Here is a 114,191-nt window from a genome sequence, read left to right on the forward strand (position 1 = left end):
ATCGGGATCGGCCCGATCGAGCGGCGTTGCCGCATGCTGGCCCTGCAGTTCCAGAATGGGTGAACGATCCTCTCGCATGGAGGCTCAGATCAGGAAATGATCCTGCATCCACTGCATGCCGGCGGCGTTGGCCTTGGTCACGACCGGACCGTCGGTGACGACGTTCTTCGGGATGCCCTGTCCGCTCTTTTCGCCGCCGGCCACGGCGGAGACGCCCGCAATGATGGCGCCGCCATGAATGCGGCAGGACGGATTGCGCACGGTGGCGAACATGCGGCCTTCGCTGACCGCCTGGATCGCCGGCGGCATCGCATCCACACCGCCGATCAGGATGTTGGTGCGGCCCCGCGCCTTCATGATGTTGGCGGCGGCGAGCGCCATGTCGTCATTGTGGAAGAACGCCGCGTCGATCTGCGGATACTTCGTCAGGTAGGTTTCCCAGAGACGCGCGGTCTTCGACACATCCCAGTCGGCCGGCTGGGTGTCGAGCACCTCGATCCCAGGGAATTGCTTCACGACGTTGTTGAAGCCCTTGGCGCGGCCCTGCGCGCCGGTGTGGCCGAGGGCTCCTTGCGTCATGATGATCTTGCCCTTGCCGCCCATGGCGTTGCACAGCGCCTGCGTCACCGAGGCGCCCATGAACTCGTTATCGGGGGCGAGGAAGGAGTGGACGTTGATCTGGTCGAGCGGCGCAATCAGCGTGTCCATGTCGATCACGGGCGTGCCGGCGTCGATCATCTTCTGCACCGGCTGGGTGAGCGTGCCGATGCCAAAAGCCTGGATCGCGACGAAGTCCCATTTCTGCGAGGCCATGTTGTCGATCGCCGCGCGCTGCTTCACGGCATCGAGCTGGCCGTCGAACCAGGTGACCTCGACATTGAACAGCTTGCCCCAGAATTCCGCGGCCTGCTTGCCCTGCGCGCACCAGGTCGCCTGGAGGCCCGCGTTGGAGAACGCCGCCTTCAGCGGCTTCTCGCTTCGTCCGACTTCGGCTGCAAGGGCGGGGTTTATGCCTATGCTGCCGAGGATGGCAGTCGCGGCGCCGGCGGTTGCTGCCGCCTGAAGAAGATCGCGCCTCGTCGTCGAGAAATCTTTCGTCCCGGACATCGCTCGCTCCCATACAATTCTATCTCGGCGCGTCATTGATTGCGCGACCGATGTTCGAAAGTGTCTCACAAGAGTTGGTACCACTCAATCCGCAATCAACGGCGGGGTCGCCGCGAGCCCGTGTTGGTGCAGCGCAAAGCGTCAGGCCGGGGCGCCGGCGAACGCGTCGATCTCGATGAGCAATCGGTCCCATGCCTGCGCCATGTCCGGCGACCATTCATCGCGGAGAAGATCGCGCAGCGTATCCCTGATGACGGTGAAGAAGGCGATGAACAGCTCGCGCGGCGTGCCGTAGCCATCGTGCGATACGACCTCGCATGTGATCAGCCGGAATTGCCCGCGGCGATCACCGGCGAAGTCGAGAATGGCCTCGATCGTGAGAGCCAGCATCGATCCCATCACGAGTTCGCTGCCTTGGGTGCGGAACATCGCCCGCGTTTCGGGATGCTGTTCGAACAGCCGTTGATAGACGTGTGGCGTGAGATCGGTGCAGCGCGAGGCTGCAAGTTCAAAGCTCTGTTCGATCGGATTGGGAGAAGCATTCATCGGTGCTTTAGCCCCGCAGACAAAAAAAGAGCGGGGCCCTAGCCCCGCTCGAAAATTGTGTCGACCCTATTATCCCCGATTCTAAGATTTGATCTTGATTGGCGGGGCGACGCTGCATTTTGCGCGTCAGGGGCTCCTCCCGAGACTTGGACCACCAGACTTCGACCTCGCGGCCAGCCTGAGCAAAAGGATGCTAGATCAACTTTTCTCACTTGTCATCATTTTCGGCAACGAATGTTCAAAATTCGAGCAATTGACGAAATGATCGGACGGCCGGCCGCATAAGTGTATGACAAATATAAGAAATCTGTGGATGGGCCAGGTCTCGACTGCCTCAAATCCCGGAGGTCCCCTCCCTTGGGCCGGCCGGACCACAGTTTCCGGGGAATTTGCGCGGGACCAAGAAGGCGGCGGAACCGGGCTCGACTTGGCCATCCGCCGGTGTTTAGTTAGTAGACGAACAAACGGTTCGGCGGATGCGCGCACGGCTGCAAAAATTCCTACCTCTGGTCCTGCTTGCCCTAGTTATGCAGGTGCTGGCGCCGATTGCCGCCTGTCTGGCGGCCGGCCAGGCCGTGGCCGATCCGCTGTCCGCCGCCGTCATCTGCCACAGCGCAGGCGAGCAAGGCGGGCTGAACGATCCGGCGGGTACGCCGGTCGCACATGCCGGTACGTGTGCCCTCTGTTGCCTGGCGCAGGTGGGCGCGTCGCCCGATTCGCCGCCGCACGCCGCACTCTCCGTTCCCTTGCGCCACGCCCAGCGCGTGGTGTGGCACGCGGCGGAGGCATTCGCCGGCGCGGCCCATAAGGGTACAAACGCCCAGGCGCGCGCCCCGCCTCAATTTTCCTGACGACTCTCGTGATCGCCGCGGTCCGCCGCAGGCGATTGATGCTGTCGAATGGCCGGAGAGAAAGCCCGGCGTCAGGAATGCCCCATGTTACGTTGTCATGCCCGCCTTGGCGTGAGCGTCGTTGCCATTCAGGCCGCGCTGCTTGCGTCGTCGAGCGGAGCCTTTGCCCAAGACAGCAGCGCAGTGCTGCCGCCGATCACGGTTGAGGCGCCTCACCAGAAGCGTACGCCGGCGGTCCGACCGCCACGCAATTCTGCGCGATCGGCCCGCATCACCCGAAGCCTGCGAACGACCCCATCACCGCAGGAAACCGTGAGCGACCAGAGTGCAGGGGCTCCGGGTGCCCTGACGGTTCTGACTGCTCAACAAGCGCTGGCGGAAATTGACCAGACTCCGGGCGGCGTGGCGCTCGTCTCGGCCGATGCCTACAGGAACTCGACGCCGTCCAACACGATCAAGGATGTTCTGGATTACGTGCCCGGCGTGTACGCCCAGCCCAAATGGGGCGACGACACCCGTCTTTCGATTCGCGGATCCGGCCTGTCGCGCAATTTTCATCTGCGCGGCGTGCAGCTCTATATGGACGGCATTCCGATCAACACCGCGGATGGCTATGGCGATTTCCAGGAGATTGATCCGAGCGCCTACAAATATGTCGAAGTCTTCAAGGGCGGCAATGCGCTTCAGTTTGGCGCCAATTCGCTGGGGGGCGCGATCAACTTTGTGACCCCGACTGGCCGCGACTCGTTTCCGAACGGTGTATCCTTCGATGTCGGAGGATTCGGCTACAAACGACTTCAGGCGAACGCGGGAGGCGTCAACGGGCGGTGGGATGGTTTCGTGACCGCTTCCGCGGAGGCCGCAGACGGATTTCGCGATCACAGCTTCGGCTCGAGCAACCGTTTGAGCGGTAATGTGGGCTATCAGTTCTCCGCGGATGTCGAGACACGGTTCTACCTCAATGCCAACGAGGTGCGGCAGCGAATTCCGGGTACCGTGACCAAGACGTCCGCTTTGACCGATCCGGAAGCTGCTGCACCGGCGAATGTTGCGATGGATCAGCAGCGCAATATCGACACTGTCAGGCTCGCCAACAAAACCACCGTTCGTTTCGATGACACCAAAGTCGAATTCGGCGCCTTTGGCGTCGATCGGCATTTGATGCATCCGATTTTCCAGTGGCTGGACTACCGTTACAAGGACTACGGCGGATTCGCGAAGATCACGGATGACCGCACCATTGGCGGCTTCCGCAACAGGTTGGTCGCGGGCGTCCAGGTGCTGAACGGCAGCATCGACAACCAGCAGTTCGCCAACATCGGCGGGAGGAAGGGCGCTCTGCTTTCTTCCTCGATCGATCGGTCGGAGAACACCTCCGCCTATATCGAAGACAGCTTCTACGTCCTTCCAAATCTTGCATTGATCGGCGGCACGCAATTTCTGTACGCGACCCGTAATCGGCAGGATCGTTTCCTCAGCGACGGGGATCAATCGGGGGCGACGCGCTTTAATCTCTGGTCGCCGAAAAGCGGTCTGTTGTGGCAAATCGATCCGGCTTGGCAGGCCTTCGCCAATGTCTCGCGGAGTGCCGAGGTGCCGAGCTTCGGCGAAAGCGCGATCGGTCTCGGCATTCCGACGATCCCGTTCACCAGCATCCGCCCGCAGATTGCGACCACGTACGAAATCGGGACTCGCATGAAGCGATCTGATTATGCCTGGGAACTGACGGCCTACCGGGCCAACATTCGCGACGAATTGCAATGCCTCTATAGTGCTTTCGGCAATTGCAATGTGACCAATGCCGACCGCACCATCCATCAGGGCGTCGAGGCCGGCGCGGGCGCAGCCATCTTTCGTGACATCTTCGTCAATGGCCCGGCGCCGGACAAGATCTGGCTAAATGTCGCCTATTCCTTCAACGACTTCCGCTTCGACAAAGATCCGATCTTCGGAAACAATCGATTGCCGGGAGCCCCAACTCACTATTTGCGCACGGAGCTTCTCTACAAGCACCCTACCGGTTTCTATGTTGGACCCAACGTAGAATGGGTGCCACAGGCCTACTTCGTCGACAGCATGAACACGCTGACGACAGAGCCTTACGCCCTGTTGGGATTGAAAGCCGGATTCGACAATGGCGGCCCGATGTCTGCCTACATCGAGGGGCGCAATCTCACCAACAAGACCTACATAGCCAGCGCCAGCATCATCGATCGAGCGACGGCGACGTCAGCATTGTTTGAGCCGGGTACTGGAAGAGCAGTATACGCTGGAATGAGGTATCGATGGTGACGCTCTATGCTCGGCTCCGCGGCAGGCCCGCATTCCGAATGCCGATGCTGACGGCGGCGGAAAGTGATCGCAAGAATGCAGGGCCATTCTTGGCCCGATCAATCGAGAAAGAGGCAATCAACATGAAGAATATCGGACGAACTCTCCTTGCGATTTCAGTGTTGCTGACCGCCTGTGCCGTCGCGCAGGCCGAGGACATCAAGGCCGGCGATCTCGTCATCTCGCAACCGTGGAGCCGGGCGACGCCGGGCGGCGCCAAGGTCGCCGGCGGCTATCTCACCATCGAGAACAAGGGCACAGTGGCCGACAAGCTGGTCAGCGTTTCCGCGGATATCGCGGGGAAGGCCGAGGTTCACGAGATGGCGATGGAGAACGGCGTGATGAAGATGCGCCTGCTCGACAAGGGCCTGGTGATCGATCCCGGCAAGACGGTGAAGTTCGCCCCCGGCGGCTACCACCTCATGCTCCAGGAGCTGAAGGGCCCCTTCAAGCAGGGCGACAAGGTGCCAGTGACGCTTCAGTTCGAGAAGGCCGGCAAGGTCGCCGTTTCCCTCGACGTCCAGGGCGTCGGCGCGCAGGCGCCCGGCGACAGTGGGCACATGATGAAGAAAATGCCTGATCATTCTGGAATGAAGATGTGACGAGCATGATCTGGACCTTCGGGAGATCCAATATGTCGAAGCGAACCTGGCTGATTGTTCTGAGCGTATTTGCGGCAACGCCAGCGACTGCGCACGTCTTCCTCGAAGGCAAGCAGGCAACCGTGGGGGGATCGTACAAGGCCGTCTTCGCTGTCCCGCACGGTTGCGCCGGCTCGCCCACGGTGAAAATCCGGGTGCAGATCCCGGAAGGCGTGATCGCGGTGAAACCGATGCCGAAGGCGGGCTGGACCGTCGATATCGTCGAGGGCAAATACGCCAATGAGTACGACTACCACGGCAACAAGCTTTCCTCCGGCGTCAAGGAGGTGGCCTGGTCCGGCGGCAGGCTGCCGGACCACAATTACGATGAGTTCGTCATCAGCAGCTTCCTCACCACGAGCCTGAAGCCGAATACGACGCTGTATTTCCCCGTCGTCCAGGAATGCGAGACGGGCGTCAGCCGCTGGATCGAGATCCCCGCGGATGGGACCGGGCATTCGCACGAGGACAAGTCACCGGCGCCTGGCCTGAAACTCCTGCCGAAACCCTGATGCGCCTGCTCGCCGCGTTCGCGACGCTGCTCCTCTTTGTCGGTTTAGCGACCGGCGCCTCGGCGCACGCGGCGCTCGTCGCGGTCGAGCCGGCGCGCGGCAGCATGCTCGCGAGCGCGCCGAAGGCCGTGGAGCTGCACTTCAACGAGGCGGTCACGCCGGGCGCGATCCGGATGATCGACGGCGCGGGCAGGGCGCGGGATGATGTGCGCGTCAACGCATCGGGCGAGACCATCTCGGTCGCGATGCCGATGAACATGCCGCAGGGCACGGCGGTCGTCAGCTATCGCGTGATCTCGCAGGACGGCCATCCCGTCACGGGATCGGTGATCTTCTCTATCGGCATGCCGACGGGGACGCAACCTCCCGCAAACGCCGATCGCGGATTGAACGTGCTGATCTGGCTGGCGCGGGTCGGTCTCTATCTTGGCCTGTTCGTCGGCGTCGGCGGCGTTTTCTTTGCACGCTGGGTTGCGTGGTCGATGACCGGCATAACCATTCCGTGCGTGGCGCTTGCCATCGGCGTCCCGAGCGCGGTGGCGTCCCTTGGTGTGTTGGGGCTGGATCTCCTCGGGCTACCGTTGTCGGCTCTCGCGACGATGGCTCCCTGGAAAGTGGCATTCGGGACCAGCGCGGGCCCCGCCTTGCTCGTGGCCGTCGCTGCAATGCTGTTCGCATTGCTGGCGCTAGGCAGCGCGTGGTGCGCGCGCGCTCTGGCCATTATTGCCTTCGTCGGCGTCGGCTTGTCGCTGGCAATGACCGGGCACGCCGCTACGGCACCGCCCGAACTGTTGACCCGGCCGGCGATCTTTCTCCATGGTCTTGGTGTTGCCTTCTGGATTGGAGCCCTCGCACCGCTGGTCGCCCTGTTATCGAAGCGGCCCGCCGTGGCATTGCCTATCGTGAACCGCTTTTCTCGCCTCGCCGCGCCGGTCGTTGGTGTTCTCGCATTGACCGGCCTCGCGCTCGCCATCGTCCAGCTTGAGAATCCGTCTGCATTGGTCGAGACCCGCTACGGGCTCATCCTCTCGATCAAGCTCGCGCTGGTCCTCGTGCTGTTGGCGCTTGCCGCGCTCAACCGCTTCCGCCTGACCCCGGCGCTGGCGGGAGATCACAAGGCTGCGCCGGCCCTGAAGCGCTCGATCGTGATCGAATGCGCCATCGCGCTCGGCATCTTCGCCGTGGTCGCCGGCTGGCGCTTCACGCCGCCGCCGCGGACGATCGTTCCGGAGACCCCGCTGGCGATCCACATCCATACGGAGAGGGCGATGTTTCAGATCCTGGTCTCGCCGGGTAAGGCGGGTATCGACGATTTCGTCCTGCAGCTCATGACTGGCGAGGGGGCGGTGCTGGAGGCCAAGGAGGTGACGCTGACGCTGAGCCTGCCTGAACGCGGCATCGAGCCGATGGAGCGGAACGCCTCGCTCGGGCCGGACAGCTACTGGCACGTGCGCAAGGTCGAGCTGCCCTTTGCGGGCCGCTGGCATGTGCGGATCGACGCGCTGGTGAGCGATTTCGAGAAGATCACGCTGGAGGACGAGCTTGAGGTGGCGGCGCCCTGAATCGGGCTCTTCGGCACATCACGTCGAATCTGAAGTCGACGGAAAAATGACAGGAATTCCGCTGTGTTAGCGGGTTTTCCTCATTCCCGGTCTTGTGTTTTGGCTCCCAATCCGGTTTCACTGCAAGTCATCACTGATTCCTCGAGTATTGCCATGCGGTTGTCGCGGTTCTTTCTGCCCATTCTGAAGGAAAATCCGAAAGAGGCGGAGATCGTCTCGCATCGGCTGATGCTGCGTGCCGGCATGATCCGGCAGGAGGCCGCCGGCATCTATGCCTGGCTGCCGCTCGGCTTCCGCGTGCTCAAGAAGATCGAGCAGATCGTGCGCGAGGAGCAGGACCGCTCTGGCGCGCTGGAACTGTTGATGCCGACGCTGCAGCTTGCCGACCTCTGGCGCGAGAGCGGCCGCTACGATGCCTATGGCCCCGAGATGCTGCGCATCGCCGACCGGCACAAGCGTGAGCTGCTGTATGGCCCGACCAACGAGGAAATGATCACCGAGATCTTCCGCGCCTATGTGAAGTCCTACAAGAGCCTGCCGCTGAATCTCTATCATATTCAATGGAAATTCCGCGACGAGCAGCGTCCGCGCTTCGGCGTGATGCGCGGCCGCGAGTTCCTGATGAAGGACGCCTATTCATTCGACCTCAACGAGGCCGCGGCGCGCGTCGCCTACAACAAGATGTTCGTCGCGTATTTGCGCACCTTCGCGCGGATGGGGCTGAAGGCGATCCCGATGCGCGCCGAGACCGGCCCGATCGGCGGCGATCTCAGTCATGAGTTCATTGTGCTGGCCGAGACCGGCGAATCCGGCGTGTTCATCAATCGCGACGTGCTGGACCTGCCGGTGCCGGGCGAGGACGTCGACTATGAGAGCGATTTGACGCCGATCATCAAGCAATGGACGTCGGTCTATGCGGCGACGGAAGACGTTCACGACGCCGCGCGCTTCGAGCAGGAAGTGCCCGCGGACAAGCGGGTGAACACCCGCGGTATCGAGGTCGGGCAGATCTTCTATTTCGGCACGAAGTATTCCGAGGCGATGAAGGCGCTGGTGGCAGGCCCCGACGGTGTCGACGTGCCGATCCACGGCGGCTCCTATGGCGTCGGCGTCTCGCGCCTGCTCGGCGCCATTATCGAGGCCTGCCATGACGATGCCGGCATCAAATGGCCGGAGGCCGTTGCCCCGTTCCGCGTGTCGATTCTCAACCTCAAGCAGGGCGATGCCGCGGTCGATGCGGCCTGCGAGAAGCTCTATGCGGAGCTGTCCGCCAAGTGCGTCGACGTGCTCTACGACGACACCGACCAGCGCGCCGGAGCCAAATTCGCCGCCGCCGACCTGATCGGCATTCCGTGGCAGATCATGATCGGGCCGAAAGGGCTCGCCGACGGCAACGTCGAGCTCAAGCGGCGAAGTGACGGCGCCCGCGAGATCATGTCGCCTGCGGACGCGGTCGCAAGACTTGTGGGCTGATAAGGCTGGTCGGCTGAATATTGTTCATCGCCCGAGATCGCGGCCGCCAATCCGGCCACATTTGACCCCGAATCATGGGACTATCGAGCGATGGATGAGACCATGACCGAAACTGTTCAAACCGCGCCTTTTGCGCCATTCGAGTGGATGCTGTCGGCGCGTTACTTACGGGCGCGCCGCAAGGAGGGATTCATCTCGGTCATCGCCGGGTTCTCCTTCCTCGGGATCATGCTGGGCGTGGCGACGCTGATCATCGTCATGGCCGTCATGAACGGCTTCCGCAAGGAGTTGCTCGACAAGATCCTCGGGCTCAACGGCCACATCCTGGTCCAGCCGCTGGAATCGCCGCTGACCGACTGGAAGGACGTCGCCGACCGCCTCAGTCAGGTCCAGGGCATTCGGCTCGCAGCGCCCGTGGTGGATGGCCAGGCGCTGGCGTCATCGCCGTGGAACGCCTCCGGCGTCCTGGTGCGCGGCATCCGCTCCGACGACCTCAACAATCTCACCTCGATCGCCAAGAACATCAAGCAGGGCTCGCTCGAGGGCTTCGATGACGGGCAGGGGGTCGCGATCGGCCGGCGCCTCGCTGACCAGCTGTCGCTGCACGCCGGCGACAGCATCACGCTGGTGGCGCCTAAGGGCGCGGTCACGCCGATGGGCACGACACCGCGCATCAAGCCGTACAAGATCGCCGCGGTGTTCGAGATCGGCATGTCCGAGTATGATCTCGGCTTCGTGTTCATGCCGCTCGCGGAGGCGCAGGCCTATTTCAACCGCAGCAACGACGTCACCTCGATCGAGGTCTTCACCACCAATCCGGATCAGATCGTCGCGTTCCGCCAGGCCGTGACGGAGGCGGCGGGCCGGCCGGTGTTTCTGGTGGACTGGCGGCAGCGCAACTCGACCTTCTTCAACGCGCTCCAGGTCGAACGCAACGTGATGTTCCTGATCCTCACCATGATCGTGCTGGTCGCCGCGCTCAACATCGTTTCCGGCCTGATCATGCTGGTGAAGGACAAGGGCAGCGACATCGCGATCCTGCGGACCATGGGGGCCTCGCAAGGCTCGATCATGCGCATCTTCCTGATCACGGGCGCCTCGATCGGCGTGGTCGGTACGATGGTCGGCTTCATCGTCGGGCTGGTGATCTGCCTGAACATCGAATCGATCAGGCAATTCCTGTCCTGGCTGACCAGCACCGAACTGTTTTCGCCAGAGCTATATTTCCTGTCGAAGCTGCCCGCCGAGATCGACATCGGCGAGACCTCGGCCGTCGTGATCATGGCGCTGACGCTGTCGTTCCTGGCGACGCTGTATCCGTCCTGGCGCGCCGCGCGCCTCGATCCCGTCGAAGCGCTGCGGTACGAGTGAGGGGCTGATGGAGCAGCAGGCGGCGGAAGATGTACCGGTCATTTATCTCCACGAGATAAAGCGACAGTACTTGCAGGGCGAGGTGCCGCTGACGATCCTCGACGGCGCCAAGCTCGCGCTGTGGGCGGGCCAGTCCGTCGCGCTGGTGGCGCCGTCAGGCTCGGGCAAGTCGACGCTGCTGCACATCGCGGGTCTGTTGGAAGCGCCTGATTCCGGCGAGGTCTACGTCAATGGCGCGCCGACCTCGCAACTGCCCGACATCGAGCGCACCCAGCTTCGCCGCACCGACATCGGCTTTGTCTACCAGTCCCACCGGCTGTTGCCGGAGTTCTCGGCGCTGGAGAACGTCATGCTGCCGCAGATGATCCGCGGCCTCAAGAAATCCGAGAGCGTCAAGCGCGCCAAGGAGATCCTTGGCTATCTCGGCCTCGGCGAGCGCATCACGCACCGTCCGTCCGAGCTGTCGGGCGGCGAGCAGCAGCGCGTTGCAATCGCGCGCGCGGTGGCCAATGCTCCGCGGGTGCTGTTTGCGGACGAGCCGACCGGCAATCTCGATCCGCACACCGCTGACCACGTCTTCCAGGCCCTGATGCAGCTCGTCAAGGCGACCAAGGTCTCGATGCTGATCGCGACCCACAACATGGAGCTCGCCGGCCGGATGGACCGCCGCGTGTCGCTGTCGAACGGCCAGGTGGTCGAGCTCGAGTAAAAACCGCGAAAACAACCCCATGCACAGTAGCCAAGTGCTTGGGCGCACTGACGAAAAAAATGGTGCTCCCGGGAGGTTCAAGGCCGGATCACCGTCAATTTGAACGGCCCGCCATTGGCTGCGGCATGGGCTACCGCCTCATTGGCGTGGTCGAGGTCGAAGGCCGTGGCCTCGTACTCCTCCAGCCTCAGCAGTCCCGCGCGCACCAGCGCGATCAGGCGGCTTGCCGCATCCGGCGGATACATCCAGACGCCGTGGATGCTGATGCAGTTGCGCATGATCCAGGGGTAGGGCAGCTCGAGGCCAGCGCCGCCGGCCATGCCGACGCCACCCATCAGCACGACGCGGCCATTGGGGCGCACCGTCATGATCGCCGCGCGCACCACATTCGTGCTCACCGAGGGCGGCATGATGTCGAGCACGCAGTCGATCGGCCCGGGCGCCGCACGCTTCATGCTCTCGCGGTCGTGATCCTCGTTGCCGGAGAGTTTGACCGGCTTCACGCGATCGCCGAAACGGCGGACGAGGTCGGCCAAGATCTTGTCGTTGCGGCCGGGCGCGACCACGCAGGCCGCGCCCATCGCGAGCGCGACGGAGACGGCTGCGCTGCCGAAATTGCCGGTGGCCCCGCTCACCAGCACGGTCTCGCCGGGCTGAAGGCTGGCGGCGAGAAAGCCGCCATAGGGCACCAGCAGCGTCCCCAGCGCGCACCATCGCGTGGCGTCCTCCGACGCGATCGTGCCAAGCCGTTTGACGTTCTCCGTCGGCACCCGCATCTGCTCGGCGAACGAGCCATGGCGAAAATGCTGTTGCAGGCGCATGGCGCCGGCACCGGGGGCAGTGAGTCCTTGCAGGGCAATGTCGGGCGCTGCGGCGTCGTCGCGCGAGCGCACCGTCGGGTCGCAGAACACCCAGTCGCCAACGCTGAGCTTGGTTGCGTCCGGGCCGATGGCGCGCACCCGGCCGATGCCGCCTGGCCCCGGGATGATCGGCAGGTCGAGGGCATAGTTGCGTGCCCCGCTGAAGACCTCGTTCATGTAGGACAGCACCCGCGTTGCGATGACGTCCACGATGACCTCGCCCGTGCCGAGCACAGGGTCCGCGGCTTCCTCAATCGCAAGCGGCGATCCAAATGATTTCAATACGGCAGCTTTCATGATCTCACCTCAAAGTGGGTTGAAGCCCATATGCGCCGCCTTTCCAGGCCCAGGAAGGCCTGGTATTATCCTAGTATTCCCCAAGCCCTCCATCGAGGCACGTCACCATGGCCGACCCACGCCGCGTCGAATTCGGCGACTTCCTCAGGTCCCGCCGCGAAAAGCTGTCGCCGAAGACGGTCGGGCTTCCCGCGGGCCGGCGGCGTCGCACGGCGGGCCTGCGCCGCGAAGAGGTGGCGCAGCTCGCCGGCATCGGCGTCGACTGGTACATCCGCCTCGAGCAGGGCCGCACCGTCAGCCCCTCGGTCACCACCGTGGATGCGCTGGCGCGAGCGTTGCGCCTCAGCAAGACCGAGCACGCCCATCTCAAGGCACTTGCGCGCGACGGCGATAGGCGCGCGTTCACGCGCGAGATCGTGCCGCCCCCCGTTCGGCGGATGATCGAGAGCCTGGCGCAGCCGGCCTATGTCACGGGGCGGCGCTGGGACGTGCTGGCCTGGAACGCGGCGGCCGAGGAGATCTTCGGGTTCGGACAATTGCCCGAGCAGGACCGCAACACGCTGCTGCTGGTCATGACGAACAAGCAGACGCGAAAATTCTACGGTGCCGGCTGGGCTGACATCGCCAAGAGCATGGTCGCGATGTTTCGCGCCACTCACGACGTCTGGGCCGGCGATCCCGCCTTTACGGAATTGCTGACGCGGCTGCGCCAGGGCAGTCCGGAATTCGTCAAATGGTGGGAGGCGCACGAGATCCGCAGCACTGCCGCGGGCCTCAAGATCATGAACCATCCGACCAAGGGCGTGCTCCGGTTCGAGCACACGAGCTTTCAGGCCAATGACGATCCGGCGCTGAAGCTCGTGATCTACACGCCGGTGTAGATTGCGGAAACATGGGGTCGAAGCTCGTCACGTATGACGGTCGATGATCTGAAGGAGCCGATCGCAGGACGCCTCGATCCTCTTGTGGGGAGATGTGGCGACGCCCAGCAACAGGCCGGATCGCGCCGAGGCCGCGGACGCATGCCATAGCGACAGGGGCGTGGGCGCCAACCCAAACGATGCTGCTTCCCTCGCGATCGCGACGTCGGAGGTTCCGTCCGGCAGTCTCAGGACCGCGGCCAATCCGGCGATCGCAACGTCCTTCGCAACGTCCTTGGCGCGTGCCTTCAAATATTTCAGCAGCGCATCGCCTTGCGCGGCATAGGCCCGCTTCGTGCGTCGAAGATGCCGCAGATAGTGGCCGTCGCGGATGAATTCGGCGGTTGCGAGCTGTACGGAGGGCCCGGGCGCCGGAGCGAGGCATGCCGCTACCTCGGCAAAACGGGATGCCAGAGAGGCGGGTGCAACGACGAAGCCCAGCCGCAAGGCAGGAGTCAGGGTCTTGCTGAACGACCCGATGTGAATCACGCGCCCGAAACGATCGAGAGAGGCGAGCGCCGGTGTGGCCCGCCCTCTCAGCTGAAGCTCGCTCAGATAGTCGTCCTCGATCACCCACACCCCTTCCTGGGCTGCCCAGTCGAGAAGACATGAACGTCTTGCCAGCGACAAGGTGGAGCCAAGCGGTGCCTGCTGTCCTGGCGTCACGACCACCAACGCAGCATCAGGAGCGTGTTTCAGGCCGTAACGGACGTCAATGCCGTCTACATCAACCGGGATCGGCCTGATCGACAACCTTGCAAGCTCAAGGCCGTGTCTTGTGAAGGGGAAGCCCGGGTCCTCCATCCAGACCTTCTTCTGCTCGAGGCCGAGAACCCGCAGTGCCAGTCCGAGGCCGCTGCTGAAGCCGCCGGTGATGATGATCTGCGACGGTGCACATTCGATCCCCCGCGCCAGCGCGAGATATGCCGCAATGTCGCGCCTCAATTCCAGCTCGCCGCGGGGATCCCGATAAATGGCCGGTGCGCTGGTTTCCGCGCGCACCGCCCGCGTGCGCATCCTCGAGAAGAGCTTGGCGGGAAAGGTCTCGTGAGCGGGCACACCCATTTGGAAAACGGCCGGTCCCGCAGTGAGCTCCTGGTACATCTCCATGAACGAGCCGGGGTGGGGAGCGGCTTCCTGCCGAGGGGTAAAGGCGGGTCGATCCGCAACACGCGTTCCGGTCGCGCGCGACGCGACGATCAGTTGCGCAGAGGAAAGTTTTTCGTAGGCCGATCGCACGGTGCCGCGCGCCACGCCCAGCTGAGCCGCCAAATCCTGCCATGAGGGCAGACGAGCTCCCGGAGCCAGCACGCCGCTCTCGATGGCAGCTCCGATACCTCTGCGGATTTGTTCCGCCAATGGCGTCTTCGCAGATCGATCGAGCTCCAGCTGCAGCGGTTTGACCATGCCCCCGTGGTACACGATTTTCGTCCATTCTTGGTGCTTTTTTGTAGACCAGGGCGGGGCCATTTATCGGGCAGGGAAGTACATGGCGGAAGTACATGGCGACAGCCGCCGAACAGAACCGATCATGGAGCATGAAAATGGCTAAGCGTCTCGACTACGACCGCATTGCACCCGCAGGCATGAAAGCGGTCGGCGGCGTTTACGGCTATGTCATGCAGAGCAATCTTCCTGCAACGCTCGTCACTCTGGTTTATCTGCGCATTTCGCAGATCAACAATTGCGCCTACTGCCTCGACATGCACACGCGCGATCTGCTGAAGAGCGGACAGAAGATCGAAAAGATCGCGCTGGTGCAGGCCTGGGCGGAAGGCGGTCATCTCTTCGACGAGCGGGAGCGTGCCGCCCTCGCATGGGCTGAAACGGTGACCCGTGTGGCCGACACCGGCATCCCGGATCAAGCTTACGAGGCTGCCCGCGCCGTCTTCGAGGAGCGCGAGCTCGTCGATCTCACCATCGCGATCGGCCTGATGAATGCGTACAATCGCATGGCAATCAGCTTCCGAAATACGCCACAGGCCGCGAAAGAGATGGCAGCCTGACCCCGGTGCCGGACGGCAAGAGGGTAAACACATGCCATCGACTGCGACGGCATGTCCTGAGATATCGGCGATTCAAGGCAGGAGCTTGAAATGACCATCGCAATTTCCGGCGTGAAGATTCCCGACAGCAAGATCGCACGGGAGGCCGCCGAGCTGGTGCGCCAGTACGAAAACGACATGTTGTTCAACCACTCGGTCCGCGTCTTTGTGTTCGGCGCGATCAAGGGACATCGGCAAAATCTGAAATTCGATTCCGAGCTGCTCTACATCGCGGCGCTGTTCCATGATCTCGGGCTTGTCGACCATTACCATACACAGACCAAGCGATTTGAAGTTGATGGCGCCGATGCCGCCCGCGAATTTCTGAGGGGGCACGGCATCGACGAGCCAAAAGCCGATCTGGTTTGGGAGGCGATCGCGTTACATACGACGCCCGGAATTCCACAATACATGCGGCCGGAAATCGCTCTCACGAATGCGGGTGTGTTGGTCGACGTCGTGGGGATTGGCTATGACGAGTACTCGCCAGAGCAGCGCGACCAGGTGACCACCGCATTTCCGCGCGGTGATTTCAAGAACGAATTCCTTCAGGTACAAACCTGCTCGGCCTTGAAGAAGCCGCAGACCACGTTCGGGACTGTCAATTTCGATTACATCGAAGATCACGACCCCACATTTCACAAGCCGAACGCATGCACGCGCATCCGCAACACTCCCTGGCGGAGCTGACCTTCGGCGCGATGTTCGAGTTTCGCCACGTTGACTCATGGCGACGGTGCGGCCGGGGGCGTTACGCTGGCGTTCGGCTGCTGAATGGCCGGCCACGGGCTCTTCGGAGCCGGCGTCGCCGCCGCGCATGACGCCGCAAGCTGCGGCCACACTGACGTCAGGCCCGTCAAGTCGATGTCGAATTTCGTGATGTCCGCCTTGTCGTCGGGTAACAGCGTGGTTTCGCGGACATGGAGGGAGCGGGACGCCAGTATCGCCTTGAGCATGTCCGGATCGATGCTGCCACGCCAGACTTCGTATTTTCCGGTCCGCAACGCAGACCCTCCGGCCGCGTTGTCCGGAGCGGCGTCCGCCGTCACCAGGATGGTGGTCTTGCCGACGGCCGTCTCGTCGATCTCGCGCGCGAATGTCAACGGCACGCGCTTTCCGCTTTCGCAGGACAGACGCCATTCCATAGGCCGGAACGAAGCGCCGTTCTCCTTCAGCATCGCGAACTTGCGGGCGAAGGGGCGCGCTTCCTTTTCCAGTTTCCACGCCGTTTCGGCAAGCGAACGCGTGTCGATGCCGAAACGATAGAGCTCGGCGCGCGTCAGCAGGTGCAGGTTTTCGAACTTCACCGTCCGGATCAGATCGTCTAGCTCGCGGCTGATCCCCATCGCCGCGATGAACGCAGCGCGATCGCGATCGGCCCTGGCCATCCGGCGCTGCCTGTATTCCGCGACCGCCGCCGGAGGCGGATGCCCGTGAAAGGCAAGGACCAGCCTGGAATTATGGACCGCCAGCGCGGCGTCGGGGGCGACCTCGCGCGATGTCGCTCCGAGAAACAGGTAGCCGCAGGCCGAGTTGCACATCGCATGGTAAGTGGTGAGTTCGGCTTCCACCTCGCCGCCGGTATTTTTTATTTTCAGGCACGCGGCGTCCACCTGCGTGCCCGCGGCGCACGCCGTCGCGATGGTCCGGCCAACCCGACCGATCGCCTTGCGGCTGCGCAACAACCGCCCGATGACATAGGACTGCTCCACGGTTCCGCCCGGTGAATAGAGGTAGATCGGACGCTGCGTGTCCTTGACGCCGGCAAGGAAGCGGCGAATGCGCGGCGCAGCGTCCTGGTCGATATCGCCCTCGATGGCGATCCAGCGGTCGCAGCCCGGTCCGCAGGCGTCTGGTGGTCCCTTGGCAAGATAGATCGTCAGCCTGGATGCAAATCCAGTCTTCTCGGCCGGCGTCCCTTCGGCGTGCAATGCGCCAGGAAGCATCAGCGAGGCCAGGACAAGCAGACTACGGGCGAGCATGAAACGACGGGGACCACCCGCAGTGAAAAGCAGAGATCGATGTTACACGATGATCCGCGCAGCCACAACTTGCGGTGGCGCATCCGCACGGGTCTGTCCGCGACGGCTGGATTGGCAATCTGGCGGCGATGTGGGAGCAGGCAGAACAGCATCTCCCGAGGGGACGGTGACGACAGGAACCTAAATGCCATCATGCGGTTATCGCGCAGACAATTTGCGCGACCCGGCTGCATCACTCAGAAAGTCAGGCGGGCTACCTGTGGTCGAAGCGAACAGCAGCGGGACGATCAAGCAGTAGCTCCTCGTGGAGCTAGGAACGTGGCAGGGGAAGACCAATGACGACAGCGACCGGGATCCGCTCGGCCGATCGCAATTCCGTCTTAGCCACACTCGGCGACTTCATCCGAGAGATCAGCAATCCCGACGATCTCGCCTATGCTGCGGCGGAACTGCTCGGCCGCAGCCTGAACGTCAGCCGGGCGGGCTATGGCACGGTCGACACCTCAGCCGAGACCATCACCATTGTCCGCGACTGGAACGCACCGGGCATCCTGAGCCTCGCAGGCGTGCTGCGCTTCCGCGACTATGGCAGCTACATCGAAGATCTCAAGCGGGGCGAGACCGTCATCTGTGCCGATGCTGAAAAAGACCCTCGCGTCGGCGATCGTGCCGAGGCTCTCGAGGCGATCTCTGCGCGTGCGCTCGTCAACATGCCGATCTCGGAGGCCGATGGGGTCGTGGCGCTGCTGTATTTGAACAATGCCGGGCCGCGCGAATGGAGCCCCGAAGAGCTGGAGCTCATTCGCGATGTTGCCGAGCGTACGCGCACGGCCGTTGAGCGTCGCCGTGCTGAGACGGCCGTGCGGGAGAACGAAGCCCGGCTGCTTTTCCTGGACGCACTCAACAAGGAGACGGCCAGGACCCGCGATGCCGACGGCGTGATGGCGGTGACGACCAGGATGCTTGGCGAGCATCTCGAGGTATCGAGCTGTGCCTATGCCGATATGGATCCCGACCAGGACGGCTTCACCATACGCGGGGATTGGGCGGCGCCGGGCGCGGTGCATATCCTTGGTCACTACAGCCTGGCTGACTTCGGGAAGAAGGCGGTGCGAGAGCTCGGCGCCGGCAGGCCCCTGATCATCAATGACAATTTGAAGGAGCTTGCGCCTGAGGAAGCCGCCACTTTCCAGAACATCGGGATCGGTTCGACGATTTGCATGCCCTTGGTCAAAGAAGGGCAACTCACCGCCTTGATGGCGATCCATCACCGGGGCCCGCACCAGTGGACGCCGCGCGAACTCGCCTTGCTCACCGAAGTGACCGAGCGATCGTGGGCCCACATCGAGCGCGTCCGATCGGAACAGGCGGCGCGGGAGGCCGCCGAACGACTGACGCTTGCAAACAAGGCGGCTGGTATCGGCACCTGGGACTACGACCCGGTCAACAACGTCCTTCGATGGGATAGCCGCTGCAAGGAGGTGTTCGGTTTATCGTCGGACGCTGAAGTCAGCTATGAAGGGGCGTTCCTGAAGGGCCTTCATCCCGAGGACAGGCAGCGCGCCCACGAGGCCGTCTCCGCGGCGCTGACGCCGCACGCGCCGGCAAACTACAACATGGAATACCGGACCATTGGCATCCAGGATGGGGTCGAACGCTGGATCGCCGCGACCGGTCAAGCCATCTTTGCCAACGGCCAAGCTGTTCGGTTCATCGGAACGGTTCTGGATATCACCGCGCAAAAGAAAACCGAGCGTCATCTCAGAATACTCAATGATACCGGGGCCTCGGTCTCTCGCGAACGCGACCTCGACAAGATCGTCCAGATCGTGACGGATGCCGGCGTCGGACTCACCGGTGCTCAATTCGGCGCCTTTTTCTACAACGTTCTGGCGCCGGATGGCGGCAGCTACATGCTGTATTCGCTGTCTGGTGCGCCGCGATCCGCGTTTGAAAACTTTCCGATGCCGCGTAACACAGCCGTCTTTGGCCCGACCTTCGAGGGCTCCGGCGTGGTGAGGTCCGACGATATCCTGCGGGACCCCCGCTATGGCAAGAACGCGCCGCGGAAAGGCATGCCCGAGGGCCATCTTCCGGTCCGATCCTACCTGGCGGTCCCTGTGATCTCGCGCACCGGCGAAGTTTTCGGCGGACTTTTCTTCGGTCACGCCGAGACGGGTAAATTCCAAGCCGAGCATGAGTCCGCGTTGCTTGGTATTGCGGGCCATGCCGCCACCGCTATCGACAACGCCCAGCTCTTGACCCGGCTCGAGGCGCTCAACGCCGGATTGGAGCAACGTGTTGCCGACGAAATTGCCGAGCGCATGAAGGCCGAAGAGCAATTGCGGCAATCCCAGAAGATGGAAGCCGTCGGGCAGTTGACCGGCGGCATTGCCCACGACTTCAACAATATGCTGGCCGTGATTCTCGGCAGCCTGAATCTTGCCAAGCGGCGGCTCGGCAGGGGAGAGGTCAGCATAGACCGCTTCATCGAGGGCGCCATCGACGGTGCAAATCGCGCAGCCACGTTGACGCAGAGGCTGCTCGCGTTCTCGCGCCAACAGCCGCTCGCGCCTGAGGTCGTGGACATCAACAAGATGGTCGGCGGGATGAGCGAGTTGCTCGAGCGCTCGCTGGGCGAGCTGATCCGCCTCGAGACGGTGCTGGCGGCTGGCCTCTGGCGGGTCAAGGCAGACCCGGCCCAGCTGGAAAGCGCGATGATCAACCTCGCGGTCAATGCGCGCGATGCCATGCCGAAGGGCGGCAGGCTGACAGTAGAAACCAGCAACGTCTCGATAGACCGAAAATATGCTCGCGAGTATGCACTCGCACCCGGGCAGTACGTTCTCGTGGCCGTGACGGACAACGGCACGGGAATTCCGGCCGACGTGCTGGGCAAGGTGTTCGATCCGTTTTTCACGACCAAGGTCGTGGGCAGGGGCACCGGTCTCGGCCTCAGTCAGGTCTACGGTTTCGTGCGGCAGTCGGGCGGCCATGTCAAAATTTACTCGGAAGTCGATGTTGGCACGACCGTGAAGATCTACCTTCCACGCTTCGCCGGCGAGGAGGCGGGCTCAGCTCTGTCACAGGAAGAAATACCCGCCGGTGCAAGCCATCAGAACGAAACCATTCTCGTCGTGGAAGACGACGAGCGCGTCCGCAACATTTCGTCCGAAAGCCTGCGCGAACTTGGCTACAACGTCATCGAGGCAGCCAGCGCCAAAGAGGCGATCAGGATGATCGAAAATGGTTTCGTTCCAGATCTGCTGTTCACGGATGTCGTCATGCCCGACATGACCGGCGCCGAGCTGGCGGCCGAGCTGTCGAAACGATACCCGGCGCTGAAAGTGCTGTTCACCACCGGCTACACGCGCAATGCAATCGTTCACAATGGCGTGCTCGATGCCGGCAAGCATCTGCTTCCCAAGCCCTTCGCTATCGAAGACCTGGCTGCCAAAGTCCGCACCTTGCTCGACGAGATCTGAACGCGTTTTGGAAACGATCTCTTCCGTTTGCAAGCTGCCTTCACAAGGGCTATGTCCCCGGCTTTCGGAAGAGCATGACATGACAATCTCGGATGACAACGACCTCGCGCGCCTGAAGGAGATCGGGCGCATTGTCGCCAATACCCTGGAGGCAATGGGAAAGGCGGTCGAGCCGGGCATGTCCACCTCCGAGCTCGACCAGATCGGGCGAACGCTGCTGGAGGCCGCCGGTGCACGTTCGGCTCCGGAGCTGGCCTACGACTTTCCGGGCGCAACCTGCATCAGCGTGAACGAGGAGATCGCTCATGGCATCCCCGGCGATCGGCGGATCGCGCGCGGGGACCTCGTGAACATCGACGTGTCAGCCGAGAAGAACGGCTTCTTTGCGGATACGGGAGCCTCATTCGCCGTTCCACCCGCAACCCGCGCGGTCGAACGTCTTTGCAGGGACGGCCGGCGGGCGATGTGGGCGGGCCTGCAGCAGGTCGGAGCCGGCAAACCGATTGCCGGTATCGGTCAGGCCATCGGGACCTTTGCGCGGAAGAACGGTTACAGCCTGGTCAGGAACCTTGCCAGTCACGGCGTCGGCCTGTCGCTCCACGAGGAGCCGACGGAGATCGCAACGTGGCCCGACCGCTCCGAACGCCGCATCATGAGCGAAGGCCTCGTGTTCACCGTCGAGCCGTTCTTGTCCCTTGGCGCGGAATGGGCAGAGGATGGCGATGATCCATGGACGCTCTACAGCAGCCCCGAGGCGCCGACCGTTCAATACGAGCACACCGTGATCGCCACGCGAAGCGGACCGTTGATCGTTACCATGGCTGGTTAAGGAGGCTCCTCAAGCCACCGGATCTCGGGCAGCATCCGAACGGGTTCGATCATCCAGAGCCAGCGGCGGCGCCGGTCTCGCCGACCAGATTGCCGAGCGTGGCGTCGGAAGCTCAACGCAAGGCGGGCCGCATATCGAAGTCCCGATTTAATTGACGCGCCGCGAGTGGCGAGGGGGCTTCTTCTGCGCAAAATACGGGTTCGCCACGCACGTCGCTGACCGACCGAGGGCTAAAAATCTGCACTGCTCGAGAGAGGTGTAGCGGCAATCGAAATAGCCGACGGGACCGTAGATCTGCATGCAGACCGGATAGCTCGGATCGTAGGTCTGCGCGTGCGCAGGCGCGCCGGCGAGCAGCAGGCCGATCGCGAGGAGCGCGAAGCGAGCGCGACGCATCTCAGCGCGGCAAATAGTAACCGGGCGAATAACCCGGCACCTGCGCGCGCGGCCTGTTCTGATACGCGTAGGGATCGTCGCTCTGGCCTGCGAAATACGGGTTCGCGATGCAGGTGAGCGCGCGGCCCGACGAACTCGCCTGGCACTGCGCGTAAGTGTCGAACGTGCAATTGCTCAGCCCCGGCCATTCATCGCCGGTGAGGCAGAAGGCATGGTGGGTCCCGAACGCGCGCGCAGGCACGCTTGCGCTAAGCGTGAAACCAAATGTGGCGAGGGCGAGCGAAAATGTGGCGACAATGGGGAGAGCAATTCGTCTGCGCATTCGATTCTCCAATCACGCGAACGTGCGCGCGACGTTGTTACGCGCGCATGCTGCGTATGTCGTGTAGTCGACAATGGAACTCATGAAAACTCTTGTTTCAAAGGGTTTCCCGCGCGCGCTGGTAAATCTTCATTAATGAAGCGCGATCCTTTGGCGCGAACTGTGGCGTCGAGGTTACAGCAATTCTGTCGAGCGCTGCTATGACGACGCTACGGCCCGGGGGCCTAACGACGAAACTGGAACGGGAATCAAATGAACAAGAATCTGTTGCTTGCTGCTGTGAGCCTTGTCGCGCTCGGCGCGACCGCACCGGCGGTGGCTGCTGACCTCGCTGCGCGGCCTTACACCAAGGCGCCGGCGATGGTCGCCGCGATCTACGACTGGAGCGGCTTCTACATCGGCGTCAACGGCGGCGGCGGTTCCGCCCATTCGACTTGGGATCTCGTCGGCGGTGGCCGCGAGGGTTCGCACGATGCGACCGGCGGCACGGTCGGCGGCCAGATCGGCTACCGCATGCAGTCGGGCCAGTGGGTGTTCGGTATCGAAGGTCAGGGCAACTGGGCTGACTTCTCGGGCGACAACGTCAGCGCGCTGTTCGCGACGCGCAACCGCTCCAAGATCGACTCGTTCGGTCTGATCACCGGTCAGATCGGCTACGCCTGGAACAACGTCCTCCTTTACGCCAAGGGCGGTGCGGCTGTCGCCGGCAGCAAGTATGAAGTCTCGACCCTTGGCGGGGCGCTGCTGTCCTCGAACGATCAGACCCGTTGGGGTGGCACGATCGGTGCCGGCCTCGAGTACGGTTTCGCCCCGAACTGGTCGGTTGGCGTCGAGTACAACCACATCTTCCTGCAGGACAAGAACGTCACGTTCGCAGGCCTGGTTGGCACCGATCGCATCCGCCAGGACGTCGACATGGGCCTCGTTCGCTTGAACTACAAGTTCGGCGGCCCGAGCCTCGGCCGTTACTGAGTAAAAGACTGCTATCGATCGCTCGACTTCGAGCGGTTGGCGAAAGCCCCGGCCATCGGCCGGGGCTTTTTTGTTGCTTAAATTCAGCGGGTTAACCATTCTGTTTGGAGATGGTCGAGATGGCTTGACTCCTGAGAACGAAATGAGAACAATGTTCTTCATACGTTCTCACCATGGAGTAAGCCATGTTCAGGATTTTCGTTGAAGAGGCCGCCGCGTTGGCGTCGATCGCGCTGTTTGTCGGGATGATTGCGATCTGGGCCCAGGTGCTCCCGCAGCTCTAGGCGCGGGCCTAGGTTGGGGAAAAGCAGGACGACGCGGCCGATCGGCCGCTCCGGCGTGGACTCTGGCACCATGACGCCCCACCATTATGAGGCGAGTCGGCCGGGCGAGTGCAGGATGCCTCCGGTGCCGGTGACCGCTCCATCTCATCTGCAAGAGGCCGTCACGCGACCATGCCGAGCGCCGGATTTGTCCACCTTCACGTTCACTCGGCCTATTCGCTGCTCAAGGGCTCGATCAAGATCGCCAAGCTCGCCGAGCTAGCGAAGAAAGACCATCAGCCGGCGCTGGCGTTGACCGACACCGACAACATGTTCGGTGCGCTGGAGTTCTCCGACAAGATGGCGGGCTCCGGTATCCAGCCGATCGTGGGCTGCGAGATCGCGATCGAGTTCGGCGACCAGGATCCCAATGCGCGCAACGTGCTGCTGCCCTCGCGCGTGGTGCTGCTGGCCGCGCAGGAGCGCGGCTATCGCAGCCTGATGCGGCTGAACTCGCGCGCGTTCCTGGAGACGCCCGACACTCATGCTCCCCACATCAAGTTCGACTGGCTCGAAGGCGAGACCGAAGGTCTGATCGCGCTGACGGGCGGTCCGGACGGACCGATCTCGCTGGCGCTTGCCGGCGGTTATACCGAGCTCGCGGCGGCGCGCTGCGAGCGTCTGGCCAGCCTGTTCGGAGACCGTCTCTACATCGAATTGCAGCGCCACAACATCGAGAAGGAGCGGCGGGTCGAAAGCAGCCTGATTGACATCGCCTACACCAAGGGCCTGCCGCTGGTTGCGACCAACGAGCCGTATTTCGCCACGACCGACGATTATGAAGCCCATGACGCGCTGCTCTGCATCGCCGGCGGGCGGCTGATCGCGGAGACCGAGCGCGAGCAGCTCACGCCCGATCACCGCTTCAAGACCCGCGCCGAGATGGCGGTGCTGTTCGCCGACATTCCGGAGGCGCTGGCCTCGACGGTGGAGATCGCCGAGCGCTGCTCGTTCCGGCCGATGACGCGCAAGCCGATCCTGCCGTTCTTCACGGTCGGCGCTGCCGCAAGCTCCGATGCCGCCGCAGTCGAGGCGGCCGAATTGAAGCGGCAGGCGGAGGAGGGGCTCGCCAACCGCCTGCGCGTGCACGGCCTCTCGCAAGGCACGACGGAAGAAGATTACAACGCGCGGCTTGCGTTCGAGCTCGACGTCATCATGCGCATGAAATACGCGGGCTACTTTCTGATCGTCTCCGACTTCATCAAATGGGCAAAGGGCCAGGGCATCCCGGTCGGGCCGGGCCGCGGCTCCGGCGCAGGCTCGCTGGTGGCGTGGGCGCTGACCATCACCGACCTCGACCCGATCAAGTTCGGCCTGCTGTTCGAGCGCTTCCTTAATCCGGAACGCGTCTCGATGCCGGACTTCGACATCGACTTCTGCCAGGATCGCCGCGGCGAGGTGATCAGGTACGTCCAGGAGCGCTACGGTCGCGACCAGGTCGCGCAGATCATCACCTTCGGGACGCTGCAGGCGCGCGGCGTGCTGCGCGACGTCGGCCGCGTGCTGCAGATGCCCTATGGCCAGGTCGACAAGCTCACAAAACTCGTGCCGCAGAATCCGGCCGCGCCGGTGACGCTGGCCGCCGCGATCGAGAGCGAGCCAAAACTCCAGGCGTTCCGCGACGAGGATCCGGTGGTGGCGCGCGCCTTCGACATCGCGCAGCGCCTCGAAGGCCTGACCCGTCACGCCTCGACGCACGCGGCCGGCATCGTGATCGGCGATCGCCCGCTGAGCGAACTCGTGCCGATGTATCGCGATCCCAAATCCGACATGCCGGTGACCCAGTTCAACATGAAATGGGTCGAGCCCGCGGGCCTCGTGAAGTTCGACTTCCTCGGCCTGAAAACGCTGACCGTACTCGACGTCGCGTGCAAACTGCTCAAGCCGCGCAACATCCACGTCGATCTCGCGACGCTGCCGATCGACGATGCCGAAAGCTACCAGATGCTGGCGCGCGGCGAGGTGGTCGGCGTGTTCCAGGTTGAAAGCCAGGGCATGCGGCGCGCGCTGGTCGACATGCGCCCCGACCGTTTCGAGGACATCATCGCGCTGGTCGCGCTCTATCGACCGGGTCCGATGGCGAACATCCCGACCTATTGCGCGCGCAAGCACGGCGACGAGGAGCCGGAATATCTCCACCCCGTGCTGGAGCCGATTCTCAAGGAGACCTTCGGCGTCATCATCTACCAGGAACAGGTGATGCAGATCGCGCAGGTGATGTCGGGCTATTCGCTTGGCGACGCCGACCTGCTGCGCCGCGCCATGGGCAAGAAGATCCGCGCCGAGATGGAGAAGCAGCGCGAGATCTTCGTCGCAGGCGCAGTGAAGAACGGCGTGCCGAAGGGGCAGGCCGATACCATCTTCGAGCTGCTGGCGAAATTCGCCGACTACGGCTTCAACAAGAGCCACGCGGCGGCCTATGCGCTGGTGTCCTACCACACCGCCTACATGAAGGCGCATTACCCGGTGGAGTTCATCGCCGCGTCGATGACGCTTGATCTCAACAATACCGACAAGCTGTCCGAATTCCGCGCCGAGGCGCAGCGCCTCGGCATCAAGGTCGAACCGCCCAACGTCAACCGTTCCGGCGCGACTTTCGAAGTCGGCGACAAGACCATCTACTACGCGCTCGCGGCGCTGAAGGGCGTCGGTATTGCGGCCGTCGAGCAGATCATCGCGGAGCGGACCAAAAACGGCTTGTTCACCTCGCTCGCCGACTTTGCCGCGCGGGTGTCGCCGCGCGCGATCAACAAGCGCATCATCGAAAGCCTCGCCGCCGCGGGCGCCTTCGACACGCTGGAGCCGAACAGGGCGCGGGTCTTCGCCGGCGCCGACTCGATTCTCGCCGCATGCCAGCGGGCGAACGAAGCTGCAACCATCGGCCAGAACGACATGTTCGGCAGCTCGGCCGACGCGCCGACCATCATGCTGCCGCAGATCGAGCCCTGGTTGCCGGCCGAGCGGCTGCGCCGCGAATATGACGCGATCGGCTTCTTCCTGTCGGGACATCCGCTCGACGATTACGCCACCGTGCTGAAGCGGCTGCGCGTGCAGTCCTGGGCCGAGTTCTCCCGCGCGGTGAAGACCGGCGCCACCGCCGGCAAGGTCGCGGCCACCGTGGTGTCGCGCATGGAGCGGCGGACCAAGACCGGCAACAAGATGGGCATCATGGGGCTCTCTGATCCCACGGGTCACTTTGAGGCGGTGCTGTTCTCCGAAGGCCTCGCGCAATATCGCGACGTCCTGGAACCGGGCGCCGCGGTGCTGCTCCAGCTCGGCGCCGAGCTCCAGGGCGAGGACGTCCGCGCGCGCGTGCTGCACGCCGAGCCGCTGGACGAGGCCGCGGCCAAGACGCAGAAGGGCCTGCGCATCTTCGTGCGCGACACCAAGCCGCTGGAATCGATCGCCAAGCGTCTCGCCGGCCCCGACATGGCGAACGGCGCCGCGCCGAAGGTCGGCAGTCCGGGCATCGCGCCCCGCTCCAACGGCGACGGCGAGGTCTCGCTGGTCATGATGCTCGACCTCGAAACCGAGGTCGAGATGAAGCTGCCCGGCCGCTTCAAGGTCTCGCCGCAGATCGCCGGCGCCATCAAGGCGGTCGCCGGTGTGGTGGACGTGCAGCAGCTCTAGCAACGCGCACGGTGTTGCAGGCGGCTGCATGTCTTGCGCGGGACATGCGGCGGCCCTGTTGCAACCTTTCGCTGTTTTCGGTTAGCATGCACTCGGGGAAAATCTGGGGGCGTGATGCTATTGCGTGGGCTGGTATTGCTCGTGGCTGCGGCACTGCTGTGCGGCTGTGAGACGGCGAGGAGCGGGCTCGGATATTCGGAGACGGTACGAAAGCTGGGTCCGCCGAAAGCCGGGCAGGCCCGTGTCGTCGTGTTTCGCGAGAAAGGCTTCGGCGGCATCGGCGATCCGGACTGGGAATTTTCCCTCGACGGTACGCCGATCAAGGGCCTGAAGACCGGGACATATGTCTATGTCGATCGCCCGGCAGGCCAGCACCAGTTCGTAGCAGAGGAGGCGGCGCTCGGCGTCACGCGCGTGGACTTTTCGGCTCAGTCCGGCCAGACCGTGTTCTTCGTAGCGCGCTTCAGTCAGCGCAAGAGCGCCATGATCGCGAATGCGAGCACGGGGGTGCTGGGCTGGGGTCTCACGCTTGCGATGACGTCCGGCTATAAAAATCAGGGGCCGCTGGATTTCCTGCCCTTGGATGAATCGGCCGCCAGGACGACGATCGCAGAGCTTCGGTTGGCAGAATAGCCTCCGCGCGAAATTCGAGCTCCGCCCGCACCGTCATTTGTGGTGTCGTCACAGCGTTGCGGCTATGATCGCCGTGAGGCCGTTCGTCCATCGCGCCGGGAGGGAACGTGACATGTGCGACAAGTGCTATGAATCCCCACATGAGAGGATCGCGCCGTCGCGACGATCCGCGATGTTGTTGGGTGCCTCGGCGCTCGGCCTCGCCCTGACCGGCAGAGCCTTCGCCAAAGAGACCAAGGCGCCGCCCAAGCCGCAGAACGTGCTGTCGCCCGACGCATCATTGAAGCGCCTGACGGAAGGCAATGCCCGCTATGTCGACGGCGTGTCGCGGCGGCACGATTTCAAGCACGAGCGCGAGGCGTTGGTCGGCGGACAGAATCCGTTCGCGGCCGTACTGAGCTGTGCCGATTCGCGCATCGCGCCGGAATATGCCTTCGACACTGGCCGCGGCGATCTGTTCGTTTGCCGCGTCGCCGGAAATTTTGCCGGCACCGAAACCATCGCCAGCATGGAATACGCGGTGGCCGTGCTGAATGCGCCGCTGATCCTCGTGCTCGGCCATGACGCTTGCGGCGCGGTCGATGCGACGCTGAAGGCGATCAAGGACAACAAGCCGCCGCCGGGCCATATTCCATCGCTGGTCGATGCGATCACGCCTGCAGCGAAGGCTGCGATGCAGCAGGGTGGGGACGTCCTCGACAAGGCGATCCGGCAGAACGTCATCGACAACGTCGCGAAGCTGAAGTCGGCAGCGCCGATCCTCAATGCGGCCGTGGAGCAGGGCAAGCTGAAGGTCGTCGGCGGCATCTATCGGCTCACGACGGGAACGGTCGACCTGATCGCGCAGGTCTGACGAGACGAACCGGCTCGCGCCGGTTCGTTGTCGCGAGGCTGACGCAGGCGCCCTGGCGTTGGTGCCGGGCGCCATGCCGCCGCCTCAATCCAAGCCTTCGTTATTTGGAAGCCTTTCGTTCAAGTGTCATTCAGCTCGCCACGCGTCTGATGCGTGGCGGCATCTCAACAACAAAAACGGGCAAGCAAGTCATGCGTGGGACGCTCCGAGCCTTCATTTGCCTTCTCCTGCCAATCGCGGTCCTTGCCGCGGGCGCGCCGGATCCGGCGCGTGCACAGCAGCAGGAAAAGCGTATGGCGCTCGTGGTCGGCAACGGCGCCTATGCCAAGTCGCCGCTGGCGACGACGGCAAACGATGCCGGCCTGATCGCGCAGACGCTGCAGGCGGCGGGCTTCGACGTCGTCGGCGCCCGCGATCTCGACGGCGACACGCTGCGCAAGAGCTTTCGCGATTTCATCCAGAAGGCGCAGGCCTCCGGACCGGGCACCGTCGCGATGGTCTACCTCGCCGGCTATGGCGTGCAACTTGCCGGTGAGAACTACTTCATCCCGGTCGATTCCAACATCACCCGCGACACCGACATTCCGACCGAAGGCCTGCGCATCGGCGACTATCTCCGCCAGCTCGCCTCCGTTCCGCTCAAGGCCAACATCGTCGTGCTCGACGCTGCGCGGGCGCAGCCCTTCGTGGAGGGCGGCCAGCAGATCGCGAGCGGACTTGCGCTGGTCGAGCCCGACGCCAACATGCTGATCGCGTTCAACGCCGCGCCCGGCACGGTGGCGCCCGAGGAGCCTGGACCTTACGGCATCTATGCGCAGTCGCTGGCGGAGATGATCCGCACCGGCGGCCTACCGCTGCCTGAGGTGTTCGACCGCGTTCGACTGCGCGTCAACGAGGCCAGCAAGGGCGCGCAAGTGCCCTGGAACGAGCAGAAGATATCGGCGCAATTCTCGTTCTTCGAGCGCGGACCTGACGCGCCGCCGCCTGAGGCCGCACCCGACCAAGTCGCCGCGATGCGCAACAAGCCGATCCGCGATCTCGGCGTGCAGGATGCCTATGCCGCCGCGCTCACGCGCGACACGCTGCCGGCCTACGAAGAGTTTCTCTCCGCCTATCCCGGCGACCCGCTGTCAAAGCGCGTGATGGTGATCGTCGCGGCGCGCCGCGAGGCCATCACCTGGCGGCGGACCTATCGGACCGACACGCCGGAGGCCTATTGGTCGTATCTGCGTCGCTATCCGCGCGGTCCGCATGCGGCGGATGCGCGCCGGCGCTTGGCGATTCTCACCGCGCCGGCCGAGCCGCCGCCGAGCTTCGCGATGATCGACTACGACGTGCCGCCACCGCCGCCGGAGGAGGTGGTCTATGTCGAGCGTCCCGTGCTGTATTTCAGCGATCCGGATTTTGGCTTTGCGCCGCCACCGCCGCCGCCGGTCTATTATCTGCCACCGCCGCCGCCGGATTTCGTCGTGCTGTCGCCGCCGATGCCGGTGGTCGGCCTGTTCGTGCTGCCGCAGCCGATGTTCGTGCCAATTCCTGTGTTCGTCAGGCCGCCGGTCTATGTCGCACCGCCCCCGAACAACATCATCTATCAGAACATCCATAACAGGCCGGTCATCAACACGGTGATCAACCAGCCGCCGGCACCGCCGGCGGGTGCGGGTGCCGGAGCGGGCAATCTCGCGCCAGCCATTGCCGGGCGCACCAATCCGGCTGGTCCCGCCATGCCGCAGGCGGTCGTGCAGCGCGCCGCCCTGATTCAGCAGGGCAAGGCGCCGATGCCGCCGAGCGCGACGATGCAGCCGACGGCGAGGCCAGGAATGCCTCCGGCCAGGCCGGCCAATGCCGCACCGACCGGTACGCCACCTACGACTCCACCTGCCAGTCCGCTTGCCACGCCACCGGCCAAGCTGCCCCAAGCCAACACCCTGCCGGTTCCCGGCACCCATGGCGGTCCACCTGTACCGCCAGCGGGAGCCGGGCCACTGCCGGGCGGCAGACCCGGGCTGCCCACGGCCACTGCTCCCGGCACACCGCCGCCGACCCATCCGGGAGGGCCTGCGGGAGCGCCGACGACTGCTGCTCCCGGCACCACGCCGCCGGGTCATCCCGGTGCGCCGACCGCCGCCGCGCCGGCGACTGCGCCCACGGCGACAAACCCGGCCGCTGTGCCCGGCCAACCGCCGAAGCCGCCGGTGGCCCAGGCCCCGCCCGGGACCGGGACCGGGCCTGGGGACCATGGCAAGTCCGCGACCCGCGAGCCGGCTGGTTCGCCGCCTGCTGCCCGCACGCCTCCTGGCGCAGTTGGACGACCGGTCACGCCGCCGCCCTCGGCGGCGCGGGAGCCGATCAGGCCGCAGCATCAGCCGACCGCAGCTCCCGCCCAGGCTGCCCGGCCGTCGGCGCCACCACCGCGGCCTCAGGCCGTGGCGCGGCCGGCGCCTCCGCCTCCGCCGCGTGTTGCGCCGCCGCCACCGCCACGGGCGGCTCCACCCGTGGCGGTTGCTCGACCGGCGCCGCCGCCAATGGCGCGGCCCGCGCCGCCGCCGCCGGTCGCCCGGCCGGCGCCACCTCCGCCGCCCCGGATGGCCGTCGCGCCACCGCCGCCGCCGCGCCCGGCAGCACCTCCACCGCGTCCTCCGGCTCCGCCGCCGGCGGCAAAGAAGTGCCCGCCGAACCAGCCCAGATGCTAGGCAGGGGCTAGGCCGGAGCGATCTTTACGGAAGGGGGCCTCTTGCGGGCGAAAGCCGCCCCGAAAGGCCCTTATTTCCTTGCTTCTGGCCGAAATCGCGCTATACACCGCGCCATCTCACACGGAAGCATGGCTCACAAGGCCGTCCGGTGGCAGCCGGGGCGACAACGCTCTGTCCTGCTCACACGCTTCCGGAGGAACCAACCGGAGAATTAGAACGATGGCACTACCCGATTTCACTATGCGTCAGCTCCTCGAAGCCGGCGTGCACTTTGGTCACCAGTCTCACCGCTGGAATCCGAAAATGGCGCCGTTCATTTTCGGCGCCCGCAACAACATCCACATCGTCGACCTCGCGCAGACCGTGCCGTTGCTGCACAACGCCTTGCAGGCGGTCAGCGACACCGTCGCCAAGGGCGGCCGCATCCTGTTCGTCGGCACCAAGCGCCAGGCGCAGGACGGCGTTGCCGACGCGGCCAAGCGCTGCGCTCAGTACTTCGTCAATTCGCGCTGGCTCGGCGGCACGCTGACCAACTGGAAGACGATCTCGGGCTCGATCAAGCGCCTGCGTCATCTCGACGACGTGCTCGCCGGCGGCGATGCCTCCTCCTACACCAAGAAGGAGCGCCTGACCCTTCAGCGCGAGCGCGACAAGCTCGACCGCTCGCTCGGCGGCATCAAGGACATGGGCGGTCTGCCCGACCTGATCTTCGTGATCGACACCAACAAGGAAGACATCGCGATCCAGGAAGCCCAGCGGCTCAACATTCCGGTCGCGGCGATCGTCGACACCAATTCGGATCCGAAGGGCATCACTTATGTGGTGCCGGGAAATGACGACGCCGGCCGCGCGATTGCGCTCTATTGCGATCTGATCGCGCGCGCAGCGATTGACGGCATTTCACGCGCCCAGGGCGATTCCGGAATCGACGTCGGTGCTTCGGTTCGGCCGGTCGCAGAAGAGCTGCCCGCCACGAGCGGCTTCCAAGGCCTTGCCGGCCCGCGCGGCACGTCCGACGACCTCAAGAAGCTCCCGGGCGTGTCGGGCGCGATCGAGAAGAAGTTCAACGATCTCGGCATCTTCCACTTCTGGCAGCTGGCTGAGCTCGATCACGATACCGCGCACAAGATCGGCGAAGAAGTCGGCCTGCCGAGCCGCGCGGACGCCTGGGTGGCCAAGGCCAAGGCGCTGACCGCGGAAGCGGAATAGTCAAAAAGAGCGATGGGTTGGCCGGACAAGCTCCAGCCACCATTTCAGTTGACGCGAATTCCTGAGATGGACCGCGGCGAGGCGATCTGGCCGCGCCGCGGCAAACCGGCAGGCAAAAAGGATTTTGAACGATGGCAACGATCACAGCTGCGATGGTCAAGGACCTGCGCGAGTCGACCGGCGCAGGCATGATGGACTGCAAGGCCGCGCTGACCGAAAACGACGGCAACATGGAAGCGGCGCAGGATTGGCTGCGCAAGAAGGGCCTGTCGAAGGCCGCCAAGAAGTCGGGCCGCGTCGCCGCCGAGGGTCTGATCGGCGCGCTCACCAAGGGCAACAAGGGCGTCGTGGTCGAAGTCAATTCCGAGACTGACTTCGTCGCGCGCAACGGCCAGTTCCAGGGCCTCGTCAAGATGATCGCCCAGGTCGCATTCAACACCGGCGCCGATGTCGAGAAGATCAAGGCCGCCAAGGTCGGCGACGTCACGATCGAAACTGCGATCAATGACGCGATCGCCACCATCGGCGAGAACATGACGCTGCGCCGCGCAGCTTCGCTCGAGGTCAGCCAGGGCGTGGTGTCGAGCTACGTCCATGGCGCGGTGGTCGAGGGCGCCGGCAAGATGGGCGTGATCGTGGCACTGGAATCGCCCGGCAAGGCCGACGAGCTCGCAACGCTTGGCCGCCAGATCGCGATGCATGTCGCGGCCGCCAACCCCCTGGCGCTGGATCCGTCCGGTCTCGATCCGGCGGTCGTCAAGCGCGAGAAGGACGTGCTCGCCGACAAATATCGCCAGCAGGGCAAGCCCGAGAACGTGATTGAGAAGATCGTCGAGTCCGGCCTGAAGACCTATTACAAGGAAGTTTGCCTGCTCGAGCAGGCCTTCATCCACGACACCGGGAAGTCGGTGGCGCAGGCGGTGAAGGAAGCCGAAGGCAAGGTCGGCGGCGCGGTGAAAATCGCGGGCTTTGTGCGCTATGCTCTCGGTGAGGGAATCGAGAAGCAGGAAAGCGACTTCGCGGCCGAGGTCGCGGCGGCCAGCGGCAAGAAGTAAGCGCCGGAACGTTCCTTCCGGCGTGCCGCCGGAAGCGGCGCCCGGACAAGGAAAGTGCTCATGACTGATCCGGTCTATCGTCGCGTCGTGATCAAGCTGTCCGGCGAATATCTCGCGGGACCGCAGGGTTTTGGCATCGATCAACCGACCATCGACCGGGTCGCCGACGATCTGATCGCAGCCCGCCACCTCGGCACCGAAGTCGCCGTCGTCATCGGCGGCGGCAATCTCTTTCGCGGCGTCGAGGTCTCCTCGCGCGGCGTGTCGCGCCCGACCGGCGATACCATGGGCATGCTCGCCACGATGATGAACTGCCTCGCGCTCGAGGCCACGATCGAGCGCAAGGGCACGCCTGCGCGCACGCTGTCGGCCTTCGTCATGCCCGAGATTTCCGAGCTGTTCACCCGCACCGCGGCACATAAATACCTCGCCGAGGGCCGGATCGTGCTGCTCGGCGGCGGAACCGGTAATCCGTTCTTCACCACGGACACGACCGCGGTGCTGCGCGCAGCCGAGATCGGCGCCCAGGCGGTTCTGAAGGCGACCAATGTCGACGGTGTCTACTCGGCCGACCCGAAGAAAGACCCGACGGCGACGCGATTCGACCGTCTGACGCATTCGCAGGCGATCGAGGGCGGCTACAAGGTGATGGATGCGACCGCCTTCGCGCTTGCCCGCGAGACGTCGCTGCCTATCATCGTGTTCTCGATCGCGGAGCCGGGCTCGATCGGCGCTGTACTGCGTGGCGGCGGCCACGGAACCATTGTCGCCGGCTGACGGCTTGTCGTTGCACCCTGAGAGAAGGTGCGGAGAGGTCGCCGGGATTTTGAAGGAGAAACGGGATGGCCACGGACAATTTCGATCTCAACGAAGTCAAGCGCCGCATGCAGGGCGCGATCCAGTCGCTCAAGCACGAGCTTGGCGGCCTGCGCACCGGTCGCGCCTCCGCCTCGATGCTCGATCCGGTGCAGGTCGACGCCTATGGCAGCCACATGCCGCTGAACCAGCTCGCCACCGTCAGCGTGCCGGAGCCGCGCCTGATTTCGGTGCAGGTCTGGGACAAGTCGATGGTCAAGGCGGTGGAGAAGGCGATCGTCGATTCCAATCTCGGCCTGTCGCCGGCGACTGAAGGCCAGGTTCTGCGCCTGCGCATCCCCGAACTCAATGAGGAGCGTCGCAAGGAGCTCGTCAAGGTCGCGCACAAATACGCGGAAGCCGCCAAGGTCGCCGCGCGCCACGTCCGCCGCGACGGTCTCGACGTTCTCAAGAAGCTCGAGAAGAATCACGAGATGTCCGAGGACGATCAGAAGCGCCACGCCGACGAGGTGCAGAAGGCGACCGACGGCACGATCTCCGAGATCGACCAGTTGCTGGCCGCCAAGGAAAAAGAAATCCTCACCGTCTAAGCAGGATGGATCGCGCTCTAGGTTATGTTCGCGCATGATCTTTACGGAAAACCGCTTCGCACTTTGCGCTAACGCGGCCCTTCGGGTCCGGATCATGCTTTAAGGCAGCCTCATGTCCAACGCCGCCGCGCCCGCAACGGAAGGACCAGATCGGTCCGATGCGCCTGCGCATGTCGCCATCATCATGGATGGCAACGGACGTTGGGCGGCCGCGCGCGGCTTGCCACGGGCGGAGGGCCATCGCCGCGGCGTGGAGGCCCTGCGTCGCGTGGTTCGGGCGTCGCATGAGCTTGGCATCCGCTATCTCACCATCTTCTCCTTCAGCTCGGAAAACTGGTCGCGTCCGGCGAGCGAGATCGGCGATCTGTTCGGCCTGTTGCGCCGCTTCATCCGCAACGATCTGGCGAGCTTGCATCGCGACGGCGTCAAGGTACGCATCATCGGCGAGCGGGATGGGCTGGAGGGCGACATCTGCGCACTTCTCAATGAGGCGGAGGAACTGACGCGCGATAACACGCGCCTCACGCTCGTCGTCGCCTTCAATTACGGCTCCCGGCAGGAGATCGCGAAGGCGGCGCAGAAGCTCGCGCGGGAAGTCGCCGAGGGCCGGCGCAGTCCCGACACGATCGATGCCGAGACACTGGGGGCGCATCTCGACGCGCCCGACATTCCCGATCCCGATCTCATCATCCGCACCAGTGGCGAGCAGCGCCTGTCCAACTTCCTGATGTGGCAGGCCGCCTATAGCGAGCTTGTCTTCGTGCCGATTCACTGGCCCGATTTCGACAAGGCGGCGCTGGAAGGCGCAATCGCCGAATTCGCCAGGCGCGAGCGCCGTTTCGGCGGCCTGGTCGCGAAAACCGCCTCGTGAGCGAGCCCAACTCCGCACCGGCCGGCTCTCAGCCTGCCCCGAGCAATCTCGTGATGCGAATCCTCGCGGCGCTGGTGCTGGCGCCGCTCGCCATTGCGCTCGCTTATGCCGGCGGCTGGCTGTGGGCGCTTCTCGTCACCCTGGTGTCGATCGGACTGTTCGCGGAATGGCTGATGGTGGTTGGCGCAGGCTCGACCGCGCTGACCGGGGCGGGGACGATCGTCATCGCCGCGATGGGCTTGTGCGTTGCCTTCGGCGCGCTGAAGACCGCAATCATCACCGGCCTGATTGGTGGGGCGGTCGTGACGGTGATCGCGCGGGGCAAGTTCGTCTGGGCGGCCTCCGGATTTGCCTATGCGTCGGCGGCGCTACTCGCCTCGATCCTGCTGCGGAAGGATCTCGTGAACGGCTTCGCCGCGCTGATGTTCGTGCTGCTCGTGGTGTGGGCGACCGATATCGGCGGCTATTTCGCCGGCCGCGGCATCGGCGGACCGAAGCTGTGGCCGCGCGTGAGCCCGAAGAAGACCTGGTCAGGGGCGCTCGGCGGCTTTGCCGCCAGCCTTTTGGTCGCGGTCGGCTTTGCCGCTTGCGGGGTTGGAAAGATAGTTCCATTGCTGCTCGTCAGCGCGGTCCTCTCAATCGTGTCGGCCTGCGGCGATCTGTTCGAATCCGCGGTCAAGCGGCGCTTCGATGTCAAGGATTCCAGTCACTTAATTCCGGGCCACGGCGGGCTATTGGACCGTCTGGACGGTTTTGTCGCCGCCATCCTGGTGGCATGGATTATCGGCTTCCTCCGCCATGGTGTGCATAGCGCCGGAAGCGGTCTTATGGTTTGGTGAACATATGAGCGCGGTCCCATTGCGTAACAACAAGGCTGCGGCATCGAGCGTCCGCAGCGTCACGGTTCTCGGCGCCACCGGCTCGATCGGCGACAGCACGATGGATCTGCTGCGCGCCTCTCCCGAGCGCTACCGTGTCGAGGCGCTGACGGCAAACAGCAATGTCGAGGCGCTGGCAAAGCTCGCGAAGGAGTTCTCCGCGCGCTTCGTCGCGATCGCCGACATCTCCAAGTTTGCCGAACTCAAGGCTGCGCTCGCGGGCACCGGCACCGAATGCGGCGCCGGCGAAAGCGCGGTGATCGAGGCCGGCGCGCGTCCGGCCGATTGGGTGATGGCCGCCGTGAGTGGCGCCGCCGGACTGAAGCCGGCGCTGGCGGCGGTCGATCGCGGCGCGCATGTCGCGCTCGCCAACAAGGAATGTCTCGTCTGCGCTGGTGATTTCTTCATGCAGCGCGCGGCGAAAGCGGGCGCCTGCATCCTGCCTGCGGATTCCGAGCACAATGCGTTGTTCCAGGCGCTCGCCTCGGGCAATCGCGACGAGCTCGTCCGTGTCATCATCACGGCCTCCGGCGGCCCCTTCCGCACCTGGAAGCCTGCCGACATCGAGCAGGCGACACTCGCGCAAGCCCTGAAGCATCCGAACTGGAGCATGGGCCAGAAGATCACGATCGATTCCGCCTCGATGATGAACAAGGGGCTCGAGGTGATCGAGGCCTCCTATCTGTTCGCGCTCTCGCCCGACGAGATCGACGTCCTCGTTCATCCGCAGTCGATCATCCACGGCATGGTCGAGTTCTCCGATCGCTCGGTCGTGGCCCAGCTCGGCTCACCCGACATGCGCACGCCGATCGCGCATTGCCTCGGCTGGCCCGACCGTATCAAGGGTCCGGCCGCCAAGCTCGATCTGGCCAAGATCGGCCAGTTGACCTTCGAGGCGCCAGATTTCGAGCGCTTCCCCGGGCTGCGCCTGGCCTTCGATTCTCTCCGGACCGGGAAGGGGGCGACCACGGTCTACAACGCCGCCAACGAGGTCGCGGTCGCCGCCTTCATCGCCGGCAAGATCCGGTTCGGGGCGATTGCCAGGCTGGTGGAGGAGACGCTGGATGACTGGGTCCGCAGCGGGAACCAGGCGCCGCTGACGTCAGCGGACGATGCAATCGCTGTTGACCATGTTGCGCGAAATAGGGCTGCCGCCCTATTGCCTCAAATTGCCTTAAAGGCATCCTAGATGGTTCGGGGCCAGGGCCTTGCGGCACTGGATGAGGGAATTCGATGATCGACTTTTTCGTCCATAGTTTCAATACGTTGAGCCATGGGCTCCTTGGCTACGCGGTTCCCTTCCTGTTCGTCCTGACCATCGTCGTGTTCTTCCATGAGCTCGGCCATTTCCTGGTCGCGCGCTGGGCAGGCGTTCGTGTGTTAACTTTTTCGCTCGGTTTCGGACCTGAGCTGGTCGGTTTCAACGACCGCCATGGCACCCGCTGGAAGATCTCGGCGATCCCGCTCGGCGGCTACGTCAAGTTCTTCGGCGACGAGAGCGAGGCTTCGACGCCGTCGTCCGAGAAGCTTGCGGCCATGACGGCCGAGGAGCGCGCCGGCAGCTTCCATCACAAGAAGGTCGGCCCGCGCGCCGCCATCGTTGCCGCCGGACCGATCGCCAATTTCATCCTGGGCGCGCTGATCTTCGCCGGCATGGCGCTGTATTACGGCAAGCCGAGCACGATTGCGCGCGTCGACGGTGTCGTCGCCGATGGCGCTGCGGCGGCAGCCGGCTTCAAGATCGGCGACGTCGTCGTCCAGATCGACGGCAAGCCGATCGAAAGCTTTGCCGACATGCAGCGCATGGTTGCGATGAATGCTGGTTCGCCGCTTGCCTTCCAGGTCAAGCGCGACGGTTCCATCGTGTCGCTGACCGCGACGCCGGCGCTGCTCGAGCGCAAGGATCCCTTCGGCAACAGCCACCGTCTCGGCGTGCTCGGCGTCGAACACAAGTCTCAGGCCGGGGAGGCCTCGACGTCGCCGGTCGGCGTCGGCGAAGCGCTCAAGATCGGGGTGGAGCAGGTCTGGTTCATCATCACCAGCACCTTCAAGTTCCTGGGCTCGTTGTTCGTCGGGAACGGCAATCCGAACGAGGTCAGCGGCGTGCTCGGCATTGCCAAGATGTCGGGGCAGGCGGCCAGCGCCGGGTTCCAGTTCGTGATCAACCTCTGCGCGGTGCTGTCGGTGTCGATCGGCCTGCTGAATCTGTTCCCGATCCCACTGCTCGATGGCGGTCACCTTATGTTCTATGCGGCGGAGGTCGCCCGTGGTCGGCCCCTGTCCGAGCGGACCCAGGAGATGGGGTTCCGAATCGGGCTTGGCTTGGTGCTGATGTTGATGGTGTTTGCGACCTATAACGACATCCTGCGAATGGCCGCATCCTGATAGGGGCTTTTTTGTGGCGTTGCCCGGGCGTTGCTCTTGGGCAACGTCTTGGAATGAAAATGAAATTACGGCGCGCTCGACCGTTTGCGGCGTCGGTGAAATTGTCTACAAGCGGCTTGAACTTGGGGAATCTCCAGACCGGCGTTGGGGTTGGGTCTGGTACGGAATGATAAGGGCGCGTTGCGCAATGAAGTTTGGACTGCGACTCCGGGGGGGCTTGCTCGCAACCCTGATCATGTTCGGCGCGCCGGTGCTTGCCCCGGTTGGGGCTGCCTTTGTGTCTTCGTCTGCGCTTGCTCAGACCGTGCAGTCGATTTCCGTCGAAGGAAATCGCCGGGTCGAGGTGGAGACGATCCGCTCCTACTTCAAGCCGGGTCCCGGCGGTCGCCTGGATCAGGGTGCCATCGACGATGGCCTCAAGGCGTTGATCGAGACCGGCCTGTTCCAGGACGTCAGGATCAACCGCGGGGCCGGTGGCCAGATCGTCGTCTCCGTGGTGGAAAACCCGGTGATCGGCCGCATTGCCTTCGAGGGCAACAAGAAGATCAAGGACGAGCAGCTCACCGGTGAAGTCCAGTCCAAGGCGCGCGGCACCTTCTCCCGCGCCATGGTGCAGTCCGACACCCTGCGAATCGCAGAAATCTATCGCCGCTCCGGCCGTTACGACGTTCGCGTCACGCCTGAAATCATCGAGCAGCCGAACAACCGCGTCGATCTCGTCTTCACGGTCGAGGAGGGCGCCAAGACCGGCGTCAAGTCGATCGAGTTCGTCGGCAACAACGCGTACTCGTCCTACCGCCTGCGCGACGTCATCAAGACGCACGAATCCAACCTGCTGAGCTTCCTCGCCAGCAGCGACATCTACGATCCCGATCGGGTCGAGGCCGACCGCGACCTGATCCGCCGCTTCTATCTCAAGAACGGTTTCGCCGACGTCCAGGTCGTCGCCGCGCTCACCGAATACGATCCGGAGAAGAAGGGTTTCAACGTTACCTTCAAGATCGAGGAGGGCTCGCAATACCGGGTCGGCTCGATCGACTTCCGCTCCAGCATTCCCAACTTCGATCCCACCTCGATGCGCAACTATTCGCGCGTCAATGTCGGCTCGCTCTACAACGTCGAATCGGTCGAGAAGTCGGTCGAGGAGATGCAGATCGAGGCCTCGCGTCGCGGTTACGCCTTCGCCGTGGTCCGTCCCGGCGGCGACCGCAATTTCGAGGCGCACACCGTGTCGGTCGTGTTCAACATCGACGAGGGTCCGCGCACCTATATCGAGCGCATCAACCTTCGCGGCAACACCCGCACGCGCGACTACGTGATTCGTCGCGAGTTCGACGTCTCCGAGGGCGATGCCTACAACCGCGCGCTGGTCGACCGTGCCGAGCGCCGCTTGAAGAACCTCGACTATTTCAAGAGCGTGAAGATCACGACGGAGCCCGGCTCGTCGAGCGACCGCGTGATCCTGCTCGTGGACATGGAAGAGAAATCGACCGGCGACTTCTCGGTCTCGGGTGGTTATTCCACCACCGACGGCGCGCTGGCCGAAGTCTCGGTTTCCGAACGCAATTTGCTCGGCCGCGGCCTGTTCGCCAAGGCGGCGGTGACCTACGGCCAGTATGCCCGCGGCTACTCGCTGTCGTTCGTCGAACCCTATCTGCTCGACTACCGGGTCGCGCTGGGTCTCGACCTCTATCAGCGTGAGCAGAGGTCCAACAGCTACATCTCCTACGGCACCAAGACGCTCGGCTTCTCGCCGCGCCTCGGTTTCTCCCTGCGTGAAGATCTGTCGCTGCAGGTGCGCTACTCGATCTACCGGCAGGAAATCACGCTGCCGTCGTACCTCGCGAACTGTAACAACAACCAGTTCCTTGCCGACGGTGTCACTCCGAATCCGGCATTCAATCCAAGCCCGGCTTTCTCCGCGGCGAGTGGTATTCCTCTGGCTCCCTCGACCAACGGCCTCGGCTGCTACAGCGACGGCGAGGCCTCGCTGCCGGTCCGCAAGGAGCTTGCCAACGGCAAGACCCTGACCTCGGCGCTCGGCTACACGCTGACCTACAACACGCTCGACAACAACAAGAACCCCACCGACGGTCTGCTGGTCGATTTCCGGCAGGACTTCGCCGGCGTCGGCGGCGACGTCTCCTATCTGAAGACTGTGGTTGACGCGAAGTACTACACTCCGCTGGTCTCCGATATCGTCGGTCTCGTTCGCCTCCAGGGCGGCATGCTGAACAAGATGGGCAGCGATCTGCGCATGCTCGATCATTTCCAGATGGGCCCGAACCTCGTCCGCGGCTTTGCCCCGAACGGCATCGGACCGCGCGATTTGAACCCCTTCGGTACGCAGGACGCGCTTGGCGGCACCAAGTATTGGGGTGCTTCGCTCGAATTGCAGATGCCGTTCTGGTTCCTGCCGAAGGAAGTGGGTCTGAAGGGCGCCGTCTACGCCGACGCCGGCGGACTGTTCGACTATCAGGGACCGACGACGTGGTCGGTGACCAACGAACTGACCACGACCAAGAATTCGAGCTGCACGCCGTCGACCGTCAATCCCGCTTCGGCTGGAACCTGCACCGGCCTGGTGTATGACAATGGCAATGCGGTCCGGTCGTCGGTCGGCGTCGGCTTGATCTGGGCCTCGCCGTTCGGTCCGCTGCGCTTCGACTACGCCGTGCCGCTGACCAAGGGCAAGAACGACCGTACGCAGGAGTTCCGGTTCGGCGGCGGCACCTCGTTCTAATTCGAACAGCACGGCACGATCCGGACCACCGGAGCCGGTTTCCGAAAGGGATCGTGCCAATCCAGGAGATGAGGCATGATGCGGCTTGGCCGCTTCATGCCGAAGCCGGACCGCGACGGGGTGGAATGGCGCAGCCGACCTTCTTCACACAGCCGCCCGCCTCAGCGCTGGCTGACATCGCCACGCTGACCAAGGCGGAGTTGGTCGATCCCGCCAGGGGCGGCCAAATCATCAGGGGTCTTGCTTCGCTCGACGAAGCCGGCCCGATGCACCTGACGTTCTTCGACAATCTCAAATATGCCGATGAGCTCAAGGCGACCAAGGCCGGTGCTTGCCTGGTGAGCCCACGCTTCGAGGCGCGGGTGCCCGCGCATGTCGCCGTGCTGCGGGCGCCACAGCCGTTCCGCGCCTTCGTCAGGATCGCGCGGGAGTGGCATGGCGACGCGCTCCGGCCGCAATCCTGGACCGGCAACGACGGCATCGCGCCGTCGGCCATCATCGACCCCACCGCCAGGCTCGAGGACGGCGTGATCGTCGATCCCTTGGCCGTGATCGGCCCTGACGTGGAGATCGGCAGCGGCACGGTGATCGGTGTGGGGGCCGTGATCGGCCCCGGCGTCAAGATCGGCCGGGACTGCAATGTCGGCGCACGCACCGCCATCCAGTGCGCGCTGATCGGCAACGACGTGCTGATCCACCCCGGTTGTTCGATCGGCCAGGACGGCTACGGCTTCATCTTCTTCGGCCCCGAGGGCCATCTGAAGGTGCCCCAGACCGGCCGCGTGCTGATTCAGAACAACGTGGAGGTCGGCGCCGGCACCACCATCGATCGGGGCTCCTTGCGCGACACCGTGATCGGGGAAGGGACCAAAATCGACAATCAGGTCCAGATCGGCCACAATGTGACCATTGGCCGGCACTGCCTGCTGGCAGCCCAGATCGGCCTTGCCGGCAGCCTCACCCTCGGCGACAACGTGGCGCTGGGAGCGAAGGTGGGCATCAACAATCACGTCAAGATCGGGGATGGAGCTCAGGTGACTGCCATGAGCGGCGTCAAGGACGACGTTCCTCCCAACGGACGTTGGGGTGGTTTTTTCGCCAAGCCGACCAGGCAGTGGTTCAAGGAAATTTTGGCGGTCGAGCGCTTGGCGCGCGACAGCAAGGCCGATCCGAAGCAGGAGGAACGGGAGTGACGGACGAAGCACCGGTCAGGTTCGAGCTTGTGGACATCAACATGATCCTGCAAACGCTCCCGCACCGTTTTCCGATGCTGCTGATCGATCGCGTGATCAACATCCGCACCGATTACAGCGGCATCGGCATCAAGAATGTCACCTTCAACGAACCGCCGTTCCAGGGCCACTTTCCCGATCGCCCGGTCTATCCCGGCGTCATGATGATCGAAGCGATGGCGCAGACCGCGGGTGTGATCGGCATCAAGTCGGTCGAAGGCACCGAGAAGCCGCGCGCGGTCTATTTCCTCACCATCGACAAGTGCAAGTTCCGCAAGCCTGTGCTGCCCGGCGATACCATCGAATACCACATGCGCTCGATCGGCCGCCGCAAGGCCATGTGGTGGTTTCACGGCGACGCCAAGGTCAACGGCCAGGTGGTTGCGGAGGCCGACGTCGGCGCCATGCTGACCGACTGAGCGGGATCAACTTCTCTGGATGCGCTCGCGCGCAGGACACGCGTACCGGCCGCCGCTGACCTCGCGCTTGATGTTCTGGTTGAAGAACTGTCCCATGGACGGTGCGCCCAGCAGGCGCTCGACCGTGTCGACCGGTACGCCGCAATAGCGGTCATAAACGCCTTCAACGGCCACGACGAGGGCCTGCTGCGCACGGTCGTAACAGACCCGCTGAAGCACCGTGCTGCGGCTGATGTCGCGGCACTCGAACGTCGCGAGGTCGATGGGGCGGTGTTCGGCGGTCTCGATCGTCTCGGAGACGATCGGCGCCGCGGCGAACTGTGCGAGGAGAAGTGCCAGGGCCCTGACCACGATACCTGAAGCTCCGCGTGAACTTGTTGATGACCCGGGAAGGCTGCCTCATCCGGCACTTGAAACACGGAGAGATCATACGTCACTGGACAGATCGGGCATAGTCGCGCTAACCAGCGGAAAACCGAGCGACTTCAACACCTAATCAGACCTTCTTGATGAGTCAGATTGCTTGATGAGTAAGATTGACCCCACCGCACGGATCGCGGACGGCGCCGTGATCGGCGAGGGCACCGAGATCGGCCCCTTCTGCATCATCGGCCCGCATGTCGCGATCGGCAATAACTGCAAGCTGATCGGACAGGTCACCGTCATCGGCCACACCTCGATCGGAGATGGCTGCGTGATCTCGCCGTTCGCGGTGCTGGGCGGGGCGCCCCAGGATCTCAGCTACAAGGGCGAGCCCACGAAGCTTGAGATCGGCTCGGGCTGCACCATCCGCGAAGGTGCGACCATGAATGTCGGCACCATCAAGGGCGGTGGCCTGACGCGCGTCGGCAACGACGGCTATTTCATGAACAACAGTCATGTCGGGCATGACTGCATGGTCGGCAACAACGTGATCTTCGCAACCTCGGCGACGCTCGGCGGCCATTGCGAGATCGGTGACGCCGTCTATATCGGCGGCCTGTCCGCAGTGCATCAGTTCACCCGCATCGGCCCCTATGTGATGGTTGGCGGTGTCTGCGGCGTGCGCGACGACGTCATCCCGTATGGGCTGGTCAACGGCCAATATGCGGTGCTCGAAGGCCTCAATCTGATCGGCATGAAGCGGCGCAAGTTCACCAAGCAGCGGCTTGCGACCGTGCGCGCGTTCTACCAGAAACTCTTCCATGGCCCCGCTACCTTTGCCGAACGCCTGGAGGCGGCGCGGCCGCTCGCCGGTGGAGATCCGGCGATCGGGGAAATCCTCGACTTCATCGGCAAGGGCAAGCGCCCGCTCTGTCTTCCCGCCATCGCGAAGTGATGATGGAATGGCCCCGGGCATGACATCGGCGGCTTCGGAAATTTCATCGCCGGTCGGCGTCGTCGCTGGCGGCGGCGCGATGCCGTTCGCGGTTGCCGACTCGCTCGCCGCCCGCGGCATCACGCCGGTGTTGTTTCCCCTTCGGGGAGCCTGCGATCCCGCGCGGGTAGAGAAATTCCGTCATCGCTGGATCTCGGTCGGCCAGCTCGGCCGCGCCATGCGGCTGTTTCGCGAGGAGGGCTGCCGCGACCTGATTTTCATCGGCACGCTGGTGCGACCTTCGCTCTCGGAGGTCCGGGTCGACTTCACGACGCTTCGGCTGCTCGGCAATGTCATCCGCGCCTTCCGCGGCGGCGACGATCATTTGTTGTCCGGCGTCGGGCGCATTCTCGAGCAGGGCGGCTTTCGGATGGTCGGCATCAAGGATGTCGCGCCCGATCTGCTGATGCCCGAGGGCTGCATCAGCCGCGCCTGGCCGAGCGACACCGGCAAGACCGACATCGAGCGCGGACGCGCGGTGCTGACCGCCCTCGGTCCGTTCGACATCGGCCAGGCCGCGGTCGTGATCGACGGCCATGTGGTGGCGGTCGAGGATATCGAGGGCACCGATGCACTGCTCGCGCGCGTGGCACGGCTGCGCGAAGAGGGCCGCATCCGCGCCGCCACCGGGCGGGGCGTGCTGGTGAAGGTCCCAAAGAGCGGGCAGGATCTGCGCTTCGACCTGCCGACGATCGGCCCGCGCACCCTCGAGGGCGTCGCCGCCGCAGGGCTGGCCGGGATCGCCGTCGTTGCCGGCAACACCATCGCCGCCGAGCCGCAGGCAATGATCGCACTCGCCGACGCAAAATATCTCTTCGTCATCGGCCTGCCGGCGTGATGCAGGGTCGCGATCCCAAGCGCAAGATCTTCCTGATCGCCACGGAGGAATCCGGCGACCGGCTCGGCAGCGCCTTGATGAAGGTGCTGCGCCAGCGCCTCGGCGACGGCGTGCAGTTCGTGGGCGTCGGCGGCCACACCATGGCGCGCCAGGGGCTCGAGACGCTGTTTCCGATCGAGCAGCTCTCGATCGTCGGCTTCGCCGCGGTCGTGCAGCAATTGCCGAAGATCCTGCGGCTGATCCGCGAGACCGCGGAGGCCGTGACCGAAGCCGCGCCGGACGCGCTCGTCATCATCGACAGCCCCGATTTCACCCACCGTGTCGCCCGCCGCGTGCGGACGCGCAATCCGGCGATCCCGATCGTCGACTACGTCTCGCCACAGCTCTGGGCCTGGCGGCCGGGACGGGCGCGGACCATGCTCGGCTATGTCGACCATGTGCTCGGCCTGTTGCCATTCGAGCCGGAGGAATACCGCAAGCTCGGCGGGCCGCCATGCAGCTATGTCGGCCATCCCCTGATCGAGCAATTGCCCTCGCTGCGGCCGAACGCGGAGGAGCAGGCGCGCCGCGACGGCGAGCCGCCGGTCTTGCTGGTGTTGCCCGGCAGCCGCCGCAGCGAGATCAGGCACCATCTCGACGTGTTCGGCGCGACGCTCGGCCGATTGCAGACCGAAGGCCGCGCGTTCGAGCTGATGCTGCCGACCATGCCGCATCTCGAAACCACCATCCGCGAAGGCATCGCGAACTGGCTGGTCAAGCCTCAAATCGTGGTCGGCGAGAACGAGAAGCGCGCTGCCTTCCGCATCGCGCGCGCGGCACTGGCAAAATCCGGCACGGTGACGCTGGAGCTCGCGCTATCGGGCATTCCGATGGTGACGGCCTATCGCGTCGGCGCGATCGAAGCCTTCATCCTGCGCCGCGCGATCCGTGTCTCCTCGGTAATCCTCGCCAATCTCGTGATCGGCAAGGATGTCATCCCGGAGTTCCTGCAGGAAGACTGCACGCCGGAGAAGCTGGCGCCCGCGCTCTCGGAGCTTCTGACCGATTCACCGCTGCGCCGGCAGCAGGTGGAAGCATTCGCCCAGCTCGATACGATCATGTCGACAGGTAACAAGTCGCCGAGCGTGCTCGCAGCCGACATCGTGCTGGCGACGATACGCAAGGGTAGGCGGGCAGGCTTGGACGTGTACTCATAAACGTTGGCTTGCCAGCGCAAAGCGGAAGCCTCCTAACCTTGGGCGTGATCGGCGGTTTGTGACCCAGAGCAGACCTCGCGTCGATTTGCATCTCTCATCGTCTCGGTAAGACTGCCAACATCCTCGGTCCACCAAACAACCACGGCAAACCGGGATGTCAGGTGCATGTCAGGATCTGCGCGCAATATTTTGTGCGCTCGCCTAGGTGCGGCCTCCTGATTGGATTTACCTAAAGGGACGCATGCGTCTTGCTCTAAAAATGTTCAGATTTCTTGTCGCGATCTTGCTTCTTGGGATTTTAGGGTTCGCTGGCTGGCTGACCTTCAGCCCACCCAATGGACTAGTGTCCGCCTCGGCTTATGCGGCAAAAATGGTTTGCTCGAATGTGTTCATTGCCGAACGTGATGCGGATGCGGTGATCAAAACCGACCTCGCGTTAACACATCCACGCATTGTCGAACGTCTGAAGATCAACGTCGACACCGCCAACCAGCGTGTCGAGGCGGCATATCGAGGCCTGTTCGCCAAACGCTACGCCCAATATGAGGAAGGACGTGGTTGTACGCTGGTGTCTAAGGACGAAATCCCCGACCGTGCCGAGCCGCCCTCACTGCCCGGAAAGCCTAGTGCGCTCTGGCCGGTCGGCGAGAGTGCTCAATTGTCTGACGACAAACACTTACTGGCGACGCTGAACGATCCGGCTCTCCAGGGGCCGGGCATGCGCGCGATCGTCGTGGTCCAGGACGGGCGCATCATCGGAGAAACCTACGGCGAAGGCTTCAACGCTTCGACGCCCCTCCAGGGCTGGTCGATGACGAAGACCGTGAACGCCGCCTTGGCCGGCATGGCGATCAGGGACGGAAAGCTTTCGCTGGACCGAAAAAATCTGTTTCCGCAGTGGGCTGGCGACGCGCGCGCGGACATCTCGGTGGCCGATTTGATGGCCATGACAAGCGGATTGAAATGGAGCGAGGACGGTGACTCTGCCGACCCCGACGGGTTAGAAAATCTCGCACATGATGCGGCGGCTTTCGCGCGGGACCGTCCGCTTGTCGCCCCGCCTGGAACGCAGTTCAACTATTCCGGGGGTTCGTCTGTCCTGTTCGCCCGGGTCTGGCAGAACGCGGTTGGAGCGGACGCGCGAGCGTATCCGCAGGAGCGATTGTTCAAGCCTTTGGGCATGACCAGCGCTGTTCTTGAGGCTGACCCTTCAGGCACATTCCTTGGCGAAGCCTTTCTCTTCGCCAATGCGCATGATTGGGCGCGCTTCGGCGAATTCCTGCGCATGAACGGAGAGTGGAACGGTGCTCAGCTTTTGCCGCCGGGCTTTGTCGATTACATGCGCTCGCCTGTGCCAGCGTCCGATGAGGGACATGGCCCGGTCTACGGTCGCGGACAGCTTTGGTTGGGGCCGGGCCAGGGATTCCGACTCCCTACCGACACGTTCATGTTGCAAGGGCACCTGCGCCAGGTGATTGCGATCATCCCCTCGCGTAAACTGGTGATCCTGCGTATGGGTCTCACGCGGGAAGATATCGGGTACAGCGTCGCGAAGCTACTGTACGCGATTGTGGCGGCGCGCCGATCGAATGAATGAGCGATTACTTCCGCTTGTGGCCCAACTCGGACCCAGGGAGAGTTACGCCAACGCGACTGCTATCAGATACGGAGCGGACCTCTACGAGGCAGCTCGGGTTTGTGAGTACACGCTCTAGCCGAGACCAGCGTCGACCTGAAAACACTGCCGCGTGATGCGCTGGCTGTCGTCCGAGGCGAGGAAAAGCGCCATGTTGGCGATGTCGTCGGGCGTCACCGCGTCGGGAATGGCCTGACGCGTGCGCAGCTCGGCGATCACCTGGTCGTCCGGGTACCACAGCCGGCGCTGACGCTCCGTGATCACCATCCCCGGCGCTATCGCGTTGACGCGGATGCGGTCGGGCCCGAGCGACCGGGCCAGGGAGTTGGTGAAGCCGACGATCGCGGCCTTTGCCGCGGCGTAGACAGGCAGCCCCGGCGCGCCCCGCATCCAGGCAATCGACGACATGTTGATGATCGAACCGCTGCCGCGCGCCTGCATCTGCGGCACCACCGCTTGCGCGGCAAAGAAGACGTGCTTGAGGTTGACGCCGATCATCCAGTCGAATTCGGCCGGCGTCACCTCGGCCAGCACCTGACGCTGATCATTGGCGGCGTTGTTGACGAGGACCGCGGCATCGCCAAGCGATCCCCGGACCTGCGCCATGGCGCCGCGCAAGGCGTCGATGTCGAGGAGATCGCACGGCACGAACAAGGGTACGGTCCCGGCCGCGGCCTTCACTTCCGCGACCAGCGTCCGGCCGGCTGCTTCATCGAGATCCAGGAACGCGACGCGCGCCCCTTGCGCCGCGAACGCCCGCACGAAGGCGGCACCGATGCCGCTGGCGCCACCGGTGATCAACACCACGCGGTCCCTAAGGCCGGCATAGCTCGTTCTTGTCATGCGATCAGTCGCTCGGTCTCGGGGTCGAACAGGCAGATGCGACGCGTGTCGAGCGCGAACGGGGCGGCGGCGCCCGGTGTGGGGCGGATGTCCGGCGTGATGCGCGCCAGCGCAGGCTCGCCCCCAAGCCGCAGCAGCACGATCGTTTCGGCTCCCGTCGGCTCGACCATCTCCACCGGCGCGTTGACGACGACGGGCGGATCGGCGGAGAACACGCGGCTGCCCTCGGCGATGCATTCCGGCCTGATCCCGACCACCACGTCACGGCCGACAAAGGGGGCCGCCGCGTCGTATTGGCCAAGGCGGAGGCGGACCTCGTCCGGCCGTCCCGCGCCGATCACGACCACCGGGCCGCTGGCATCAGCGTCGAGCCGTGCCGGCATCGTGTTCATCGGCGGCGAGCCCATGAAGCGGGCCACGAACAGATTGGCGGGATAGCGATACACGGTATCCGGGTCGGCAAACTGCTGCACCACGCCGCGATGCATCACGGCAATGCGCGTCGCCATCGTCATCGCCTCGATCTGATCGTGTGTGACATAGACGATGGTGGCGCCGATGCGCTGGTGCAGCCGCTTGATCTCCATCCGCATCTCGACGCGCAGCTTGGCGTCGAGATTGGAGAGCGGCTCGTCGAACAGGAAGAGCAGGGGATCGCGCACCAGCGCCCGGCCCATCGCCACACGCTGGCGCTGGCCGCCGGAGAGCTGCGAGGGCTTGCGGCCGAGCAGCGGCTCGATCTGGAGCAGCCTGGCCACATTCGCCAGCGCCTTTTCCTGCTCGGCCTTCGGGACGTGACGGCATTCCATGCCGAAGGTGATGTTCTGGCGCACCGTCATCGACGGATAGAGCGCGTAGGACTGGAACACCATCGCGATGTCGCGGTCCTTCGGCGGAATGTCGTTGACGATACGTCCGCCGATTTCCACGGTGCCTGCGCTCGGGAGGTCGAGCCCGGCGATGATGTTGAGCAGCGTGGACTTGCCGCAGCCGGATGGGCCAACGAGCACGGTGAATTCGCCGCTCTCGATGTCGAGATCGATGCCCTTCAGCACCTCCAGATTGGCGTAGCGCTTGGACAAGGAGCGAATGCTTAGGGCTGCCATGACAATCCGATCATTTCACGGCCCCGGCGGTGAGGCCGCGCACGAAATACTTGCCGCCGATCAGATAGATCAGCAGGGTCGGCAGGGCGGCGATCATCACCGCCGCGCTCTGCACGCCATGCTGCGGGATGTCCGCGACTGCTGCGGATAGCGCGATCAGCGCGGCGGTGACGGGCTGTTGCTGACCAGTCGTGAATGTCACGCCGTAGAGAAATTCGTTCCAGATATGCGTGAACTGCCAGATCACGGTGACGACCAGAATAGGCGGCGAGAGCGGCAGGATGATGCGCCAGAAAATACGAAAGAACCCTGCGCCATCGATGCGCGCAGCTCTTATCAAATCCTGCGGGATCGCAGTGTAGTAGTTTCGGCAGAACAAGACCGTAAAGGAGAGTCCCTGGATCGTGTGGATCACGACCAGGCCCGTTAGCGTGTTCATCAGGCCCGTATCGCGCAACACGATGGTCCAGGGAAGCAAGCGCATCTGCTGGGGAAGGAAGAGGCCGAGGGTCACGATGCCGTAGATCCAGTTATCGCCGCGAAAACGCCAGAGCGACACAGCGTAACCGGCGACAGCACCGAGCAGGGTCGAGAAAATCGTCGCGGGAATCGTGACGAGCGCGGAGTTCAGCATGTACGGCCGGATGCCGGCGCAGGTCTCGGCGACGCAGAAACCGCTCCAGGCCGCGGCGTAGTTGCTCCATGCCCATTGCTTCGGCCAGCCGATCATCGACGCCTGCGCGATCTCCTCGTTGGTGCGGAGCGAGTTCAGCACGACAACAACCAATGGCGCGAGCCATGCTGCAGCGATCAGCGAGACGACGAGATAGATCAGAATCCGGCTTGGCGCGATGGTTCGCTCACGCATGGATCGCCCGCCGCCGCTGGACATAACGCCACGCTGCATAGGGCAGCAAAACCGCAAGAAGAATGAGCAACATGAGCACTGCCGCCGCCGCTCCGCGTCCGAGCAGGCTGCGCTGGAACATCAGGTCATAGACGACGAGGGCCGGCAGCTGGGTGGCGATCCCGGGTCCGCCGTTGGTGAGCGCGCGGACGAGGTCGAAGGTCGAAATCGCGAACTGCAGCTGGATGACGATGACGGTGATGGTGATCGGCCAAAGGGTCGGCAGGATGACACGCCGGTACATTCGGATCGGTCCGGCGCCGTCGATCTGCGCGGCCTTGATCAGGTCGGCGTCGACGGAGCGAAGGCCGGCGAGGAACAGCGCCATGGCGAAACCGGACGATTGCCAGATCGCAGCGATGACAATGGTCCAAATGGCCATGTCGCGGTCGATCAGCCAGTCGAACCGGAAGGAGGTCCAGCCGAGGTCGCGGACCAGCTTCTGGATCCCGAGGCCGGGATTGAGCAGCCAACTCCAGACCGTGCCGGTGACCACGAATGACACCGCCAGAGGATAGAGGAAGATGGACCGCAGCAGGTTCTCGCCGCGAATGCGCTGATCGAGCAGGATCGCAAGGATGAGACCGGTCGCCAAGCTCAGCAACACGAAGGCGCTGCCAAACAGCAGCAGATTGTCCAAGGCAATCTGCCAGTTCCGCGATGCGGCGACCGCAGAATAGTTGCGCAAGCCGACCCAGCCCGAGACCGGGACCAGAGTGGACGGCGTGAACGATATCCAGATCGTCCACAGCGTAAACGCAATGAGATGCGCGGCGGACAACAGCAGCGGCACCCAGATCGTCAGATATTCAGGCAGCCGGCGCACCCAGCCAGAGGCCGCCGGCCGGCCCGGTGTTGTCGAGACGGCGATCGTCAACGTGAGCTCTCGACGGCTTCGGCGAGGCGTATGGCCGCTTGCTCCGGCTTGATCGTCTTGTTCTTCACGTACTCCGTGATCACGTCGATCATCGCTGCGGTCATGCCGTTTTCCTGCGCCATGTTGTGCGCAAGGCTGAGGACGGCCTGATTGCTGGCAATCGCGTCTTTCAGGGCTGCTGCGGTCCGCCGTTGCCCGTCCGACCAGCCTTCGCCGGAGAGATCGACATCGGTGCGCACGGGGATCGATCCCGTGATCTGCGAATACATAGTCTGGATCGCCGGATCCATGACGAGCTGGGCCATCAGCGTCTGGCCGGCCTGCAGGTCGGGCTCCTTGCGCTGCCAGAATATGAAGGCATCGGCATTCAACAGGAAGACCGGCTTGCTATTGTCGCTCGGGCCCGGGGCGATGATGAAGTCCTCGAACTTGAAGCCGGCGTTGCGCAAGACGCCCTGCGCCCACCCGCCCATGATCATCATCCCCATGTCGCCGTCGACAAAGCGCTTCAAGTTGGTCGAAAAGTGCTGGGCGCCGACGTTGGGGTCCATCCAGTCGGCAATCTTGCGCACCTGTACGAAGGCAGCCTTTATCTCGGGGCCCTCCAGGGCCTTCTTGTCGAGATTCATGATGGCTGCGCGGTAAGCGGTGGGGCTGATGCCCGCCAAAGCGGCCTCGAATTTCTGGCCGTCGTCCGGGCGGGTGCCACCGTTGGCGATGGGATAGGGGACGCCGCCTGCTTTCATCTTCTCGGCGAGGTCGTTGAACTCAGCCCATGTGACGGGGACCTTGTCGGCCTTGGCCTTGTCCATCGCGCGTTTGGAGAGAAACAGCATGTTGGTGCTGTAGATCTGCAACGGCAGTGCAATCCACTTGCCCCCCGGCTTGTGCAATTTTGCAAGATCCGGAGCGACAACCTTTTCGTAGCCGGCGGCAGCGACGACGGCATCGAGATCGACGGTTGGGGCAATCTTGGACCAGGCCGCGATCTCGGGACCTTTGAGCTGCGAGCAGGCCGGCGGATCGCCGGCCATGATCTGGGCACGCAGCTTGTTCATCATCTCGGTGGTGAAGCCGGGGACGGGCGAGTGCTGCCAAACCCCGCCTTTCTCCTCGAATTTCTTGCCGAGTGCCGTGATGGCCGCCCCATCGCTACCTGCGGACCATTGCGAGATCGCAGTCAGACGCGGCTTGATCGCGCCTTGCGCGCGGGCGAATGCCGGCAGCGCGAGCGCGGCCGCAGATCCGGCGAGCAGTTGGCGCCTTGTTGTCGTGATCGGCATGGCAATTTCCTCCCGGTGTGAACTCTTTCGCGCGAGAGCCGCGCGGCATCAGGTACGTCAGGCGGCCTCGGCCGATGCGGCCGGCATGCCGCCGCGGCAAGCGAGGCAGAAAGACGCGAATGCCAGCGCCGCCCGCGGATCGTTGCCGTTCGACGGCGGCACGAAAGCGAGCGACACTTGCGCGTGTTTGCGGCCGCCCAACAGGCTGGCGTCGATCCCCTCGACGAGCGCGTTGCGATCGTCCTCGGTGAGGAGCGACGGCCAGCCGCTGATCGCGACGCCCTTGCATGGCTTCACGTTCAGCGTATTGCCGATCGCAAGGCCAAGCCGGAACAGCCGCCGGCGCAATTCCTGCCGCACGCGCGACGAGAGCGGCATCGCGGTCACCCACTCGCTGCCGAGCTCAAGCAACTCGGCTTCCGCGACGCCAAGAAGCTCGGCCAAAGCGGGAAGCGACGTATAAGCCTCGACGCAGCCATGATGACCGCAGCGGCAAATTGGTCCGTCGGCTCCGAACACCATGTGGCCGAGCTCGACCGGCTGGAGGACATCGTCCTCGACCGCGTCATCCATCCAGGTGCCCGCGACGCCCTGACCGACGAAGACGAAGAGATGCGCGCCGCTGAATGGATAATGCTCCGTGCGGCAACGGTGAAAGATGGCGTGCGCGACGACCGAATTGGTGAACTCGACCCGCACGCCGGGAAGCGTCTCGCCGAACATCTCGCTGATCCGCCCGACATCGCAGGGAATGATCGGATTGCCTGACGCGCCCAGCCGGCCGAGACCCGGAATCGAGACGCCGATCTGTGCGAGGGGGATACGTCGACGCCGCGTCCACTCGCGCAGCAATGTCATCGCTTCGCGAAACGCCCGGCCGACCGTCGCGACGGTCGGCGTCTTCGGCAGCGGCACATGCCCGGTGTAGTGCAGTTCGCCCGACAGGCCCCCGACCCCGACGCTGAGCCGCTGAGTGGTCAGCTCGAACGCCGCGAGCGCCACCGCCTTATCGAGCGACACGAGACCCGTGGGGCCACCGACATAAGGGGCAGGGCGCCGCACTTCCTCGATCAGGCCTTCGGCCTTCAGATCGAACAGGATGCGCGACAGGCTCGCTTCCGACAGGCGCACGGCCTTGGCCAGCGGCGGGCGAAACGACGCGCCTGACTGAAGCAGATGAATCAAAATGGCAGCACGCGTCTGCCGCCGACTTCTCGGCTGCTCCGGCATTTCCATCCCTGTCGTCATTCTTACTTAGAGTAAGAATTTGCGCGCGAAGCGTCTCAACGTCAAGCGTCGGCCGAGGCATTGCGCTGACTTGTTGTTGTGCGCGGCAGCAAGATGGTCTCAGCGCAAACAAAAGCGGCGCCATCTTGTGATGGCGCCGCTTCGAAAGCCGTGATGGGCTCGAGCTTACTTCCGGTTGTTGATCGCGACGTAGTCGCGGCGGGTGACGCCGGTGTAGAGCTGGCGCGGACGGCCGATCTTCTGCTGCGGATCCTCGATCATTTCGCTCCACTGGCTGATCCAGCCGACGGTGCGGGCGACCGCGAACAGCACGGTGAACATCGAGACCGGGAAGCCCATCGCCTTCAGCGTGATGCCCGAATAGAAGTCGACGTTCGGGTAGAGCTTGCGGTCGATGAAGTACTGGTCGCTGAGCGCGATCTTCTCGAGCTCGAGCGCCACCTTCAGCATCGGATCGTCGCCATGGCCGGTCTCCTTGAGCACGGCGTGACACATCTTCTGCATGATCTTGGCGCGCGGATCGTAGTTCTTGTAGACGCGGTGACCGAAGCCCATCAGGCGGACTTCAGAGTTCTTGTCCTTCACCTTGGCGATGAACTCGGGGATCTTGTCGACCGAGCCGATCTCGGCGAGCATCGCGAGCGCTGCTTCGTTGGCGCCGCCATGGGCCGGGCCCCACAGGCAGGCGATGCCGGCCGCGATGCAGGCGAACGGGTTGGCGCCGGAGGAGCCGGCGATACGCACGGTCGAGGTCGAGGCGTTCTGCTCGTGGTCGGCGTGCAGGATGAAGATCTTATCCAGCGCGTCAGCCAGCACCGGGTTGATCTTGTAGTCCTCGCACGGCACGGCAAAGCACATGTGCAGGAAGTTCTCGGCGAACTTCAGCGAGTTTTTCGGATACACGAAGGGCTGGCCGACCGTGTATTTGTAGGCCATCGCAGCCAACGTCGGGATCTTGGCGATCATGCGCATGGAGGCGATCATGCGCTGCTTCGGATCGTTGATGTCGGTTGAGTCGTGATAGAACGCGGCGAGCGCGCCGACAGCCGCTACCATGATCGCCATCGGATGGGCGTCGCGGCGGAAGCCCTGGAAGAAGCGGGCCATCTGCTCGTGCACCATCGTGTGATGGATCACGCGGTCGTCGAAATCCTTCTTCTGCGCGGCGGTCGGAAGCTCCCCGAACAGCAGCAGATAGCAGGTCTCGAGGAAGTCGCCATTCTCGGCGAGCTGTTCGATCGGATAGCCGCGGTATTCCAGCACGCCCGCGTCACCGTCGATATAGGTGATCTTGGACTGGCAGCTCGCGGTCGAGGTGAAGCCCGGGTCGTAGGTGAACAGGCCGGACTGGCCGTAGAGCTTGCCGATATCGATGACGTCGGGCCCGACGCTGCCGCTGTGGATCGGAAGATCGAAATTCTTGTTTCCGACCGTCAGTGTGGCGGTCTTATTGCTTGGTTTTGCGTCCATCAGAGGTCCCCGATGTATGGTGAAACGGGCCGGACCCGGAGGCCCCGATGAGATATCGCGGGGCAGGCCGGATGTTCCAGAAGGTACGGCTGAGATGGGTATATTATTGCTGTGTGCGCTGCAAGATGGCGCCACGCATGGTCGACTTACGTCGTAGCCTGGTCCTTGGGCCCGGTCCTTAGCGCGGTCCTAGGCCTATTCCGTGGCCTGATCTTTAAGCCGGCCCAGGCTTTCCTGGCGTCCCAAGACGTCCAAAACCTCGAATATGCCGGGCGACGTCGTCCGTCCCGTCAGCGCGGCCCGCAGCGGCTGGGCGACCGCGCCGAGCTTGAGACTATTTTCCTCGGCAAAGGCGCGCAGCGCGGCTTCCGCATTGGCCGCGCTCCACGTCTCGACTTTCTCCAGCGCGGAATGAAGCTGGCCGATCAGCTTGCGGTTCTCAGGCGTCAGCAGCGCCGCCGCCTTCGGGTCAAGCTCCAGCGGCCGGTCCGCGAAAATGAAATAGGCGCTGTCGATCAGCTCGATCAGCGTCTTGGCGCGCTCCTTCAGGGCCGGCATGGCCTTCAGGAGCTGCGCGCGCGTGGTGTCGTTTAACTTGGCCTTAAGCTCGTCGCGGCTGGGCACGACGTGGTCGAGCACGTCCTCGAACATCTTCACGAGTGATTGATCGTCGGCATTGCGGATGTAGTGGCCGTTGAGGTTTTCCAGCTTGGCAAAATCGAAGCGCGCTGCTGCGCGGCCGACGCTGGCAAGATCGAACGCCGCGATCATCTCCTCCGTCGAGAAGATTTCCTGGTCGCCATGGCTCCAGCCGAGCCGGACGAGATAGTTGCGGAGCGCGGACGGGAGGTACCCCATGGCGCGGTAGGCATCGACGCCAAGCGCGCCGTGCCTCTTGGAGAGCTTTGAGCCGTCCGGGCCATGGATCAGGGGGATGTGGGACATGCTCGGCAGCGTCCAGCCCATCGCGTCGTAGATCTGCTTTTGGCGGGCCGCGTTGATCAAATGGTCGTCGCCGCGGATGACGTGGGTGACGCCCATGTCGTGGTCGTCGACCACGACAGCGAGCATGTAGGTCGGGTTGCCATCGCCGCGCAGCAGGACGAGGTCATCCAGATTCTCGTTCTGCCAGACCACGCGGCCCTGGACCTGGTCCTCGATCACGGTCTCGCCGGTCTGGGGCGCACGGAGCCGGATGGTGGGCTTTACGTCGGTCGGGGCCGTCGCCGGATCGCGGTCGCGCCACAGGCCGTCATAGAGGCGCGTGCGCCCCTCTGCGCGCGCCTTCTCGCGCATCGCGGTGAGCTCCTCGGCGGTGGCGTAGCAGCGATAGGCCTTGCCGTCGGCGAGCAGCTGCTCGGCGACCTCGCGGTGGCGGGCGGCGCGGCTGAACTGGTAGATGACGTCGCCATCCCAGCCGAGCTCCAGCCATTTCAGGCCGTCGAGGATGGCGCCGATCGCGGCCTCGGTGGAGCGCTCCCGGTCGGTGTCCTCGATCCGGAGCAGCATCTTGCCGCCGTGCTTCTTCGCATAGAGCCAGTTGAACAGCGCCGTGCGCGCGCCCCCGATATGGAGGAAGCCGGTCGGCGAAGGAGCGAAACGGGTGACGACGGGAGAGGTCATTCTTGGCAGGGCCTATGCATTGGAGGCGGTGGTATATAACAGGACCGGAGCATAACTAAAGCCCGGCAGCGGACCGCCAGGGGTTGCTTGAGACCTTGCTTAAGCCCTTGGCTCAGCCAAGGGAATTTGGCAGAAGGGCCGCTGATTTCCCTACAGGATTTTCGTAATGACAGAACCGGTGGCGAACGAGGTTGGGCGCGATTTCATTCGTGACATCATCCAGGCCGACCTCGAGCAGGCCAAATACAAGGAGATCGTGACCCGGTTCCCGCCGGAGCCGAACGGTTATCTCCATATCGGCCACGCCAAGTCGATCGCGCTCAATTTCGGCATCGCCCAAGAGTTTCCGGGCCGTTGCCATCTGCGCTTCGACGACACCAATCCGGTCAAGGAAGAGCAGGAATATATCGATTCCATCCAGGCCGACGTGCGCTGGCTCGGCTTCGACTGGGGCAAGAACCTGTTCTTCGCTTCGGACTATTTCGACCGCCTCTACGAATGGGCGGAGCAGCTGATCCGCGACGGGCTCGCCTATGTCGATGACCAGACCCAGGAGCAGATTCGTCTCGCGCGCGGCACGCTGACCGAGCCCGGCAAGAACTCGCCGTTCCGCGATCGCACCGTGGATGAAAACCTCGACCTGTTCCGTCGCATGAAGGCGGGCGAATTCCCGAACGGCGCGCGCGTGCTGCGGGCCAAGATCGACATGGGTGCGGGCAACATCAATCTGCGCGACCCCGTGCTGTACCGCATCCTGCATGCGCACCATCCGCGCACCGGGACCAAGTGGAGCATCTATCCAAGCTACGACTATGCCCACGGCCAGTCGGATGCCATCGAAGGCATCACGCACTCGATCTGCACGCTGGAGTTCGAGGACCATCGGCCGCTCTACGACTGGTTCATCGAGAAGCTGCCGGTGCCCTCGAAGCCGCACCAGTACGAATTCGCGCGGCTGAACCTGACCTACACGCTGCTGTCCAAGCGTGTGCTGACCCAGCTCGTCCGCGAGGGCCATGTCGCGGGCTGGGACGACCCGCGCATGCCCACCATGGCGGGCATGCGCCGCCGCGGCGTGCCGCCGGCCGCGCTTCGCGAATTCGTCAAGCGCATCGGCGTTGCGAAAGCCAATAGCGTGGTCGACGTCGGCATGCTGGAATTCTGCATCCGCGAGGAATTGAACCGCACGTCGCAGCGGCGCATGGCGGTGCTTAAGCCGCTCAAGGTCGTGATCGAGAATTATCCCGAGGGGCAGACCGAGGAGCTCGAGGCGATCAACCATCCGGATGATCCCTCCGCCGGCACCCGCAAGATCACGTTCGGTCGTGAGCTCTATATCGAGCAGGACGACTTCATGGAGAACCCGCCGAAAAAGTTCTTCCGTCTGTCGCCGGGCAACGAAGTGCGGCTGCGCTACGCCTATTTCGTCAAGTGCACCGGCGTGATCAAGAACGATGCCGGCGAGGTGGTGGAGCTGCGCTGCACCTACGATCCCGCGACCAAGGGCGGCAACGCGCCCGATGGCCGCAAGGTCAAGGCCACCATGCACTGGCTGCCGGCGGCGACTTCCGTGCCCGCGGAAATCCGCATCTACAATCAGCTGTTTGCCAAACCGAGCCCGGACGCCTCGAACTTCGCCGCCGACCTCAATCCGCAGTCACTGGAAATTCTCGCTAATGCCCGCGTCGAGGCATCGGTCGCGGAAAGCAATTCGACCGAGCCGATGCAGTTCGAGCGCCAGGGCTATTTCGTGCGCGACAAGGACCCGACGTCCGACAGACCGGTATTTTCCAGGACTATCGGTCTGCGCGACACGTTCGCGAAGGAAGTTGCCAAAGGCTGAAAAGAGCTGCGAGACCACAATGAGCAACGAAGCCGACGCTATCGTTTCCGGCATCATCGCGAAATGGCGCGCCGGCTTCGCCACGCTCGATGCGGCCGCGCTCTCATCGCTCTATGCGAGGAATGCCTTCTTCTTCGGCTCCAACCCAAAGCTCTACCGGGGCAGGGCCGGCGTCGCAGACTATTTCAACGGCCTGCCGCGCTGGCGCAAGCCGAGCGCGGTGTTTTCCGAGGTGACGGCGGCGCAGGCAGGTCCTGATCTGATCAATATGGCCGCGACCATCTCGTTCGATCTCGCCGGCGAACGCCCCGATTTCTCGGTCAAGATGAGCTGGGTCATCATGCGCGAGGACGGCGAGTGGAAGATCGTCAATCACCATGCTTCGTCGCAGGCGCCGCTGATCTGACGAGCGGGCACACGGCTTCGTCATTCTCGTGAGAGAACGAACGTGCTCCCCGCGCGTTGGGGTGGGTCCAACAAGGAACCCACCATGCAGAACATCGCAGAGCATATGGAAGTGATCGGCGCCGACGGCGTCCACATCGGCACCGTCGACAAGGTCGAAGGCAATCGCATCAAGCTGACCAAGAAGGACAGCGGCGAGGGCAGCCACAAGGGCCATCATCACTTCATCGACAAGGGCCTCGTCGCCGATATCGAGGGCAACAAGGTCAGGCTGTCGGCCAAGGCGGATGTGGCCGTGACGATGGAAGAGGAAAAGTAGCGGCCGCGCCCCTTCGTTCCTGATCCGTACCGCTATCCGCCCACCTGCACGTTCCGGTAGCTTCTGGCTTCGTTGCGTATCATCGAGTGCAGGGAATGGCGGAGCCGGGCCGGCCGGTACGATCGCAGGGGATCGCGGGGACGTGGCCCGCGGGCCGCGCCGCGTCCGCGGGCGGCCTCGCGCCTGCAGGCCTCGACCTCTGGACATCGCTGGCCGAGACCCTCCGCGCCTGGCTGCGCGCCGAGGCGGGCGCCGGGCGGCTGTTGCCGTGGGTGCCCGTCGCGTTTGGCTGCGGCATCGCGCTTTATTTCTCTGCCGATCATGAGCCGGTGCTGTGGGTCGTTGCCACGACCGCCATCGCGCTCCTGCTTGGCGCGGCTCTGTTGCGGCGGAGCCGGCTGTTCGCCCCGGCCATCATGATCGCGGCGGTCGCGGCCGGCTTTGCCGTCGCAACCTGGAAGACGGCGCGCATCGCCCACCCGGTGCTGGCAAGGGCGCTCTATTCGGTGTCGTTGTCGGGCTTCGTCGAGGCTCGCGACATCCGCGAGCGTACCGATCGTTTCGTGCTGCGCGTCACGGCGATGGAGGCGCAGCGCAGCGACGTCAGGCTCGAGCGCGTGCGCCTGTCGGTCCGCAAGGGCACCGCGCCGGAGGTCGGTAGCTTCGTTCAGCTGAAGGCACGGCTGATGCCGCCACTCGCGCCGGTGCGGCCCGGCAGCTACGACTTTTCGCGTGACATGTTCTTCCAGGGCATCGGCGCCTCCGGCTTCGCGATGGGCGCCATCACGGTGGCGTCGCCGCCTGAGACCGGCGGCTTACGGCTGCGTTACGCGGCCTTCATGCAAGGCCTGCGCGATGCGATCGATGCCCGCATCCGGGCGACGCTCGACGGCGACAATCGGGCGATCGCGACCGCGCTGCTCACCGGGCGGCGCGATGCGATCACCACGCCCGTCAACGATGCGATGTTCATCTCCGGCCTCGGCCACGTGCTCTCGATCTCCGGTTATCACATGGCCGTCGTTGCCGGCGTCGTGTTCTTCGCGGTGCGCGCGCTGCTCGCTCTGATCCCCGGATTGGCGGCCGGCTTCGCCATCAAGAAATGGTCGGCCGCCGCCGCGCTGGTCGCCGCTGCGTTCTACCTGCTGCTGTCGGGCGCGGAGGTCGCCACGCAAAGGTCGTTCTTCATGACGGCGGTGGTGCTGATCGCGGTGATGGTCGATCGCCGCGCCATCACCTTCCGCACGCTTGCTGTGGCTGCGCTGATCGTGCTGGCGGTCGCGCCGGAAGCGCTGGTGCATCCGAGTTTTCAGATGTCGTTTGCGGCAACGCTCGGCTTGGTCGCACTGGTGCAGATCGGCATGCCCAATTTGTTTGCCTCGCCGGACAATTCGGCGACTGCGCGCATTGCGATGTGGGGTGGGCGCGAGATTGCGATGCTGTTCATGGCTTCGCTGATTGCGGGACTTGCGACGACGCCCTATGCCGCCTTTCATTTCCACCGTGTCACGCCGTTCGGCGTGCTCGCCAATCTCGGCGCGATGCCGGTGGTCTCTGCGCTGGTGATGCCGGCGGGGCTGTTGGGGCTGCTTGCTGCGCCGTTCGGGCTGGACAGCGTGTTCTGGTGGCTGATGGGGATTGGCATCGAGTGGATGGTCGCGGTCTCGCGCTGGGTCGCGGCCTTGCCGGGCGCGGTGGGCCGCATCCCGGCGTTCGGGATCGCGCCGCTGATCGCGGCGAGCCTGGGAATCATTGTGCTCGGCTTGTTGCGCACGCCGCTGCGCTGGTCCGGCGCCCTGGTGCTGCTGGCAGCGATCCTCTGGGGACTGTCGGCGCGGCAGCCCGACATCCTGATTGCCGGGGATGGCGCCAGCGTCGCGGTGCGGGGCAGGGACGGATATCTGCACCTGATCAGGACGAACAAGGACAGCTTTCTGCTCAAGGAATGGCTCGCTGCCGACGCCGATCCGCGCGATGCGGGCAGAGCCTCGCTTGCCGATGGCGTGTCCTGCGACGAATCCGGCTGCGTGACGCCACTGGCCGACGGGAGGCTGGTCGCGCTGGCACTGCGCGTCGACGCTCTCGCGGACGATTGCAGTCGGGCCGCGCTGGTGGTGACGACTCGTCCCGCACCGCCTGATTGCGCGGCGATGGTGGTCGATCGGCAGCGGCTCGCCAGCCAGAGCGCGCTGGCGCTGACGCAGCGTGGTGACGGTTTTGTGGTTCAGGCAGTGAGGGCGAGAGGCACGAGCCGCCCCTGGTTGCCGGCCGGCGCCGGCGAGGGTGATTTCGACGGCAGCCTCGCGCCAAAGTCGACCGCGCCTCGCATCAAGGACGCAACGCCGGCGGACACCGACCTGCAAGCCGTCGATTGATCTGATGGTGCGGAGCAACGCAGTGGTTCGGTGCGTCCGTTCGGATTAGCGGGGTGCAAACCACACCATCTCGCCGGCCACGGCCGGCGATGGCGATTTAATCCTGACCTCCGACTTCGTAGCCGGAGGGCGGCTCTGTCAGCCGATCGGCAGGTGCGTGACGGTCGGCTGCCTGTCGGCGGTGATCTGCGCCTTGTGCTCGCGCTCGGTGACCGACTGAGTCACCGGCAGTTGCAGCACCGTCGCGCGCTGGCCTTCGACGAGCTGCGTCACCAGCACGTATTTGCCGTCGGGGAATTCGATCGCATCATGATGGCGGTCGGGAACGTGCGGATCGATCTTGCCGAACTTGCCCACGCGGGAATTGATGGTGCGCGTCCAGATCCAGCGATTGTCGTAGCGGACGTCGTCGGCGAAGGCGAGCTCCGTCCCCGGCAGCAGGCAGACGGCAACAGACGGATCGGCTGCAGAGGCGAAGCCGCGCGTCGAGGTGCCGCGGAAGCTTGTCGTGACGATCGTCTCGCCGACTTCGGCGGGGCGCGACGCGACGGCATGTAGGCTGTAGTCACACATCGGGTGCTCCTCATGCTGGGATAGCAACCCGCGTCTCTTATCGAGGCGCAGGCCTCTATCAGAGTGGAAGCACGAACGCTCTGCTTGGTTGTGGGCAAATCTGCGGCTGGCTTCCGCAAGCCGCGATCACATTATCTTTCCCGAATTCAATAGGAACAAAGCTCGCCGCGATGCATTCGGGAGGCGCGTACGCGAACATTGCCAACTTGGCTGCAACGGCCGAACTTGACCGCTGGTCGCTGTTTCCTCGAACAACCGAGCCGCGAAGCGGTGCTGCTTGAAGCGGTGCTGCTTGAAGCGGTGCTGCTTCGTCGGCGTGGCGAGGAGCCAGCGTTGGAGGAGGGGCCGGATAGTCTGTGCAGAACCAGAAAGGCTATCCAGCCGGAGCGGACGATGATCCGCTCCAATCTCTGACCGGCGATGCCGATCGGAAGCGCGCGAGGCGCCAAGCACCTCCGGCATGAAGTGCTTCCGATATGAAGTACTGCCGATAGAAAGACTCCCGGTATCAGTACTTCCGGTAAAGCCCGATCAGCTTGCCCTGAATCTTCACCCGGTTGGGCGGCAGGATGCGGACCTCATAGGCCGCGTTGGCGGGCTCGAGCGCGATCGAGGCGCCGCGACGGCGGAAGCGCTTCAGCGTCGCTTCCTCGTCGTCGATCAGCGCCACCACGATGTCGCCGGTATCGGCGCTCTCGTTGCGCTGGATCAGGGCCATGTCGCCGTCGAGAATGCCGGCTTCGACCATCGAGTCGCCGCGCACTTCCAGCGCGTAATGCTCGCCCGAGCCGAGCATGTCAGGCGGTACGCTGATAGTATGGCTGCGGGTCTGCAACGCCTCGATCGGCGTGCCGGCCGCGATGCGGCCCATCACCGGCACCGCGACGGGACGTTCGCCCTCGTCAGCGGGCAGGCTCGCGCTCGCACGCACCTTGCCGAGATTGCCCTCGATGACGCTCGGCGTGAAGCCGCGGCGGCTGCCAGCGGCTGCCTGGAGCTCCGGCAGCTTGATGACTTCAATCGCACGGGCGCGGTTGGGCAGGCGTCGGATGAAGCCACGCTCCTCGAGCGCCGTGATCAGGCGATGGATGCCCGACTTCGAGCGCAGATCGAGCGCATCCTTCATCTCGTCGAAGGAGGGCGGCACGCCGCTTTCCTTCAGACGTTCACTGATGAACCGCAGAAGCTCGTATTGTTTGCGCGTTAACATCTCGACCAAAGTCCCCCGGTTGATGTCGTCCGATTCCGAGACGCTGAATTCGGCCATAAGCCGCTGCATGCTCGAAACAAATCATGAACAGACACTATATGTTCGATACATGTTCCGCAACTGCTTAATTTACCGTGAACAGAGCAAAGTGCGCGGAACGCGCGTTGCGGGGGCGCTCAGACGGGGAGCCGCAACACTTCGCAAGCCGTGCCTGCTTCGGCCTTCGGCGCGAATGGTGCGCGGACGAGAAGTACCTGTGCTGCAGCGAGATTCGCAAGCAGCGAAGAGTCCTGATGATTGACGGGAACAACGACGCGTGTGCCATCGTCACGCTCCTCAAGATGCGCGCGCAGATAGTCCTCGCGCTGGTCGTTGGCGCCGACGTCGCGGCCGAGCACGGCGCGTTCACGGCGATGGTGAATCACTGAACGGCCCGACAGGGCGCGAATCAGCGGCACCATGAACAGGAAAGCGCACACGTAGGACGATACGGGATTGCCCGGCAGGCCGATCACACCCATTGCGCCGAGTCGCCCGTGCATCATTGGCTTGCCTGGCCGCATCGCGATCTTCCAGAACGCCATCGCGATGCCTTCGTCCCGCAGTGCCTGCTGGACCAGATCGTGGTCGCCGACCGATGCGCCGCCGGTCGTGATCAGGACGTCGGCGCCGCTCTCGCGGGCGCGGCGGATGCCGGCGGTGGTCGCCTCCAGCGTGTCGGCGGCAATACCGAGGTCGATGGTCTCGGCGCCCTCGCTGCGGGCGAGCGCGTGCAGGGCGTAGCCGTTGGAATAGACGATCTGGCCGTGGCCGGGCGTGGTGCCCGGCATCACCAGCTCGTCGCCGGTGGCGAGAATCGCGACTTTCGGACGCCTGACAACGGCAAGGTGCGGATGATTCATCCCGGCGGCGAGCGCGAGGTCTCGCTCGGTCAAACGGCTTCCCTTGCGCAGGAGCACGTCGCCCTCGCGGAAATCGACGCCGGCGGGGCGGATGTGCCGGCCGGCGATTGCGGCTTCCTTGATCGTGATCCGCTTGCCGGCGGCGACCGTGTCCTCCTGGATCACGACGGCGTCCGCGCCAAAGGGAACGACGCCGCCGGTGAAGATCCGCACGGCCTCGCCGGCTCCGACCGTTCCCTCGAACGGTCGGCCCGCTGCGACTTCGCCGATGACGGTGAGCTCCGAATCGATCGTCGCGGCGTCGGCCGCGCGCACCGCGTAGCCGTCCATCGCCGACATCGCTTGCGGCGGCTGCGTGCGCCGCGCCACGACGTCACGCGCGAGCACGCGATGGTAGGCCTCGTCGAGGGAAATCATTTCTTCCGGCAGCGGCTCTGCACCCGCCAGCACCGCGGCAAGCGCGTCAGAAACCGGCATCAAGGCCACGGCGAAAACTCCTGCTCGGCACGTTCGGGCGAATGTTCCGCACGTCTTCTAGCCGAGCGCAGGCGCAGAGGCAAAAGCGGCTGAGCAGGCACAGTCATCCCGCCCCTTCACATTGTTCCGGAAGGCAGGATCAAGCGCGTCGCGGCATGATCCGAAGGAGGTCACAGATCGGCAGGAGAGTGGTCATGGAAGCGACGAAAATCATGGCAAGGCGAGAACGCGCCATGGCCTGAATCGATCAGCTCCCTGCCTGCCCGGGAGTTACGTCGGGCGCCTTGGATCCCTGATCCTTGTCGGGCAGCGGGTCGGCTTGGGATTTCAGGTCGGCGGCCTTGCTCACAAGCTTGGCGGAAAGGTCCGAATCTGAAGTTGTCCTCGCGAATTCAAGAAGAAGAGAGGCCTGCTTGGTGAGGTAGGTTTTGCCCAGCACGATGATGCATCCGTCCGTAGAAGTCCCAACGGACTCTAAGAGTCCGGAAGGCGGTATTCCGTTCCCGGAACTCTGTATAAAAATGTACAAAGTGATCCGGTTCCTCAATTTTTCAAAATTGGTCCGTCGGGCCGTGCCGTCGTGGGTTTCGCGACAACGGACCGTCGTCAAATGCCCAATGCCTTCAATGCGTTCCCGACGTCACGCGGCGAGGTCACATGCACCGCCGTCAAGCCGCGCGCGCGCGCTCCCTCGATGTTTTCGGCAAGATCGTCGAAGAACACGATGCGCCCGGCGGGCACGCCGATCGCCGCAACGACGTGGTCGAAGGCCTCCGCATCCGGTTTGCGCAGGCCGATGCTGGACGACAAATACAGCTCGCGGAAATGGCCGAGGAGGTCGGCATATTCCCTCGAGAAATGGTCCACGTGCGGCCGGTTGGTGTTGGAGAAAGCATAGAGCGGCATCTGTTTCGCTGCGCGCGGCAGCAGCTCGGCGATGTCAGGCATTTCGCCGGCGAAAATCGCGTTCCAGCCTTCCAGGAACTGCGCATCCGAAATGCCGATTCCGAGCGAGGCTCGCAATGAGGCGAAATAGTCCTCATCGCTGATCTTCCCCATCTCGTGCAACCGATAGGCTTCGCTGTCCCGCACATAGCGCGCGACGATGGCTTCGGGCTTGCAGCCGGCATGTCCCGCCCAGCAGGCGATCGCCTTGGAGAAATCGATATCGAGCACGACGCGGCCGAGATCGAACAGGAGCGCATCCGCGCTGCCGGGAGAGAGCGATGTCACCTGCGTCCTTTCACTCAGTATCGATACGGCTCGTGGTCGAACAGCGGAAACGCGCTGAACACACTCGGCGCGTTGGTTGCGGTCGCCTGGTGCAGGCAGGATTTGTTGACCTCGGCGAACGAGGTCGCACCCAAGAGGCCGAGGCAGCGCAGCACTTCGTCCTCGAGCAGTTCCAGCATGCGCGCCACGCCGGCTTCGCCGGCCGCCGCCAGCGCCCAGCATTGCAGCCGGCCGATGCCGACGAGGTCGGCGCCCGCCGCGATCGCCTTGACGATGTCGGTGCCGCGACAGACACCGCCATCGACCATGATCTTGGCGCGGCCGTTCACGGCGTCGACGATCTCGGGCAGCACGTGCATGGCGCCGCGACCGTGATCGAGCTGACGGCCGCCATGGTTGGAGACGTAGATCCATTCGACGCCGTGATCGATCGCGATCAGCGCGTCCTCTGGCGTCGCGATGCCCTTGAGGATCAGCGGGATCTTGAACTTGTCCTTGATCATCTTCACCGTCCGCCACTCCAGACCCTTCTGGTAATCGCCCCCGGTGGCGCGCAAGCGGCTCTCGCGAACGTAGCGCTTGGCGATGTCACGTTCGCGGCGGCTGTAGTGGGCGGTGTCGACGGTCAGGCAGAAGGCGGCGTAGGCGTTCTTCTCGGCCCGGCTGACGACGTCGGCGACGAAGGCGTCATCGCCGCGCACATAGAGCTGGTAGAGCCGCAGCGCGTCGGACGCAGCTTCGGCGGTCTTTTCTAGGCCGGGCTCGGACACCGAACTGAGCATGTGCGCCGCACCGAAAGTGCCGCAGGCGCGTGCCACGCTCGCCGCACCATCCGGATCGAAGATCTCGAGCGCGCCGACCGGGGCGAGGACCACGGGCAGGCGCATCTTGCGGCCGAACTGTTCGACCGAACCTGTAACCTTGCGAACATCGCGCAGCACGCGCGGGCGGAAAGCGATCTCGTCCAGCGCCATGCGGTTGCGACGCATCGTGGTCTCGGTCTCGGCCGCGCCGACGATATAGTCCCATGCATTCTGGTTGAGGTTGGCGCGGGCTTTCCGGATGAATTCATGCAGATTCTGGAACGGCTCGGTGCTAGCGCCGAGCTCGACGTTCCTTTCCGGTTGGATGCGGGGTGCTTCGTTCATTGTTATCCTCCCGAGAATTTGAAGCCTTCCCTGATCGCCTAACCCGTCCGGGGCGCCAAAACCATCCTAAAATGGCATGGCTGCGAGGCGCGGGCCGGCCGGCCGACCCCCGCGGCGCACGAACCGGTCCTGCAACGTTGCCGAAAGTTTGGGTCCGGACCAACCGATTTTTACGGTGTACCCGCCGGCGTGGCATCCCGGCCTTGAAGAAACCAGAATGGTATTGTGAGAAGCAGGCTGGATCGCCATTTGCATGGCGGCTCCCAGCCCCACCGAACCGCGAAGCAAAAAGGCCAGCCTATCCATGCGGAAAACCCTGCTGTTTCCACTGGGCGCGCTCACCGGAGCGTGTCTGACCCTTTTGGTAGCCAGTCCGCACGGCGGCGTATGGGCGGCACGGGCGGCAGCGAGCGCGGATGACGCCTATTCCAAGCTCAATCTGTTCGGCGAAGTGTTCGAGCGGGTGAAGGCGAGCTATGTCGAGAAGCCTGACAATGCCAAGCTGATCGAAGGCGCGATCACCGGCATGGTGACCTCGCTCGATCCGCACTCGCGCTACATGAACGACAAGGCCTGGACCGAGATGCAGGAGACCACCTCCGGCGAGTTCGGCGGGCTCGGCATCGAGGTCACGATGGAGGAGGGGCTGGTCAAGGTCGTCTCGCCGATCGACGACACGCCGGCATCCAAGGCCGGCATCATGTCGGGCGACCTCATCAGCAAGATCGACGGCGATGCCGTGCAGGGCATGACGCTCGAGCAGGCCGTCAACAAGATGAAGGGGCCGGTCGAGACCCAGACCAAGCTCACGATCGTGCGCAAGGGCGCCGACGCCCCGCTCGACGTCGCGATCAAGCGCGAGATCATCCATGTGCGTCCCGTGCGCTTCCACGTCGAGAACGGGGATATCGGCTATATCCGCGTCACCTCGTTCAACGAGCAGACCACCGATGGCCTGAAGAAGGCGATCGCATCGATCACCAAGGAGGTTCCGCCGGAGAAGCTGGTAGGCTACGTGATGGACCTGCGCAACAATCCGGGCGGATTGCTCGACCAGGCCGTGTCGGTGTCGAGCGCGTTCCTGCAGCGTGGCGAGGTCGTCTCGACCCGCGGCCGCAATCCGGAAGAGACCCAGCGCTTTACCGCCCATGGTGGCGACCTCACCAAGGGCAAGCCGCTGGTGGTTCTCGTCAACGGCGGCTCCGCCTCAGCCTCGGAAATCGTGGCCGGCGCGCTGCATGACCACAAGCGCGCGACGCTGATCGGCACGCGCTCGTTCGGCAAGGGCTCGGTGCAGACCATCATTCCGCTCGGCACCGGCAACGGCGCGCTGGCGCTGACCACGGCGCGCTACTACACGCCCTCGGGCCGCTCGATCCAGGCCCAGGGCATCGCGCCCGACATCGAGATCCTCCAAGACGTGCCGCCCGAGCTGAAGGGCCGGATGGACACCATGGCGGAGTCCCAGATGCGCGGTCATCTCCAGGCAGCCGACGGCACCGAGCAGACCGGGTCGCAGTCCTATGTCCCACCGGAAGCGAAAGACGACAAGGCCCTGCATACGGCCTACGACTTCCTGCACGGCCAAACCGCGAATGCGGTCGCCGCCAAGCCGGCGTCGAAGGCTGCGGTGCCGAACTAGGCGCTCGCGACGGTAAGGTGTTGATCGCCCGGGAGCGGATAGCCGTTCCCGGGCGAACTTGTTTCGGGACGCTGTGTCAGCTCGGGTTCATGGCCGCGAAGGTGGCCTCGTAGCAGCCATCGCGCTCGGCCCAGCGGCGGGCGCGGTCGCGCTCGACCAGACCTCGCCGCTGGACCCGCAACTCCAGCAATTGCATGACCTCCGCGACACCCTGCGTCGTGTGTATCGAGGAGAGCTTCTGGGAATGCCGCTGCGCCGACCACGAGGTCCGAACTAGCTTGCCTCGCGGCGCCGGCCTTCCTCGCCATTACGCCGGGCGAGACGGCTGCGATGAGCTGCGAACAGCTCCAGCACCTTGTCGGCGGGCTTTGCGGCGCTGAACAGATAACCCTGCATCTCGGAGCAGCCGAGCGCGCGCAGCAACCGCTGCTGCTCCTCGGTCTCGACGCCCTCGGCCGTGGTGGTCATGCGACGGGCGGCCGCGAGATTGACGAGCGCCTGCACGATGCTGGCGGAGCCGTCGGGGCCGGCGATGTCGTTGACGAAGCAGCGGTCGATCTTGATCTTGTCGAACGGGAAGCGGTGCAGATAGCTTAGCGAGGAGTAGCCGGTGCCGAAATCGTCCAGCGCGATGCGGACGCCGATGGCGCGGAGTTGATGCAGGATCGCAAGCGCCGTGTCGTCGTCGCGGATCAGCACCGCCTCGGTGATTTCGAGCTCGAGCCGGCTCGCCGACAAATTGGAGGCGGCAAGCGCCGCCATGATCTTCAGCGCCAGCGTGCCGCTCTTGAATTGCACCGGCGAGACGTTGACGGCGAGGCGGATGTCGTCGGGCCAGTTCGCCGCGTCCCGGCAGGCGGTCGCCAGCACCCATTCGCCGATCTCGTTGATCAGGCCGGTGTCCTCGGCGATCGGAATGAACTCGGCCGGCGAGACCATGCCGCGCTCGGGATGGCGCCAGCGCACCAGCGCCTCGCAGCCGGTGATGCGGTCGTCCTTCAGGCTGAGGCAGGGCTGGTAATACACCTCGAGGCCGCCTTCGCGTCCGCCTTGGGCGATGGCGTGGCGCAGGGCGATCTCGAGCTGCCGCCGCTCGTGGATCTTGGCGTCCATCTCCGGCTCGAAAAAACGGTAGGTGCGGCGCCCGGCGGCTTTGGCGGCGTACATCGCCATATCCGCGTTCTTCAGGATCTGGTCCAGCGCCGTTCCATGTTGCGGCGCCAGCGCGATGCCGATGCTGGCGTCGGTGGCAAGATGATGTCCCATGCAGTCGAACGGCGCGCGGATGGCCTCAAACACCCGCGCGACGAGTTCGTTGACCTGATCCAGCGATGTCACCGCGCTCTGGACGATGGCAAATTCGTCGCCGCCGAGGCGCGCCACGAAGTCCGTCGGCCCCGCACAGCGGTGGAGGCTCTGCGCGACCGACTTCAGGAGCTCGTCGCCGACGAGATGCCCGAGCGCGTCGTTGACGCCCTTGAACTCGTCGATGTCGATGTAGTGCACCGCGAGTTGTTCGCCGCCGGCGACGAGATCGAGTTCCTGACGCAGATGCTCGTGGAACATGGTGCGGTTGGGCAGGTCGGTCAGTGCGTCGTAATGAGCGAGATGGGTGATGCGCTCCTCGATACGCCGGCGCTCCGTGATGTCCTCATGCGTCGCCACCCAGCCGCCATCCGTGAGCGGTTCGTTCACGATCTGGATCGAGCGACCGTCGGAGGTCTCGACCACCATGGAATTGCGCACGTGGACGTCGCGCAGGACCCGTGCGACATACTGGTCCGCATCGCCGGTGAACGAGCCGGTGGCTTTGCGGTGTGCAATGATGTCGTGAAAGCTGCAGCCGGGTCTCACGATTTCGGCCGACAGCCCGTACATCTCGATGTAGCGCTGATTGCAGATCACGAGCTGCTGCGAGGCGTCGAACAGCAGCAGGCCCTGGGTCATGTTGTTGACGGCGCGGTCGAGACGCTGCTTTTCCAGCGTCAGCCGTTCCCGCGAAAGACGATGCTGCTCCAGGAGCTTGCGAACGATCGCGATCAACACGCCCGCGATGGCGAGCGCGGAAGAGGCCGCGACCGAGATCAGGATGCCGATCTGCTCGCGCCAGTCCGTCAGGGCCGTCGCGCGCGTCGTGGTGGCCATCATCAGGATCGGGAAGTGAGGCAGGGCATGTGAGGAAATCAGCCGGTCCTCGCCGTCAACGGGGCTCATGAAGCGGCCGGTAAAATGGTCGAGCCCGAAAACCCTTTGATGCGCGAACGGACCGTTCTTGAAATTCCGTCCCATCAATTCACTGGAATGGGGATAACGGGCGAGCATCGTGCCGTCCCGGTGCAGCATCGAGATCGTCGTGCTTTCGCCGAGCACGGCTGACTCGAAGAATTTTTCGAAGTTTGCCGGCTCGATGCCGCGTCCGACCACGCCCATGAATTCGCCGTTCGGTCCGACGACCTTGCGCACGATCAGGATGGTCCATGCGCCGGAGATGCGACTGTAGAGTGGCTCGATCAGGACGTCGGGAGCGTTGGGATCGTACCGGAAGGTCTGGAAATAGGCGCGATCGGCGACGTTCACGTTCGGGGCCGGCCATGCCGCCGACGAATTGATCAAATCGCCTTCGGCATCGATGATATTGACGCCGCCCATGTAGGGCAGTGCCTCGATCTTCGAACGCAGCATCCGGTGGAGGTCCTGGCCGGCGAGGCGCTTGCGATAGTCCGCCGCACTGGTGATGCCGCTTGCGCGGACGTAGTCGACGAAATCCTTCTGGATGACCGCGAAATCCTGCAATTGCTGGTCGAAATGATGGGCCAGCATCAGCACGGTGTTTTCCAGCTCGCGCCCGGAGCTGCGCAGCGCACGTTCGCGGAAATTCTGCGCCATCAGCGTCGCGCCGACGGCGATCGCAGCGATCAACAGCGTGCCGCCCACCACCAGCCAGCGGATCGGTCCGCTGCGCACGAAGGCCTGGTCAAAAAGGCGACTGCTGAATCCCGTCATCATGATCAATCGTTGTCGTGCACACGCCAGGGTCAATCGTGCCCCCGGAAACATCCGTTGGTTTACGGGAACGGAGTGGAGGCGAAGTTAGCAAGCTGGGTTAATGGGCCGTGAAGGGACTCTCGCAAAAGCAATCAATATGCGATCGAGTATGGGCTGATTGCGCTCGCGATCGTCGCCGTGGTGGACGGCCTGGGCAGCAAGCTCAATTCAAAATTCGGGTCGATCAGCGCGTCGTTGAAGTAGCAGCCGCAATCAGACGCGGTAATGGCCGGACTTGCCGCCGAGCTTCTCGACCAGATGGATGCCTTCGATGCGCACGCCGCGCTCCACCGCCTTGATCATGTCGTAGATGGTGAGGCAGGCGACCGAGACCGCGGTGAGCGCTTCCATCTCGACGCCGGTCGGGCCCGTGACCTTCACGCTGGCGCGGACGAGGCAGCCTGGCAGCGTTGCGTCTGGCTCGATCTCGACCGTCACCTTCGACAGCGCGAGCGGATGGCAGAGCGGGATCAGCTCCGCGGTGCGCTTGGCGGCCATGATGCCGGCGATGCGGGCGGTGCCGAGCACGTCGCCCTTCTTGGCGTTGCCGGACACGATCAGGTCAAGCGTCGCCCTGGTCATGACGACGCGTCCTTCCGCGACCGCGAGCCGCTCGCTGGCGGGCTTGTCCGACACGTCAACCATCCGCGCCTCGCCGGAGGCGCCGATATGGGTGAGGGCAGGGCCGGTCTTGGTGTTGGACTGGGTCTTGGACTCGGACTTGGCTGGTTTCGTCGCGGTCGGCTTGCGGGCCATGTCAGCGCGTGCCCGTCGCGCGCGCCGTCGTCTCGCGCGCCAGCAATGTGCGCGTCGCAGCGGTAACATCGGCTTGCCGCATCAGGCTCTCGCCGACCAGGAAGGTCGACATGCCGACGCGCTCGAGCCGGGCGAGATCGGCGGGCGTGAAGATGCCGCTCTCGCCGACCATCAGCCGGTCGCCGGGGATCAGCGGCGCCAATGTTTCGCTGGTCGCAAGCGTGGTTTCGAAGGTGCGCAAATTGCGATTGTTGACGCCGATCATCGGCGAACGCAGCTTCAGCGCGCGGTCAAGCTCGGCGCGGTCGTGGATCTCGATCAGCACGTCCATGCCGTGGGCGATGGCGGCATCCTCGAGCTCCTTGGCCGCGGCATCATCGAGCGCCGCCATGATGATCAGGATGCAGTCGGCGCCGTGCGCGCGGGCCTCCGCCACCTGATAGATGTCGAACATGAAATCCTTGCGCAGCACCGGCAGTGACGTTGCCGCGCGGGCCGCCACCATGAAGTCGAGATGGCCCTGGAACGAGGGCGTGTCCGTCAGCACGGACAGGCAGGCAGCGCCGCCGGCCTCATAGGCCCTGGCCAACAGCGGCGGATCGAAATCGGCGCGGATCAGGCCCTTTGACGGCGACGCCTTCTTGACCTCCGCGATCAGCGCGTAGTCGCCATTGGCGTGCTTGGCCTTGATCGCGCGCAGGAAGCCGCGCGGTGCTGCTTGCGCCTTGGCCTTCGCCTCTACCGCCGACAGCGGCTGCGCGCGCTTGGCCGCAGCGATTTCTTCGCGCTTGTAGGCTTCGATCTTGGTCAAGATGTCCGACATGTCAGGCTCAGCCGTTCGAGACCGCGATCAAATGTTTCAGCCGCGCGCGCGCCGCGCCGCTGTCGAGTGATTTTGCGCCGATCACGACACCTTCCTTGAGATCCCCGGCACGCCCCGCCACGACCAATGCGGCAGCGGCGTTGATCAGCGCGACGTCACGGTAGGGGCTCGGTTTGCCGTCGAGCACGCCCTGCAAGGCGATAGCGTTGGCGTCGGCGTCGCCGCCTTTGAGTGCACCGGCCTCGCAGCGCGGCAGGCCCGCGTCCTCCGGCGTCACCTCGAAATTCCGGATCTCGCCATTGTGGAGCGCGGAGACGAAGGTCGGGCCGGTGAGGGTGATTTCGTCGAGGCCGTCTGAACCGTGCACGACCCAGGCGGATTCAGAGCCGAGGTTCTTGAGCACTTGCGCCAGCGGCTGCACCCATTGCCGGGAGAACACGCCGACCATCTGCCGCTTCACACCGGCCGGATTGGACAACGGACCGAGCAGGTTGAAGATCGTGCGTGTCGCAAGCTCCACCCGTGTCGGGCCGACGTTCTTCATGGCGGGATGATGGGCGGGCGCGAACATGAAGCCGATGCCGCATTCGCGTATGCAGCGGCCGACCTGCTCCGGCCTCAGATCGATCTTCACCCCGAGCGAAGCCAGCACGTCGGCAGCGCCCGAACGCGACGATAGCGCGCGGTTGCCGTGCTTGGCCACCGGCAGACCGGCGCCCGAAACGATGAAGGAGGCACAGGTCGAGACATTGACCGAGCCGGAGCCGTCGCCGCCGGTGCCGACAATGTCGACGGCGTCCGCGGGCGCATCGACCGTGAGCATCTTGGAGCGCATGGCCGAGACCGCGCCGGTGATCTCGTCCACGGTCTCGCCGCGTACCCGCAACGCCATCAGCAGGCCGCCCATTTGCGAGGGCGTAGCCTCGCCGGACATCACGGCGTCGAAGGCGGAAGCCGCTTCGTCACGCGACAGGCTGGCGCCGGTCGCCACTTTTCCAATGATCGATTTCAGGTCGTCCATCGCGTGCTTTCAACTCACTGGTTCGCGCCGGTCACCTGCGCGAAGGCGGCCTGATTAATCGTGGTCCCGATGTCGGTTTCAAGCTTGTTGACGTAGGACGCGACCTGCTCCTCGGTCTGCGCGCGGTCGAGACTGTCCTTCAGCTTCTTGACCGCATCGGAAGCGGCATCGACGGTGGGATCGATGATCTCGGTAACGCGGAACACGATCACCTCGGTGCCGCCGGTCACTGCCGTCTGCCCGACGCCGTCCTTGGCGACGCGGAAGGCGGCCGACACGATGGCCGCGGGCACGCTGGCGGGCGAGTCGTCCCGCTTGAAGCCGGTGGCGGTCTCGACCTTGGCGCCGATCGCGGCTGCTTCGTCGGCGAGCTTGCCGCCAGATTCGAGCTTCTGCACCATCTCGGTCGCCTTGGCCTTCAGCTTGGTCGCGATCTGGTCCTGGCGCCAGCGCACCTCGACCTGGTCGCGAACCTCGTCGAGATTGCGGTCGCGCGAGGGCGTGATGGCAAGCACGTCGTACCAGACATAGCCGCCCTTGAACGAGATCGAGTCATTGTCGACGCCGACATCGGTGTTAAAGGCCTGCGACACCACGTCGAGGCCCTGCGGAATGCCGGAGACCGGCTGGCCGCTCGGCGCTCGGCCGGAACGGTCGACGGCGTCGATGGTCAAGGCGGTGAGGCCGAGCTTCTGCGCCGCGTCGATCACGCTGGCACCGCCGCCGCGCTCGTCTTCCATCTTGTCGCGGAGATCGGCGACCTTGACGCGCGCACGCTCGGTGGCGATCTCGCGCTTGATGTCGGCGGCAACGCTCGCGTAGTTCGCCTCAGTGCCCGGCTCGATCTTTTCGACCTTGACGATCGACGTGCCGAGACGGCCCTGGATCGGCTGGCTGATTTCACCGGCGGGAAGCGCGAAGACAGCGTCTCCAACGGCGGGATCGAGCGAGGATTTGGTCACGAGCCCGAGATCGACGTCAGACGCGCTCAGTCCGCGCTCCTTGCCGAGGTCCTCGAACGACGTCCCGCTGGTGAGCCGCTCGCGTGCGGCCTGTGCCTCGGCGGCGTTGGGGAATACGATCTGCTGGATCTGGCGCTTCTCCGGCGTGCCGAGCCGGTCCTTGCGCTGGTCGAATGCTTTCTTGGCGTCCTCGTCCGACACCTCGCTCCACTTGCCGATCTCCTCCGGCGAGACCACGACGAACGCGATCTTGCGATATTCGGGCGCGCGGAACTGGACCTTGTGATCCTCGAAATAGGCGGCGAGCGCCTCCGGCGATGGCGCGTCGATGGTGCCTGCCTGGGCTGCGTCGAGCCTGACGAATTCAATGGCGCGCTGCTCGTTCTGGAAGCGCGTCAGCACGTCGAGCATCGCCTTCGGCGGCTCGAGGCCGGCACCGATCGTGCCGGTGATCTGCCGACGCAGTGAGACCTTGCGCTGCTCCGAAACGTAGCGCTGCTCGGTATAGCCGAAATTGCGGATCACGGACTGAAAGCGGTTCGAATCGAAGTTGCCGCCGACGCCCTTGAAGTTCGGGTCGTTCATGATGAGCTGGCGGATCTGGTCGTCGGACTGGCCGAGCCCGAGCCGGCGCGCCTCTTCGTCGAGGGCGGCTTCCGCGATCGTCTGCTGGAGCACCTGACGGTCGAGGCCGAAGGCGCGCGCCTGCTCAGGCGACAGCGGCCGGCCGAACTGGCGGCTGATCTGCTGGAGGCGATCAGTGTAAATCTGGCGGAACTCGTTCAACGAAATCTCGGTGCCGCCGACCTTGGCCACGGTGGATTGCCCAAAACCCTTGAAGATGTCGGCAATGCCCCAAACGCCGAAACTGATGATCAGCACGCCCATCACAATGGCCATAATGGTCTTGCCGAGCCAGTTTGATGAGGCCTTGCGCATTCCTCGAAGCATTTGGTCCAACTTGTTTGGCAGGAGGGGAACGGGAGCGCGTCTTAATGCAGATTCCGCAAAAGCGCGTCACCAAATTGATCAATCATCATAAAGTGGTGGCTTTCCCCCCGCAACCTCGGGTCTAGCGGGCTTTCGATCCCTGCGGTTAAAAGCCCCTGGTCTCTGGAACTGCCACGGGACCTCTGCTAGCGCATGAACAAACCAAATTTTGCTGGAATTTGACATGACCGATGCCATCCGCCCCCTGATCGCCGGCAACTGGAAAATGAACGGCCTCAAGGCCTCGACTGCCGAATTCGACGCCATGCTCAATGGCGCGGCAGAGGTGGCCGGCAAAGCCGAGCTGCTGGTTTGCCCGCCGGCGACCCTGATCGCTGCCTTTGCCGAGAAGGCACGCGGCAAGAAGGTCGCGGTGGGGGCCCAGGATTGCCACCCCAAAGCCTCGGGCGCCCATACCGGCGACATCGCCGCCGAAATGCTAGCGGATTCGGGTGCGACCGCCGTCATCGTCGGCCATTCCGAGCGCCGCGCCGACCATGGCGAGGGCGATGCCCTGATCCGGCAGAAGGCTGAGGCCGCCTGGCGCGCCGGGGTGACGGCGATCGTCTGTATCGGAGAGACGCAGGGCCAGCGCGATGCGGGCCAGACCCTGGATATCCTGCGCGGCCAGCTCACCGGCTCGCTGCCGGATGGCTCGACCTCCGCCAATCTGGTCGTGGCCTATGAGCCGGTCTGGGCGATCGGCACCGGCCTGACCCCGACGTCTCGGGATGTCGAGCAGATTCATGGCTTTATCCGGGAATTCCTGACCTCCAGGTTCAAGGCCGACGCCGCCGGGATGCGCATTCTCTATGGCGGCTCGGTCAAGCCCTCGAACGCGGCCGAGCTGATGGCCGTGAAGAACGTCAATGGCGCGCTGGTCGGCGGGGCCAGTCTGAAGGCGGCCGATTTCCTTGCGATTGCGCAGGGCTGCCCTAATTAGGCAGGGCCGTCCCTGGCTGGTTCAAACCACTGGTCCGGGGCTGATCGGGGGTGGCAATGCCCCGTCCGATCGTGTAACACCGCGCAACTTCAGGAAAACCCCGCGAAGCACGATTGGCCGCCGTCTCGGCGCTGTCGGCTTGTGACGGAAGGACACTATGCAGACCGTTGTCATCGTCATTCACCTCATGATCGTCACCGTTATGATCGGCGCCGTCCTGCTCCAGAAGTCGGAAGGCGGGGGCCTCGGCATGGGAGGCGGCGCAGGCTTCATGTCGAGCCGCGGCACGGCGAACCTTCTGACGCGGACCACCGCGATTCTGGCCGTCGGCTTCTTCCTCACCAGCCTGTTCCTGTCCTGGTATGCCGGCTACGACCGCAAGCCGTCGTCGATCATCGGTGCGCCGGCGTCGCAGACACAGCCGGCCGGGGGCGGACCGATCGCGCCGCCGACCTCGGGTGGCATCCTGGATTCGCTGAAGAAGGCCGACGAGCAGCAGCAGGCTCCGGCACCGAGCGGCCCGCAGGTACCGCGTTCGCAATAAAACAGGGGGGCCATGCAGGGCGGCTTCTACCGTCCTGGATCAACAATCCCTATCAAGGCTCTGTCACCACTTTCAGTTCTGGCTCACCCACAGCCCCGCAAAATGTTTGGGGCGGAATACGAATCGCTTTGGCGAATCGAATTCGAGGGATTAGAGGTTAAGCCCCATGGCGCGGTACATATTCATCACCGGCGGCGTGGTTTCTTCGCTCGGCAAGGGTCTGGCTTCAGCGGCACTCGGTGCCCTGTTGCAAGCTCGGGGCTACAAGGTCCGCCTCCGCAAGCTTGACCCCTATCTCAATCTCGATCCCGGAACGATGTCGCCGTATCAGCACGGCGAAGTGTTCGTGACCGATGACGGCGCGGAGACCGACCTCGATCTCGGTCACTATGAGCGCTTCACCGGGCGGCCGGCGACCAAGGCCGACAACATCACGACCGGGCGCATTTATCAGGACATCATCTCCAAGGAGCGGCGCGGCGATTATCTCGGCGCGACCATCCAGGTGGTTCCGCATGTCACCAACGCCATCAAGGATTTCGTCCTCGACGGCAACGACGATTACGACTTCGTGCTGGTCGAGATCGGTGGCACCGTCGGCGACATCGAGGGCCTGCCGTTCTTCGAGGCGATCCGCCAGCTCAAGAACGAGTTGCCGCGCGATCACGCCATCTACATTCATTTGACGCTGCTGCCTTACATCCCGAGCGCCGGTGAGCTGAAGACAAAGCCGACGCAGCACTCCGTCAAGGAGCTGCGCTCGATCGGCATCCAGCCGGACATCCTGCTCTGCCGTACCGATCGCGAGATCCCGAAGGAGGAACGGCGCAAGCTCGGGCTGTTCTGTAACGTGCGCGAGAGCGCCGTCATCGAGGCGCGCGACGCCGACAGCATCTACGCTGTCCCTCAGGCTTACCATGCGGCAGGCCTCGACGACGAAGTGCTTGCCGCCTTCGGCATCGGCTCGCGGATTCCGCCGGAGCTGCGGAGCTGGCAGCAGATCAACGAGCGCATCCGCAATCCCGAGGGCAACGTCACCATCGCCATCGTCGGTAAGTATACCGGCATGAAGGATGCGTATAAGTCGCTGATCGAGGCGCTCTCCCATGGCGGCATCGCCAACAAGGTGAAGGTCAATCTCGACTGGATCGAAAGCGAGATCTTCGAGAAGGAAGATCCCGCGCCGTTCCTCGAGCACGTCAACGGCATTCTGGTGCCCGGCGGCTTCGGCCAGCGCGGCGCCGAAGGCAAGATCCGCGCGGCGCAGTTCGCGCGCGAGCGCGACGTGCCGTATTTCGGCATCTGCTTCGGCATGCAGATGGCGGTGATCGAGGCAGCTCGGAATCTCGTCGGGATCGAGGAGGCCAACTCCACCGAGTTCGGCCCGACCAAGGAGCCCTTGGTCGGCCTGATGACGGAATGGCTGCGCGGCAACGAGCTCGAGAAGCGCACCAACGCCGGCGATCTCGGCGGCACGATGCGCTTGGGCGCCTATCCCGCGGCGCTCAATCGCGGCAGCCGCGTTTCGGAAGTCTATGGCGGCGCGACCGAGATTTCCGAGCGCCACCGCCATCGCTACGAGGTCAACACCGCCTATAAGGATCGCCTCGAGCAGCACGGGCTGAAATTCTCGGGCCTGTCGCCCGACGGCGTGCTGCCGGAGATCGTCGAGTACGAGGATCACCCCTGGTTCATCGGCGTCCAGTTCCATCCGGAACTGAAGTCGCGACCGTTCGAGCCGCATCCGCTGTTCGCGTCGTTCATTCGCGCGGCAATGGTTCAGAGCCGCCTGGTGTAATCGCTCAGCGCGTGGCGGTGCAGTCACCTGCAAGATGCATCGGCTCCGGCGCGGCCGGCATTGACGTATCAGGCGCAAGCGATCCCGTGACGAGCTTCATCTGCGGCCGTCGCGTCAGCTTGTAGACGGCGGCCGGCGGCACGTTCAGCAGGGCACGATCCACCAGCTTTGCGCGCAAGCCCAGCCGGTCGAGCACGGGCCGCGGGATCGGACAACTCATGCCGTAGGTGAACTGGTAGAAGGCGCCGCCGGGGCGGACATGACTGAACGCGCCACCGACGATCGAGACCACCTTGCGCGTCGACATGTTGAGCAGCGGCAGGCCGCTCACGACCGCGCCGACGGGCGCGCCGTCATAGAGGCGCTCCGTTGCGAGCCGCCCTGCATCCATCCACAAGACGCGCGCGTTCGGAAAACGCATCTGGAGCACCTTCATGAAGTCGGAGCCGTATTCGATCAGCGTGAGGTCCTGCTGGCGCACGCCGCGTTTGAGCAGCTTGTAGGTGAACGCGCCGGTGCCGGGGCCGAGCTCGAGAACAGGGCCGGTCGATGCGGTGATCTCGCGGGTGATGAGATCGGCCAGCGCCGCGCCTGACGGCGCGATCGCGCCGACGCGGCGCGGGGCTGACATCCATGACAGGAAGAACGAGAGGAATTCGTTGAGCATGCGCACTCCGGCATCTTGGTTGCGCCTCGCAGGTCAGAGGTGAGGCGGCCGAACAATCGCTTGAGTGCATTGCGACAGCATTGCGTGCCGCCTGTCGATTGCGTCAATTCTCCCGGACGGGCGGCAGTGACATCCTGAAGCACGCGCCGCCGATCGCCGTGTCCGCGACCGAGATGTGGCCGCCATGCAGGAGCACGATCTCGCGCACCATGTTGAGACCGAGGCCGGCACCGCGATCCAGCGGTGTCAGCCGGTAGAACGGTTCGAATATCTGTTCGCGCTGATCGGCCGGAATGCCGGCGCCTTCGTCCGTGACCTCGATGCTCGCGGGCCTGCTGACACGAATGCCTATGGTGCCGCGGCGCGGGCCGTGCTGGATCGCATTCTGCACAAGGTTGGTCAGCGCGCGCTCCAGCGCCGCCGCATCGCCGATCGTTTCGACCGGCGTGGAGGGGGCGTCGAGCGCCAACTCGTAGCCGGCGGCAATGGCCAGCGGCGCAAGATCTGCGGCCGCGCTTTGCGCGATTGCGACGAGGTCAACGCGCGTGAAGGGATGGCCGCAGCGGTCGAGCCTTTGAATGTCCAGCAGCTGCTCGGCAAGCGTTGCCAGCCGCGCGGAATCCTCCAGCAACCGGGTCTTGTCCGGCCCCGCTGGAAGCGACTCCAGCCGCGTGTTCAGGATCGCGATCGGTGTGCGCAACTCGTGTGCGGCATCGGCGACGAAGCGCTTGTGGCGGGCATAGCCCTGGTCTAGCCGCGCCAGCGCGTCGTTGACCGCGGTCACGAGCGGCACGACTTCCAGCGGAATCCGGTCCAGCGACAGCCGCGCGCCGCGTTGATGGATGTCGATGCGCCGCGCCTGGTCCGCCGTCGCATCAAGCGCCTCGAAGGCGCGCCGCACGATCATCGGCGTGGCGATGAACGTCGCCGTTCCCATGAGGAGCAGGCCAGGCAGGGCGATGCCGAGCAGTGCAAGCGATGTCATGATCAACGCCTTGGCGCCCGTGAGCTTGCCTTGCGTCGCCGTGATGATTTGCACATTGCCGGCGTCGGTATCGACCCGCTTCAGCCGCGCCGGGGGCTTGCGCGGATCGTCCTCGAACAGCTGCCAGCCGAGCCGGGCCTGGCTGATCTGGTCGAGGCCGCTGCCGATGGCGGCGAATTCGGCCGGCACGGCGCCTTCGCTTAGCGAATGTCCCTGCCTGTCGCGGACCAGGAACCAGAGATCGGGGGTCTCGCTGCGCAATTGTTTCAGCTCGGTCGTCGGCCGCAGGACCAGGTCGCCTTGCGCGTCGCGTCCGAGCGCGCGCTGGACGATATCGATCACGCGATCTTCGTCGCGCCCGGCGATCACGAATCCCGACGCGCTCAATGCCCCGACGACGACGGCAACGAGCGCCGTGAGCAGCACCGCCTGGAGCGACAGCAGGCGCCAGCTCAGCCGCGAGCGCAGGCAATAGGGTTCGTGGTGCTTGCTCATAGCAGCTTCTTCAAGAGATAGCCGACGCCGCGGATGCCGTGGATCTCCACGCGCGCATCGGCTTCCGAGAGTTTGCGGCGCAGGCGCGACACGTGCGTATCGAGCGCATTCGACTGGATCTCGTCGTCGAAACTGTAGACGGCTTCTTCCAGCGCGGAGCGCAGCACGGTCCGGCCCATGCGGCGGACCAGGGCTTCCAGCACGAGGAGCTCGCGTCGCGGCAGCTCGAGCGGAGCCCCGTCGATGCTTGCCTCGCGATGGCCGAAATCGAAGGCGAGGCGGCCGGCGTGCATGATGTCGGGATGCAGCCCGGCGGGCCGGCGCAGCACGGCGCGCAGCCGCGCCAGCAATTCCTCTACCGCAAACGGCTTTGACAGATAATCATCCGCCCCGCAGTCCAGTCCGGCGACCCGGTCGGCGAGTTCGCCGCGCGCCGTCAACACGATGATCGGCACGCCGTCGGCGCGCGCCCGCAGTTTCGGGATCAGGGTGAGACCGTCGCCATCGGGAAGCTGGCGATCGAGCAGGACGGCGGCGTGGACGTCGGCAGAAATGGCCTCTTCCGCCTCCGCGAGCGTGGGGGCGTGGTCCACCACCATGTCGTAGCGCTTCAGCGCCGACGCCAGCGCGTCGGCCATTTCGACCTCGTCCTCGACGAGCAAAATCCGCATGATCCGCACCTCAACCTCAATCGCGCCATTCTAGCGGCCGTATCATTGCGGCAGCATTGCGGGAACCCGCTCTCGATGAAGCGGCTTGAGCGGGCTCTAGCCATGCACGGAACGCTACCGGGGCGGCTGAGCGGGCCTCAAGACACCGTCGGGGCCGGCCGTTATAACCGCCGGACCTGATCAGGGAGGAATATGAATGATCTACGAAATGCGCATCTATCGCTGCGTGCCCGGCCGCCTGCCGGCACTGCTCAAGCGGTTCGAGACCGTCACGCTGAAGGTGTGGGAAAAGCACGGCATCAAGCAGGCCGGGTTCTTCACGACCCTGATCGGTGAATCCAACCAGGAGCTGACCTATTTCCTGGCCTGGGAGTCGCTCGCCGAGCGCGAGAAGAAGTGGGCCGCCTTCATGACCGATCCGGACTGGATGAAGGGGCGCGCCGAGAGCGAGGCGGACGGCCAGATCGTCGGCAACATCGTCAGCCAGATCCTGGCGCCGACCGCCTTCTCGGCGGTGAAGTAGAGGCGGCCGGCGCGAGGGCGTCGCGGAGAGCCTGGGCGCAACCCTGATATTCTGGGAGCCCAGGCCGAATGGGGTTGATCCGCCCTTCATCGCGGCTATGGTCGCGCCGGAACGAGGGATTTGCCTTGAGCTCTTCGACGTCAGCGGCGCCGGTCGTCACCATTGGCAAGGTCAAATTCGGCAATGATCTGCCGATCTCGATCATTGCCGGGCCGTGTCAGCTCGAAAGCCGCCAGCATGCGCTGGAGGTGGCCTCCGCGCTGAAGGAGATCGCCGCGCGGCTGCAGATCGGCCTCGTCTACAAGACCTCATTCGACAAGGCCAATCGCACCAGCGCGTCGGCCGCGCGTGGCCTCGGACTTGCACAATCGCTGCCGATCTTCGCCGAAATCCGATCGTCGCTCGGCCTGCCGGTCCTGACCGACGTGCATGACGCCGGGCAGTGTGCCGAGGTGGCGCAGGCGGTGGACGTGTTGCAGATTCCCGCCTTCCTATGTCGCCAGACCGATCTGCTGCTGGCGGCGGCCGCAACCGGCAAGGTCGTCAACGTCAAGAAGGGTCAGTTTCTTGCGCCCTGGGACATGGCCAACGTCGTGTCCAAGATCACGAGCGCGAACAATCCCAACGTGCTCGTCACCGAACGCGGCGCGTCCTTCGGCTACAACACCCTGGTCTCCGACATGCGCGCGCTGCCGATCCTGGCGCGCACCACCGGCGCCCCCGTGATCTTCGACGCGACTCATTCGGTGCAACAGCCGGGCGGGAAGGGGACGTCTTCCGGAGGCGAGCGCGAATTCGTGCCGGTGCTCGCACGCGCAGCCGTCGCCGTCGGTGTTGCCGGTATCTTCATTGAGACCCATCCCGATCCTGACAGCGCGCCGTCCGACGGACCCAACATGGTGCCGCTGCGCGAGTTCGAAGGGCTGATCCGAAGGCTGATGGCGTTCGACGCGCTCGCCAAGGATTCGACCAAAGCCGACCCGCGCTGATGCAGCAAGGCGAGGCGCGGGCGCACGATCACGGCCTGCCGGCCGCGCTTTACGTCATCTCCGGTGCAAGCTTCGCCGCGGCGCTCTCCGCGCGCGCGCTCGATCCGGTGCTGCCGCACGTCGCGGAGGACTTTGGCGTCAGCATCGCGACCGCTGCCGGTTTTGCCGCGGTGTTCGCCTTCACCTTCTCGATCATCCAGCCGATCGTCGGCGCCGCCGCCGATCTGTTCGGCAAGACGCGGCTGATGATCGGCTGCCTCGCGCTGCTCGGCCTTGCCAACATCCTGGGGGCGCTCTCGAGCTCATTCTCGGTTCTGTTCGCGACCCGTATCCTCGCCGGTATCGGCTCCGGCGGCGTGTTTCCGGTGGCGCTCAGCCTGACCAGCGATCTCGTCGGTCCGGAGAAGCGCCAGGTCGCGATCAGCCGCACGCTCGCCGGCGCGATGGCGGGCAATCTCCTCGGCGCCTCGGCCTCCGGCCTGATCGGCGATTTCCTCGGCTGGCGCGGCGTGCTGGCGGTGCTCGGCGCGCTGGTGATCGTTGCCTCGATCGCGGTCGCCGCCGGTTTTCGTGGCGCCAAGGTCAAGCATCCGCCGAAGACGAGCCTGTCGGCGCTGAAGGCGGGCTATCGCACCATCTTCACCAACCCGAACGCCTATGTCTGTTATGCGGCGGTGTTCATCGAAGGCTGCTGCGTGCTCGGCCTGTTTCCCTACATCGCTTCGTTCCTGTTCGAGCTCGGTCAGACCTCGCTCTCGATCGCGGGCATCGTCATCGCGGGCTTTGCGGTCGGCGGCTTGTTCTACACGCTGACGGTGTCGCGCCTGCTGCCATGGCTGGGCATGAAGGGAATGATGATCGCGGGCATGACGCTGGTGGCTTCGCAGCTCGTTGCCGTCGGCTTCGGCCTGCGCTGGGAAGTGCAGGCGTTCAATCTCATCGTGATGGGATGGGGCTTCTACATCGCCCATGGCTGCCTTCAGATGTTTGCCAGCGAACTCTCGGTCGAGGCGCGCGCAACCGCGTTGTCGCTGCATTCGTTCTTCTTCTTCATGGGGCAGACGGTGGGGCCGCTCGCCTATGGACTTGGCCTCCAGCATGGCGGCAAGATGCCGACCCTGTTCGCGAGCGCCGCGATCATGGTCGCGCTGGGCTTCGCCTGTGCGCGGCTGTTGAAACAGCGGGCGCCATCGGATGCAGTCGCCTAAAAGATGTCTAGCGCCTGACGCGGCGTATCGTCATTTAGAACCTCCTTTCCTCAGTTTATGCTTCATCTGGGAAAGCATCTTGGGGCCCCCCGCCGATAGTCTCTCGGCAATCGCACCAAGATCCGGATCAGCATTACGATATTTGCTGCCCCATAAGCCAAGCTCGGCGAGGACAGGCAGCAGATCAATGCCCGCCTCCGTAAGGCGATAAATCGCCTTCAGTTTATGCGTGGGGTCGTCATGACGGGTAAGCACGCCGCCTTCTTGCAGCGTTTGAAGCCGCTCCGCAAGCGTCCGCGATGATATCGATTCATCGGACTGCAGAAATTCCCGGAAGTGCTGTTTCCCCGCGAAAACGATGTCACGCACAATCAGCAGCGTCCAGCGATCGCCGAGCAACTCCAGCGACAGACTGATTGGGCAACCTGATCGCTGTCTTCCCGACATCCGTAGTTCTCTTTGTAAATCGATTTACTATTGACATCATTCGAGGCTGACGTCAATGCTTCCAAATGTAAACCAATCATAAAGTCTCAATGCTGGAGGAGTGGTGGAAAATGCCCGCAGATATCCATCAGGTTGCAAGCGGCGGCTTTTACATATTTCAGAAGGTGACAGAGCTCCCGGGCAGGAAACTGCGCAAAGACGTGACTTATCGATCTGTCCCGCTCGATGACGCCCGCAGCAGCATGATCGCAAACGGGATATCAGCCAGCTTCACGGAAGCGTTGATCGAAACCCCAGCGAGCTTCAATCGCCAAGAGCGATGGGCACTCGACACGCCAGCTTCAGAAAACACAACTCGAACGACCTTCAAACAATGGGCTGCTGAATCGTTCGCAGCTTCGATCCTTGCATGATTCGAGAGAATAGACCGATGCGAAAACTTATCCTTCAGATGCAGGTGTCAGCCGATGGCTTTGTCGGCTCCTACGGAACGGTAAATTGGCAGCTATGGGGTTGGGGTGACAACAACTTTTGGGATGATGAACTGAAGCGCGATTTCAATGCACACTTCGAGCGCATCGACACGATTCTTCTCAGTCGGAAGATGCTGAATCAAGGGTATCTACGGCATTGGGAGAACGCAGCGAACCGCTACCCAACTGAGCCATTCTACGCGTTCGCTAAGCGTATCACAGAAATGAGCAAAATGGTTCCGACGAATAAGCCAACGGAGCCGGCGTGGGAACGAACCACGCTTGTCAGCGGAGATTTGCACGAGGTGGTCGGCGCCTTAAAGAGCCAACGAGGGCGCGACATTGGCGTGTTCGGTGGCGCGGGGTTTGCCGCGGCGCTGATCGAACAAGGTCTCGTTGACGAGTTTCAATTCTACGTCAACCCGGCGGTATTGGGTGACGGCGTCAGGATCTTCGCGGCGTCGGGGTTCAGGAAGCTAAAATTACTCGAGGCAAAGGCTTATTCGAGCGGCATGGTTGTTAGCCGCTATACCTCGTCCCCCGAGCGAGCAAATCTTCGCGGTCGAGACCGAACGCGGTGAGTCAGAAACGGTCTCTTCAAGCTCAGCCCCGGCCGCGATAGGGCGCGACGCCCTGCTCGGGCACCCACAATCCCTTCGGCGCGCGGCCCGTCTGCCAGAACACGTCGATTGGAATGCCGCCGCGCGGATACCAATAGCCCCCGATGCGCAGGAACTTCGGCTTGATCTCGCTCGCGATGCGCTTGCCGATCATCACGGTGCAGTCCTCGTGGAAGGCGCCGTGATTGCGGAAGCTGGCGATGTAGAGCTTGAGCGACTTCGATTCCAGCAACCATTGGCCGGGGGCGTAGTCGATCATCAGATGTGCGAAATCCGGTTGTCCCGTGACCGGGCAGAGCGAGGTGAATTCCGGCACGGTGAAGCGTACCAGATAGTCCGTGCCCTTTTGCGGGTTCGGCACGCGGTCGAGCTGCGCTTCTTCCGGTGTGTGCGGCCATTCGACCGCGCGGCCCAGCTGAAGGGATTTCTTCGCCATTGTCGTCACATCCTGTTCCGCGTGCCGGGATGGACGCAAATGCCGCTGTCGTCAACCGGCGGCGACCGTCTGGATCATGACGATCCGGTCGTTGCCGGATTCGCAGCCCCAGAGCTCGCCCGGCCTCCCGTCGAGCTGGCGCACATTGGCGTTAGCCTTGTCGCTGGCGAACACGTTGAAGCGCTCGGTGGCGGGATCGAAGCGGACGATGGCGTTGGCGGAGAAATCGGTCAGCCAGACTTTGTCCTTGTCATCGACATAGACCGCGTAGGTGCGGGGACGCTCGCCGGGCAGCTTCCAGGTATTCCAAGAGTCTTCCGCGGGATCGTGCACCGAGACGTGGCCACTGTTCCACTCGCTGACCCAGATCCGGCTTTTCGAATCCGACCAGACCCGTCGCGAACCCTGGCTCGGCGTCGGCGGCTCGACCACACTGGCGCTGCCCGTCGCCGGATCGATCCTGGCAATATAGCTGCCGGCAAGCGAGGCATACCAGACGTCGCCCTTGGGCGTGACGGTGATTCCGTAGGGGCCGACGCCCTTGGGCGCCCTGAACACGTCCATCCCGCCCGCGTTCGGCTTGAGGCGGCCGTAATAGCCGGACTGGCCGGTGAACCAATAGGTGCCGTCCTTGTCGAACACGCCGGTGTTGAGATTGGCGTAGGCGAACTTCTCGGGCAGGCGGAACAGGGTGACCTTGAGGTCGGAAGGATCGACGCGGGCGATCGCATTCTGGCCGCCCTCGGTGATCCAGGGCGCGCCGTCGGGGCCGATGGTCACGCCGTGCGGGGCGGCGCCCTGGCCGAGGCTGACCGTCTTATGGCTGCCATCCTTCGGATCGAGCCTGCCGAGCAGGCCCTTGCCCTGGGCCGTAAACCAGACCGTGCCATCGGGAGCGGGAGCGAGGTCGTGCAGACCGATGCCGGAGCTAATGGGGTAGTATTTTGTCCGGAACGGGCCTTCCTGCGCAAAACTCGGGCGGGTCGCGAGGAGGGCGATGCTCGAGGCAAGAAACTGGCGGCGATTCATGGCGTTACCCCGACTGTTTCAGATTGAGGTTTTGCGCGCAGACCAGATGCGGTCAACCTTAGTCCGAGCCGCTTCACGCGTCAGTCGAAGCCCACCCTCCAAGCGTTCACATTTGCTTGCGGTCCGTGTAAGACCCGCGGCACCGATCAGCTCTAACGAACGGAAGTGCACATCATGACCGCCATCATCGACATCATCGGCCGCGAAATTCTCGATAGCCGTGGCAATCCCACCGTCGAGGTCGACGTCGTGCTGGAAGATGGCGCGCTTGGCCGTGCTGCCGTGCCGTCCGGCGCCTCCACCGGCGCCCATGAGGCGGTGGAACTACGCGACGGTGACAAGACTCGCTATCTCGGCAAGGGCGTCACCAAGGCGGTCGGCGCCGTCAACGGCGAAATCTTCGAGGCCCTGAGCGGCCTCGATGTCGAGCAGCAGGCCCAGCTCGACCAGATCATGATCGACCTCGACGGTACGCCGAACAAGAGCCGGCTGGGCGCCAACGCCATCCTCGGCGTGTCGCTCGCCTGCGCCAAGGCGGCCGCGAACTCGCTCGACATGCCGCTCTATCGTTACGTTGGCGGCACCTCGGCGCGGCTGCTGCCGGTGCCGATGATGAACATCATCAATGGCGGCATGCACGCCGACAATCCGATCGACTTCCAGGAGTTCATGATCCTACCGGTTGGCGCGTCCTCCTTTGCCGAGGGCTTGCGCTATGGCGCGGAGGTCTTCCACACCCTGAAGTCCGAATTGAAGAAGGCCGGTCACAACACCAATGTCGGCGATGAGGGCGGCTTTGCCCCGAACCTGCCGTCGGCGGACGCCGCGCTCGAATTCGTCATGAACGCGATCGGCAAGGCCGGCTACAAGGCGGGCTCCGACATCGTCATTGGCCTCGACTGCGCCTCGACCGAGTTCTTCAAGGACGGCAAATACGTCTACGAGGGCGAGGGCAAGACCCGCTCGATCTCCGAGCAGGCCAAGTACCTTGCTGATCTCGTCTCGCGCTATCCGATCGTGACCATCGAGGACGGCATGTCGGAAGACGACATGGACGGCTGGAAGGAGCTGACCGACCTCGTCGGCAAGAAGTGCCAGCTCGTCGGTGACGATCTCTTCGTCACCAACGTCAAGCGCCTCGCCGAAGGCATCAAGGCCGGACGGGCCAATTCGATCCTGATCAAGGTCAACCAGATCGGCACGCTGACCGAGACGCTCGCCGCCGTCGAGATGGCGCACAAGGCCGGCTACACCTCGGTGATGTCGCACCGCTCCGGCGAGACCGAGGATTCTACCATCGCCGACCTCGCGGTCGCCACCAATTGCGGTCAGATCAAGACCGGCTCCCTTGCGCGCTCCGATCGCACCGCCAAATACAACCAGCTCCTGCGCATCGAGCAGCAGCTCGGCAAGCAGGCGCTCTACGGCGGCAAGGCGGCACTGAAGGCGCTGGCATAAGCCAGCGGTCGGACAAGAACAGGGGAGGATCGACATGAGCGACGGCAAGAACGGCCTGCAACTGCGTTCGCTGATCAAGAAGAGCGGTGAGCTCGAAATCTCGCTGCTCGACGTGCCGACCCCCGAACCCGCCGCGGACGAGGTTGTCGTCCGCGTCGAGGCCGCGCCGATCAACCCGTCCGACCTCGGGCTCTTGATCGGCGCGGCCGACATGAGCACGGCAAAGGCTTCGGGCACCAAAGAAGCTCCCGTCATCACCGCGAAAGTGCCGGAAGGCGCGATGCGGGCGATGGCAGGCCGGCTCGACGAATCCATGCCGGTCGGTAACGAAGGCGCGGGAGTCGTGATCAGGACCGGCTCCTCGGATGCCGCGAAGGCGCTGATGGGCAAGACCGTCGCCATGATCGGCGGCGCGATGTACACGCAGTATCGCACGTTGAAAGTGCGCGAGTGCCTGCCGCTGCCGGAAGGCACCACGCCGGCCGAAGGAGCCTCCTGCTTCGTCAATCCGCTGACCGCGCTCGGCATGACCGAGACCATGCGGCGCGAGGGTCACAAGGCGCTGGTGCACACTGCGGCCGCATCCAATCTCGGGCAGATGCTGAACAAGATCTGCATCAAGGACGGCATCCCGCTGGTCAACATTGTGCGCAGCAAGGAGCAGGCCGACATCCTGCACAAGATCGGCGCCAAATATGTCGTCGATTCCACCGCACCGAGCTTCCTCGGCGATCTCACCAATGCGCTGGTCGAGACCGGCGCCACCATCGCCTTCGACGCCATCGGTGGCGGGAAGCTCGCCGGCGACATCCTCAACTGCATGGAAGTCGCGATCAACAAGACCGCGAAGGAATACAGCCGCTACGGCTCCAACGTGCACAAGCAGGTCTATGTCTATGGCGCGCTCGATGTCCGCCCGATTGAGCTGCCGCGCGGCTTCGGCATGGCCTGGGGCGTCGGCGGCTGGCTGCTGTTTCCGTTCCTGATGAAGATCGGGCAGGCGGACGGGGCCAGGCTGCGCCAGCGCGTCGTCGACGAACTGAAGACCACGTTTGCCAGCCACTACACCAAGGTGGTGTCGCTTTCCGAGGCGCTCGATCCCGCCAACATCGCGGTGTACGCCAAACGCGCCACTGGCGAAAAATTCCTCATCAACCCGAACAAATAATCGGGACGTGCGACGGCACGTCACCGAAAGAAGGTCTTGCCTTCTGAGCGAAGCCGGGGATTATTCCGCCGCCATTTGCACGCGGGAAAACCGCGGGGCGCTCAGAAGGGGACCTCATGACCGATCTTAATCGCCGCCATTTGCTTGCAGGCGCCGCCACCTTCGGTGCGGCTGCCGTGACCGGCTTTGGGCCGACCGCCGCCAATGCCTCAGTACCGCAAGCCGGCACGCAGGCGCCGGGCTTCTACCGCTACAAGGTCGGCAGCTACGAGTGCACCTCCATCAATGACGGTGCGCGCACTTTCCCGATGCCGGACAAGTTCGTCGTCAACGCGCCGAAGGAGGAAGCGCTGGCCGCTGGCGAGGCGGCCTACATGCCGAAGGGCATGGTCACGGTGCCGTTCAACCCGCAGCTCATCAACACCGGCTCCAAGCTCGTGCTGATCGATACCGGCAACGGTGTCGCCAATCTCGAGCCCAGCAAGGGCGCGGTCGGCCGCACGCTGCAGAACCTCCAGGCCGCCGGCGTCGACCCCAAGAGCATCGACGTCGTGCTGCTCTCGCATCTGCATCCCGACCACACCAACGGCATTCGTCTCGCCGACGGCGCGCTTGCCTTCCCCAATGCGGAGATCATGGTGCCAGGCAAGGACTGGGAGTTCTGGACCAGCGAGGATAACGCCGCCAAGGCCGAGTCCAACGCGATGATGAAGAACTACTTCGCCAACGTGAAGAAGACCTTTGCCGGCCTCGAATCCAAGGTGACGAAGTACGAGTGGGGCAAGGAGGTCGCACCGGGCATCACCTCGATCGCGACGCCCGGTCACACCCCGGGGCACACCTCGTTCGCGGTCGCCTCAGGCGATTCCAAGGTGCTGATCCAGTCCGACGTCACCAACATCCCGGAGTTCTTCCTGCGCAATCCGAACTGGCATGTGGTGTTCGACACCGATGCAGCGCTGGCGCAGGAAACCCGCCACAAATTCTACGACATGGCGGCCGCCGAGAAGGCGACCGTGATCGGCTTCCACTTCACCTTCCCCTCGGTCGGCCATGTCGAGAAGGACGGCGCCAAATATCGTCTGATCCCGTCGGCGTGGAATCCGACCATCTGAGCCGATTTGCAGATTTGTACCAGGGATCGGGCCGCCACTTGGCGGCCTGATTGTTTGGGCAACCGTTCAGAAACCCAGCGTTTCCAAATCCGACCAGTCCATGCACTTGCATCTATCGGTCGAGATCGCTTAAGTGCCGACCCCGCACTCCCGCTGAAGATTTCGAGGACACTCTATGGCCTACAATATCGTCACGATCGCCGGCAGCCTGCGTAAGGACAGCTTTTCGCTCAAGATCGCCAATGCGCTCGCCAAGCTCGCGCCGGCCTCGCTCAAGCTCGAGGTCATCACGCCGGCCGGCATCTCGTTCTTCAACCAGGACCTCGAGGGAGCGCCGCCGGCGGATTGGCTGTCTTTCCGCGAAAAAATCCAGAAATCGGACGGCGTCATCTTCGTCACGCCGGAATACAATCGCGCGATCCCGGGGGTGCTGAAGAACGCCATCGACGTCGCCTCGCGGCCCTATGGCAAGAGCTCGTTCAACGACAAGCCGGTCGGCATCATCGCGAACTCGCCGGGCCCGCTCGGCGGCGTCAGTGCCGCCAAGACGCTCCAGAACATCCTGCCGGGCATTTCCGGCCCGATCATGCAGCAGCCGGAGGCCTATCTGAACGGGGTGGGCGACGCGTTCGATGCCGACGGCAACCTGACCAAGGAGTCCTTGAAGCCGGTGCTCCAGGCCTATATCGACGCGTTTGCGGTGCACGTCGCGAAGCATCACGGCTGAGGCCGCGAACCCCGGGTCTCCGTCATGGCCGGGCAAAAGCGCGAAGCGCGTCTTCGCGCTAGATGTCCCGGCCATCCACGTCTTTGCCAAATTGACGAAGAACGTGGATGCCCGGCACAAGGCCGGGCATGACGGCTGAGCCAGGCATTGGAACGCCAAGCGGGCGGGCAATTAGCACGCCCTTAACCAACCTGTCCCATCTTCCCAGGATGGTCTCCCGCGCGCGCCTGAAATCGATCCTGACCGGTCTTGCCCTCTATGCGATGGCGGCCGCCATCGTCGGCTATTTCGGCGTCAACGCCTATACCGGCAAATACGGCCTCAACGCCCGCCAGGAGCTCGACCAGGAGATCGTGGCGCTGACCAGCGAACTGGCGCAGCTCAAGCGCGAGCGCGCCAGGAGCGAGCAGCGCGTTTCGCTGCTGCGCTCCGCGAAGATCGACCCCGACATGCTGGACGAGCGGGCGCGCTTCCAGCTCGACTACGTCAATCCGCGCGATCTCGTCCGGACGATCCCGGCGAACTGACACGCGAGCGGCACAAGCGCCATTTGCGGGGTTTGCGGTCTGCCGCTGACTCCATCGAGCCAGCGCGATTGCGATATGCAAGCAGCCCGTTGCTTCCTGCGGCTGACGTGAGCGGGTCTGCGATCGGTATTCCACACACGATGCGGGAGTCGGGGAGCTAAATGTTGCCCGATCCGCGTCAAAGATTTTGCAATATTACGATCGCGTTGCAGTGCGGCATAATGAAAGGCGTGCCATGCCGCCGCGGTGCTTTCCAAGGGCGTTTGACTTGGGTTAGACAGGGCTGAAGTTTTCTCTGACCCGGAATTCCCATGGCCGCACCCAAGAAAGCCGCCGCGAGTACTGCACAGGACAAGACCGACGGCGGTTCGCCCCCGGAATTCACCAGAGAGCAGGAGCTCAAGGCGCTCCGCGACATGCTCCTGATCCGGCGGTTCGAGGAAAAGGCCGGCCAGCTCTACGGCATGGGCGCGATCGGCGGCTTCTGCCACCTTTATATCGGCCAGGAGGCCGTGGTGGTCGGGATGCAGATGGCCCTGAAGCCGGGCGATCAGGTCATCACCGGCTATCGCGATCACGGCCATATGCTCGCCACCGGCATGGAGGCCAAAGGCGTCATGGCCGAGCTCACCGGCCGTCGCGGCGGCTATTCCAAGGGCAAGGGCGGCTCCATGCATATGTTCAGCAAGGAGAAGCACTTTTACGGCGGCCACGGCATCGTCGGCGCACAGGTCTCGCTCGGCACCGGGCTCGCTTTCGCCAATCACTATCGCGACAACGACAATGTCAGCGTCACCTATTTCGGCGACGGCGCGGCCAACCAGGGCCAGGTCTATGAGAGCTTCAACATGGCGGAGCTCTGGAAGCTGCCGGTGATCTACGTCATCGAGAACAACCGCTACGCCATGGGCACTTCGGTCTCGCGCGCCTCGGCGCAGCAGGATTTCTCCAAGCGCGGCGCCTCCTTCAACATTCCCGGCCAGCAGGTCGACGGCATGGACGTCCGCGCCGTGAAGGCCGCCGGCGACGAGGCGGCGGCCTGGTGCCGCGCCGGCAAGGGACCCTTCATCCTGGAGATGCAGACCTACCGTTATCGCGGCCACTCGATGTCCGATCCCGCAAAGTACAGAACGCGCGAGGAGGTCGAAAAAGTCCGCCACGACCAGGATCCGATCGAGCAGGTGCGCAACCGCCTGTTGGCCGCCAAGGTCAGCGAGCAGGATCTGAAGGCGATCGACGCCGAGGTGCGCGACATCGTCAACGCGTCCGCCGATTTCGCCCAGCATGATCCCGAGCCGGATGCCGCCGAGCTCTGGACCGATATTTACCGCTGAACGCGCGCAAGCTTTCTTTTGGAGCCGATATGCCAATTCAAGTGCTGATGCCCGCGTTGTCGCCCACGATGGAGAAGGGCAACCTCTCCAAATGGCTGAAAAAAGAGGGTGAGACGATCAAGTCCGGCGACGTCATCGCCGAGATCGAGACCGACAAGGCGACCATGGAGGTCGAGGCGACCGATGAAGGTACGCTCGGCAAGATCCTGATCCCCGAGGGCACCGCCGACGTTGCCGTGAACACACCGATCGCGACAATTCTGGCCGATGGCGAAAGTGCCGCCGATCTCGCCAAGGCGCCCGCGCCTGCCCAGCAGCAGAAGGCTGCCGAATCCGTAGCCCCTGCCGCCGCGAAGACCGAGGCTCCAGCTCCCAAGGCTGCGCCGGCGCCGCAGGCCGTCGCAGAACCCGACCCGGAAGTGCCCGCAGGCACCGAGATGGTGACGCAGACCATCCGCGAAGCCCTGCGCGATGCTATGGCCGAAGAGATGCGCCGCGATGCCGACGTCTTCGTGATGGGCGAAGAGGTTGCCGAATACCAAGGCGCCTACAAGGTGACGCAAGGGCTGCTTCAAGAATTCGGCGCCAAGCGCGTCATCGACACGCCAATCACGGAGCACGGCTTTGCCGGCATCGGCGTCGGCGCCGCGATGACCGGGTTGAAGCCGATTGTCGAGTTCATGACCTTCAACTTCGCTATGCAGGCGATCGACCAGATCATCAACTCCGCGGCCAAGACGCTCTATATGTCCGGCGGCCAGATGGGCTGCTCCATCGTATTCCGCGGGCCCAACGGCGCCGCTTCCCGCGTGGCCGCCCAGCACAGCCAGGATTATTCGTCCTGGTATTCGAACGTCCCCGGCCTCAAGGTCGTCGCGCCGTTCTCGGCCGCTGATTACAAGGGCCTGCTCAAGGCTGCGATCCGCGATCCCAATCCGGTGATCTTCCTCGAGAACGAAATGCTCTACGGCCACACTGGCGAGGTGCCGAAGCTCGACGATTTCGTGATTCCGATCGGCAAGGCGCGCATCGTGCGCTCCGGCAGCCATGTCACGATCATCTCGTGGTCGAACGGCATGAGCTACGCGCTGAAGGCCGCCGACGAACTCGCCAAGGACGGCATCGAGGCCGAAGTGATCGACCTGCGCACGCTGCGTCCGATGGATACCGACACCATCGTCAACTCCGTCAAGAAGACGGGACGTGCCGTCACGGTGGAAGAGGGCTGGGCCCAGAGCGGTGTCGGCGCCGAGATCGCCGCGCGGATCATGGAGCATGCCTTCGACTATCTGGATGCGCCTGTAACCCGGGTCTCCGGCAAGGACGTGCCGATGCCGTATGCCGCGAACCTGGAAAAGCTCGCGCTGCCTTCGGCTGCCGAAGTGGTCGAGGCCGCCAAAGCCGTCTGCTACAGGTAGACCATGGCGGGTCCGAAGGAGCAGCCATTGCCACCCGACGTCCTCGTCCGCGATGATGCGGTCGAGATCCTGCGCGTGTTCGTGCTGGACGGCGGGCTGTCGATGGCGTTCCAGCGGGCCTTCGACGAGCCCGACATGTGGGGCCTGCTGCTCGTCGATCTCGCCCGTCACGCCGCGCGCGCCTATGCGCGCGAGAGCGAATACACCGAGGAGGACGCGCTGAACCGGATCATCGAGATGTTCCAGGCCGAGATCGAGCGTCCCACCGACACCGGCACCACGACGCCGCGCGGGAAGGGGCACTGACCGTGGCGATCGAAGCCTATCATTTCGATTTCATGCTGGAGGCGATCCGCGAGGCGGAAGCCTCGATCGTGCAAGGCGGCCTGCCGATCGGCGCCGTGCTGACCCGCGACAACAAGGTCATTGCCCGCGGCCACAACAACCGCGTGCAGGAAAACAACCCGATCCTGCACGGCGAGATGAGTTGCCTGCGCGAGGCGGGTGCGATTTCGTTCCACGATACCGTCATGTACACCACGCTGTCGCCATGCGCGATGTGTGCCGGTGCGCTCGCACTGTTCAAGGTGAAGCTCGTGGTGATTGGAGAGTCCGTTACCTTCGAGGGCTCCAAGGACATTCTCGACAAGTTCGGCATCCCGTGGATCGACCTTGCCGACGACCGCTCCATCACCATGATGAAGAATTGGCGTTCCATCCCTGCCAATGAGCGCCTGTGGCAGGGCGACATCGGCAACTAACGTGGTCTGTTCGTCTTCGGTCCGGAGACGGATTTTTGCAAAGTTCTTCTTGAGGTCAGCATGCCCATCAACATCCTGATGCCCGCTCTTTCGCCGACGATGGAGAAGGGCAACCTCGCCAAGTGGCTGAAGAAGGAAGGCGACAAGGTCAAATCCGGCGATGTCATCGCCGAGATCGAGACCGACAAGGCGACCATGGAGGTCGAGGCCATCGACGAGGGCACGATCGCCAGGATCCTCGTGCCCGAGGGCACGCAGGACGTCCCGGTCAATGATGTGATCGCGGTGCTGGCCGGCGAGGGCGAGGACGTGAAGGCGGCAGGTGCCGCCAAGCCCAGTGCTTCCACCGCACCTCCGAAAGCTGCTGAAGCTCCCGCTGCTGCGCCGGCTCCTGCGCCTGCTGCGCCCAAGGCCGCGCCGGCGCCCGCCGCAGCACCTGCACCGCAGGCCGCAGCACCGGCTGCGCAGAGCAACGGCCATGCCGGCCGCGTGTTCTCCTCGCCGCTGGCGCGCCGGCTCGCCAAGGAAGCTGGCGTCGATGTTGCGATGGTGACCGGCACCGGCCCGCACGGCCGCGTGGTCGCGCGCGACGTGGAGCAGGCCAAGTCCGGCAAGGGCCTCAAGGCTCCCGCGGCGGCGCCGTCGGGCGCGCCCTCGAGCGCGCCGACCATGTCGGACAAGCAGATCCTGTCGCTGTTCGAGCCGGGCTCCTACGAGGTGGTCCCGCATGACGGCATGCGCCGCACGATTGCGCAGCGTCTGACCGCGTCGATCCAGAACGTCCCGCACTTCTATCTCACCATCGACTGCGACATCGGCAAGCTGCTCGCCGCGCGCGAGGAGATCAATGCGGCTGCTCCCAAGGACAAGGAGAAGAAGCCGCTCTACAAGATCTCGGTCAACGACTTCGTCATCAAGGCGATGGCGGTGGCGCTGCAGAAGATCCCGAATTGCAATGTGAGCTGGACCGAATCCGGCATGGTCAAGCATCACCATTCCGACGTCGGCGTCGCCGTGGCGATGCCGGGCGGCCTGATCACGCCGATCATCCGCAAGGCCGAGACCAAGACGCTGTCGACCATCTCCAACGAGATGAAGGATTTTGCGGCACGCGCGCGCTCGCGCAAGCTGAAGCCCGAAGAGTACCAGGGCGGCACGACGGCCGTCTCGAACCTCGGCATGTTCGGCATCAGCCACTTCACTGCCGTGATCAATCCGCCGCATGCGACCATCCTCGCGGTCGGCACCAGCGAGGAGCGGCCTGTAGTCCGCGGCGGCAAGATCGAGATCGCGAACATGATGAGCGTGACCCTGTCCTGCGATCACCGCGCCATCGACGGCGCGCTCGGCGCCGAACTGATCGGCGCCTTCAAGCAGCTGATCGAAAATCCCGTCATGATGATGGTCTGACGCGCGGTAGAGGGGGCAACGTTGCATGTCCGTACCCGCTGGCCATGGATGTCGCTGCTGCTTGGAGCAGTCGTCGCGCTCAACCCGATTGGGCTCGATCTTCTTTACTCCGCGTTCTTTGCCGGTGAACAACTGGCACGGAACATCGCCCAGCCGGTCGTGCTGATTGCCTTGGCCGTAATGGCTTTGGCGACGATGCTCGAATGGCTGGTGAGGTCTTTTCTGATCAAGCGCCGCGCCCGCGGCGCCTCTTGAGTTGAATGGGAGCCGCCATGGCCGACACATCCTTCGACATCATCATCATCGGCTCCGGTCCGGGCGGCTATGTCACCGCAATCCGCGCCGCCCAGCTCGGCTTCAAGGTCGCGATCGTCGAGAAATCCTATCTCGGCGGCATCTGCCTGAACTGGGGCTGCATCCCGACCAAGGCGCTGCTGCGCTCGGCCGAGATCTACCACTACATGCAGCACGCCAAGGACTACGGCCTGTCGGCCGACAACGTCTCGTTCGACCCGAAGGCGGTGGTGCAGCGCTCGCGCGGTGTCTCGAAGCGGCTGAACGATGGCGTTGGCTTCCTGATGAAGAAGAACAAGGTCAGCGTGATCTGGGGCGCGGCCTCGATCGATGCGCCCGGCAAAGTTACCGTGAAGAAGTCGGACGTCGAGGGCCCCAAGGGTGCGCTGGGCGAGGGGACGTATCAGGCCAAACACATTATCGTCGCGACCGGCGCGCGGCCGCGGGTGCTGCCGGGCCTCGAACCCGACAAGAAGCTGATCTGGACTTATTTCGAGGCGATGGTGCCGGAGCGGATGCCGAAATCGCTGCTGGTCGTCGGCTCCGGCGCGATCGGCATCGAGTTCGCCTCCTTCTTCCACACCATGGGCTCGGACGTCACCGTGGTCGAAGTGCTGCCGCAGATCCTGCCGGTGGAGGACGCCGAGATCGCCGGCCTGGCCCGCAAACGTTTCGAGAAGCAGGGCATCAAGATCCTGTCCTCGACCAAGGTGACCAAGCTCGAGAAGAAGGCGGACAGCGTCGTCGCTACCATTGACGACGGCAAGGGCAAGCCTGTGACGACCGAGTTCGAGCGCGTGATCTCGGCGGTCGGCGTCGTCGGCAACATCGAGAACCTTGGACTCGAGAAGCTCGGCGTGAAAACGGATCGCGGCGTCATCGTGATCGACGGCTACGGCAAGACCAACATCCCCGGCATCTATGCCATCGGCGATGTCGCGGGGCCGCCGATGCTGGCTCACAAGGCCGAACATGAAGGCGTGATCTGCGTCGAGGCGATCAAGGGCCTGCATCCGCACGCCATGGACAAGAACCTGATCCCGGGCTGCACCTATTGTCAGCCGCAGGTGGCCTCCGTCGGCCTCACCGAAGCCAAGGCCAAGGAGAACGGCCGCGAGATCCGCGTCGGCCGCTTCCCCTTCGTCGGCAACGGCAAGGCCATCGCGCTCGGCGAGGACCAGGGCTTGGTCAAGGTGATCTTCGACAAGAAGACCGGCCAGCTGCTTGGCGCCCACATGATCGGCGCGGAGGTCACCGAGCTGATCCAGGGCTACGTCGTCTCCATGAACCTTGAGACCACGGAAGAGGAGCTGATGCACACGGTGTTCCCGCATCCGACCCTGTCGGAGATGATGAAGGAAGCCGTGCTGGATGCGTATGGACGGGTGCTGAATATTTGACGGGCGCGCATCGCCGCCCACCACCGTCATTGCGAGCGAAGCGAAGCAATCCAGACTGCCTCCGCGGAAAGACTCTGGATTGCTCCGCTGCGCTCGCAATGACGAGCGGAGGGATCTGTTTGCAAAACAAGAAGGAAATCACCCCATGCAAGACAACGACAACCTCACCATCGAACGCCCGACCTTCGTCACCCATCTCGAATGCGCGATGGAGGGCGATCATTACGCCGCCGACCGGGTCCACAACCTCTCCAAGGCCGGCAAGCCGCTGCTGGTGCGCTACGACCTTGCCGGTGTGAAGACGGCGCTGACGAAAGACGCGCTCGCCCAGCGCCCCGCCGACATGTGGCGCTACCGCGAGCTTTTGCCGGTGCGTAAATGTCAGGATATCGTCTCGCTCGGCGAGGTCACGACGCCGCTGATCCGGCTGCCCAAGCTCGGTGCAAAACTCGGCGGCGGCGAGATCATCGTCAAGGACGAGGGGCGCTTGCCGACCGGCTCGTTCAAGGCGCGCGGCCTCGTGATGGCGGTGTCGATGGGCAAGGCGCTCGGCATCAAGCATATGGCGATGCCGACCAACGGCAATGCCGGCGCGGCGCTTGCGGCTTATGCGACCTCCTGCGGCATCAAGACCACGATCTTCTGCCCGGCCGATACGCCGGAGGTGAACGTCAGCGAGATCGAGCTGCAGGGCGCCACCGTCTACCGCGTCAACGGCTATATCGACGATTGCGGCAAGATCGTCGGCGAGGGCAAGGCGAAAGTCGGCTGGTTCGACACCTCGACCTTGAAGGAGCCGTACCGCATCGAAGGCAAGAAGACGATGGGGCTCGAACTCGCCGAGCAGCTCGGCTGGGACGTGCCCGACGTGATCTTCTATCCGACCGGCGGCGGCACCGGCCTGATCGGCATGTGGAAGGCGTTCGACGAACTAGAGAAAATCGGCTTCATCGGCAGCAAGCGCCCGCGCATGGTCGCGGTGCAAGCCTCCGGCTGCGCGCCCATGGTGCGCGCCTATGAGGCCGGCACCGAGCATGCGACGCGCTGGGAGGACGCTCACACCATCGCGTCAGGCATTCGCGTGCCGCAGGCGATCGGCGACTTTCTCATTTTGCGCGCGGTGCGGCAGAGCAACGGTTTTGCCATTGCCGTCGACGACGATAAGATCTCATCGGCGCTCAGCGAGGTCGCGCGCGAGGAGGGGCTGTTGCTCTGCCCCGAAGGTGCTGCCACCTACGCCGCCTACAAGGACAGCCTCGCCGACGGCCGCGTCAGCAAGTCCGACCGCGTGATGCTGTTCAATTGCGCCACAGGCCTGAAATACCCGCTGCCGCCGGTCACCCGCACGCTCGATCGTCATAAGCCGATCGACTATTCGCAGTTCTAGCGCGGCATTTCGTCCCTTCACGAACGATCCCTCTTCCCGTACGCGGGAAGAGACAAAAACAACAATGACATTGCTGGGAGAAGACAATGAAGGCCGCCTGGGCTGCGCTGATTGCTATTCTCGCTGTTGCAGGCGCCGCGCGCGCCGACGACTATCCCTCGCGTCCCATCACCATCATCGTTCCCTTCGCCGCCGGCGGTCCGTCGGATGCGATGGCGCGAGTGCTTGCCGAGCGGATGCGGACATCGCTTGGGCAGCCGCTGGTGATCGAGAACGTCACCGGCGCGGGCGGCTCGATCGGCGTCGGCCGCGCCGTGCATTCGGCCCCCGACGGCTACACGATCTCGTTCGGCCATCTCGGCACCCACGTCGCCAACGGCGCCGTCTACAAGCTCAATTACGACCTGGTCGCGGACCTGGAGCCGGTGGTGCTGCTGCCGAGCAATCCGATGATCGTCGTCAGCAAGAACGCGGTGCCCGCGACCTCGCTGAAGGAGCTGCTGGACTGGCTGAAGTCGCGACCGTCGCCGCCGACCGCCGGCACCGCCGGCGCGGGCTCGGGTAGCCACATCGCCGGGGTCTATTTCGAGAGCGTCAGCGGCATCAAGCTGCAATACGTACCGTATCGCGGCACCGCGCCCGCCCTGAACGATCTCATTGCCGGCCAGATCGACGTCATCGTCGACCAGACCTCGAACTCCATCAACCAGGTCCGCGCCGGCACCATTCGCGCCTACGCCATCACCGATGACAAGCGCCTGTCGTCGGCGCCCGACATCCCGACGGCGGAGGAGGCGGGCCTGAAGGGCTTCAACATGACGCTGTGGTCAGGCATGTGGGTGCCGAAGGGCACGCCGAAAGCGATCGTCGCCAAACTCAATGCCGCAGCCGTGGAAGCGCTGAACGATCCCGGCGTGAAGAAGCAGCTCGAAAGCCAAGGGCTTGAGATGACGCCGCAGGATCAGCTCACGCCCGAAGCCCTCGGCGCCCGCCAGAAGGCGGAGATCGCGAAGTGGTGGCCAATGATCAAGGCGGCGAACATCAAGGTGGAGTGAGCGCCGTGTCGCCGGGGCTCGGCGCCAGCGTATCACGTCTCGGTTTGATCAGAGCCGGACAGGGCCATCCGCAGACATTCAAGCAGAGCGGGCGTGGAGAACGGCTTCGCCAGAAAGCAGATAGCGCCCGCCTTCAGCGCGCGGTCCCGCACGGCATCGTCGGGAAAAGCCGTCATGAAAATGAAGGGCGTGTGGTGACCAAGGCTGCGCATGTGCGTCAAGAGCTCAAGGCCGCCCATCAACGACATCTGCACATCCGCGATCACGCAGGACGTCGTCTTCAGTTCGGCCGATTGAAGAAATTCGTCAGCGGAGCGAAAGATGTTGACCGTGTATCCCCGCGACCTCAGCAGATTATTGGTCGCAAGGCGGACTGATCGATCATCGTCAATGACGGAAATGGCCGAGGGGATTGACAAGATGATCGCTCCTGATCGGGAGCCGCCGATCACGGTGCCGCACTTGACGAAAGTGAGCCCTTGGAGCGAGCTTGAAAAGCATACTTAGGTTTGCACCTTTCCGCCCGGGCGTGAGATTCCGAGCGCCTCCACCATTCTGACGAGATCGGCCAACGACTTGGCGCCCATTTTCCGCATGATCTGCCCGCGGTAGATCTTGACGGTAATCTCAGCCAATCCGAGCTCGGCAGCGACTTGCTTGTTCATCAGGCCGGACGCCACCAGGGCGAGGATGTCGCGCTGGCGCGCGCTCAAACCCTCGAATCGGGACCGCACTCCCGCGACCGACTCCTCGGCATTGCGTCGCTTGCGATCCCGTTCGATCGCGGCCTGAACCGCATCCAGCATGTCCTGGTCGCGCACCGGCTTGGTCAGAAAATCAATGGCGCCGCTCTTCATGGCCCTGACGGTCATCGGAATATCACCATGACCGGTGATGAAGATAATGGGCGTGTGAATGTTCGCCTTCGCTAGGTCCGACTGCAGGTCAAAGCCGCTTGAGCCCGGCAGGCGGATGTCGAGCACAAGGCAGCTGGGGACCGCCGGTGGCTTGGCTTCCATGATCTCCGCCGCGGAGCCGAAAGCCTCGACCTTGAGGCCGACGGATTGAAAGAGGTTGGTGAGCGCACGGCGCATCGATGGATCGTCGTCGACGATCAAGACGATCGGATCGTCGGAACTCGTCTGCACCGTCGCCACCTTGGGAAGGTCGGTCACGACGTGTCCTCGATCGGCAAGGGCAGGGCAATCTGGAATGTTGCTCCGCTTCCGTCATTGGGGAAGGCCGAGAGCCGGCCCGCATGAGCCTCGATGATCGATCGGCAGATCGACAGTCCCATCCCCAGGCCGCTCGGCTTTGTCGTGAAGAAAGGTGTGAAGATGCGCTCCGTCGCGCCGTCGCCGAGGCCGACCCCGCTGTCTGTCACGATCAGGAGCATGCGGCCTTCGCCGTGCTCGCTCGCCTGGCTGGAGCGGATCGCAAGCTCGCGCGGACGGTCCACATTGGCGTGCATGGCTTCAATCCCGTTCATGACTAGGTTGATCAGCACCTGCTGCAGCTGGATCCGGTCGCCGCAAACGCTGGGTAGAGCGGACGCCAGCTCCATTCGTACCGACACGGCATGGGTGGCAAGCTCGCGGCGGACGAGCGCCACCGTCTCCCTGACGAGCTGGTTCATGTCGACCGGAGCCATCTCGATCTCGGTCTTCTTCGCAAGCGTTCTGATCCGGCGGATCACCTCGCTGGCGCGATTGGCGTCCTCGACGATCCATTCCACGGAACGGCGTGCGGCATTCAGTTGGGCTGGTTCGCGGCCGAGCCATCCGATACAGGCATCCGCATTGGAGATCACGGCGGCCAAGGGCTGATTGATCTCGTGGGCGATCGAGGCCGTGAGTTCGCCGAGCATCGTGACGCGCGTCACGTGAGCTAGTTCGGCTTGCGCCTTGCGCAGTGCTTCTTCGGCCTGCTCGGCGCGGATGGCCGCCGTCACGTCGCTGCTGACGCCACGATAACCGAGAAAGTTGCCGTTCGCGTCGTGCAAGGGCTTGCCGCTGGTGCGCACGTAGATCGGAGATCCGTTGCGATCCTTGCTTCGGTAGACCAGGTCGCGAAACGGAAGGTGGGCATCGAGCGTCGCGCGATGCCGCTCCCACTTCTCGGGCTCGAGCTCGGCATCGGGTGGAATGTCCCAACGGGCGAGACCGATCACGCCCGTGGGCACGGGACCGGCCGTGTCGGCATGTTCCGAAATCCGTGTGATACGGTGGTCCGGCCCGCTCTCCCAAAACCAGTCCGAGGCGGTTTCGGCATAGTCGCGAAATCGCTGCTCGGACAGCTTGAGCTCGTCAAAGGCTTTTTGCAGCGCTTGTCTGGCGGCAAACTGCTCGGTGACATCGACGTGGGTGCCGATGATTTCCGTGACATCGCCGTCCCCGCCGACGACGGGATGCCCCTCCGTATGGACGTGTCGTACGGAACCGTCCGGACGCAAAATCCGAAAATCAACTTCGAAAGGCTGCTTTTGCCGGATTGCCTGACGTTCCACATCGACGATCCGGCGAAAGTCTTCGGCGAGGATCCGTTGTTGGAAAGCCTGCGCCGACAGATCGATCTGGTCCGGGTTGAATCCGAACAGGCGATAGAGTTCGGCCGATCGGTAGGCAAACTCCTGACTGCGCACGTTCCAGGCCCAGCTGCTCGTGTGGCTGAGGCGCTGGGCTTCGGTCAGATAGGCTTCGCTGCGACGCAGCCGCTGTTCGGTTTCCTTTGCCGTAGTGACGTCAGTGACCGCTCCGACAAACTCGATGTGGCCGGATCCATGTCTCACCACGCGTGCCACGGAATGGAGATATTTGATGGTTCCATCGGGCATCAGCAGGCGATATTCATGGTCGAAATCGCCGACCTCACGGAAGGCCCGATCAAGGGTCTTGCTGACCGCATTGCGATCTTCCGGATGAATGCGCTGGAAAACGAAATCGAGCGTCGGTTTGACCTGCGGGTCACATTGGAAGATGCGAAAGGTCTCCCTGGACCAGACGGCCTCGCGGGTTGCCAGGCTCAGGCCGAAGCTGCCGGTGCGGCTCAACTCCTGCGCTTGGGCAAGGTAGGCCTCGCTCTGCCGCAGCGCATCCTCCGCCTCCTTGCGCTGGGTGATGTTTTCGCAGGCGACCAGCACGATCGGCGTGCCGTCGCCGCGTCGCATGGCCTTGGCGTTCTCACGGACCCAGAGAACCGAGCCGTCCTTCCGGACCTTGCGAATCTCCCAGGTGTGCGACTGGTCCACGGTTTCCAGGCACAGCCCGACACAGCGACGGACGAAATCGCGGTCCTCTTCGAAAAAGACGTTCAGCACAGATTGGCCGGTCAACTCGGCCGCCGTGTAGCCCAGTTGCGCGGCGCCAAATGTATTTACGTTGAGCACCGTTCCGGCCGGATCGACCATGAAATACATGACCGGATTGTGCTCGAACACTTGTCGCCATTGCTTCACGGCGTCGCGCAGGTCGGCATTGTCCTGCCGCCAGCCATCCCCAGTCGCGGACTCGCCTTTCCCCGCATTGCCGAGAGATCGAAGCGCCGCAAGGCCGCCGAGCAGGAATTGCGCGGCCGAATTCCCTAGTTTTGCGATCTGGCCAGGCATCATCGCAAGCGTCCCGGCCCGCGTGGGGCAGGGAGAGTAGAGCACTTTGCGACAGCAGGGGCAATTCCCTGATCAAAGCAGGATTCCGCATCGAAAGTTCGCGGGCTCCGTGCAGCTTGCCAGCGTTGCGCCGTCTCGTTGCGAGCGGACGAAACTCCGGTAAATCACCGGACAAACCTATGTATAGGTCGCGCAATCCTAGTCATACGCTGCATTTACCTCCGTACAATTGAGCGGCCCGTCACATGGGGACTAGTCTCACCGGCAATCCAGTGGTGTCGATCGCAACGCTTGAACAGTTGAGTAGCGCGGGGTCGTGCACTCAAGAGGCCAGCTTCGCCTCCGCCGGCGCTGACTTGCCGATGATCTGGTCACGATTGAGAAGCCGCATTTCGTTGACGAACGTGATGATTGTGCATCAGCGCCCGTGGGGATCCTCGACCGTCAGAGGCGCCCATCAGAGGCCAGGAGGAGAGGATCATGTGCGATAAGCCCGAACACTCCGAGCGCCCTTCCGCCGCAAAAAGCTGCGCCGTCTGCAGCGGGAAGTTCGGCCTGATCCGGTATTATTCCTGGCGAGCGCCGCTTTGCTCCCGGAAATGTCTCGATCGCTTCAGAGCGCGCCGCGAACGCGATCGCCGATGGCTGTTTCGGTCTCAGGCGGCGTAAGCACCAGTCACCGGATCCGCTGCGTTCGGCAATTCTGTATCGGGAGGCTGCGCGTTGAACCGTTGTTGCAAGCTCCTCTTGGCGATCACGCTGCCGCTTTCGTTGATGACTGGAGCGGAGGCGGACGAGGCCGGACAGGATGGCGCACATCGTCATCCGCCTCGGGATCTGCTCCTCCACGAGCAGTTCTATTCGAGTTGGCACATGCCGGACAATCCGGTGCTGACTTGCTGCAACAACCGCCGACTGCTACCCGACCGAGATACGGCGGGTCGAGGGGAGCATCTACGCGCTGCGCCGGGAAGACGGGAAATACATCCTCATTCCGCCTCAGAAGGTCGAGCGAAACAGGGATAATCCCGACGGCCGCAACCATCTTTGCGCGCCGCCGCCGTCCGCCTCTCTCGTCGACACGGTCTACTGCTTTGCGCTCGGAGGTGCCACATGAGGTTCATATTGGTGAACGGCAGGACCCCTTTTCGCAAAACGTCCTGCCTCTGGTGCTGCGAGGAGATCAGCGGCGGCTATCTGCGCGATGCGAAGACGCTGCTGCCCTACTGCGGCTACGAGTGTTACGCGCTTCATGGCGAAGCTGCGCCGCTGATCGAGGGGCGCACACGAGCGGCGTCTTGAGCGGATAGGAGGGCGAAACGGGCGGTGGATTTGCCGTCCGGGCGAGAGGACATCGCGATGAGATTCATGTTCGTCAATCAGGAAGGGCCTCGCCACGGCGGTACCTGCAGCGCGTGCGCGCAGCCGCTGGGCGCGAGTTACGTCCGCCATGTGCCCGCTGAGCGGCGGTACTGCGACTATGATTGCTACCGTCGATATCAGCAGACGGCGGTGGAAATGCTCTGGCCTTACCGCAGTTCGCTCGAAGCGATCACGGTGTCGAGCTGGAACTGGATACTGCAGACGGGCGCGCTCTCGCGCTCGCTGACGGAAGCATTTCTGCGCGCGTACGAACCCTCTGACCACGGAAGGAGGTGACGGCTCGCCAAACGATGCGGACCCGCGCAGAGAGGTCGGTCGCAGTCACTGCATCCAGCTTCACGCCGCGTCCAGCCCCGGCGTCGCGAAGCTAGGGCGCGGCGGCTGCGGCCGATGCCGTCGGCATCGCGCCCCTGTTCGGCGTCGTAACGCGCTGCTCGGACTTCCCCGCGACGACGCTGCTGGCCTCAAACCTCGCACGATAGACCAGCACGTTCTCGATCACGCGCTGGACGTAGTTGCGCGTCTCCGACAGCGGGATGCGCTCGACCCAGTCGACCGGATCGACCTTGGGATCCCTGGGGTCGCCGCGCGCCTGCACCCATTCGCGCACGCGGCCCCGGCCGGCATTGTAGCCGGCGAAGGTCATGATCTGGTTGCCGCGATATTCCGACATGAGCGCACTGAGCTCGGCCGCGCCCATCTGCGTGTTGTAGACGGGATCGGAGACCATCTTGTCCCAGTCATAGGTCAGGCCGAAGCGCTTTGCGGTGTCGCGGCCCGCTTCCGGCGTCACCTGCATCAGCCCGACTGCGTTGGCGGCCGATTTGTCGCGCTGGTCGAACGAGCTTTCGGTGCGCGCCACCGAATAGATCACGCTGGGATCGATCGCGGGCGCCACCTGCTTATGTTCAGGGATGCCGATGGTCGGGAAGGCGTAGTGATCGAGCGCGAGCCCGCGCGCCAGCGCCGACTTGCCGACCTCCAGCATCACGCGCGCATCGTTGCGCCGGCCGGCGAGCTCGCCGAGCGCTTCGAGTGCGGCGACGTCGGTGCTCTCCTTGGCAAAATCCTCGGCGAAGTAAAACACCATGTCGCGCTCACCGACGCCGTAGAGCATGTCGGCGGCGCGCACGCGCTCGTCCGCGGGCGGCGCGTCGACTGCTGCCAGCACGGGCGAGGGCGCACGCAGCTCGATGCGGTCGAGACCGAGCCTGGCGCGGGCGAGCTGGCCGTAATAGGCGGTCGGATAGCGCGCCGCCGCCTGATAGCTCAGGCGCGCATCGGCCGGTGCGTTCATTGCCTCGGCCGCGCGGCCGCGCCAATAATGCGCGCGCGACAGCGCGATCGGATTGGCGGAGCCTTCGTCGATCGCGGCGAAATGCGTCATCGCCGCCTTGGGATCATCGAGATAGCGTAGCGCGATCCAGCCGCACATGAAGTGATAGTCGGCGCGATAGACCTCCATCGCGGGCACGGCTGCCGAGCGCACCAAATCATAGGCGGTTTTGAACTTGCCCTGGTCGAGCAGCTTTCGCGCGAGCAGGCGGCGCTCGCGCCACCAGGCGTCGGTGTCTTGCGCCGCCATCGTATCGGGCGCGGCGGCCAGGATCACCTCGGCCGCGTCGTCGATGCGGTCATTCTGGAGATGCCATTGCGCGCGGCACAGCACATAGCCGAGGTCGCGGCGCGCCTCGGCCGAAATGTCCTCCAGGTAATCCTTGGCCTTGCTGGCCTTGCCGGTGACTGCGGCGCAGGCCTTGACGATCGCGAGCGCATCCTCGCCGAGCCGCTTGGCTGCGCGCCGCGCTCCCGCATAGTCCTTGGCGCCGAGCCGCTTGTCCATGCGGGCGCGATGATCCTCGGCGGTCAGGAGATCGCGGAACGCTTGGTAGGAATCCTCCTCACTGCGCTCGGACAATTCGTCCGTGCGCCAGGCATCGCGCACGAGACGCGCGGCCCTGTCGCTGTCGCCCTCGGTCATCAGCACGCGGGCGAGCGCGAACTTGCCCTTGGCGCTGGTCGGCCGGTCCATCGTGAATTTGTGCACGGTCGCCGCGTTGGCCTTCTCCTGCCACAGCCGCGCCTCGGCGCGGCGGCGGAGCAGCGCGCTGCTCGGCCAGTCCGGATTGGCGGCGAGGAAGGCGGCGTAGCGCTTGAAATTCGCCGTGCTTTCGGAATGGCGCAGCATAAACCAGTCGGCGAGTTTCTGTCCGGCCGGGTCGGCAATGCGGTCGCGCGCCGCGCTGGCGTCCTCGGTCTTGCCCTTCCGCGCGAGATCGATGGCATCCTTCAGCGCGGCGAGATCGCCAGTCAGCGGCGGGGCTGCCGGCTTGTCCGAGGGCGCGTCGTCCTGCTTCTTCGACTTGCGCTTGGCCTCGGCATGCTTGCCGTGCCGCGCCTTGCCGGCGGAGGCGTGGCGCTGCTTGCCGGTTTTCGCCTCATGCGTCTTCTTCGGCGCGGACGATTTGTGACCGCTCTTCGCTGCCAGCTCTGTAGGGATGAAGGCCAAAGCGGCCACGGCAACGACACACGCGAGCGAGCGTAGGCACTGGTTCATTCCGTGGTCCCCCTGCGAAACCAGTACAAACCAAAGTCCGCGACGAGATGCGGCTCGAGAATCAAAACGGCGTCAAAATGGTGACACGACGTCGTTTCGCATCCTGAAGCTGTTCCAACAATGCGGCGAAATACGGATGGAGCCAGGGAACCTGTGCAACGGCGGGGCGAGCGGGTCTCTTAACCTTCATTAACGAATACGGCTCGCGCGACGGTTGCGGCGGTTCAGGACGCCTCGAAGCGGCCAAATTGCGCGTATTCCCGGCTGCAAATCCGTTGTATTGGGTTCCAAAGCCTTTCCCCTTCAGCCCATTGTCCCGCGCCCATGCCGATTTTCAACCAGTCGATCCGGCGCAAGATCGTCGGGATTGCGCTCGGCCTCATCATCCTGATGGTCGTCACCGCGATCCTGTCGATGGTGATGTCCAGCCGCGTCGGCCATCTTCTGGATGAGCTGACCGCGCGGTATATTCCGGCTTACGGCCACCTGGCGCGGTCCAATGTGCGTTCGCTGGAGCGGGCGCTGGCGATGCGGCGCATGGTGATCGCCAAAATGCAAACGCCGCCGGACGAGGAGGGCTTTGCGGCGCGGCTGAAGATCTTCAGGGAAACGGACGCCCAGGTCGAGCAGGAGGCCGAAGCCGCGCGAAAGCTGATCAACGCGATCATCGACGATGAGAGCACACCGTCGGACAACGCGGCACTCGCCCGGATCGAGACGCGCATCGAGAATGCAGTCAAGGAGCTTCGCCGCGAACTCGACGAGGAGGACGCCAAGCTGCTCCGGCTGCTCGATGCCAAGGACTTTGCGGCCACGCGCGACGTGCTCGTCCATGTGGACGCGCTCCGCGATCTCTTCACCCAGCGGATCGATGCGATCCGCGCCGAGATGCTCTCGCAGGTGTTCGTGAGCACCGCGCAGGTGATCCGCCATCAGCGCCAGGCGATCATCGTCTCGGGCATCGTGACCATCCTCGCGGCGATCGTCGGACTTGCCTTTGCGATCATGGTCTCCACCGGGATCACGCGACCGGTCCGGCTCTTGCTGGCCGGCACCCGCGAAGTCGAGGCGGGCCGCTTCGACAAGACCATCAGTGTCTCGACGCAGGACGAGATTGGCGAACTCGCCTCCGCCTTCAATCGCATGGTCGAGCAATTGCGCCAGAACGAGCGCATCCGCGAGACCTTTGGCCGCTACATCGATCCCAAGGTGGTGCAGGGGCTGATTGACCGGCCGGAGGTCGCCGTCGACGGCCAGCGCCGGGTGATGACCATCATGTTCTGCGACATGAGCGGCTTCACCGCGATGAGCGAGGGCATGACCCCGCGCGGCCTGGTCAAGGTGATGAACCACTATTTTACCGTCATGTCCGGTCCGATCAGGAGCAACCGCGGCATCATCGACAAATATATCGGCGACGCCATCATGGCCTATTGGGGCCCTCCCTTCATCGAGGAGGAAGAGCCGGCGCTGCTCGCAGGCCTTGCTGCGATCGAAATGGCCGATCAGGTGCCCGCGCTGCAGAAGCAATTGCCGGATCTGCTCGGCATCCGCGCCATGCCCGGGCTTTGCGATCTGCGGATCGGCATCGCCACCGGCGAGGTCCTGACCGGCAGCATCGGCTCCGAGCTGATGATGAGCTTCACCGTGATGGGCGACGCCGTGAACCTCGCCTCACGACTGGAGGCCGTCAACAAGACCTATGGCACCCGTATCCTGATCTCGCAGGCGACGGCGGACGCGATCGGCTCGCACCTCGGATTGCGCGAGGTCGACCGTCTTGCGGTCGCCGGCCAGAGCGCGCCGCAAACGATCTTCGAGGTGATGGGCCGGGCAGGCGCACTCACGGCCGCGCATGAGAGCCTGCGTTCTCACTACGCCGAAGGCCTCGCCGCCTATCGCGCCCGCCTCTTCGACGAGGCCCGCGCCGGCTTCAACGCGGCACTTGAAGCCGTCCCAGGCGACGGCCCCTCGCGGGCAATGCTTGCTCGTATCACGCGGTTCGAGGCCCATCCGCCGGACGAGGGCTGGGACGGCGCCTGGCGGTTGGAGCAGAAATAGTCGGCCGCGCGGGAAAAATTGATTCTACTCGATAACGATGTTCGCAGTGACCTATTTCCCGGGCTTAGGTTTGGTGTCCTTGAGGCGTTTGATGGGGACACGCCGATGACAGAACTTGAGAACAGGCTCGAACGGTTCGAGACGCTCACCGCCGAATGCGAGCTGATCGCCAGGCTCGCCACCGACAGCACCAAGCGTGAGTTTTATCTGAAGCTCTCGGAGCGGTATCGCCAGCTGGCGGTGGACATGCGGCAGGCCATAGCGAGCCAAGCTGCGGCCTGACGCCGGCAATCCGTTCTTAACACTTGGCGCGCATCCTCAATGCAGATGCGGGGACGCCTGCGGCGATTTTCCGCAGTGGAAATGCCGGCGCCCGCTGCGGTGCAGCGCGCCTCGCGAGATTGTTTTGTCGTGCCTCACAGGGCGATCCCATGCGCCTCCTTGCGGTCATCATGTTTGGACTCATGACGGCAGCCTGCAACCAGGAGCAGGAGATCACCGGCTCGACCCCGGTGTGCGCGATGCGGAACTTTACCTCCTTCAATCCCCGCGACATGACCCAGTGCGTTGCCGCCTGCAAGGCGTGCGACCACGGCAACACGGTCACCTGCAGCACGTCGTGCACGCTCAAGGGCGCCCGCTGAGCGGCTCCGCCTCCTGGTTCGGGGCCGACGGTGTCTCGACGGTGTTTTGGCACCGGAACGATTCACATGGATCAATCATTGAAAGGATGGCAGGACGCGGAGTCCTTTGGAATGGGTATGCTCGATCCCGGTCGGTTCCTGGTGTCATGCTCTCACTGCGCAGCCTGGCCGATGGCCGCCAATGTAAGACGTTCGAGCTGGTCGGCTTCGCCGAACGAGGTCCGCTTCGTTTGCCCGCGCTGCCGCCGCGAGGAGACCGCGATCATCTCCGCCTCCGGCGAGTTGACGCCGATCCGGCGCGTCGACGTCCCGCCGCGCGACGTCACCGCGGCCTGGGCTCAGGCCCAGCGCCCAAGAGGGCGAGCGTAGCCCGCCGTTTAAGGAGAAGAGGCCGAGCGCAGCCAGCTGAGG

104 protein-coding genes are annotated in these 114,191 nt (G+C 64.1%); 66 read left to right on the plus strand and 38 right to left on the minus strand.

Annotated elements, in window-relative coordinates:
* Positions 1-84 precede the first annotated feature (84 nt).
* Complete coding sequence (locus AC0L3B_RS23640; RefSeq protein ID WP_018455066.1) at positions 85-1,107, minus strand: sugar ABC transporter substrate-binding protein; 1,023 nt, start codon at positions 1,105-1,107, stop codon at positions 85-87.
* 141 nt (positions 1,108-1,248) lie between these two features.
* Complete coding sequence (locus tag AC0L3B_RS23645) at positions 1,249-1,653, minus strand: globin (protein WP_018455065.1); 405 nt, start codon at positions 1,651-1,653, stop codon at positions 1,249-1,251.
* A 476-nt stretch (positions 1,654-2,129) separates the two neighbouring features.
* Here AC0L3B_RS23645 and AC0L3B_RS23650 point away from each other — a divergent pair, with 476 nt between their 5' ends.
* The 8 genes from AC0L3B_RS23650 to AC0L3B_RS23685 all read left to right on the plus strand — a co-directional run bounded on the left by AC0L3B_RS23650 (position 2,130) and on the right by AC0L3B_RS23685 (position 11,103).
* The gene (locus AC0L3B_RS23650; RefSeq protein ID WP_085394838.1) at positions 2,130-2,504 is read left to right on the plus strand and encodes a DUF2946 family protein; all 375 of its coding nucleotides are present in this window, start codon (positions 2,130-2,132) and stop codon (positions 2,502-2,504) included.
* Between the two features lie 84 nt (positions 2,505-2,588).
* Positions 2,589-4,796 carry a TonB-dependent receptor family protein gene (locus AC0L3B_RS23655; RefSeq protein WP_085394837.1) on the plus strand — a complete coding sequence of 736 codons (2,208 nt, stop codon included), beginning with the start codon at positions 2,589-2,591 and terminating at the stop codon, positions 4,794-4,796.
* Positions 4,797-4,918: 122 nt separating this feature from the next.
* Complete coding sequence (locus AC0L3B_RS23660; RefSeq protein WP_026232867.1) at positions 4,919-5,437, plus strand: copper chaperone PCu(A)C; 519 nt, start codon at positions 4,919-4,921, stop codon at positions 5,435-5,437.
* 32 nt (positions 5,438-5,469) lie between these two features.
* Complete coding sequence (locus AC0L3B_RS23665) at positions 5,470-5,988, plus strand: YcnI family copper-binding membrane protein (protein WP_473381117.1); 519 nt, start codon at positions 5,470-5,472, stop codon at positions 5,986-5,988.
* The gene (locus AC0L3B_RS23670) at positions 5,988-7,550 is read left to right on the plus strand and encodes a copper resistance CopC/CopD family protein (protein WP_473381118.1); all 1,563 of its coding nucleotides are present in this window, start codon (positions 5,988-5,990) and stop codon (positions 7,548-7,550) included. The genes AC0L3B_RS23665 and AC0L3B_RS23670 overlap by 1 nt, the downstream gene beginning before the upstream one ends.
* Positions 7,551-7,703: 153 nt before the next feature.
* Positions 7,704-9,023, plus strand: a complete 1,320-nt coding sequence (gene proS, locus AC0L3B_RS23675; protein ID WP_085353302.1) for a proline--tRNA ligase — start codon at positions 7,704-7,706, stop codon at positions 9,021-9,023.
* A gap of 90 nt (positions 9,024-9,113) precedes the next feature.
* Positions 9,114-10,394: a lipoprotein-releasing ABC transporter permease subunit gene (locus AC0L3B_RS23680; protein ID WP_007603606.1), complete on the plus strand. Its 1,281-nt coding sequence runs from the start codon at positions 9,114-9,116 to the stop codon at positions 10,392-10,394.
* Positions 10,395-10,401: 7 nt separating this feature from the next.
* Positions 10,402-11,103, plus strand: coding sequence for an ABC transporter ATP-binding protein (locus AC0L3B_RS23685; protein WP_473381119.1), 702 nt, complete (start codon positions 10,402-10,404; stop codon positions 11,101-11,103).
* Positions 11,104-11,180: 77 nt separating this feature from the next.
* Here AC0L3B_RS23685 and AC0L3B_RS23690 read toward each other — a convergent pair whose 3' ends face one another.
* The gene (locus AC0L3B_RS23690) at positions 11,181-12,260 is read right to left on the minus strand and encodes a zinc-binding dehydrogenase (protein WP_018455055.1); all 1,080 of its coding nucleotides are present in this window, start codon (positions 12,258-12,260) and stop codon (positions 11,181-11,183) included.
* Positions 12,261-12,367: 107 nt separating this feature from the next.
* Here AC0L3B_RS23690 and AC0L3B_RS23695 point away from each other — a divergent pair, with 107 nt between their 5' ends.
* Positions 12,368-13,141 carry a helix-turn-helix transcriptional regulator gene (locus AC0L3B_RS23695; protein WP_018455054.1) on the plus strand — a complete coding sequence of 258 codons (774 nt, stop codon included), beginning with the start codon at positions 12,368-12,370 and terminating at the stop codon, positions 13,139-13,141.
* Between the two features lie 27 nt (positions 13,142-13,168).
* Here AC0L3B_RS23695 and pdxR read toward each other — a convergent pair whose 3' ends face one another.
* A complete protein-coding gene (gene pdxR, locus AC0L3B_RS23700; protein ID WP_085384787.1) occupies positions 13,169-14,587 on the minus strand; it encodes a MocR-like pyridoxine biosynthesis transcription factor PdxR in 1,419 nt (472 codons plus the stop codon).
* 137 nt (positions 14,588-14,724) lie between these two features.
* On the opposite strand from pdxR, the gene AC0L3B_RS23705 reads away from it, so the two are divergent.
* Both AC0L3B_RS23705 and AC0L3B_RS23710 read left to right on the plus strand, forming a co-directional pair.
* Entirely contained in the window at positions 14,725-15,186 is a 462-nt protein-coding gene (locus tag AC0L3B_RS23705; RefSeq protein ID WP_473381120.1) for a carboxymuconolactone decarboxylase family protein, read from the plus strand.
* Positions 15,187-15,276: 90 nt separating this feature from the next.
* Complete coding sequence (locus AC0L3B_RS23710) at positions 15,277-15,915, plus strand: HD domain-containing protein (protein ID WP_085353295.1); 639 nt, start codon at positions 15,277-15,279, stop codon at positions 15,913-15,915.
* A 35-nt stretch (positions 15,916-15,950) separates the two neighbouring features.
* Here AC0L3B_RS23710 and AC0L3B_RS23715 read toward each other — a convergent pair whose 3' ends face one another.
* On the minus strand, positions 15,951-16,937 hold the full coding sequence (locus AC0L3B_RS23715; RefSeq protein WP_247385798.1) for a hypothetical protein: 987 nt from the start codon (positions 16,935-16,937) through the stop codon (positions 15,951-15,953).
* Between the two features lie 605 nt (positions 16,938-17,542).
* Here AC0L3B_RS23715 and AC0L3B_RS23720 point away from each other — a divergent pair.
* Positions 17,543-20,692 carry a GAF domain-containing protein gene (locus tag AC0L3B_RS23720; RefSeq protein ID WP_473381121.1) on the plus strand — a complete coding sequence of 1,050 codons (3,150 nt, stop codon included), beginning with the start codon at positions 17,543-17,545 and terminating at the stop codon, positions 20,690-20,692.
* Between the two features lie 79 nt (positions 20,693-20,771).
* A complete protein-coding gene (gene map, locus AC0L3B_RS23725) occupies positions 20,772-21,521 on the plus strand; it encodes a type I methionyl aminopeptidase (protein ID WP_473381122.1) in 750 nt (249 codons plus the stop codon).
* Positions 21,522-21,668: 147 nt separating this feature from the next.
* Here map and AC0L3B_RS23730 read toward each other — a convergent pair whose 3' ends face one another.
* Both AC0L3B_RS23730 and AC0L3B_RS23735 read right to left on the minus strand, forming a co-directional pair.
* Positions 21,669-21,917, minus strand: coding sequence for a DUF3551 domain-containing protein (locus tag AC0L3B_RS23730; protein ID WP_018455048.1), 249 nt, complete (start codon positions 21,915-21,917; stop codon positions 21,669-21,671).
* Position 21,918: 1 nt separating this feature from the next.
* Positions 21,919-22,239, minus strand: coding sequence for a DUF3551 domain-containing protein (locus AC0L3B_RS23735; RefSeq protein WP_018455047.1), 321 nt, complete (start codon positions 22,237-22,239; stop codon positions 21,919-21,921).
* Positions 22,240-22,491: 252 nt separating this feature from the next.
* On the opposite strand from AC0L3B_RS23735, the gene AC0L3B_RS23740 reads away from it, so the two are divergent.
* The 16 genes from AC0L3B_RS23740 to fabZ all read left to right on the plus strand — a co-directional run bounded on the left by AC0L3B_RS23740 (position 22,492) and on the right by fabZ (position 43,541).
* The gene (locus tag AC0L3B_RS23740; RefSeq protein ID WP_085394829.1) at positions 22,492-23,211 is read left to right on the plus strand and encodes an outer membrane protein; all 720 of its coding nucleotides are present in this window, start codon (positions 22,492-22,494) and stop codon (positions 23,209-23,211) included.
* A 455-nt stretch (positions 23,212-23,666) separates the two neighbouring features.
* Positions 23,667-27,164 carry a DNA polymerase III subunit alpha gene (dnaE, locus tag AC0L3B_RS23745; protein ID WP_204511323.1) on the plus strand — a complete coding sequence of 1,166 codons (3,498 nt, stop codon included), beginning with the start codon at positions 23,667-23,669 and terminating at the stop codon, positions 27,162-27,164.
* 114 nt (positions 27,165-27,278) lie between these two features.
* The gene (locus tag AC0L3B_RS23750) at positions 27,279-27,797 is read left to right on the plus strand and encodes a hypothetical protein (protein WP_026232865.1); all 519 of its coding nucleotides are present in this window, start codon (positions 27,279-27,281) and stop codon (positions 27,795-27,797) included.
* Between the two features lie 112 nt (positions 27,798-27,909).
* On the plus strand, positions 27,910-28,650 hold the full coding sequence (locus AC0L3B_RS23755; RefSeq protein WP_410706465.1) for a carbonic anhydrase: 741 nt from the start codon (positions 27,910-27,912) through the stop codon (positions 28,648-28,650).
* A 191-nt stretch (positions 28,651-28,841) separates the two neighbouring features.
* The gene (locus AC0L3B_RS23760) at positions 28,842-31,343 is read left to right on the plus strand and encodes a caspase family protein (protein ID WP_473381123.1); all 2,502 of its coding nucleotides are present in this window, start codon (positions 28,842-28,844) and stop codon (positions 31,341-31,343) included.
* A 219-nt stretch (positions 31,344-31,562) separates the two neighbouring features.
* Positions 31,563-32,552, plus strand: coding sequence for a 30S ribosomal protein S2 (locus tag AC0L3B_RS23765; RefSeq protein ID WP_007603625.1), 990 nt, complete (start codon positions 31,563-31,565; stop codon positions 32,550-32,552).
* Positions 32,553-32,683: 131 nt separating this feature from the next.
* The gene (gene tsf / locus AC0L3B_RS23770; RefSeq protein ID WP_085394826.1) at positions 32,684-33,607 is read left to right on the plus strand and encodes a translation elongation factor Ts; all 924 of its coding nucleotides are present in this window, start codon (positions 32,684-32,686) and stop codon (positions 33,605-33,607) included.
* A 60-nt stretch (positions 33,608-33,667) separates the two neighbouring features.
* Positions 33,668-34,384, plus strand: coding sequence for a UMP kinase (gene pyrH, locus AC0L3B_RS23775; protein WP_018455040.1), 717 nt, complete (start codon positions 33,668-33,670; stop codon positions 34,382-34,384).
* 65 nt (positions 34,385-34,449) lie between these two features.
* The gene (frr, locus tag AC0L3B_RS23780; RefSeq protein ID WP_007603628.1) at positions 34,450-35,013 is read left to right on the plus strand and encodes a ribosome recycling factor; all 564 of its coding nucleotides are present in this window, start codon (positions 34,450-34,452) and stop codon (positions 35,011-35,013) included.
* A 112-nt stretch (positions 35,014-35,125) separates the two neighbouring features.
* Complete coding sequence (locus AC0L3B_RS23785) at positions 35,126-35,884, plus strand: isoprenyl transferase (protein WP_007610887.1); 759 nt, start codon at positions 35,126-35,128, stop codon at positions 35,882-35,884.
* Complete coding sequence (locus AC0L3B_RS23790; protein WP_473381124.1) at positions 35,881-36,723, plus strand: phosphatidate cytidylyltransferase; 843 nt, start codon at positions 35,881-35,883, stop codon at positions 36,721-36,723. The genes AC0L3B_RS23785 and AC0L3B_RS23790 overlap by 4 nt, the downstream gene beginning before the upstream one ends.
* Positions 36,724-36,727: 4 nt before the next feature.
* The gene (gene dxr, locus AC0L3B_RS23795) at positions 36,728-37,951 is read left to right on the plus strand and encodes a 1-deoxy-D-xylulose-5-phosphate reductoisomerase (protein WP_085394825.1); all 1,224 of its coding nucleotides are present in this window, start codon (positions 36,728-36,730) and stop codon (positions 37,949-37,951) included.
* A 44-nt stretch (positions 37,952-37,995) separates the two neighbouring features.
* Positions 37,996-39,147: an RIP metalloprotease RseP gene (gene rseP, locus AC0L3B_RS23800; protein ID WP_085353280.1), complete on the plus strand. Its 1,152-nt coding sequence runs from the start codon at positions 37,996-37,998 to the stop codon at positions 39,145-39,147.
* Positions 39,148-39,334: 187 nt separating this feature from the next.
* Positions 39,335-41,890 (plus strand): outer membrane protein assembly factor BamA, encoded by a 2,556-nt coding sequence (gene bamA, locus AC0L3B_RS23805; RefSeq protein WP_026232862.1) that lies wholly within the window; start codon positions 39,335-39,337, stop codon positions 41,888-41,890.
* A gap of 125 nt (positions 41,891-42,015) precedes the next feature.
* On the plus strand, positions 42,016-43,083 hold the full coding sequence (lpxD, locus tag AC0L3B_RS23810; RefSeq protein ID WP_085353279.1) for a UDP-3-O-(3-hydroxymyristoyl)glucosamine N-acyltransferase: 1,068 nt from the start codon (positions 42,016-42,018) through the stop codon (positions 43,081-43,083).
* Positions 43,084-43,124: 41 nt separating this feature from the next.
* Positions 43,125-43,541, plus strand: coding sequence for a 3-hydroxyacyl-ACP dehydratase FabZ (fabZ, locus tag AC0L3B_RS23815; RefSeq protein WP_050992707.1), 417 nt, complete (start codon positions 43,125-43,127; stop codon positions 43,539-43,541).
* Between the two features lie 6 nt (positions 43,542-43,547).
* On the opposite strand, the gene AC0L3B_RS23820 is transcribed toward fabZ, so the two are convergent.
* Complete coding sequence (locus tag AC0L3B_RS23820; RefSeq protein WP_085353277.1) at positions 43,548-43,892, minus strand: KTSC domain-containing protein; 345 nt, start codon at positions 43,890-43,892, stop codon at positions 43,548-43,550.
* Positions 43,893-44,067: 175 nt separating this feature from the next.
* On the opposite strand from AC0L3B_RS23820, the gene lpxA reads away from it, so the two are divergent.
* From lpxA to AC0L3B_RS23840, 4 genes are all read left to right on the plus strand, one after another.
* Positions 44,068-44,859: an acyl-ACP--UDP-N-acetylglucosamine O-acyltransferase gene (gene lpxA / locus AC0L3B_RS23825; RefSeq protein ID WP_446481769.1), complete on the plus strand. Its 792-nt coding sequence runs from the start codon at positions 44,068-44,070 to the stop codon at positions 44,857-44,859.
* Positions 44,860-44,878: 19 nt separating this feature from the next.
* Positions 44,879-45,736: an LpxI family protein gene (locus tag AC0L3B_RS23830; protein WP_085384805.1), complete on the plus strand. Its 858-nt coding sequence runs from the start codon at positions 44,879-44,881 to the stop codon at positions 45,734-45,736.
* Positions 45,733-46,932, plus strand: coding sequence for a lipid-A-disaccharide synthase (gene lpxB, locus AC0L3B_RS23835; protein ID WP_446481768.1), 1,200 nt, complete (start codon positions 45,733-45,735; stop codon positions 46,930-46,932). The genes AC0L3B_RS23830 and lpxB overlap by 4 nt, the downstream gene beginning before the upstream one ends.
* Before the next feature lie 241 nt (positions 46,933-47,173).
* On the plus strand, positions 47,174-48,529 hold the full coding sequence (locus tag AC0L3B_RS23840) for a serine hydrolase domain-containing protein (RefSeq protein WP_446481767.1): 1,356 nt from the start codon (positions 47,174-47,176) through the stop codon (positions 48,527-48,529).
* Positions 48,530-48,643: 114 nt separating this feature from the next.
* Here the strand turns inward: AC0L3B_RS23840 and AC0L3B_RS23845 are convergent, their stop codons facing one another.
* From AC0L3B_RS23845 to gltX, 8 genes are all read right to left on the minus strand, one after another.
* Complete coding sequence (locus AC0L3B_RS23845; protein ID WP_247392795.1) at positions 48,644-49,411, minus strand: SDR family NAD(P)-dependent oxidoreductase; 768 nt, start codon at positions 49,409-49,411, stop codon at positions 48,644-48,646.
* Positions 49,408-50,517: an ABC transporter ATP-binding protein gene (locus AC0L3B_RS23850; RefSeq protein ID WP_247296567.1), complete on the minus strand. Its 1,110-nt coding sequence runs from the start codon at positions 50,515-50,517 to the stop codon at positions 49,408-49,410. Before AC0L3B_RS23850 ends, AC0L3B_RS23845 begins: the two co-directional genes overlap by 4 nt.
* A gap of 10 nt (positions 50,518-50,527) precedes the next feature.
* Positions 50,528-51,385, minus strand: a complete 858-nt coding sequence (locus tag AC0L3B_RS23855; protein ID WP_018458097.1) for a carbohydrate ABC transporter permease — start codon at positions 51,383-51,385, stop codon at positions 50,528-50,530.
* Positions 51,378-52,301, minus strand: a complete 924-nt coding sequence (locus AC0L3B_RS23860) for a carbohydrate ABC transporter permease (protein WP_085362119.1) — start codon at positions 52,299-52,301, stop codon at positions 51,378-51,380. Before AC0L3B_RS23860 ends, AC0L3B_RS23855 begins: the two co-directional genes overlap by 8 nt.
* Positions 52,298-53,584, minus strand: coding sequence for an ABC transporter substrate-binding protein (locus AC0L3B_RS23865; protein WP_085353258.1), 1,287 nt, complete (start codon positions 53,582-53,584; stop codon positions 52,298-52,300). Before AC0L3B_RS23865 ends, AC0L3B_RS23860 begins: the two co-directional genes overlap by 4 nt.
* Before the next feature lie 57 nt (positions 53,585-53,641).
* Positions 53,642-54,820 (minus strand): ROK family transcriptional regulator, encoded by a 1,179-nt coding sequence (locus AC0L3B_RS23870; RefSeq protein WP_018458094.1) that lies wholly within the window; start codon positions 54,818-54,820, stop codon positions 53,642-53,644.
* Between the two features lie 177 nt (positions 54,821-54,997).
* Positions 54,998-56,302, minus strand: a complete 1,305-nt coding sequence (gene gltA, locus AC0L3B_RS23875; RefSeq protein WP_018458093.1) for a citrate synthase — start codon at positions 56,300-56,302, stop codon at positions 54,998-55,000.
* Between the two features lie 195 nt (positions 56,303-56,497).
* A complete protein-coding gene (gltX, locus tag AC0L3B_RS23880) occupies positions 56,498-57,925 on the minus strand; it encodes a glutamate--tRNA ligase (RefSeq protein WP_018458092.1) in 1,428 nt (475 codons plus the stop codon).
* 166 nt (positions 57,926-58,091) lie between these two features.
* Between gltX and AC0L3B_RS23885 the strand changes: the two genes are divergently transcribed.
* The 4 genes from AC0L3B_RS23885 (at position 58,092) to AC0L3B_RS23900 (ending at position 62,867) form a co-directional block, all read left to right on the plus strand.
* Positions 58,092-59,768, plus strand: coding sequence for a glutamine--tRNA ligase/YqeY domain fusion protein (locus AC0L3B_RS23885; protein WP_473381125.1), 1,677 nt, complete (start codon positions 58,092-58,094; stop codon positions 59,766-59,768).
* Positions 59,769-59,787: 19 nt separating this feature from the next.
* Positions 59,788-60,174, plus strand: a complete 387-nt coding sequence (locus AC0L3B_RS23890; protein WP_018458090.1) for a nuclear transport factor 2 family protein — start codon at positions 59,788-59,790, stop codon at positions 60,172-60,174.
* Positions 60,175-60,258: 84 nt separating this feature from the next.
* On the plus strand, positions 60,259-60,492 hold the full coding sequence (locus tag AC0L3B_RS23895; RefSeq protein ID WP_007610829.1) for a DUF2171 domain-containing protein: 234 nt from the start codon (positions 60,259-60,261) through the stop codon (positions 60,490-60,492).
* 95 nt (positions 60,493-60,587) lie between these two features.
* The gene (locus AC0L3B_RS23900) at positions 60,588-62,867 is read left to right on the plus strand and encodes a ComEC/Rec2 family competence protein (RefSeq protein ID WP_473381126.1); all 2,280 of its coding nucleotides are present in this window, start codon (positions 60,588-60,590) and stop codon (positions 62,865-62,867) included.
* Between the two features lie 138 nt (positions 62,868-63,005).
* On the opposite strand, the gene AC0L3B_RS23905 is transcribed toward AC0L3B_RS23900, so the two are convergent.
* From AC0L3B_RS23905 to AC0L3B_RS23930, 6 genes are all read right to left on the minus strand, one after another.
* The gene (locus AC0L3B_RS23905; protein WP_018458088.1) at positions 63,006-63,440 is read right to left on the minus strand and encodes a hypothetical protein; all 435 of its coding nucleotides are present in this window, start codon (positions 63,438-63,440) and stop codon (positions 63,006-63,008) included.
* Positions 63,441-63,948: 508 nt separating this feature from the next.
* Complete coding sequence (lexA, locus tag AC0L3B_RS23910; protein WP_026233499.1) at positions 63,949-64,650, minus strand: transcriptional repressor LexA; 702 nt, start codon at positions 64,648-64,650, stop codon at positions 63,949-63,951.
* A 176-nt stretch (positions 64,651-64,826) separates the two neighbouring features.
* On the minus strand, positions 64,827-66,038 hold the full coding sequence (locus AC0L3B_RS23915) for a molybdopterin molybdotransferase MoeA (RefSeq protein WP_018458086.1): 1,212 nt from the start codon (positions 66,036-66,038) through the stop codon (positions 64,827-64,829).
* A gap of 238 nt (positions 66,039-66,276) precedes the next feature.
* Positions 66,277-66,468, minus strand: coding sequence for a hypothetical protein (locus AC0L3B_RS23920; RefSeq protein WP_026233498.1), 192 nt, complete (start codon positions 66,466-66,468; stop codon positions 66,277-66,279).
* A 167-nt stretch (positions 66,469-66,635) separates the two neighbouring features.
* A complete protein-coding gene (locus AC0L3B_RS23925; protein WP_085395035.1) occupies positions 66,636-67,262 on the minus strand; it encodes an HAD family hydrolase in 627 nt (208 codons plus the stop codon).
* A 14-nt stretch (positions 67,263-67,276) separates the two neighbouring features.
* Complete coding sequence (locus AC0L3B_RS23930) at positions 67,277-68,410, minus strand: alpha-hydroxy acid oxidase (RefSeq protein WP_018458083.1); 1,134 nt, start codon at positions 68,408-68,410, stop codon at positions 67,277-67,279.
* 304 nt (positions 68,411-68,714) lie between these two features.
* On the opposite strand from AC0L3B_RS23930, the gene AC0L3B_RS23935 reads away from it, so the two are divergent.
* The gene (locus AC0L3B_RS23935) at positions 68,715-70,052 is read left to right on the plus strand and encodes a S41 family peptidase (RefSeq protein WP_026233497.1); all 1,338 of its coding nucleotides are present in this window, start codon (positions 68,715-68,717) and stop codon (positions 70,050-70,052) included.
* 273 nt (positions 70,053-70,325) lie between these two features.
* Here the strand turns inward: AC0L3B_RS23935 and AC0L3B_RS23940 are convergent, their stop codons facing one another.
* On the minus strand, positions 70,326-73,058 hold the full coding sequence (locus tag AC0L3B_RS23940) for a bifunctional diguanylate cyclase/phosphodiesterase (protein WP_473381127.1): 2,733 nt from the start codon (positions 73,056-73,058) through the stop codon (positions 70,326-70,328).
* Between the two features lie 141 nt (positions 73,059-73,199).
* On the opposite strand from AC0L3B_RS23940, the gene AC0L3B_RS23945 reads away from it, so the two are divergent.
* On the plus strand, positions 73,200-73,301 hold the full coding sequence (locus AC0L3B_RS23945; RefSeq protein ID WP_085353576.1) for a Flp family type IVb pilin: 102 nt from the start codon (positions 73,200-73,202) through the stop codon (positions 73,299-73,301).
* Positions 73,302-73,310: 9 nt separating this feature from the next.
* On the opposite strand, the gene moaC is transcribed toward AC0L3B_RS23945, so the two are convergent.
* From moaC to AC0L3B_RS23965, 4 genes are read right to left on the minus strand one after another with little or no spacing between them, the layout of a single operon-like run.
* A complete protein-coding gene (gene moaC / locus AC0L3B_RS23950; protein WP_018458079.1) occupies positions 73,311-73,853 on the minus strand; it encodes a cyclic pyranopterin monophosphate synthase MoaC in 543 nt (180 codons plus the stop codon).
* Position 73,854: 1 nt separating this feature from the next.
* Positions 73,855-74,676 carry an indole-3-glycerol phosphate synthase TrpC gene (gene trpC / locus AC0L3B_RS23955; RefSeq protein WP_018458078.1) on the minus strand — a complete coding sequence of 274 codons (822 nt, stop codon included), beginning with the start codon at positions 74,674-74,676 and terminating at the stop codon, positions 73,855-73,857.
* Between the two features lie 7 nt (positions 74,677-74,683).
* Positions 74,684-75,697: an anthranilate phosphoribosyltransferase gene (gene trpD, locus AC0L3B_RS23960; RefSeq protein WP_085362122.1), complete on the minus strand. Its 1,014-nt coding sequence runs from the start codon at positions 75,695-75,697 to the stop codon at positions 74,684-74,686.
* A 14-nt stretch (positions 75,698-75,711) separates the two neighbouring features.
* The gene (locus AC0L3B_RS23965; RefSeq protein ID WP_247487523.1) at positions 75,712-77,610 is read right to left on the minus strand and encodes a peptidylprolyl isomerase; all 1,899 of its coding nucleotides are present in this window, start codon (positions 77,608-77,610) and stop codon (positions 75,712-75,714) included.
* Between the two features lie 223 nt (positions 77,611-77,833).
* Here AC0L3B_RS23965 and tpiA point away from each other — a divergent pair, with 223 nt between their 5' ends.
* The 3 genes from tpiA to AC0L3B_RS23980 all read left to right on the plus strand — a co-directional run bounded on the left by tpiA (position 77,834) and on the right by AC0L3B_RS23980 (position 80,934).
* Complete coding sequence (tpiA, locus tag AC0L3B_RS23970; protein ID WP_473381128.1) at positions 77,834-78,592, plus strand: triose-phosphate isomerase; 759 nt, start codon at positions 77,834-77,836, stop codon at positions 78,590-78,592.
* Positions 78,593-78,749: 157 nt separating this feature from the next.
* Positions 78,750-79,136 carry a preprotein translocase subunit SecG gene (secG, locus tag AC0L3B_RS23975; protein WP_007590603.1) on the plus strand — a complete coding sequence of 129 codons (387 nt, stop codon included), beginning with the start codon at positions 78,750-78,752 and terminating at the stop codon, positions 79,134-79,136.
* Between the two features lie 166 nt (positions 79,137-79,302).
* Complete coding sequence (locus AC0L3B_RS23980; RefSeq protein ID WP_007590604.1) at positions 79,303-80,934, plus strand: CTP synthase; 1,632 nt, start codon at positions 79,303-79,305, stop codon at positions 80,932-80,934.
* A gap of 4 nt (positions 80,935-80,938) precedes the next feature.
* Here AC0L3B_RS23980 and AC0L3B_RS23985 read toward each other — a convergent pair whose 3' ends face one another.
* The 3 genes from AC0L3B_RS23985 to AC0L3B_RS23995 all read right to left on the minus strand — a co-directional run bounded on the left by AC0L3B_RS23985 (position 80,939) and on the right by AC0L3B_RS23995 (position 83,752).
* A complete protein-coding gene (locus AC0L3B_RS23985) occupies positions 80,939-81,601 on the minus strand; it encodes a class I SAM-dependent methyltransferase (RefSeq protein ID WP_446481459.1) in 663 nt (220 codons plus the stop codon).
* Between the two features lie 103 nt (positions 81,602-81,704).
* Positions 81,705-83,081 carry a sensor histidine kinase gene (locus AC0L3B_RS23990; protein WP_018458073.1) on the minus strand — a complete coding sequence of 459 codons (1,377 nt, stop codon included), beginning with the start codon at positions 83,079-83,081 and terminating at the stop codon, positions 81,705-81,707.
* Positions 83,078-83,752 (minus strand): response regulator transcription factor, encoded by a 675-nt coding sequence (locus AC0L3B_RS23995; RefSeq protein WP_018458072.1) that lies wholly within the window; start codon positions 83,750-83,752, stop codon positions 83,078-83,080. The genes AC0L3B_RS23990 and AC0L3B_RS23995 overlap by 4 nt, the downstream gene beginning before the upstream one ends.
* 196 nt (positions 83,753-83,948) lie before the next feature.
* Here AC0L3B_RS23995 and AC0L3B_RS24000 point away from each other — a divergent pair, with 196 nt between their 5' ends.
* From AC0L3B_RS24000 to AC0L3B_RS24010, 3 genes are all read left to right on the plus strand, one after another.
* Positions 83,949-84,275 carry an NIPSNAP family protein gene (locus AC0L3B_RS24000; RefSeq protein WP_007610789.1) on the plus strand — a complete coding sequence of 109 codons (327 nt, stop codon included), beginning with the start codon at positions 83,949-83,951 and terminating at the stop codon, positions 84,273-84,275.
* Between the two features lie 125 nt (positions 84,276-84,400).
* Positions 84,401-85,264, plus strand: a complete 864-nt coding sequence (gene kdsA, locus AC0L3B_RS24005; protein ID WP_018458071.1) for a 3-deoxy-8-phosphooctulonate synthase — start codon at positions 84,401-84,403, stop codon at positions 85,262-85,264.
* Positions 85,264-86,472 (plus strand): MFS transporter, encoded by a 1,209-nt coding sequence (locus tag AC0L3B_RS24010; protein ID WP_018458070.1) that lies wholly within the window; start codon positions 85,264-85,266, stop codon positions 86,470-86,472. Before kdsA ends, AC0L3B_RS24010 begins: the two co-directional genes overlap by 1 nt.
* Positions 86,473-86,502: 30 nt before the next feature.
* Here the strand turns inward: AC0L3B_RS24010 and AC0L3B_RS24015 are convergent, their stop codons facing one another.
* Positions 86,503-86,919, minus strand: a complete 417-nt coding sequence (locus AC0L3B_RS24015) for a winged helix-turn-helix transcriptional regulator (RefSeq protein ID WP_026233493.1) — start codon at positions 86,917-86,919, stop codon at positions 86,503-86,505.
* Between the two features lie 110 nt (positions 86,920-87,029).
* Here AC0L3B_RS24015 and AC0L3B_RS24020 point away from each other — a divergent pair, with 110 nt between their 5' ends.
* Together AC0L3B_RS24020 and AC0L3B_RS24025 are read left to right on the plus strand one after the other, a co-directional pair.
* Positions 87,030-87,332 carry a hypothetical protein gene (locus AC0L3B_RS24020; protein WP_143273393.1) on the plus strand — a complete coding sequence of 101 codons (303 nt, stop codon included), beginning with the start codon at positions 87,030-87,032 and terminating at the stop codon, positions 87,330-87,332.
* Between the two features lie 17 nt (positions 87,333-87,349).
* A complete protein-coding gene (locus AC0L3B_RS24025; RefSeq protein ID WP_018458067.1) occupies positions 87,350-87,973 on the plus strand; it encodes a dihydrofolate reductase family protein in 624 nt (207 codons plus the stop codon).
* 22 nt (positions 87,974-87,995) lie between these two features.
* Here the strand turns inward: AC0L3B_RS24025 and queF are convergent, their stop codons facing one another.
* Positions 87,996-88,448, minus strand: coding sequence for a preQ(1) synthase (gene queF / locus AC0L3B_RS24030; RefSeq protein ID WP_018458066.1), 453 nt, complete (start codon positions 88,446-88,448; stop codon positions 87,996-87,998).
* Positions 88,449-88,499: 51 nt separating this feature from the next.
* Positions 88,500-89,477 carry a Vgb family protein gene (locus AC0L3B_RS24035; RefSeq protein ID WP_018458065.1) on the minus strand — a complete coding sequence of 326 codons (978 nt, stop codon included), beginning with the start codon at positions 89,475-89,477 and terminating at the stop codon, positions 88,500-88,502.
* A 174-nt stretch (positions 89,478-89,651) separates the two neighbouring features.
* Here AC0L3B_RS24035 and eno point away from each other — a divergent pair, with 174 nt between their 5' ends.
* From eno to AC0L3B_RS24105, 14 genes are all read left to right on the plus strand, one after another.
* The gene (gene eno / locus AC0L3B_RS24040; RefSeq protein WP_018458064.1) at positions 89,652-90,935 is read left to right on the plus strand and encodes a phosphopyruvate hydratase; all 1,284 of its coding nucleotides are present in this window, start codon (positions 89,652-89,654) and stop codon (positions 90,933-90,935) included.
* 34 nt (positions 90,936-90,969) lie between these two features.
* The gene (locus AC0L3B_RS24045) at positions 90,970-92,103 is read left to right on the plus strand and encodes a zinc-binding dehydrogenase (protein WP_018458063.1); all 1,134 of its coding nucleotides are present in this window, start codon (positions 90,970-90,972) and stop codon (positions 92,101-92,103) included.
* 116 nt (positions 92,104-92,219) lie between these two features.
* Positions 92,220-93,218 carry an MBL fold metallo-hydrolase gene (locus AC0L3B_RS24050; protein ID WP_085353228.1) on the plus strand — a complete coding sequence of 333 codons (999 nt, stop codon included), beginning with the start codon at positions 92,220-92,222 and terminating at the stop codon, positions 93,216-93,218.
* 175 nt (positions 93,219-93,393) lie between these two features.
* A complete protein-coding gene (locus tag AC0L3B_RS24055; RefSeq protein ID WP_085353225.1) occupies positions 93,394-93,945 on the plus strand; it encodes an NADPH-dependent FMN reductase in 552 nt (183 codons plus the stop codon).
* Positions 93,946-94,154: 209 nt separating this feature from the next.
* Positions 94,155-94,472: an FtsB family cell division protein gene (locus AC0L3B_RS24060; protein WP_007590617.1), complete on the plus strand. Its 318-nt coding sequence runs from the start codon at positions 94,155-94,157 to the stop codon at positions 94,470-94,472.
* Between the two features lie 311 nt (positions 94,473-94,783).
* The gene (pdhA, locus tag AC0L3B_RS24065; protein ID WP_085353223.1) at positions 94,784-95,806 is read left to right on the plus strand and encodes a pyruvate dehydrogenase (acetyl-transferring) E1 component subunit alpha; all 1,023 of its coding nucleotides are present in this window, start codon (positions 94,784-94,786) and stop codon (positions 95,804-95,806) included.
* Between the two features lie 29 nt (positions 95,807-95,835).
* A complete protein-coding gene (locus AC0L3B_RS24070; RefSeq protein WP_026233491.1) occupies positions 95,836-97,224 on the plus strand; it encodes a pyruvate dehydrogenase complex E1 component subunit beta in 1,389 nt (462 codons plus the stop codon).
* Positions 97,225-97,227: 3 nt separating this feature from the next.
* The gene (locus AC0L3B_RS24075; RefSeq protein ID WP_007590623.1) at positions 97,228-97,530 is read left to right on the plus strand and encodes a DUF5076 domain-containing protein; all 303 of its coding nucleotides are present in this window, start codon (positions 97,228-97,230) and stop codon (positions 97,528-97,530) included.
* A gap of 2 nt (positions 97,531-97,532) precedes the next feature.
* A complete protein-coding gene (locus AC0L3B_RS24080; protein WP_085353221.1) occupies positions 97,533-97,985 on the plus strand; it encodes a nucleoside deaminase in 453 nt (150 codons plus the stop codon).
* Between the two features lie 60 nt (positions 97,986-98,045).
* Positions 98,046-99,395, plus strand: coding sequence for a pyruvate dehydrogenase complex dihydrolipoamide acetyltransferase (locus tag AC0L3B_RS24085; protein WP_473381129.1), 1,350 nt, complete (start codon positions 98,046-98,048; stop codon positions 99,393-99,395).
* Positions 99,396-99,443: 48 nt separating this feature from the next.
* Positions 99,444-99,650, plus strand: coding sequence for a hypothetical protein (locus AC0L3B_RS24090; protein ID WP_018458056.1), 207 nt, complete (start codon positions 99,444-99,446; stop codon positions 99,648-99,650).
* A 17-nt stretch (positions 99,651-99,667) separates the two neighbouring features.
* Positions 99,668-101,089, plus strand: a complete 1,422-nt coding sequence (lpdA, locus tag AC0L3B_RS24095; RefSeq protein ID WP_446481456.1) for a dihydrolipoyl dehydrogenase — start codon at positions 99,668-99,670, stop codon at positions 101,087-101,089.
* A 145-nt stretch (positions 101,090-101,234) separates the two neighbouring features.
* Positions 101,235-102,476: a threonine synthase gene (locus AC0L3B_RS24100; RefSeq protein WP_085353217.1), complete on the plus strand. Its 1,242-nt coding sequence runs from the start codon at positions 101,235-101,237 to the stop codon at positions 102,474-102,476.
* A gap of 86 nt (positions 102,477-102,562) precedes the next feature.
* Complete coding sequence (locus AC0L3B_RS24105; protein ID WP_473381130.1) at positions 102,563-103,531, plus strand: tripartite tricarboxylate transporter substrate binding protein BugD; 969 nt, start codon at positions 102,563-102,565, stop codon at positions 103,529-103,531.
* 32 nt (positions 103,532-103,563) lie between these two features.
* Here AC0L3B_RS24105 and AC0L3B_RS24110 read toward each other — a convergent pair whose 3' ends face one another.
* The 3 genes from AC0L3B_RS24110 to AC0L3B_RS24120 form a co-directional block, all read right to left on the minus strand.
* Positions 103,564-103,950, minus strand: a complete 387-nt coding sequence (locus tag AC0L3B_RS24110; protein ID WP_473381144.1) for a response regulator transcription factor — start codon at positions 103,948-103,950, stop codon at positions 103,564-103,566.
* An 84-nt stretch (positions 103,951-104,034) separates the two neighbouring features.
* On the minus strand, positions 104,035-104,706 hold the full coding sequence (locus tag AC0L3B_RS24115; protein WP_018458051.1) for a response regulator transcription factor: 672 nt from the start codon (positions 104,704-104,706) through the stop codon (positions 104,035-104,037).
* On the minus strand, positions 104,703-107,138 hold the full coding sequence (locus AC0L3B_RS24120) for a PAS domain-containing sensor histidine kinase (RefSeq protein ID WP_026233490.1): 2,436 nt from the start codon (positions 107,136-107,138) through the stop codon (positions 104,703-104,705). Before AC0L3B_RS24120 ends, AC0L3B_RS24115 begins: the two co-directional genes overlap by 4 nt.
* A gap of 1,110 nt (positions 107,139-108,248) precedes the next feature.
* On the opposite strand from AC0L3B_RS24120, the gene AC0L3B_RS24125 reads away from it, so the two are divergent.
* Positions 108,249-108,437: a hypothetical protein gene (locus AC0L3B_RS24125; protein WP_039800268.1), complete on the plus strand. Its 189-nt coding sequence runs from the start codon at positions 108,249-108,251 to the stop codon at positions 108,435-108,437.
* A 66-nt stretch (positions 108,438-108,503) separates the two neighbouring features.
* Positions 108,504-108,794 (plus strand): hypothetical protein, encoded by a 291-nt coding sequence (locus tag AC0L3B_RS24130; RefSeq protein ID WP_231188451.1) that lies wholly within the window; start codon positions 108,504-108,506, stop codon positions 108,792-108,794.
* A 91-nt stretch (positions 108,795-108,885) separates the two neighbouring features.
* On the opposite strand, the gene AC0L3B_RS24135 is transcribed toward AC0L3B_RS24130, so the two are convergent.
* On the minus strand, positions 108,886-111,075 hold the full coding sequence (locus AC0L3B_RS24135) for a lytic transglycosylase domain-containing protein (protein WP_018458046.1): 2,190 nt from the start codon (positions 111,073-111,075) through the stop codon (positions 108,886-108,888).
* A gap of 324 nt (positions 111,076-111,399) precedes the next feature.
* On the opposite strand from AC0L3B_RS24135, the gene AC0L3B_RS24140 reads away from it, so the two are divergent.
* The 3 genes from AC0L3B_RS24140 to AC0L3B_RS24150 all read left to right on the plus strand — a co-directional run bounded on the left by AC0L3B_RS24140 (position 111,400) and on the right by AC0L3B_RS24150 (position 113,780).
* Positions 111,400-113,136, plus strand: coding sequence for an adenylate/guanylate cyclase domain-containing protein (locus AC0L3B_RS24140; protein WP_473381131.1), 1,737 nt, complete (start codon positions 111,400-111,402; stop codon positions 113,134-113,136).
* Positions 113,137-113,241: 105 nt separating this feature from the next.
* Positions 113,242-113,418 carry a hypothetical protein gene (locus tag AC0L3B_RS24145; protein WP_018458044.1) on the plus strand — a complete coding sequence of 59 codons (177 nt, stop codon included), beginning with the start codon at positions 113,242-113,244 and terminating at the stop codon, positions 113,416-113,418.
* Positions 113,419-113,567: 149 nt separating this feature from the next.
* On the plus strand, positions 113,568-113,780 hold the full coding sequence (locus tag AC0L3B_RS24150) for a hypothetical protein (RefSeq protein ID WP_085353209.1): 213 nt from the start codon (positions 113,568-113,570) through the stop codon (positions 113,778-113,780).
* A 152-nt stretch (positions 113,781-113,932) separates the two neighbouring features.
* Here AC0L3B_RS24150 and AC0L3B_RS24155 read toward each other — a convergent pair whose 3' ends face one another.
* A complete protein-coding gene (locus AC0L3B_RS24155) occupies positions 113,933-114,106 on the minus strand; it encodes a hypothetical protein (RefSeq protein ID WP_018458042.1) in 174 nt (57 codons plus the stop codon).
* Positions 114,107-114,191 lie beyond the last annotated feature (85 nt).

The sequence above is a fragment of the Bradyrhizobium sp. Kon56 genome, from assembly GCF_055807635.1.

Bases quoted from the DNA above. Each gene is read 5' to 3' on its own strand.
- AC0L3B_RS23640 (WP_018455066.1), bottom strand. From the start codon at position 1,107: ATGTCCGGGACGAAAGATTTCTCGACGACGAGGCGCGATCTTCTTCAG.
- AC0L3B_RS23645 (WP_018455065.1), bottom strand. From the start codon at position 1,653: ATGAATGCTTCTCCCAATCCGATCGAACAGAGCTTTGAACTTGCAGCC.
- AC0L3B_RS23650 (WP_085394838.1), top strand. From the start codon at position 2,130: ATGCGCGCACGGCTGCAAAAATTCCTACCTCTGGTCCTGCTTGCCCTA.
- AC0L3B_RS23655 (WP_085394837.1), top strand. From the start codon at position 2,589: ATGTTACGTTGTCATGCCCGCCTTGGCGTGAGCGTCGTTGCCATTCAG.
- AC0L3B_RS23660 (WP_026232867.1), top strand. From the start codon at position 4,919: ATGAAGAATATCGGACGAACTCTCCTTGCGATTTCAGTGTTGCTGACC.
- AC0L3B_RS23665 (WP_473381117.1), top strand. From the start codon at position 5,470: ATGTCGAAGCGAACCTGGCTGATTGTTCTGAGCGTATTTGCGGCAACG.
- AC0L3B_RS23670 (WP_473381118.1), top strand. From the start codon at position 5,988: ATGCGCCTGCTCGCCGCGTTCGCGACGCTGCTCCTCTTTGTCGGTTTA.
- proS (WP_085353302.1), top strand. From the start codon at position 7,704: ATGCGGTTGTCGCGGTTCTTTCTGCCCATTCTGAAGGAAAATCCGAAA.
- AC0L3B_RS23680 (WP_007603606.1), top strand. From the start codon at position 9,114: ATGGATGAGACCATGACCGAAACTGTTCAAACCGCGCCTTTTGCGCCA.
- AC0L3B_RS23685 (WP_473381119.1), top strand. From the start codon at position 10,402: ATGGAGCAGCAGGCGGCGGAAGATGTACCGGTCATTTATCTCCACGAG.
- AC0L3B_RS23690 (WP_018455055.1), bottom strand. From the start codon at position 12,260: ATGAAAGCTGCCGTATTGAAATCATTTGGATCGCCGCTTGCGATTGAG.
- AC0L3B_RS23695 (WP_018455054.1), top strand. From the start codon at position 12,368: ATGGCCGACCCACGCCGCGTCGAATTCGGCGACTTCCTCAGGTCCCGC.
- pdxR (WP_085384787.1), bottom strand. From the start codon at position 14,587: ATGGTCAAACCGCTGCAGCTGGAGCTCGATCGATCTGCGAAGACGCCA.
- AC0L3B_RS23705 (WP_473381120.1), top strand. From the start codon at position 14,725: ATGGCTAAGCGTCTCGACTACGACCGCATTGCACCCGCAGGCATGAAA.
- AC0L3B_RS23710 (WP_085353295.1), top strand. From the start codon at position 15,277: ATGACCATCGCAATTTCCGGCGTGAAGATTCCCGACAGCAAGATCGCA.
- AC0L3B_RS23720 (WP_473381121.1), top strand. From the start codon at position 17,543: ATGACGACAGCGACCGGGATCCGCTCGGCCGATCGCAATTCCGTCTTA.
- map (WP_473381122.1), top strand. From the start codon at position 20,772: ATGACAATCTCGGATGACAACGACCTCGCGCGCCTGAAGGAGATCGGG.
- AC0L3B_RS23730 (WP_018455048.1), bottom strand. From the start codon at position 21,917: ATGCGTCGCGCTCGCTTCGCGCTCCTCGCGATCGGCCTGCTGCTCGCC.
- AC0L3B_RS23735 (WP_018455047.1), bottom strand. From the start codon at position 22,239: ATGCGCAGACGAATTGCTCTCCCCATTGTCGCCACATTTTCGCTCGCC.
- AC0L3B_RS23740 (WP_085394829.1), top strand. From the start codon at position 22,492: ATGAACAAGAATCTGTTGCTTGCTGCTGTGAGCCTTGTCGCGCTCGGC.
- dnaE (WP_204511323.1), top strand. From the start codon at position 23,667: ATGCCGAGCGCCGGATTTGTCCACCTTCACGTTCACTCGGCCTATTCG.
- AC0L3B_RS23750 (WP_026232865.1), top strand. From the start codon at position 27,279: ATGCTATTGCGTGGGCTGGTATTGCTCGTGGCTGCGGCACTGCTGTGC.
- AC0L3B_RS23755 (WP_410706465.1), top strand. From the start codon at position 27,910: ATGTGCGACAAGTGCTATGAATCCCCACATGAGAGGATCGCGCCGTCG.
- AC0L3B_RS23760 (WP_473381123.1), top strand. From the start codon at position 28,842: ATGCGTGGGACGCTCCGAGCCTTCATTTGCCTTCTCCTGCCAATCGCG.
- AC0L3B_RS23765 (WP_007603625.1), top strand. From the start codon at position 31,563: ATGGCACTACCCGATTTCACTATGCGTCAGCTCCTCGAAGCCGGCGTG.
- tsf (WP_085394826.1), top strand. From the start codon at position 32,684: ATGGCAACGATCACAGCTGCGATGGTCAAGGACCTGCGCGAGTCGACC.
- pyrH (WP_018455040.1), top strand. From the start codon at position 33,668: ATGACTGATCCGGTCTATCGTCGCGTCGTGATCAAGCTGTCCGGCGAA.
- frr (WP_007603628.1), top strand. From the start codon at position 34,450: ATGGCCACGGACAATTTCGATCTCAACGAAGTCAAGCGCCGCATGCAG.
- AC0L3B_RS23785 (WP_007610887.1), top strand. From the start codon at position 35,126: ATGTCCAACGCCGCCGCGCCCGCAACGGAAGGACCAGATCGGTCCGAT.
- dxr (WP_085394825.1), top strand. From the start codon at position 36,728: ATGAGCGCGGTCCCATTGCGTAACAACAAGGCTGCGGCATCGAGCGTC.
- rseP (WP_085353280.1), top strand. From the start codon at position 37,996: ATGATCGACTTTTTCGTCCATAGTTTCAATACGTTGAGCCATGGGCTC.
- bamA (WP_026232862.1), top strand. From the start codon at position 39,335: ATGAAGTTTGGACTGCGACTCCGGGGGGGCTTGCTCGCAACCCTGATC.
- lpxD (WP_085353279.1), top strand. From the start codon at position 42,016: ATGGCGCAGCCGACCTTCTTCACACAGCCGCCCGCCTCAGCGCTGGCT.
- fabZ (WP_050992707.1), top strand. From the start codon at position 43,125: ATGATCCTGCAAACGCTCCCGCACCGTTTTCCGATGCTGCTGATCGAT.
- lpxA (WP_446481769.1), top strand. From the start codon at position 44,068: ATGAGTAAGATTGACCCCACCGCACGGATCGCGGACGGCGCCGTGATC.
- AC0L3B_RS23830 (WP_085384805.1), top strand. From the start codon at position 44,879: ATGACATCGGCGGCTTCGGAAATTTCATCGCCGGTCGGCGTCGTCGCT.
- AC0L3B_RS23840 (WP_446481767.1), top strand. From the start codon at position 47,174: ATGCGTCTTGCTCTAAAAATGTTCAGATTTCTTGTCGCGATCTTGCTT.
- AC0L3B_RS23845 (WP_247392795.1), bottom strand. From the start codon at position 49,411: ATGACAAGAACGAGCTATGCCGGCCTTAGGGACCGCGTGGTGTTGATC.
- AC0L3B_RS23850 (WP_247296567.1), bottom strand. From the start codon at position 50,517: ATGGCAGCCCTAAGCATTCGCTCCTTGTCCAAGCGCTACGCCAATCTG.
- AC0L3B_RS23855 (WP_018458097.1), bottom strand. From the start codon at position 51,385: ATGCGTGAGCGAACCATCGCGCCAAGCCGGATTCTGATCTATCTCGTC.
- AC0L3B_RS23865 (WP_085353258.1), bottom strand. From the start codon at position 53,584: ATGCCGATCACGACAACAAGGCGCCAACTGCTCGCCGGATCTGCGGCC.
- AC0L3B_RS23870 (WP_018458094.1), bottom strand. From the start codon at position 54,820: ATGGAAATGCCGGAGCAGCCGAGAAGTCGGCGGCAGACGCGTGCTGCC.
- gltA (WP_018458093.1), bottom strand. From the start codon at position 56,302: ATGGACGCAAAACCAAGCAATAAGACCGCCACACTGACGGTCGGAAAC.
- gltX (WP_018458092.1), bottom strand. From the start codon at position 57,925: ATGACCTCTCCCGTCGTCACCCGTTTCGCTCCTTCGCCGACCGGCTTC.
- AC0L3B_RS23885 (WP_473381125.1), top strand. From the start codon at position 58,092: ATGACAGAACCGGTGGCGAACGAGGTTGGGCGCGATTTCATTCGTGAC.
- AC0L3B_RS23890 (WP_018458090.1), top strand. From the start codon at position 59,788: ATGAGCAACGAAGCCGACGCTATCGTTTCCGGCATCATCGCGAAATGG.
- AC0L3B_RS23895 (WP_007610829.1), top strand. From the start codon at position 60,259: ATGCAGAACATCGCAGAGCATATGGAAGTGATCGGCGCCGACGGCGTC.
- AC0L3B_RS23900 (WP_473381126.1), top strand. From the start codon at position 60,588: ATGGCGGAGCCGGGCCGGCCGGTACGATCGCAGGGGATCGCGGGGACG.
- AC0L3B_RS23905 (WP_018458088.1), bottom strand. From the start codon at position 63,440: ATGTGTGACTACAGCCTACATGCCGTCGCGTCGCGCCCCGCCGAAGTC.
- lexA (WP_026233499.1), bottom strand. From the start codon at position 64,650: ATGTTAACGCGCAAACAATACGAGCTTCTGCGGTTCATCAGTGAACGT.
- AC0L3B_RS23930 (WP_018458083.1), bottom strand. From the start codon at position 68,410: ATGAACGAAGCACCCCGCATCCAACCGGAAAGGAACGTCGAGCTCGGC.
- AC0L3B_RS23935 (WP_026233497.1), top strand. From the start codon at position 68,715: ATGCGGAAAACCCTGCTGTTTCCACTGGGCGCGCTCACCGGAGCGTGT.
- AC0L3B_RS23940 (WP_473381127.1), bottom strand. From the start codon at position 73,058: ATGATGACGGGATTCAGCAGTCGCCTTTTTGACCAGGCCTTCGTGCGC.
- moaC (WP_018458079.1), bottom strand. From the start codon at position 73,853: ATGGCCCGCAAGCCGACCGCGACGAAACCAGCCAAGTCCGAGTCCAAG.
- trpC (WP_018458078.1), bottom strand. From the start codon at position 74,676: ATGTCGGACATCTTGACCAAGATCGAAGCCTACAAGCGCGAAGAAATC.
- trpD (WP_085362122.1), bottom strand. From the start codon at position 75,697: ATGGACGACCTGAAATCGATCATTGGAAAAGTGGCGACCGGCGCCAGC.
- AC0L3B_RS23965 (WP_247487523.1), bottom strand. From the start codon at position 77,610: ATGCTTCGAGGAATGCGCAAGGCCTCATCAAACTGGCTCGGCAAGACC.
- tpiA (WP_473381128.1), top strand. From the start codon at position 77,834: ATGACCGATGCCATCCGCCCCCTGATCGCCGGCAACTGGAAAATGAAC.
- secG (WP_007590603.1), top strand. From the start codon at position 78,750: ATGCAGACCGTTGTCATCGTCATTCACCTCATGATCGTCACCGTTATG.
- AC0L3B_RS23980 (WP_007590604.1), top strand. From the start codon at position 79,303: ATGGCGCGGTACATATTCATCACCGGCGGCGTGGTTTCTTCGCTCGGC.
- AC0L3B_RS23985 (WP_446481459.1), bottom strand. From the start codon at position 81,601: ATGCTCAACGAATTCCTCTCGTTCTTCCTGTCATGGATGTCAGCCCCG.
- AC0L3B_RS23990 (WP_018458073.1), bottom strand. From the start codon at position 83,081: ATGAGCAAGCACCACGAACCCTATTGCCTGCGCTCGCGGCTGAGCTGG.
- AC0L3B_RS23995 (WP_018458072.1), bottom strand. From the start codon at position 83,752: ATGCGGATTTTGCTCGTCGAGGACGAGGTCGAAATGGCCGACGCGCTG.
- AC0L3B_RS24000 (WP_007610789.1), top strand. From the start codon at position 83,949: ATGATCTACGAAATGCGCATCTATCGCTGCGTGCCCGGCCGCCTGCCG.
- AC0L3B_RS24010 (WP_018458070.1), top strand. From the start codon at position 85,264: ATGCAGCAAGGCGAGGCGCGGGCGCACGATCACGGCCTGCCGGCCGCG.
- AC0L3B_RS24015 (WP_026233493.1), bottom strand. From the start codon at position 86,919: ATGTCGGGAAGACAGCGATCAGGTTGCCCAATCAGTCTGTCGCTGGAG.
- AC0L3B_RS24020 (WP_143273393.1), top strand. From the start codon at position 87,030: ATGCCCGCAGATATCCATCAGGTTGCAAGCGGCGGCTTTTACATATTT.
- AC0L3B_RS24025 (WP_018458067.1), top strand. From the start codon at position 87,350: ATGCGAAAACTTATCCTTCAGATGCAGGTGTCAGCCGATGGCTTTGTC.
- queF (WP_018458066.1), bottom strand. From the start codon at position 88,448: ATGGCGAAGAAATCCCTTCAGCTGGGCCGCGCGGTCGAATGGCCGCAC.
- AC0L3B_RS24035 (WP_018458065.1), bottom strand. From the start codon at position 89,477: ATGAATCGCCGCCAGTTTCTTGCCTCGAGCATCGCCCTCCTCGCGACC.
- eno (WP_018458064.1), top strand. From the start codon at position 89,652: ATGACCGCCATCATCGACATCATCGGCCGCGAAATTCTCGATAGCCGT.
- AC0L3B_RS24045 (WP_018458063.1), top strand. From the start codon at position 90,970: ATGAGCGACGGCAAGAACGGCCTGCAACTGCGTTCGCTGATCAAGAAG.
- AC0L3B_RS24050 (WP_085353228.1), top strand. From the start codon at position 92,220: ATGACCGATCTTAATCGCCGCCATTTGCTTGCAGGCGCCGCCACCTTC.
- AC0L3B_RS24055 (WP_085353225.1), top strand. From the start codon at position 93,394: ATGGCCTACAATATCGTCACGATCGCCGGCAGCCTGCGTAAGGACAGC.
- AC0L3B_RS24060 (WP_007590617.1), top strand. From the start codon at position 94,155: ATGGTCTCCCGCGCGCGCCTGAAATCGATCCTGACCGGTCTTGCCCTC.
- pdhA (WP_085353223.1), top strand. From the start codon at position 94,784: ATGGCCGCACCCAAGAAAGCCGCCGCGAGTACTGCACAGGACAAGACC.
- AC0L3B_RS24070 (WP_026233491.1), top strand. From the start codon at position 95,836: ATGCCAATTCAAGTGCTGATGCCCGCGTTGTCGCCCACGATGGAGAAG.
- AC0L3B_RS24075 (WP_007590623.1), top strand. From the start codon at position 97,228: ATGGCGGGTCCGAAGGAGCAGCCATTGCCACCCGACGTCCTCGTCCGC.
- AC0L3B_RS24085 (WP_473381129.1), top strand. From the start codon at position 98,046: ATGCCCATCAACATCCTGATGCCCGCTCTTTCGCCGACGATGGAGAAG.
- AC0L3B_RS24090 (WP_018458056.1), top strand. From the start codon at position 99,444: ATGTCGCTGCTGCTTGGAGCAGTCGTCGCGCTCAACCCGATTGGGCTC.
- lpdA (WP_446481456.1), top strand. From the start codon at position 99,668: ATGGCCGACACATCCTTCGACATCATCATCATCGGCTCCGGTCCGGGC.
- AC0L3B_RS24100 (WP_085353217.1), top strand. From the start codon at position 101,235: ATGCAAGACAACGACAACCTCACCATCGAACGCCCGACCTTCGTCACC.
- AC0L3B_RS24105 (WP_473381130.1), top strand. From the start codon at position 102,563: ATGAAGGCCGCCTGGGCTGCGCTGATTGCTATTCTCGCTGTTGCAGGC.
- AC0L3B_RS24120 (WP_026233490.1), bottom strand. From the start codon at position 107,138: ATGATGCCTGGCCAGATCGCAAAACTAGGGAATTCGGCCGCGCAATTC.
- AC0L3B_RS24125 (WP_039800268.1), top strand. From the start codon at position 108,249: ATGAGGTTCATATTGGTGAACGGCAGGACCCCTTTTCGCAAAACGTCC.
- AC0L3B_RS24130 (WP_231188451.1), top strand. From the start codon at position 108,504: ATGTTCGTCAATCAGGAAGGGCCTCGCCACGGCGGTACCTGCAGCGCG.
- AC0L3B_RS24135 (WP_018458046.1), bottom strand. From the start codon at position 111,075: ATGAACCAGTGCCTACGCTCGCTCGCGTGTGTCGTTGCCGTGGCCGCT.
- AC0L3B_RS24140 (WP_473381131.1), top strand. From the start codon at position 111,400: ATGCCGATTTTCAACCAGTCGATCCGGCGCAAGATCGTCGGGATTGCG.
- AC0L3B_RS24145 (WP_018458044.1), top strand. From the start codon at position 113,242: ATGACAGAACTTGAGAACAGGCTCGAACGGTTCGAGACGCTCACCGCC.
- AC0L3B_RS24150 (WP_085353209.1), top strand. From the start codon at position 113,568: ATGCGCCTCCTTGCGGTCATCATGTTTGGACTCATGACGGCAGCCTGC.